Source organism: Marinomonas gallaica (assembly GCF_049821165.1).
GTDB lineage: Bacteria > Pseudomonadota > Gammaproteobacteria > Pseudomonadales > Marinomonadaceae > Marinomonas > Marinomonas gallaica.
The window spans coordinates 1,627,501-1,742,843 of the sequence record NZ_CP187511.1 but is presented as its reverse complement, the minus strand read 5'-3'; the positions used below and the strand labels follow the sequence as shown (position 1 = coordinate 1,742,843).

The 115,343-nt window shown below is 44.2% G+C and carries 95 protein-coding genes, 2 tRNA genes, 2 rRNA genes and 2 riboswitches (2 of these 101 only partly in view); of the genes, 33 read left to right on the top strand and 66 right to left on the bottom strand.

The window, feature by feature from the left end; all coding sequences use genetic code 11:
* Positions 1–1,089, top strand: the 3' portion of a protein-coding gene (locus tag ACPUEK_RS08140) for an aromatic ring-hydroxylating oxygenase subunit alpha (protein ID WP_067214942.1). The gene continues 183 nt to the left of window position 1, outside the view; 1,089 of the gene's 1,272 nt are visible here — the last part of the coding sequence; its start codon lies beyond the left edge, outside the window; its stop codon occupies positions 1,087–1,089.
* Positions 1,090–1,169: 80 nt separating this feature from the next.
* Here the strand turns inward: ACPUEK_RS08140 and ACPUEK_RS08135 are convergent, their stop codons facing one another.
* The 11 genes from ACPUEK_RS08135 to ACPUEK_RS08085 all read right to left on the bottom strand — a co-directional run bounded on the left by ACPUEK_RS08135 (position 1,170) and on the right by ACPUEK_RS08085 (position 15,804).
* Positions 1,170–3,026, bottom strand: a complete 1,857-nt coding sequence (locus tag ACPUEK_RS08135; protein WP_425642881.1) for a DUF4105 domain-containing protein — start codon at positions 3,024–3,026, stop codon at positions 1,170–1,172.
* Positions 3,027–3,092: 66 nt separating this feature from the next.
* The gene (locus tag ACPUEK_RS08130; protein WP_067214946.1) at positions 3,093–3,572 is read right to left on the bottom strand and encodes a DUF3015 domain-containing protein; all 480 of its coding nucleotides are present in this window, start codon (positions 3,570–3,572) and stop codon (positions 3,093–3,095) included.
* 228 nt (positions 3,573–3,800) lie between these two features.
* The gene (locus tag ACPUEK_RS08125) at positions 3,801–5,378 is read right to left on the bottom strand and encodes a BCCT family transporter (protein WP_425642880.1); all 1,578 of its coding nucleotides are present in this window, start codon (positions 5,376–5,378) and stop codon (positions 3,801–3,803) included.
* A 459-nt stretch (positions 5,379–5,837) separates the two neighbouring features.
* Positions 5,838–6,080, bottom strand: a complete 243-nt coding sequence (locus ACPUEK_RS08120; protein WP_067214951.1) for a hypothetical protein — start codon at positions 6,078–6,080, stop codon at positions 5,838–5,840.
* A gap of 107 nt (positions 6,081–6,187) precedes the next feature.
* Positions 6,188–6,958, bottom strand: coding sequence for an electron transfer flavoprotein subunit beta (locus tag ACPUEK_RS08115; protein WP_067034631.1), 771 nt, complete (start codon positions 6,956–6,958; stop codon positions 6,188–6,190).
* On the bottom strand, positions 6,948–8,207 hold the full coding sequence (locus ACPUEK_RS08110) for an electron transfer flavoprotein subunit alpha/FixB family protein (RefSeq protein ID WP_425642879.1): 1,260 nt from the start codon (positions 8,205–8,207) through the stop codon (positions 6,948–6,950). The genes ACPUEK_RS08115 and ACPUEK_RS08110 overlap by 11 nt, the downstream gene beginning before the upstream one ends.
* Complete coding sequence (locus tag ACPUEK_RS08105) at positions 8,207–10,120, bottom strand: (Fe-S)-binding protein (RefSeq protein WP_067034635.1); 1,914 nt, start codon at positions 10,118–10,120, stop codon at positions 8,207–8,209. Before ACPUEK_RS08105 ends, ACPUEK_RS08110 begins: the two co-directional genes overlap by 1 nt.
* A gap of 89 nt (positions 10,121–10,209) precedes the next feature.
* Positions 10,210–12,273, bottom strand: coding sequence for a dimethylglycine demethylation protein DgcA (gene dgcA, locus ACPUEK_RS08100; RefSeq protein ID WP_067214956.1), 2,064 nt, complete (start codon positions 12,271–12,273; stop codon positions 10,210–10,212).
* 52 nt (positions 12,274–12,325) lie between these two features.
* Entirely contained in the window at positions 12,326–12,871 is a 546-nt protein-coding gene (locus ACPUEK_RS08095; protein WP_067034640.1) for a DUF5943 domain-containing protein, read from the bottom strand.
* 146 nt (positions 12,872–13,017) lie between these two features.
* Positions 13,018–13,995 carry a dipeptidase gene (locus ACPUEK_RS08090; RefSeq protein ID WP_067034641.1) on the bottom strand — a complete coding sequence of 326 codons (978 nt, stop codon included), beginning with the start codon at positions 13,993–13,995 and terminating at the stop codon, positions 13,018–13,020.
* 207 nt (positions 13,996–14,202) lie between these two features.
* Positions 14,203–15,804 carry a methyl-accepting chemotaxis protein gene (locus tag ACPUEK_RS08085; RefSeq protein WP_425642878.1) on the bottom strand — a complete coding sequence of 534 codons (1,602 nt, stop codon included), beginning with the start codon at positions 15,802–15,804 and terminating at the stop codon, positions 14,203–14,205.
* Positions 15,805–15,995: 191 nt separating this feature from the next.
* On the opposite strand from ACPUEK_RS08085, the gene purB reads away from it, so the two are divergent.
* From purB to ACPUEK_RS08070, 3 genes are all read left to right on the top strand, one after another.
* Positions 15,996–17,369, top strand: coding sequence for an adenylosuccinate lyase (gene purB / locus ACPUEK_RS08080; protein WP_067034645.1), 1,374 nt, complete (start codon positions 15,996–15,998; stop codon positions 17,367–17,369).
* A gap of 75 nt (positions 17,370–17,444) precedes the next feature.
* A complete protein-coding gene (locus ACPUEK_RS08075; protein ID WP_425642877.1) occupies positions 17,445–18,641 on the top strand; it encodes a JmjC domain-containing protein in 1,197 nt (398 codons plus the stop codon).
* Positions 18,642–18,645: 4 nt separating this feature from the next.
* Positions 18,646–19,062, top strand: a complete 417-nt coding sequence (locus ACPUEK_RS08070; protein WP_425642876.1) for a GNAT family N-acetyltransferase — start codon at positions 18,646–18,648, stop codon at positions 19,060–19,062.
* 55 nt (positions 19,063–19,117) lie between these two features.
* Here ACPUEK_RS08070 and ACPUEK_RS08065 read toward each other — a convergent pair whose 3' ends face one another.
* Positions 19,118–19,738, bottom strand: coding sequence for an FKBP-type peptidyl-prolyl cis-trans isomerase (locus ACPUEK_RS08065; protein ID WP_425642875.1), 621 nt, complete (start codon positions 19,736–19,738; stop codon positions 19,118–19,120).
* A 380-nt stretch (positions 19,739–20,118) separates the two neighbouring features.
* Here ACPUEK_RS08065 and ACPUEK_RS08060 point away from each other — a divergent pair, with 380 nt between their 5' ends.
* Both ACPUEK_RS08060 and ACPUEK_RS08055 read left to right on the top strand, forming a co-directional pair.
* Positions 20,119–20,604: a universal stress protein gene (locus ACPUEK_RS08060; protein ID WP_067034655.1), complete on the top strand. Its 486-nt coding sequence runs from the start codon at positions 20,119–20,121 to the stop codon at positions 20,602–20,604.
* Between the two features lie 75 nt (positions 20,605–20,679).
* The gene (locus ACPUEK_RS08055) at positions 20,680–22,605 is read left to right on the top strand and encodes a DNA topoisomerase III (protein WP_425642874.1); all 1,926 of its coding nucleotides are present in this window, start codon (positions 20,680–20,682) and stop codon (positions 22,603–22,605) included.
* On the opposite strand, the gene ACPUEK_RS08050 is transcribed toward ACPUEK_RS08055, so the two are convergent.
* The 5 genes from ACPUEK_RS08050 to exaC form a co-directional block, all read right to left on the bottom strand.
* Entirely contained in the window at positions 22,602–23,222 is a 621-nt protein-coding gene (locus tag ACPUEK_RS08050; protein ID WP_067034665.1) for a LysE family translocator, read from the bottom strand. The genes ACPUEK_RS08055 and ACPUEK_RS08050 overlap by 4 nt on opposite strands.
* Positions 23,223–23,323: 101 nt before the next feature.
* Positions 23,324–24,112 (bottom strand): hypothetical protein, encoded by a 789-nt coding sequence (locus ACPUEK_RS08045; protein WP_425642873.1) that lies wholly within the window; start codon positions 24,110–24,112, stop codon positions 23,324–23,326.
* Between the two features lie 67 nt (positions 24,113–24,179).
* Positions 24,180–24,878, bottom strand: coding sequence for a hypothetical protein (locus tag ACPUEK_RS08040; RefSeq protein ID WP_067034675.1), 699 nt, complete (start codon positions 24,876–24,878; stop codon positions 24,180–24,182).
* A 101-nt stretch (positions 24,879–24,979) separates the two neighbouring features.
* Entirely contained in the window at positions 24,980–26,548 is a 1,569-nt protein-coding gene (locus tag ACPUEK_RS08035; RefSeq protein WP_067214976.1) for an inorganic phosphate transporter, read from the bottom strand.
* Between the two features lie 365 nt (positions 26,549–26,913).
* Complete coding sequence (gene exaC / locus ACPUEK_RS08030) at positions 26,914–28,431, bottom strand: acetaldehyde dehydrogenase ExaC (protein WP_067214978.1); 1,518 nt, start codon at positions 28,429–28,431, stop codon at positions 26,914–26,916.
* A 202-nt stretch (positions 28,432–28,633) separates the two neighbouring features.
* Here exaC and ACPUEK_RS08025 point away from each other — a divergent pair, with 202 nt between their 5' ends.
* Both ACPUEK_RS08025 and ACPUEK_RS08020 read left to right on the top strand, forming a co-directional pair.
* Positions 28,634–29,542, top strand: a complete 909-nt coding sequence (locus ACPUEK_RS08025; protein WP_067214981.1) for an AraC family transcriptional regulator — start codon at positions 28,634–28,636, stop codon at positions 29,540–29,542.
* A gap of 113 nt (positions 29,543–29,655) precedes the next feature.
* The gene (locus ACPUEK_RS08020; protein WP_425642872.1) at positions 29,656–30,894 is read left to right on the top strand and encodes an MFS transporter; all 1,239 of its coding nucleotides are present in this window, start codon (positions 29,656–29,658) and stop codon (positions 30,892–30,894) included.
* Between the two features lie 116 nt (positions 30,895–31,010).
* On the opposite strand, the gene ACPUEK_RS08015 is transcribed toward ACPUEK_RS08020, so the two are convergent.
* Both ACPUEK_RS08015 and ACPUEK_RS08010 read right to left on the bottom strand, forming a co-directional pair.
* Positions 31,011–31,095 (bottom strand) — tRNA-Leu (locus ACPUEK_RS08015).
* Positions 31,096–31,258: 163 nt separating this feature from the next.
* Positions 31,259–31,343, bottom strand: a tRNA-Leu gene (locus ACPUEK_RS08010).
* 191 nt (positions 31,344–31,534) lie between these two features.
* Between ACPUEK_RS08010 and ACPUEK_RS08005 the strand changes: the two genes are divergently transcribed.
* A complete protein-coding gene (locus ACPUEK_RS08005) occupies positions 31,535–32,419 on the top strand; it encodes a carboxylate/amino acid/amine transporter (RefSeq protein ID WP_067214986.1) in 885 nt (294 codons plus the stop codon).
* Between the two features lie 82 nt (positions 32,420–32,501).
* Here the strand turns inward: ACPUEK_RS08005 and folE are convergent, their stop codons facing one another.
* The gene (gene folE, locus ACPUEK_RS08000; RefSeq protein ID WP_067034698.1) at positions 32,502–33,185 is read right to left on the bottom strand and encodes a GTP cyclohydrolase I FolE; all 684 of its coding nucleotides are present in this window, start codon (positions 33,183–33,185) and stop codon (positions 32,502–32,504) included.
* Positions 33,186–33,232: 47 nt separating this feature from the next.
* Positions 33,233–33,580, bottom strand: a complete 348-nt coding sequence (locus tag ACPUEK_RS07995) for an SDR family oxidoreductase (protein WP_425642871.1) — start codon at positions 33,578–33,580, stop codon at positions 33,233–33,235.
* A gap of 198 nt (positions 33,581–33,778) precedes the next feature.
* Here ACPUEK_RS07995 and ACPUEK_RS07990 point away from each other — a divergent pair, with 198 nt between their 5' ends.
* Entirely contained in the window at positions 33,779–34,675 is an 897-nt protein-coding gene (locus ACPUEK_RS07990) for a dienelactone hydrolase family protein (protein WP_156489004.1), read from the top strand.
* Between the two features lie 69 nt (positions 34,676–34,744).
* Here the strand turns inward: ACPUEK_RS07990 and ACPUEK_RS07985 are convergent, their stop codons facing one another.
* From ACPUEK_RS07985 to ACPUEK_RS07955, 7 genes are all read right to left on the bottom strand, one after another.
* A complete protein-coding gene (locus ACPUEK_RS07985) occupies positions 34,745–35,824 on the bottom strand; it encodes an MJ1255/VC2487 family glycosyltransferase (RefSeq protein WP_067214993.1) in 1,080 nt (359 codons plus the stop codon).
* On the bottom strand, positions 35,821–36,336 hold the full coding sequence (locus tag ACPUEK_RS07980; RefSeq protein WP_425642870.1) for a phosphatase PAP2 family protein: 516 nt from the start codon (positions 36,334–36,336) through the stop codon (positions 35,821–35,823). Before ACPUEK_RS07980 ends, ACPUEK_RS07985 begins: the two co-directional genes overlap by 4 nt.
* A gap of 145 nt (positions 36,337–36,481) precedes the next feature.
* A complete protein-coding gene (locus tag ACPUEK_RS07975; protein ID WP_425642869.1) occupies positions 36,482–37,441 on the bottom strand; it encodes a phospholipase A in 960 nt (319 codons plus the stop codon).
* 43 nt (positions 37,442–37,484) lie between these two features.
* A complete protein-coding gene (locus ACPUEK_RS07970; RefSeq protein ID WP_067215002.1) occupies positions 37,485–37,832 on the bottom strand; it encodes a 5-carboxymethyl-2-hydroxymuconate Delta-isomerase in 348 nt (115 codons plus the stop codon).
* 34 nt (positions 37,833–37,866) lie between these two features.
* A complete protein-coding gene (locus tag ACPUEK_RS07965; protein ID WP_425642868.1) occupies positions 37,867–38,817 on the bottom strand; it encodes a 2-hydroxyacid dehydrogenase in 951 nt (316 codons plus the stop codon).
* A gap of 44 nt (positions 38,818–38,861) precedes the next feature.
* Complete coding sequence (locus tag ACPUEK_RS07960) at positions 38,862–41,261, bottom strand: putative bifunctional diguanylate cyclase/phosphodiesterase (RefSeq protein WP_425642867.1); 2,400 nt, start codon at positions 41,259–41,261, stop codon at positions 38,862–38,864.
* A 241-nt stretch (positions 41,262–41,502) separates the two neighbouring features.
* A complete protein-coding gene (locus ACPUEK_RS07955) occupies positions 41,503–42,723 on the bottom strand; it encodes an MFS transporter (protein ID WP_425642866.1) in 1,221 nt (406 codons plus the stop codon).
* A gap of 96 nt (positions 42,724–42,819) precedes the next feature.
* Here ACPUEK_RS07955 and ACPUEK_RS07950 point away from each other — a divergent pair, with 96 nt between their 5' ends.
* Complete coding sequence (locus ACPUEK_RS07950; RefSeq protein WP_425643024.1) at positions 42,820–43,707, top strand: LysR family transcriptional regulator; 888 nt, start codon at positions 42,820–42,822, stop codon at positions 43,705–43,707.
* A gap of 29 nt (positions 43,708–43,736) precedes the next feature.
* On the opposite strand, the gene ACPUEK_RS07945 is transcribed toward ACPUEK_RS07950, so the two are convergent.
* Together ACPUEK_RS07945 and ACPUEK_RS07940 are read right to left on the bottom strand one after the other, a co-directional pair.
* The gene (locus ACPUEK_RS07945; RefSeq protein ID WP_425642865.1) at positions 43,737–44,414 is read right to left on the bottom strand and encodes an energy-coupling factor ABC transporter permease; all 678 of its coding nucleotides are present in this window, start codon (positions 44,412–44,414) and stop codon (positions 43,737–43,739) included.
* Positions 44,415–44,454: 40 nt separating this feature from the next.
* Positions 44,455–44,646: riboswitch (cobalamin riboswitch) on the bottom strand.
* 34 nt (positions 44,647–44,680) lie between these two features.
* Positions 44,681–45,772 carry an FUSC family protein gene (locus ACPUEK_RS07940; protein ID WP_425642864.1) on the bottom strand — a complete coding sequence of 364 codons (1,092 nt, stop codon included), beginning with the start codon at positions 45,770–45,772 and terminating at the stop codon, positions 44,681–44,683.
* Between the two features lie 144 nt (positions 45,773–45,916).
* On the opposite strand from ACPUEK_RS07940, the gene ACPUEK_RS07935 reads away from it, so the two are divergent.
* On the top strand, positions 45,917–47,821 hold the full coding sequence (locus tag ACPUEK_RS07935; RefSeq protein ID WP_425642863.1) for a methyl-accepting chemotaxis protein: 1,905 nt from the start codon (positions 45,917–45,919) through the stop codon (positions 47,819–47,821).
* 56 nt (positions 47,822–47,877) lie between these two features.
* Here the strand turns inward: ACPUEK_RS07935 and ACPUEK_RS07930 are convergent, their stop codons facing one another.
* Positions 47,878–48,459 carry an NnrU family protein gene (locus tag ACPUEK_RS07930; protein ID WP_067034751.1) on the bottom strand — a complete coding sequence of 194 codons (582 nt, stop codon included), beginning with the start codon at positions 48,457–48,459 and terminating at the stop codon, positions 47,878–47,880.
* A gap of 311 nt (positions 48,460–48,770) precedes the next feature.
* On the opposite strand from ACPUEK_RS07930, the gene ACPUEK_RS07925 reads away from it, so the two are divergent.
* The 4 genes from ACPUEK_RS07925 (at position 48,771) to ACPUEK_RS07910 (ending at position 54,174) form a co-directional block, all read left to right on the top strand.
* Positions 48,771–50,333, top strand: coding sequence for a glucan biosynthesis protein G (locus tag ACPUEK_RS07925; protein WP_067034754.1), 1,563 nt, complete (start codon positions 48,771–48,773; stop codon positions 50,331–50,333).
* Positions 50,333–52,468 carry a glucans biosynthesis glucosyltransferase MdoH gene (mdoH, locus tag ACPUEK_RS07920; RefSeq protein WP_425642862.1) on the top strand — a complete coding sequence of 712 codons (2,136 nt, stop codon included), beginning with the start codon at positions 50,333–50,335 and terminating at the stop codon, positions 52,466–52,468. The genes ACPUEK_RS07925 and mdoH overlap by 1 nt, the downstream gene beginning before the upstream one ends.
* A gap of 282 nt (positions 52,469–52,750) precedes the next feature.
* Positions 52,751–53,359, top strand: coding sequence for an OmpW family outer membrane protein (locus tag ACPUEK_RS07915; RefSeq protein ID WP_067215015.1), 609 nt, complete (start codon positions 52,751–52,753; stop codon positions 53,357–53,359).
* Positions 53,360–53,595: 236 nt separating this feature from the next.
* The gene (locus ACPUEK_RS07910) at positions 53,596–54,174 is read left to right on the top strand and encodes a porin family protein (protein WP_067034763.1); all 579 of its coding nucleotides are present in this window, start codon (positions 53,596–53,598) and stop codon (positions 54,172–54,174) included.
* Positions 54,175–54,235: 61 nt separating this feature from the next.
* Here ACPUEK_RS07910 and ACPUEK_RS07905 read toward each other — a convergent pair whose 3' ends face one another.
* The 3 genes from ACPUEK_RS07905 to ACPUEK_RS07895 form a co-directional block, all read right to left on the bottom strand.
* Positions 54,236–55,459, bottom strand: a complete 1,224-nt coding sequence (locus tag ACPUEK_RS07905) for an MFS transporter (RefSeq protein WP_425642861.1) — start codon at positions 55,457–55,459, stop codon at positions 54,236–54,238.
* Between the two features lie 84 nt (positions 55,460–55,543).
* Positions 55,544–56,380 (bottom strand): ABC transporter ATP-binding protein, encoded by an 837-nt coding sequence (locus ACPUEK_RS07900; RefSeq protein ID WP_425642860.1) that lies wholly within the window; start codon positions 56,378–56,380, stop codon positions 55,544–55,546.
* Between the two features lie 2 nt (positions 56,381–56,382).
* On the bottom strand, positions 56,383–57,438 hold the full coding sequence (locus ACPUEK_RS07895; RefSeq protein ID WP_067034769.1) for a FecCD family ABC transporter permease: 1,056 nt from the start codon (positions 57,436–57,438) through the stop codon (positions 56,383–56,385).
* A gap of 196 nt (positions 57,439–57,634) precedes the next feature.
* Here ACPUEK_RS07895 and ACPUEK_RS07890 point away from each other — a divergent pair, with 196 nt between their 5' ends.
* The gene (locus tag ACPUEK_RS07890; protein ID WP_425642859.1) at positions 57,635–58,720 is read left to right on the top strand and encodes an ABC transporter substrate-binding protein; all 1,086 of its coding nucleotides are present in this window, start codon (positions 57,635–57,637) and stop codon (positions 58,718–58,720) included.
* Positions 58,721–58,762: 42 nt separating this feature from the next.
* On the opposite strand, the gene ACPUEK_RS07885 is transcribed toward ACPUEK_RS07890, so the two are convergent.
* A complete protein-coding gene (locus tag ACPUEK_RS07885; protein WP_425642858.1) occupies positions 58,763–59,203 on the bottom strand; it encodes a plastocyanin/azurin family copper-binding protein in 441 nt (146 codons plus the stop codon).
* A 192-nt stretch (positions 59,204–59,395) separates the two neighbouring features.
* Here ACPUEK_RS07885 and ACPUEK_RS07880 point away from each other — a divergent pair, with 192 nt between their 5' ends.
* Complete coding sequence (locus tag ACPUEK_RS07880; RefSeq protein ID WP_425642857.1) at positions 59,396–61,570, top strand: esterase-like activity of phytase family protein; 2,175 nt, start codon at positions 59,396–59,398, stop codon at positions 61,568–61,570.
* A 46-nt stretch (positions 61,571–61,616) separates the two neighbouring features.
* Here ACPUEK_RS07880 and ACPUEK_RS07875 read toward each other — a convergent pair whose 3' ends face one another.
* The gene (locus ACPUEK_RS07875) at positions 61,617–61,850 is read right to left on the bottom strand and encodes a DUF2789 family protein (protein WP_067215025.1); all 234 of its coding nucleotides are present in this window, start codon (positions 61,848–61,850) and stop codon (positions 61,617–61,619) included.
* A gap of 183 nt (positions 61,851–62,033) precedes the next feature.
* Positions 62,034–63,896 (bottom strand): methyl-accepting chemotaxis protein, encoded by a 1,863-nt coding sequence (locus tag ACPUEK_RS07870; protein WP_425642856.1) that lies wholly within the window; start codon positions 63,894–63,896, stop codon positions 62,034–62,036.
* 388 nt (positions 63,897–64,284) lie between these two features.
* Between ACPUEK_RS07870 and ACPUEK_RS07865 the strand changes: the two genes are divergently transcribed.
* Entirely contained in the window at positions 64,285–65,280 is a 996-nt protein-coding gene (locus ACPUEK_RS07865; RefSeq protein ID WP_067215031.1) for a lipid A deacylase LpxR family protein, read from the top strand.
* A gap of 12 nt (positions 65,281–65,292) precedes the next feature.
* Here ACPUEK_RS07865 and ACPUEK_RS07860 read toward each other — a convergent pair whose 3' ends face one another.
* From ACPUEK_RS07860 to ACPUEK_RS07780, 17 genes are all read right to left on the bottom strand, one after another.
* Positions 65,293–66,663: an HD-GYP domain-containing protein gene (locus ACPUEK_RS07860; RefSeq protein WP_425642855.1), complete on the bottom strand. Its 1,371-nt coding sequence runs from the start codon at positions 66,661–66,663 to the stop codon at positions 65,293–65,295.
* Positions 66,664–66,777: 114 nt separating this feature from the next.
* Positions 66,778–68,367, bottom strand: a complete 1,590-nt coding sequence (locus tag ACPUEK_RS07855; RefSeq protein ID WP_067037170.1) for an ABC-F family ATPase — start codon at positions 68,365–68,367, stop codon at positions 66,778–66,780.
* A 224-nt stretch (positions 68,368–68,591) separates the two neighbouring features.
* Positions 68,592–69,233, bottom strand: a complete 642-nt coding sequence (locus tag ACPUEK_RS07850) for a tetratricopeptide repeat protein (RefSeq protein ID WP_067215036.1) — start codon at positions 69,231–69,233, stop codon at positions 68,592–68,594.
* Entirely contained in the window at positions 69,230–70,036 is an 807-nt protein-coding gene (locus ACPUEK_RS07845; RefSeq protein WP_425642854.1) for an SDR family oxidoreductase, read from the bottom strand. Before ACPUEK_RS07845 ends, ACPUEK_RS07850 begins: the two co-directional genes overlap by 4 nt.
* Before the next feature lie 11 nt (positions 70,037–70,047).
* The gene (locus tag ACPUEK_RS07840) at positions 70,048–70,716 is read right to left on the bottom strand and encodes a TenA family transcriptional regulator (protein ID WP_425642853.1); all 669 of its coding nucleotides are present in this window, start codon (positions 70,714–70,716) and stop codon (positions 70,048–70,050) included.
* A 10-nt stretch (positions 70,717–70,726) separates the two neighbouring features.
* Complete coding sequence (locus ACPUEK_RS07835) at positions 70,727–72,187, bottom strand: AMP-binding protein (protein WP_425642852.1); 1,461 nt, start codon at positions 72,185–72,187, stop codon at positions 70,727–70,729.
* Positions 72,184–72,867, bottom strand: a complete 684-nt coding sequence (locus ACPUEK_RS07830) for a thermostable hemolysin (protein ID WP_067037184.1) — start codon at positions 72,865–72,867, stop codon at positions 72,184–72,186. Before ACPUEK_RS07830 ends, ACPUEK_RS07835 begins: the two co-directional genes overlap by 4 nt.
* Before the next feature lie 103 nt (positions 72,868–72,970).
* Positions 72,971–75,016 (bottom strand): putative bifunctional diguanylate cyclase/phosphodiesterase, encoded by a 2,046-nt coding sequence (locus ACPUEK_RS07825; protein WP_425642851.1) that lies wholly within the window; start codon positions 75,014–75,016, stop codon positions 72,971–72,973.
* Between the two features lie 12 nt (positions 75,017–75,028).
* Positions 75,029–75,787: a substrate-binding periplasmic protein gene (locus ACPUEK_RS07820; RefSeq protein WP_425642850.1), complete on the bottom strand. Its 759-nt coding sequence runs from the start codon at positions 75,785–75,787 to the stop codon at positions 75,029–75,031.
* Positions 75,788–76,045: 258 nt separating this feature from the next.
* Positions 76,046–78,001, bottom strand: a complete 1,956-nt coding sequence (locus ACPUEK_RS07815; protein ID WP_067215048.1) for a methyl-accepting chemotaxis protein — start codon at positions 77,999–78,001, stop codon at positions 76,046–76,048.
* Positions 78,002–78,640: 639 nt separating this feature from the next.
* Positions 78,641–79,222, bottom strand: coding sequence for a hypothetical protein (locus ACPUEK_RS07810; RefSeq protein ID WP_425642849.1), 582 nt, complete (start codon positions 79,220–79,222; stop codon positions 78,641–78,643).
* 167 nt (positions 79,223–79,389) lie between these two features.
* Positions 79,390–80,625, bottom strand: a complete 1,236-nt coding sequence (locus tag ACPUEK_RS07805; protein ID WP_425642848.1) for a sirohydrochlorin chelatase — start codon at positions 80,623–80,625, stop codon at positions 79,390–79,392.
* Positions 80,626–80,703: 78 nt separating this feature from the next.
* Entirely contained in the window at positions 80,704–84,549 is a 3,846-nt protein-coding gene (gene cobN, locus ACPUEK_RS07800) for a cobaltochelatase subunit CobN (protein ID WP_425642847.1), read from the bottom strand.
* Between the two features lie 10 nt (positions 84,550–84,559).
* Positions 84,560–85,636 (bottom strand): cobalamin biosynthesis protein CobW, encoded by a 1,077-nt coding sequence (gene cobW / locus ACPUEK_RS07795; RefSeq protein ID WP_067215060.1) that lies wholly within the window; start codon positions 85,634–85,636, stop codon positions 84,560–84,562.
* A gap of 9 nt (positions 85,637–85,645) precedes the next feature.
* Positions 85,646–86,425 (bottom strand): precorrin-4 C(11)-methyltransferase, encoded by a 780-nt coding sequence (cobM, locus tag ACPUEK_RS07790; RefSeq protein WP_067215063.1) that lies wholly within the window; start codon positions 86,423–86,425, stop codon positions 85,646–85,648.
* Positions 86,426–86,446: 21 nt separating this feature from the next.
* On the bottom strand, positions 86,447–87,223 hold the full coding sequence (gene cobJ / locus ACPUEK_RS07785) for a precorrin-3B C(17)-methyltransferase (protein ID WP_067215065.1): 777 nt from the start codon (positions 87,221–87,223) through the stop codon (positions 86,447–86,449).
* Between the two features lie 87 nt (positions 87,224–87,310).
* Entirely contained in the window at positions 87,311–87,628 is a 318-nt protein-coding gene (locus tag ACPUEK_RS07780) for a hypothetical protein (RefSeq protein WP_425642846.1), read from the bottom strand.
* A 291-nt stretch (positions 87,629–87,919) separates the two neighbouring features.
* Positions 87,920–88,070: riboswitch (FMN riboswitch) on the top strand.
* A 98-nt stretch (positions 88,071–88,168) separates the two neighbouring features.
* Here ACPUEK_RS07780 and ACPUEK_RS07775 point away from each other — a divergent pair.
* Entirely contained in the window at positions 88,169–88,654 is a 486-nt protein-coding gene (locus tag ACPUEK_RS07775; protein ID WP_067037212.1) for a 6,7-dimethyl-8-ribityllumazine synthase, read from the top strand.
* Between the two features lie 63 nt (positions 88,655–88,717).
* On the opposite strand, the gene ACPUEK_RS07770 is transcribed toward ACPUEK_RS07775, so the two are convergent.
* Together ACPUEK_RS07770 and ACPUEK_RS07765 are read right to left on the bottom strand one after the other, a co-directional pair.
* Positions 88,718–89,326 carry a hypothetical protein gene (locus tag ACPUEK_RS07770; RefSeq protein WP_067037214.1) on the bottom strand — a complete coding sequence of 203 codons (609 nt, stop codon included), beginning with the start codon at positions 89,324–89,326 and terminating at the stop codon, positions 88,718–88,720.
* A 153-nt stretch (positions 89,327–89,479) separates the two neighbouring features.
* Positions 89,480–91,648, bottom strand: a complete 2,169-nt coding sequence (locus ACPUEK_RS07765) for a malate synthase G (RefSeq protein ID WP_425642845.1) — start codon at positions 91,646–91,648, stop codon at positions 89,480–89,482.
* 371 nt (positions 91,649–92,019) lie between these two features.
* On the opposite strand from ACPUEK_RS07765, the gene ACPUEK_RS07760 reads away from it, so the two are divergent.
* Complete coding sequence (locus tag ACPUEK_RS07760) at positions 92,020–93,615, top strand: isocitrate lyase (protein WP_425643023.1); 1,596 nt, start codon at positions 92,020–92,022, stop codon at positions 93,613–93,615.
* A 229-nt stretch (positions 93,616–93,844) separates the two neighbouring features.
* A complete protein-coding gene (locus ACPUEK_RS07755) occupies positions 93,845–94,390 on the top strand; it encodes a glutathione peroxidase (RefSeq protein WP_067037217.1) in 546 nt (181 codons plus the stop codon).
* A 60-nt stretch (positions 94,391–94,450) separates the two neighbouring features.
* Here the strand turns inward: ACPUEK_RS07755 and ACPUEK_RS07750 are convergent, their stop codons facing one another.
* Positions 94,451–94,882 carry an MmcQ/YjbR family DNA-binding protein gene (locus ACPUEK_RS07750; protein WP_425642844.1) on the bottom strand — a complete coding sequence of 144 codons (432 nt, stop codon included), beginning with the start codon at positions 94,880–94,882 and terminating at the stop codon, positions 94,451–94,453.
* A gap of 295 nt (positions 94,883–95,177) precedes the next feature.
* Here ACPUEK_RS07750 and ACPUEK_RS07745 point away from each other — a divergent pair, with 295 nt between their 5' ends.
* Positions 95,178–96,785 carry a methyl-accepting chemotaxis protein gene (locus ACPUEK_RS07745; RefSeq protein WP_425642843.1) on the top strand — a complete coding sequence of 536 codons (1,608 nt, stop codon included), beginning with the start codon at positions 95,178–95,180 and terminating at the stop codon, positions 96,783–96,785.
* Here the strand turns inward: ACPUEK_RS07745 and ACPUEK_RS07740 are convergent.
* Entirely contained in the window at positions 96,782–97,426 is a 645-nt protein-coding gene (locus ACPUEK_RS07740) for a phosphatase PAP2 family protein (RefSeq protein WP_425642842.1), read from the bottom strand. The two genes, ACPUEK_RS07745 and ACPUEK_RS07740, sit on opposite strands and share 4 nt — an antisense overlap.
* Before the next feature lie 147 nt (positions 97,427–97,573).
* Here ACPUEK_RS07740 and ACPUEK_RS07735 point away from each other — a divergent pair, with 147 nt between their 5' ends.
* Positions 97,574–98,740, top strand: a complete 1,167-nt coding sequence (locus ACPUEK_RS07735) for an MFS transporter (RefSeq protein ID WP_425642841.1) — start codon at positions 97,574–97,576, stop codon at positions 98,738–98,740.
* A gap of 315 nt (positions 98,741–99,055) precedes the next feature.
* Here the strand turns inward: ACPUEK_RS07735 and ACPUEK_RS07730 are convergent, their stop codons facing one another.
* From ACPUEK_RS07730 to ACPUEK_RS07715, 4 genes are all read right to left on the bottom strand, one after another.
* On the bottom strand, positions 99,056–99,943 hold the full coding sequence (locus tag ACPUEK_RS07730) for a LysR substrate-binding domain-containing protein (RefSeq protein WP_425642840.1): 888 nt from the start codon (positions 99,941–99,943) through the stop codon (positions 99,056–99,058).
* 37 nt (positions 99,944–99,980) lie between these two features.
* Positions 99,981–100,736: an amino acid ABC transporter ATP-binding protein gene (locus tag ACPUEK_RS07725; RefSeq protein WP_425643022.1), complete on the bottom strand. Its 756-nt coding sequence runs from the start codon at positions 100,734–100,736 to the stop codon at positions 99,981–99,983.
* A complete protein-coding gene (locus ACPUEK_RS07720; RefSeq protein ID WP_067037227.1) occupies positions 100,732–101,679 on the bottom strand; it encodes an amino acid ABC transporter permease in 948 nt (315 codons plus the stop codon). The genes ACPUEK_RS07725 and ACPUEK_RS07720 overlap by 5 nt, the downstream gene beginning before the upstream one ends.
* Positions 101,680–101,750: 71 nt before the next feature.
* Positions 101,751–102,557 (bottom strand): transporter substrate-binding domain-containing protein, encoded by an 807-nt coding sequence (locus tag ACPUEK_RS07715; RefSeq protein WP_082866057.1) that lies wholly within the window; start codon positions 102,555–102,557, stop codon positions 101,751–101,753.
* Positions 102,558–102,829: 272 nt separating this feature from the next.
* Here ACPUEK_RS07715 and ACPUEK_RS07710 point away from each other — a divergent pair, with 272 nt between their 5' ends.
* From ACPUEK_RS07710 to ACPUEK_RS07680, 7 genes are all read left to right on the top strand, one after another.
* Positions 102,830–103,729 carry a homocysteine S-methyltransferase family protein gene (locus ACPUEK_RS07710; protein ID WP_425642839.1) on the top strand — a complete coding sequence of 300 codons (900 nt, stop codon included), beginning with the start codon at positions 102,830–102,832 and terminating at the stop codon, positions 103,727–103,729.
* 187 nt (positions 103,730–103,916) lie between these two features.
* Positions 103,917–104,354: a MarR family transcriptional regulator gene (locus ACPUEK_RS07705; protein ID WP_170756344.1), complete on the top strand. Its 438-nt coding sequence runs from the start codon at positions 103,917–103,919 to the stop codon at positions 104,352–104,354.
* Between the two features lie 2 nt (positions 104,355–104,356).
* A complete protein-coding gene (locus ACPUEK_RS07700; protein ID WP_425642838.1) occupies positions 104,357–105,421 on the top strand; it encodes an HlyD family secretion protein in 1,065 nt (354 codons plus the stop codon).
* A complete protein-coding gene (locus tag ACPUEK_RS07695; RefSeq protein WP_067215096.1) occupies positions 105,411–106,436 on the top strand; it encodes a DUF2955 domain-containing protein in 1,026 nt (341 codons plus the stop codon). Before ACPUEK_RS07700 ends, ACPUEK_RS07695 begins: the two co-directional genes overlap by 11 nt.
* 221 nt (positions 106,437–106,657) lie before the next feature.
* Entirely contained in the window at positions 106,658–107,656 is a 999-nt protein-coding gene (locus tag ACPUEK_RS07690) for an ABC transporter substrate-binding protein (RefSeq protein ID WP_067215099.1), read from the top strand.
* Between the two features lie 66 nt (positions 107,657–107,722).
* Entirely contained in the window at positions 107,723–108,622 is a 900-nt protein-coding gene (locus ACPUEK_RS07685) for an ABC transporter permease (protein ID WP_425642837.1), read from the top strand.
* Entirely contained in the window at positions 108,615–109,781 is a 1,167-nt protein-coding gene (locus tag ACPUEK_RS07680) for a quaternary amine ABC transporter ATP-binding protein (protein ID WP_067215194.1), read from the top strand. Before ACPUEK_RS07685 ends, ACPUEK_RS07680 begins: the two co-directional genes overlap by 8 nt.
* A gap of 27 nt (positions 109,782–109,808) precedes the next feature.
* Here ACPUEK_RS07680 and ACPUEK_RS07675 read toward each other — a convergent pair whose 3' ends face one another.
* Complete coding sequence (locus ACPUEK_RS07675; RefSeq protein WP_067215107.1) at positions 109,809–110,471, bottom strand: glutathione S-transferase; 663 nt, start codon at positions 110,469–110,471, stop codon at positions 109,809–109,811.
* A gap of 202 nt (positions 110,472–110,673) precedes the next feature.
* Here ACPUEK_RS07675 and ACPUEK_RS07670 point away from each other — a divergent pair, with 202 nt between their 5' ends.
* Positions 110,674–111,411: a substrate-binding periplasmic protein gene (locus ACPUEK_RS07670; protein ID WP_067096427.1), complete on the top strand. Its 738-nt coding sequence runs from the start codon at positions 110,674–110,676 to the stop codon at positions 111,409–111,411.
* A 93-nt stretch (positions 111,412–111,504) separates the two neighbouring features.
* Positions 111,505–112,335, top strand: coding sequence for a polyphosphate kinase 2 family protein (locus tag ACPUEK_RS07665; protein ID WP_425642836.1), 831 nt, complete (start codon positions 111,505–111,507; stop codon positions 112,333–112,335).
* 36 nt (positions 112,336–112,371) lie between these two features.
* Here the strand turns inward: ACPUEK_RS07665 and ACPUEK_RS07660 are convergent, their stop codons facing one another.
* The 3 genes from ACPUEK_RS07660 to ACPUEK_RS07650 all read right to left on the bottom strand — a co-directional run.
* Entirely contained in the window at positions 112,372–112,920 is a 549-nt protein-coding gene (locus ACPUEK_RS07660) for a DUF2058 domain-containing protein (protein ID WP_425642835.1), read from the bottom strand.
* 898 nt (positions 112,921–113,818) lie between these two features.
* Positions 113,819–113,933: ribosomal RNA gene (gene rrf, locus ACPUEK_RS07655) — 5S ribosomal RNA — on the bottom strand.
* Positions 113,934–114,172: 239 nt separating this feature from the next.
* A 23S ribosomal RNA gene (locus ACPUEK_RS07650) occupies positions 114,173–115,343 on the bottom strand; it runs 1,716 nt beyond the window's last position.

Sequence of the window (115,343 nt, the reverse complement as noted above, 5' to 3'; positions counted from 1 at the left end):
ATGACCAGCGAAATTCCAAACCGTGGCGATTACTTCACAGTGGAAATTGCGCAAAACCCAATCCTTGTCATTCGTGATGCAGATGGTTCTGTCAATGCTTTCCACAATACATGTCGTCACCGTGGCTCTCGCGTATGTCTTGAGCACCGCGGCAAAGTAGCAAACTTAGTATGTCCTTACCACCAGTGGACGTACGACCTTAAAGGTAACCTGCTATTTGCTGGTACAGAGATGCAAGAAGGCTTCGATAAGTCTCAGCATGGTCTGAAGAAAACACATTGTAAAACAGCGGGAGGATTCGTCTTTGTCTCTCTTGGTAAAGAAGAACCAGAAGGCGACTTCGATGAGTTCCTAGCAACGCTTGAAGAGTACATGGCACCTTACGACGTGGAAAACACGAAGTTAGCGGCTGAGTCCAACATGTACGAGAAAGCTAACTGGAAACTTGTACTTGAGAACAACCGTGAGTGTTACCACTGTGCAGGTAGCCACCCTGAACTATTGAACACAATTTTAGAGTGGGATGACACGAATGACCCTCGTGCACCTCAAGACTTCCTAGACCATTACGCAGAACAGTCTGCTAAATGGGATGCAGAAGGTATTCCACACGAACACAAGAGCTACGGCCCAGGTAAGCGTAACCGCATCGTTCGTATGCCTTTGAAGAAAGGCACAAAAGTAATGACGATTGATGGTGAAGCCGGCTGTAAGAAGATGCTAGGCAACATCAAGAACCCTGAGCTTGGTTCTATGCGTATCCTTCACCTTCCGAACTCTTGGAACCACATGCAGTCTGATCACTTCATCGTGTTCCGTGTTCTACCAATCTCTGCTCAAGAGTCTATGGTGACCACTAAATGGTTCGTACACAAAGACGCAGTAGAAGGCGAAGACTACAATCCAGATCGTCTACGTCAAGTTTGGGATGCTACTAACGACCAAGACCGTGTACTGGGTGAGCAAAACCAATTGGGGATTAACTCTGTAGGTTACCAGCCTGGTCCATACTCTGAAACTTACGAGTTCGGTGTTATGAACTTCCTAGAATGGTACACAGATACTATTCAAAAGAACCTTAAGAAATAATAAGGTTTTACCCTAAATTAAAAAGCCAGCTTTAAGCTGGCTTTTTTTGTGGCTCACTTCTATAAGACTAAAATGATAGATTAGAAATAATGGAAAACAGATAATTGCGTAACGCCCCACTCATCATCACGAGTTTTGCTATATTGCCCACCCGCTCGCCATTGCCAACCTTTAGCAATCGTATGAGAATAATCCACTTTAACCTCTTGTCGTTCAGCATTATGTCGGTTTACATCAAACAAGTACTGGTAACTGGAAGACAAATTGGAAACGTCTCCATTCCAAATCCATTTTATCTGCGGCCCTGTTTCAAGTTGGTATCCATCGTGATAGTCATTATCAGCCGACGCACTACCATTCCAAAAAAAAGCTAACAATGAGTTCTGGCCAATTTGTTGCGTCACCCCAGCCCCACCCTTCAGACGAAACACCAAATTATCCTCAAGCGTAATATCACGTATAAGGCTGGCGTTCACATGCCAAGATTTTGGCAACATCAGAGCGTTTCTAGGAGCCATAGAATGAATATTTACGAAATTAAAATGGTTTACCTGAAGCTGTTCGGAATCACTCCAACGCAACGAACCACCAAACATCGAAAGCTCAGCACCTGTTAGATACCCACCCTTTGGATCCAACACATCATGGTATGAAGGCCGGTAATCCAATATCCCATAACTCCGACCATCTCTAGATTCTGCAGCCACACCAACTCTAGCTGTTTCATGCCCCTGATCATCACGAATGAGAGGCGGCTCTACGACCTCAAATACTTTGGGTACTGCAAGCTTGCTACGCAAAGAGAGAAGCTTGATTGAGCGGCTACTAAGATGGCTAAGTGTTGATTTTTTCCGTGCCGACAGATAACGACTGTATTCGTATGCCACATCTAATGTTTGCGCTTGCTGCACAACACTCAATTGATTTAATTGCGATAAATCTAAAGTCTCAGGTTCCACCAAATTTTTCGCTAATTCGATTTGCTTAGGAGACACTTGCGCTAACATATTCTGAATTTTGTTTAGGGTGGATGGACGGTAATTCGCCTCATCAAGCACACCTTGACGCTTCATTTCACGTACCGTATCTGCAGGGATAGCCCAGATAGAAAACTGTGAAGCAAGATTCAAACGCGGACTGGCAGCATCAAGCATCGTCAACAATTGATAGGAGCAATTTTGTGAAAAGAAATAATAAGGCATTGACGTCCCTTTCATTTCCCAAATGTGCCGCACAAATTGATCAACCTCTGAAGGCGTAAGAGAAAGCTCATATTCCCAAATGTCACGATTTTCTAAGAAATTATACTCTTTAACCTTCTGGTAATAAGGCATCACGGATAGGACACCAGGATAGCCCCCAGTAAGGCCCTTATAACTGAAGACCAACTGATTATCTTCAGGATCAGTATTGGCTGCGTAATTAACCGCGTAATCTAACAATGGGGTTTCGTTGCCACGCTTTTTTACACGAAACAGTGTATGCCCATACATGGAGGAGGGACTGTTAAGGTACGCGGCAGGGAATACAAGAAAGATCTTTTCTGCATCTAACTGAAGGCGCCATTCTTCAAAGTCAGAGCATGAACGTTCAACCCAATCACGACCTGGAAGCTTAGCCTGCAACCAAGCTAAGCGCCCAGGAAAACGACATTGAGCAGATTCATTGGGGTTTTGCACAGAAAGCTTTGACGTAAAAGCTTTATATGTTGCCAACAGCTCAGCTTTAGCCGAAATCTGACCTTCCGAAGAGAGAAAAAAGTTTGGATCTTCTATTTGACTACCGACTTGCTTTACAACACCAATTTTGTCGTAATGGAGCATACTAAGCCACTGAGGATCTTGTGCTAAAGAAGACAACACGCTGTCTTCAGCAGCATGTGCTTGGGGAAACGTCGCCCCAATAGCGAGACAGGAAAAAAACGCTAGTGATCGCATAAAAATCCGTTTAAACAAAAAGAGCGGGCTAGCCCGCTCTTTCATAAATTAACTAATCAACAACTCTTAGCCTAGGTATTTAGCTAGCTCTGGAGATTTCTCCATCACTGTCACGATATCTTGGTAAGCTGTTTCAGGAGTCACCTCTGCTGACGCAAAGATAGTATCAAAGTTCGACTGCATTACTTGGTTGAACGACGCTTTGTCATTACCTTGAACACCAATCAAATCTGCTAATGCATTCAATGTTTCGCCGTCACCTTTTGCAGAATCTACTGCCAAAGGTTCTAGGTTGTCATTAATAAACATCGCTACACCACCAGCCAAAGGAGCATCAGGAACATCACAACCTAGCGTCCCTGAAGTCATACCAAAAGTTTGGTTACCGGAAGTTCCGTTTGTAGTTGCAGCAAGAACGTGCTCATGCCACTCGTCCGCATTTTGGAATACGACTTCTGTACCTAGTCCACAACCCGCTGGACCGTATGCAGCAAAAGAAGAAACAGACGCCGTTGCTAGCATTGCAGACAAAATAACTTTTTTCATAATATTTTCCTTGAATTCCATTCAAATAAGATTTTTATATTAGCATCTTAGCTACTCTAAAAGAGGTCACCATAATCGCGCTGCAGAGTATTATGCATTCACTTCAATTACTCCAGCATTTGAAGTTATTTTTATGGATTTATACAAAAATCTTACAAAAAAAACCGCACTAACATCTGCTAGTGCGGCTCTTATTTAAGGCTAACCTAATTAATCAATATAATTGGATTAGTTCAACTCTGAACGTAGACCTTTGTAGATGCTCACACACATCAACAGAAGGATTACGGTAAACGGTAGACCTGTTGTTACAGCACCAGCCTGTAGAGAGCTTAGAGCCTCTGAGCCACCACCGAACAATAATACACCAGCGATCAGACCGACCATAGTCGCCCAGAAAATACGCTGCGGCACAGGCGTCTCAACTTTACCACCAGCGGCAATAGAGTCGATTACCAATGAACCTGAGTCCGAAGAGGTAATAAAGAACACCAATACAAGAATAATGGCAACAATCGAAGTCAATGTTTGCAGAGGCAAGTTCTCAAGCATCTGGAACATAGCGCTAGATACGTCGCCTAGACCACCAGCAAGTTGACCTACACCACCTTGTACTTGGTCAAGCGCTTGACCACCGAATGCAGACATCCAGATGATCGAAACAACTGTTGGTACAAGTAATACCGCGATCATAAACTCACGAACCGTACGACCTTTCGACACACGCGCAATGAACATACCTACGAATGGAGACCAACTAATCCACCAAGCCCAGTAGAACACAGTCCAACCTTCGTAGAATTTATTGTCATCACGACCAATCCAGTTACTTAGAGGGAAGATGTATTCCGCGTAAGAAACAGTTGTGCTGAAAATATGGCCAAAGAAACCAGTAATTGAGCCAAAGATAGCAACAAACAGTACCAATATGCCCGCAAGGATCATATTGATGTTACTTAGTACTTTAACGCCACCATCAAGACCACGCATTACAGAAACAACGGCAATACTTGTTACAACGATGATGATTCCGATCTGAGTAGAGATATTGTTCTCAATACCAAACAGGAAGCTTAAACCACCAGCAGCCTGAGACGCACCTAGACCTAAAGAAGTCGCTAAACCGAAGATCGTCGCAATAACAGCAATGATATCAATACAGTGACCAATAGGACCCCAGCAGCGCTCACCCAATAGAGGGTAAAAAGCTGAACGAATGGTAAGCGGAAGACCTTTATTAAACGAGAAGAACGCTAACGCTAGCGCAACAACACCGTAAATTGCCCATGGGTGTAAACCCCAGTGGAACATTACTGCGCCCATCGCAGCAGAAGCCGCTTCTGGTGTGTTTGCTTCTACATTTAGAGGAGTACCCCACCAGTCTGTGTAGTATGCAACTGGCTCAGCCACACTCCAGAACATCAAGCCGATACCCATACCAGCCGCGAATAACATGGAGAACCAAGACATAGTGGAGAATTCTGGACGCGCCTCACTACCACCAAGACGAATTTTACCAACCGGCAAAACAATCAACGCAAGACAGAACAACACGAAGATGTTACCGCCAATCATAAACAACCAATCAAACGTCTCGATTGACCAACCACGCGCACCCACCATCCAGTCTTTAGCTTGACCAGGGAAAATCAAAGCAAAAGCAATAAAGGCAATGATCGCCACAGCACTTGTAGTAAATACTGGGTTGTTGACATCCATACCGAGGATTTGGACGTTATCCTGCCCCGCTTTGTAGTCGGACGTATAATCCGACGACTTAGGACGTTTTTTAGTTTTTTGGTCCATTCTGTTACTCCACCTAGTTTAAGTCAGCAACCGCTCACCTAGACTCGCCAGAAATCCAGCCTAGGTGAACAGTCATTGTTTTGGTCTAACACTATAAATCTTTTGATAGGTCAGTGCCTATCTTTTTCGGACGCACATTTTTTGCACCGTCTTATGATAGTACGACGACTATTTGCGCATTTGGTGCCTAAAGGCGACAGGCTTTGAACGCATTATGACCAGACACGACAAGCATTGATTTTAGGCATAGAAATAAAACAGAAGACCAAGACAGATTCTTTACATCTGCATGATATTAGCTCAGGCGAGCCATAATGGAGCACACTAAATTATCAAAAACGCTCTAAATTAACGCGCTAAAACAAGAGGTTATATTTGCACAATATAAAGACTAAAGCATACTAGACACTAGCTAATATGCTTTAGGGAAACATAAGAAAAAGCTTATTGAAAGCAATACTAGCTCGGAATTTTCAAAAAGTTTTTTATAACAACGTGAACATCTGGAAGGATTGTTGCACCAGTCGCCTCAAGCTCACTGCAAGCACTTTGTATCACTGATATATTTTGCGGCGCATCATTAGCCCAAACCTTCAAAGCACTATCCACTTCTTCAAGGGTTTGGCAATCTTTTACTGGGGCACCCACTCCAAGCATTTTCTCTTTGAAGTCAACTTCATCAATCAAATCGACAATCATCATAAGAAACAGCCTTAATCATAGAAACTTGAAATAACAGGATAGGGAATGTAACTCAAAAAAGGGGGGATTAACAGCTGTTAACCCCCCCTCTTTATAATAAAGCCACTCTATCGAATAACTTTTTCTTCTATAAGAAGATCGAATATAGCTTGCGCTTGCTCTTGCGCAGACTCATTCTTCATCACCTTACCAGAACCGCCTTGTGGTTTTGCGGTAGCCGCTTTAAAACGATCGGCAGCGGTTTTCGCTTTCACAATCTTCAGACGCTTTGGACGCGCTTTAGCAGGCGCTTCGCTCCAATCCACACGAACAGAATCTTCAACTGTAGAACCCTTTTGGCTATCCATCTTAGCGCGTAGACCTGGGCCAAACGCACTTTGTCGTGCTGCTTCAGCAGCATTATCAATGGACGCAATAAAAGGAAGCTTGACGGTTACTTGACGACGTTGACCACGAGGAAGCGCAAGTAACACTTGAGCCTCACCCTCTTTAATGTCAACGATGTCAGCAACGCGTGCAACAATCGGCCAACCTAGCTGCTCTGAAAGAATGTAAGGCGTCATACCTGATGACTCTCCACTCTCTGCACGAACACCCGTTAAAACGATGTCGGCTTTTTCGCTTTTTAAGTAATCAGCAATAGATACTAATGCGTCGGCACTTTCGTCTTGTTCAAGAACTGTGACTTTTGGAAGCCCCATGCCGGCATATTGACGAAGCACAGGCTCCTGCGAAGAACCGGCATGAACGACGTCTAAATCAGTGCCAGCTAACTTAAGGCCTAACTCAACCGCCCTACTATCTTGGTCCGCACGACGAGAGCGACCAGACTGAGGGTGACGACCTACCGAGATTAAAGAAATCACTTTATGCGGCATGACTGTCCTCCTCTGCTTGATCACTTACACTTGTGTTTTTGTGCTCAGCAGCCAGTTTCATCAACTCACTAAGAATCTCTTCACTGTCACCAATAACACTTAGCGCGGCGCGTTTAACCATATCACAACCAGCATCAGTATTGATCGCAACTACTTTATCTACTTGACCAATACCTTGCATGTGCTGAATCGCGCCAGAGATACCAACAGCGATGTAAACCCGTGCCGTTACCCACGTACCAGTAGCACCAACCTGACGTGAACGAGGCATGAAGCCATCGTCTACCGCCACACGACTAGCACCTTCTGTCGCACCCAACACTTTCGCGGCGTCGTGGAATTGATCCCAGTTATGGATACCATTACCAGCCGATAATATAAACTCAGCTTCAGCCATTGGGATCGCATTTGGATCGACGTCCATAAGACCTTGGTCTTGAATCGTTGGCGCAGACACAGAAACGCCGTCCAACGTAATCGGTGTTGCTTCATGACGCGACTCGTCAATTGCATCCGCACACTCTTCAAGAAGCATAAGTATTTTTGGTGTCTTGCGCGTTATATCTAAGCTAGCAGAAGCGCCACGGCTTACTGTCTGCTCAGCATTTACTTGCCAAGCTTGTGTCGCAGGGCGCTCACCTAGACGAGCCGCTAAACGAGAAGCAAGATCACAACCACCATGAATACTGTCAGGGAACAACCAGTGCTTAACTGGGTATTGAGCCTCTACTTGAGCCAATGCTTGTACACGAGCCTCAGGCGAATAACCTTCAAACGCTTCACCATCGATATGCAATAGGCGGTCAACGCCCGCTGTATCGAAATGCTCTTCTTTTACCTCACCGAAACACACAGCAACGACGGCGCCATTACCGCCTTGCTCTGCAATCAATTTATGCGCAAGACCTAAAATATCTTTATCGTGACCAGTCAAACGACCACCCACTAGATCCGCGACAACCATGATGTAGTATTCAGGGCTATCCACTTTGTGCAGAGGCAATTGAACCTCTTGAGCAGCCGATGAACGCTTCCCTTTCGGTGCAGATGAGTTACCTTTTAAACGGTCAATACGCTTAATGCCATTCGGTCCGATAAACCCAACTTTATGTGGGAATTTACGGAGCAAACCTGAAGGGCCACGAACTTCGCCGCCCTCTTCTTGGTTTGCGTATTGATCATGTAGTGGGTGCAGGCGGTTACGAATAATCCACTCTGCACGCGGGTCACGACGAATGATGTCACTCATTAGTGAACCTCCTCAGCTAATTGATCCACTAGGATTTCAGAGATGTCTTTGACCACTGGACGAGGCTCAACAACACCTTCAAGCATGGCAGTACATTGCTGACAACCTACGGCTACTAACTCAGCACCCGTTGTGCTCGCATCTTCCATACGCATATCAGCAATACGACGTTCACCTGGAATATCCGTGATTGGAGCACCACCGCCACCGCCACAACAGCGTGAACGGAAACCAGAGCGTTCCATCTCAGCGATTTCGATACCCAAAGAACGCAAGAGCTCACGTGGCGCTTCGTACTCACCGTTATAACGCCCTAAATAACAAGGATCATGATAAGTTACTTTGCCACCCTTGAACGCATCAAGCTTCAAGGCTCCAGACTGAACCAGTTGATTTAAGAATGTAGTATGGTGCAAAACTTCAACACCTTCCAATGCACCCTCTTTATCAAAGTCAGCGTATTCATTACGTAGACAATGGTAAGCGTGTGGATCGGTTGTCACAATTTTCTTAAACTTGTACTGACCAAGCGTTGCTAGGTTACGCTGCGCAAGGCTTTGGAAAGTTGCATCATCACCTAAACGACGTGCCACATCACCACTGTCTCGCTCTTCATCACCTAGAATTGCAACATCAACATTTGCATGCTTCATTAGTTTAACGAACGCACGAAGGATACGCTGACTCCGCATATCAAATGCACCGTCAGAGACCCAGAACAATACGTCGGTTTCTTTTTTCTCTTTCATTACCGCTAGATTTTGGTCGGCCGCCCAGTTAGTACGACTACCTGGAGCATAACCCCCTGGGTTATCTGTAGCGATAATATTCTCAAGTACTTCTGAACCTTTGTTTGGTGTCTCACCTTTTTCCATAGTAAGGAAACGGCGCATATCAACGATCGCATCAACATGCTCAATCATCATCGGACACTCTTCAACACAGGCACGACAAGTCGTACATGACCATAGTGTTTCTTGGCTCACAAGACCCGCAGTGATAATCTCATTCGGACCACCTTTTGCGTTGCCTACTTCTTTACCTGGGTAAGGACTACCTGCGTAGTTCGCATCCGTACCACCAGCAAGACCAACAACCATGTCTTGAATAAGCTTTTTCGGGTTCAATGGTTGACCCGCAGCAAAGGCAGGACACATCGCCTGACATTTACCACACTGTACACACGCATCAAAACCAAGTAGCTGATTCCATTTGAAATCACTCGGTTTAGCAACACCAAGTACATCACCATCAAGGTTTACCGGCTTAAGACCTGTAGAACGGCCACCGCCAAAACGCTCTGAGCGCCGATGGAATGCTAAATGAAGTGCACCTGCGAAGGCGTGTTTCATTGGTCCACCCCAGCCCATACCGAACAACAGTTCGCCAAGGCCGATGACAATACCAACACTCAATACAGCGATCATTAAGACACTGCCTGAAGCGTCTGGCAAAATGCCCGCCGCTGGTAGGGTCAAAACGATGAAAGTAAGCGAGTAAATAATCAAACTTTTCGGCAAGCGCATCCAAGGCCCTTTTGACAGGCGCTCAGGTGGATTAAGACGACGTTTGAAAACAAAGAACGCACCTGTCAGCATAATCAGCAACGCACCAATCAACGCCCAAGCAACAATTTGTTGTTGAACATTGAATACATGCACGATCAGCACAAGCACCATAGAAAGAACGAAACCACCACCCGTTGCAACGTGTGTACGTGACATATATTTGTCGCGCTCAACTACGTGGTGCAAATCTTTAAGGTAGCGTCCGGGCATCGCTAGCAGACCAGCGATGAGATTGACTTTTTCAGGTTGGCCTGCACGCCATAGACTGACACGGCGTAACGCGCCGATAACACCTAAAGCAAGCAGTACAACAATAAGAACAGAAGGTAACCAGTCGATAACCATCTTTCAACCCTCATATAGCAATAAAGAGGCGGCCGCATTGCCGCCTCTTGGGTTCGGTTTTGTTGGTTTAGTTTTGAATGGCTAAACGATTATAGATCTTTACATAGACGTAGAGCATCGTACATTGCAGCGTGAGTGTTACGTTGAGATACGCAATCCCCTAGACGCCACAAGATCATGCCATCACCACTTTCAGAAAGTACTGGCTGTGGTTTGATGTCGAACATTGCTTCAACATCAAGCTGACCTTTGTTACGAGACTCTTCTTTCAGTTCGTAGTAAAGCTCTTCGTTTGGACGAGTGCCGTTTTCAATCACCACTTGGTCTACAACACGCTCTTCATGCTGACCTGTGTACTCGTTTTCAAGCACCGCTACTAGGTTGTCACCTTCACGGTAAACTTTCTCTAGTAGGAAGTCAGACGTCATTACGACTTCTTTCTCGTATAGAGAGCGGTAGTAAGTTGGGAACGTTGTACCACCGATACCAACACCAGGTTTAATATCGTCAGTAACGATTTCAACCAATGAACCTTTAGAAGATAGGTAGTCAGCTGCTGACAAGCCTGAGAATTCACAGATTGTATCGTAGATAAGAACATTCTTACCTGGTTCAACTTTACCGTTTAGGATATCCCAGCTCGATACACATAAACCCTCTTCCGCACCCCATGCTGGGTTTTGCTCCATGTATGGGCGGCCACCTGTCGCCATGACACACACGTCCGGCTTCAGATCACGAATCATCTGAGCATCGGCAGTGACACCAGTGCGAACATCAACACCTAGGCGATCAAGCTCCATCACCAACCAACGTGTGATACCAGCAATTTGGTCACGCTGAGGCGCTTTAGATGCGATCGTAATCTGACCACCTAACTCATCAGCACGCTCTAAAAGCGTAACTTTGTGCCCACGTTCTGCTGCAACACGCGCTGCTTCCATACCACCAGGGCCACCACCAACAACCACTACGTTGCGGATAGGTCCTTCAGTCTTCTCAATAATATGAGGCAAGCCCATGTATTCACGAGAGGTCGCCGCGTTTTGGATACATAGAACATCAAGACCTTGATACTGACGGTCGATACAGTAGTTTGCACCCACACACTGACGAATCTGATCAACTTGGTCGTTTTTGATTTTCGCGATCAAGTGCGGGTCAGCAATGTGTGCACGTGTCATACCAACAAAGTCAACATAACCCGCTTCAACGATACGTTTTGCCTGGTTTGGATCTTTGATGTTCTGTGCGTGAATAACCGGAACACTGACTACTTCTTTGATGCCTGCTGCCAAGTGTAGGAATGGCTCTGGCGGGTAGCTCATGTTTGGAATTACGTTCGCTAGCGTGTTGTGTGTATCACAACCAGAACCAACAACGCCAAAGTAGTCAATTAGACCTGTGTCGTCGTAGTACTTAGCAATTTGTTTCATGTCGTCGTGGTTTAGACCATCAGGATGGAACTCGTCACCTGTGATACGCATACCTACAACAAAGTCTGGACCTACTTCAGCACGAACCGCTTTAGCAACTTCAAGACCAAATTTCATACGACCTTCGAAAGAACCACCCCATTCGTCAGTACGTTTGTTTACACGAGGAGACCAGAATTGGTCAACCATGTGTTGGTGTACCGCAGACAGCTCCACACCGTCAAGGCCACCTTCTTTCGCACGACGTGCCGCTTGTGCGAAGTCGCCAATAACACGCCAAATTTCTTCTACTTCAATTGTTTTACATGTCGCACGGTGAACCGGCTCACGAATACCAGAAGGAGACATAAGGTTAGGCCAGTTTTCACCGTCCCAACGAGAACGACGACCCATGTGAGAAATCTGGATCATGATCTTACCGCCGTGCTTGTGCACTGCATCAGCAAGATTCTGGAAATGAGGAATAATACGATCTGTCGATAAATTGACAGAGCTCCACCAGCTTTGTGGGCTGTCAATGGATACAACACTTGATCCACCACAGATACACAAACCACAACCGCCTTTCGCTTTTTCTTCGTAGTACTTAACATAGCGATCGGTAGTCATACCACCGTCGGTTGCATAAACCTCTGCGTGAGCCGTACTGACAATACGGTTACGAATGGTTAATTTATTGATATTCAGTGGCTGAAACAGCGCATCAAACTGGGACATAGTGGAACCCCGCCTTTTTTAAACGATAGACTGACAATTAATATAATAATAATTAAAGCGGTGTTACTTCGAAGTAACCCACATCACAACCTTCTTCGGCTGCACATTGCGTTTGCTCTGCTTTAGTGCGAACAGATAGACCTTGCGCTTCCGCGATTTGGTCAAGCGCCCCCGCAAACCAACCAGTAAACATGTAATCGATTTTACGATTGACTTTTTTACCGTGAATTTTTTCGTAGTGGTAAACAAAAGCTGAATTTTCTAAACGTACTTTTGCTGTACCTTTTTCGATATCTAACTCTTCCGTAATGAAGAAGCCCCAACCGCGTTGAGAAAGGCGTTTTAGGTAGTGATGCCAAACATCAGCACCAGACAGACCGTGACACTCAGCTTCTTGCTCACACCAGAAATAAGCTGATTTGTAGCCAGCTTTGTAAAGAATCTCAGCGTAACGTTCTGCGCCGATTTCATCTTCGATACCCATGTGGTTGTTTACAAAGAAGTGACGTGGAACGTAAAGCATTGGCAACGCATCTGTTGTCCATACACCTGTTTCATCATTTACTTCGATTGGCATTTCTGGAGCATGTACACCCATTTTTACACCTCAATTCTTATTGTAAGCTGGAACCGCATCGCGACTCCTAAAACTCTATTAAAACAAAGTTGAAGCCGATGAACTTTGCAGTTATCGACTTCCTTTGATCGCTATAAGCCGTTTTTCGGCATAAACATAAAAAAAAACTACTCGCCCCATACTTCAGCAAGCAGGTTCACCCAGTTTTCGCCCATAATCTTCAGCACTTGGCTTTCCGTAAAACCATGACGAAGAAGCGCTTCAGTCAAATTAGGGAATTCACCAACAGTACGAATGCCTTTCGGGTTAATGATCTCTCCGAAGCGAGTAAGACGACGTGCGTAACCCTTATCATGAGTTAGGTATTCAAAGAAATCTTCGCCGTGACCTTGAGTGAAGTCTGTACCAATACCGATCGCGTCTTCGCCAACGATGTTGTAAACGTATTGAATCGCTTCAACATAATCATCAATCGTGGCATTAACGCCTGCTCGTAGGAATGGTGTAAACATAGTGACACCAACAAAACCACCATTATCAGCGATGAATTTCAACTCTTCATCGGAGCGGTTACGTGGGTGTTCTTTTAGACCTGATGGTAGGCAGTGAGAGTATGCAACAGGCTTTTTAGACTCAAGAATTACTTCTTTTGCTGTATTTGGCCCCACGTGAGATAAGTCACACAACACGCCAACGCGGTTCATTTCTGCCACGATTTCACGACCAAACCCCGACAAACCACCGTCACGCTCGTAACAGCCTGTGCCCACTAAGTTTTGGGTGTTGTAACACATCTGTGTGATACCCACGCCTAGGTCTTTTAAAATTTGAACGTAACCAATTTGATCTTCGTAAGGGTGCGCATTTTGGAAGCCCATAATAACGCCAGTTTTGCCTTCTGCTTTGGCACGATGAATGTCTTTTGTGGTACGAACTTTCGTAAGTAGATCGTTGTTTTCATCGATCATCTTATTCATGTCAGCGATGTTTTGCACAGCACCTTCAAAGTTTTCCCAGAACGACATTGTAAAGTTTGCCGCAGTCAGTTTACCTTTGGCCATGTCTTCAAATAACTCGCGATTCCAATTCGCACAAATCAAGCCATCGATCACAATAGCCTTATCATGTAATTCTGCTGCATTCATCGTTCTTTTCCTTCTATATCGAATATAGGATCAAGTGGAAGCAATACCTTCCGATTGGGTCAGTTTATGACTTACCCTAAAACTATTAGTGGCTGTAAGCGACTTTAGCGATACCAAAACCGACCTACACTACGGCACAAGCCAAGCAGGAATGATATAAACAAAGGGCGCACTGTTGCGCCCTTAGAAATGATAGTAGAAATATGCTTAAACGCGATATGAAGAAACCAAACCACTCAATTCTGAGGCTTGTTTCTGAACCTTTTTGCTTGCCTGATTCGTCTGAGCTGCATTAACACTGGTTGTCGCCGCCTCATCACGAATCATACGAATACGAACATCAATTGTTTCAGCAGAAGCCGCTTGCTGCTCCATCGCTGCCGCTATTTCAGTTGCTTTGGCAGACATATTACTAATAGAGCTAGAGATTTTAGTAAGTGCCTCAGATGCTTCATTTGATTTCTCTACCGTTTCTTCAGCTTGCTGCTTACTGCTCCCCATAACAACCACCGCATCATGTGCACCCGCTTGCAGTTTTGTAATCATTTGCTGAATTTGTTCGGTAGACTCTTGAGTACGCTGAGCCAGAGTCCTTACTTCATCGGCTACAACCGCAAAACCACGCCCCTGCTCACCAGCTCGAGCCGCCTCGATAGCAGCATTCAAGGCTAAGAGATTAGTCTGATCAGCAATACCACGAATAACATCCAGAATACTTCCAACGTCAGCCGTTTGACTCTCCAACGCCTGCAATGCCAAAGCCGCCTCTTGAACACCTTCGGACAATTTCGTTATCGCAACAGCATTACTATTAACAATCCCTGAGACCTCATGCGCATAAGAATCAGACTCTTTGGCTGCATTCGCCGTTTCATCAGCACCTTCTGCAACGTATCTAATCGTTCCCTGCATCTCTTCTATAGCGCCAGCAATGCCCAGCGTTTCATTTTGCAGCGTTTCCATACCCGCACTGGTGCGCTCAGAAGCCTCAAGCATTTGCACACCAACACTTGATAACTCATGAGATTGATTCTGAACGGTCCCCACAAGCTGATTTAAGCTCTGAATAAACGAATTGAAGCTTTTCGCAACATCCGCCAGTTCGTCATCCCCTTTTTCATCCAACCTTACCGTCAGATCACGCGCCCCTTGAGCAATATCATGCAGCGATGCTTCTAGCTTTTTAATATCGGGTAACGTTTTTTGACGCAAGACAAATAATGCAGCAACAATCAGAATCGCGGACAACAAACTGCTGATCAGAGCCACCCGTTCGGTTTGCTCTATATTGCTAATGGATAATTCCGAACTAACTTTTAAACGTGTCGCAATCTCATTTGCCAGCACATTAAGAGAATCTGAAAGTTCAACCGAAGCGTCATCAAGGCCGCCAGACCCTTTCATAAGAATATTACCTGCTTCAGTGCCATTATTTATATACGCCATCGCCATCTGGAAACCCGAGTTATAAAGCGCATCAAGCTGTTTTTTAAGATCAGCGACCTTAGCGGTGTACTCAGGTAAATATACCGTCAATCTGTCTAGACTCTGCTTTGCCCCTTTTAAGCTTTGTTGCGCCTCTGGCAGTGCGTCATCACCTCGGGTCGCCCCCATATCCGTTAAAAACTGCTGCACCTGAACCGTGTAATAACGAGCATCTTTCATAGCGCTCATCGCATTAGCTAGCCCAAACTCTTCGCGAATGGATTCTTGATTACTGCTTAAACCATACTCTGTGACCGCATACAGTGCCGTCAAAATAAAAATCACACCGCCGATCACTAACCCATACAGACGATTAATTGTCATAACTACCCCAATAAACTAGCTTCAATAAACATAATTCCATACTAAGAAAAATCTTTTTTAATATAAAAAACTTTAATGTAGTTATTTGTCTAAATCATATTATTCCAATTACAAACCGTTAACGTAGCACCAAGAAGCCCTTTCCCTTATAATGGCCTTTCCCTGAAAACCATGTTCGAGGCGTTAACTCAATGCAATTAACCAGCTTAAATGCGATTTCTCCGATCGACGGGCGTTATGGCTCAAAAACCAATGCTCTGCGTCGCTCTGTAAGCGAATACGGCTTACTTCGTATGCGTGTAATCGTAGAAGTTCGTTGGCTACAAGCACTTGCTGCTCATTCTGAAATTGTGGAAGTGCCAGCGCTTAGCGCTGAAGCAAACACTATCCTTGATGACTTGGCGGCTAACTTCTCAGAAGCCGATGCACAATCTATCAAAGATATCGAGAAAACGACTAACCACGATGTAAAAGCGGTTGAGTATTTCATTAAAGATAAGATTGCTGGTAACGCCGAGCTGGCTGCTGTTTCTGAATTCGTTCACTTTGCGTGTACTTCTGAAGACATCAACAACTTGTCACATGCATTGATGCTTAATGAAGCATTGGCTGAAGCCATCCTGCCTGAGATGAAAGCCGTGCTTTCTTCTATTGAAACGCTCGCGATCGAACATGCCGATCAATCTATCCTATCACGTACACACGGCCAAACGGCTTCGCCAAGTACTGTTGGTAAAGAAATGGCAAACGTTGCTGCTCGTCTACGTCGCCAAATCAAGCAAGTAGAAGCAGTTGAGTTTCTTGGTAAAATCAACGGTGCCGTTGGTAACTACAATGCTCACCTTTCTGCGTACCCTCAAGTAGACTGGCAGGCACACGCGGAAAAGTTTGTAACATCCCTTGGTTTAACGTGGAACCCGTACACAACTCAGATCGAGCCACATGATTACATTGCTGAGCTGTACGATGCTATCTGTCGTTTTAACACCATCCTGATCGACTTCGACCGTGACGTTTGGGGTTATATTTCTCTTGGCTACTTTAAACAGAAAACCATCGCCGGAGAAATTGGCTCGTCTACCATGCCACATAAAGTTAACCCTATCGACTTCGAAAACTCGGAAGGCAACTTGGGTATCGCAAATGCTATCATGGGCCATCTGAGCGCTAAACTGCCTATCTCTCGCTGGCAGCGTGACCTAACGGATTCGACTGTTTTACGAAATCTAGGTGTTGGTTTAGCACACAGCCTAATTGCTTACCAAGCCTCTTTGAAAGGCATCAGCAAGCTTGAAATCAATGCAAAGCGCCTTAATGAGGACCTAAACTCTTCATGGGAAGTGTTAGCTGAACCTATTCAAACCGTTATGCGTCGCTACGGCATAGAATCTCCTTACGAGAAACTAAAAGAGTTAACGCGAGGTCAAACGATCAACCAAGAAATTATGCAAGAGTTTGTTGATAAGCTTGAACTTCCAGAACAAGCAAAAGAAGAGCTAAAAGCTCTAACGCCTTCAAACTACATTGGTAATGCTGTTGCTCAAGCGAAAGCTATCCGCGACTAACCTCGGCCAATAACTGTTTTTCTTATATACAAAGAGCCGCTCTTATGACGGCTCTTTTTTTTGATGAGAACCCATATGAATATCGATACGCCATTAAGCATACTCGCAGGCATCAGCGCCAAAACATTCTACCAAGACTATTGGCAAAAGAAGCCTCTATTAATTCGTGGTGGAGCAAAAGACATAGAACTACCGATCAGCGCCGATGAGCTTGCAGGTCTTGCTATGGAAGAAGAGGTGGAATCGCGTATTGTTATTGAACACGGTGAAACACCTTGGCAGCTTCTACAAGGCCCATTCGAGGAAGAGGATTTTGGCTCTTTACCAGAAAAAGAATGGACACTTTTAGTACAAGCCGTTGATCATTGGGTCCCTGAAGTTCAAGCACTAAGAGAACGGTTTAACTTCTTACCAAGCTGGCGTGTCGACGATATAATGGTCAGCTATGCAACAGAAGGTGGCAGTGTTGGTCCACATTACGATCAATATGACGTATTTTTAGTTCAAATGGCCGGTAAACGCCGTTGGCAAGTTCTGTCGCCAGAGCAATACCAAGACAGCGCTCTACAAGATACTCAACTTCATATATTAGATAATTTCACCACTGACCCGACTCAAGACTACGAACTTGAAGCGGGAGACATTTTATATCTCCCGCCTAACTTTGCTCACAACGGCCGTGCCTTAGACAATGAATGCATGACGTTCTCTGTTGGCTTTCGTGCACCTTCGACGCAAGCTGCCTTACAAGGCATTACTGACAAGCTTTGTGAAGAAATAAATGAAAAGGATCGTTTCTCTGCGCCGGAACCACTAGAGCGTGATCACCATGCTGAGATTCAAGCCAGTGATGTTGAGCATTTAAAACAAAAACTAATTAAGCTGATTGATTCACCGGCGCTTTTAGCTAGCTGGTTAGCAGAGTCTATGAGTGAGTCAAAATACCCAGAATACAATGTCCAATTAAATGACGAAGAACTCTCTGAAACCTACCAACAGGCTTTAAACGGAGACACCTTTATTCGACCAGGCGATGCAAGAATCTGCTACTTTTTATCAGAAGATAAACAGTCATGCGCTTTATTCTGCAGCGGACACTCTATCGAAGTTGACGCCGAACTTGTGCCGTTTATTCAAGCTATTTGCGATCAAGAAGAGTTTGATTTTAGTGGCCTAAATATTGAGCAGCACACTCAATTACCGGACACGCTTAAGTTTTTACTTCAACATCAAGCAATCATTGCATTGCCACGCGAAGACGAGGACGCATAACGGTATGAAAGTTCTGACATCGGACTGGAACAGCAGCAAAGCTCAACTAATGTTTGTACGTCGTCAAGTCTTTATTATAGAGCTCGGGGTTGACGAGCGAGACGAATGGGACGAACAAGATGAAAGCGCTGTACACTTTGTTGCATTTGGAACAACGGCTGTACCGATTGGTGTATGTCGTCTAACAGAGGACGGCCAAATTGGCCGACTTGCCGTACTACCCAACTATCGTCAGCAAGGTAATGGCACTTTACTGCTTAGAAAGGCATTACAAGTTGCACGTGAAATGAACCTTAAAGACATCTATTTACATGCCATGGTGGATGTTCAAACATTTTACCATGCACATGGATTTGAAACGGATGGGCGAATATTCATGGAAGCAGGCAAACCACACATCAAAATGGTTCGAACACTTTAATTTTGCCTAACTAAGCATAAAAAATAGGAGCTAAAAGCTCCTATTTTTTTCATTGTTAGATGATGGCGATTAGCTCAACATCGAATACCAATGTCGCGTGAGGCGGGATAACCGCACCCGCGCCTTGCGCGCCATAGCCAAGTTCAGCAGGAATTGCGAAACGGTATTTCGAACCTTCTTTCATCAGCTGTAGACCTTCCGTCCAACCAGCGATAACGCCAGCTAATGGGAACTCAATTGGCTCACCACGTTGAATCGAGCTATCAAATACCTGACCATCAACTAAGCGACCTTCGTAATGCACGCGAACAGTCGAAGACGCTACAGGTTGGTTACCAGTTCCCTCTTCAATGACTTCGTACTGAAGACCAGAAGCGGTTACCTGAACACCTTCACGCGTTTTATTTTGTTCAAGGAAAGCTTCGCCCGCTGCCACAGTTTCCGCCGCAGCTGCTTTTGATTTTTCTTCCATTGTCGCTTGAAGCTCAGCAAATGCGGCTTCTAGTTGCTCAGCTGGAACAGCCATTGGCTGGTCATTTAAAGCATCTTTAATCGCAGCAAATAGGTGATCTAGGGAAAGCTCGCCTAGATCACTACCACGAAGTTGATCACCGATCTGACGACCGATACCGTAAGCAATTTTCGCTTCATTTGTGTCAAAAGACAGTTCAGACATGATGTTATCTCTTTGGTGTCGTTAAAAATTCGCGCAAAGGATAACATAACCAATTAACGTTGCCGACTATCGACAACAAACAAGCTATAGACACCATTAATGATATCAATTATCATTTTCACAAATTCCACTGTAGGACAAAATCATGAGAAACTTGGTTGCTATTATACTAGTTCCAACAAAATCTCAACAAAGATGGAGCACGTTCCTATTTGTTGGTGCGATTTTAACCATTACAGCCTTTGGTTTTATTTTTGACGGATATCAAGACAGCGCTAACCAAAGCAATCTACTTTAAGACAACGCAAATTTGATTTGCGTCACGTCACCTTAATATGGAAGGATTAGACTTAGTAATCATCCTGATGAGGAGAAAAGTGATGTTACAGAAAATCCGTACGATTCTATTTGCTTGTGATTTAGAGCCAAAAACTAACCAAGCTATGGAGATGGCTTTGAATATGGCAATTGCTAATCAAGCAGAAATCGTTCTAATGCATGCCATAGAGCCCGTTAGTGCTCAAGCTGCCAATATGATCAACAATTACATCTCAGATGTAACCATCAAAGAAATGCGCGAAGAAGCTGATCGTTCTACCTTGGAACGAATGCAAACCTACTTAGGTCAGTTTATGGAAGCGTACGCAGAAGAAATGAAAGAACTGCCAGCTTTCCCTAGACTTGAATTAGCACACGGTGCGCCAGCAGAAGTCATTGAAGCGACCGCCGAAAAAGTAGGTGCTGACTTAATCATTATGAATAGCCGTACACATAGCCGCATTGGCCAAATGGTTATCGGGTCAACCGCAAATAAAGTAGTTCATCACAGCCGTGTACCTGTTATGGTTGTACCAATCATCAATTAAGAAGCACTCTTAATATAGACTTGGGCACGCAAAGTACTGTATAAATAACCATAAATATACAAAATTTGTGTGTCCATGATCCTTTATATTGCCGAAAAACCCAGTCTTGCAAGAGCGATTGCGAGCGCCCTACCTACTCCACAAAAAAAGCATGATGGATATATTCTGCTTCCCAATGGGGACTGTGTCACTTGGTGCATTGGACACTTGCTAGAACTCGCCGAACCACATGACTATGGCCCACAATATAAGCAATGGAATCTAGATCACCTACCAATAGTGCCTGCCGAGTGGCAATGGAAAGCAAAGAGCAATACCAAGAAACAGCTATCCATAGTTAAAAAGCTAATAAAAGAAGCCAAGCAAATCGTACATGCTGGCGACCCCGATCGTGAAGGACAATTACTGGTAGATGAAGTATTGCATTTCGCTAAAGTACCGAAGCGAAAGCTTGAACAAACTCAACGCTTGTTGATCAACGATTTAACCGTCGCTGCCGTAAAAAAAGCCTTAAATACACTACGATCCAACCAAGAGTTTGCCGCACTTTCTCGTTCAGCTTTAGCGCGTTCTCGAGCAGATTGGCTATACGGCATTAATCTAACTCGAGCCTATACAGTGAAAGGCCGTCAAGCAGGCTACAACGGGGTACTATCTGTTGGCCGTGTGCAAACGCCTATTTTGGGGCTCGTTGTACAACGCGACAAAGAACGTGAGAATTTTGTCTCGAAAGCTTTTTACCAAGTCATCGCTCATTTAGAAACGAACACACTCCCCTTTCAGGCCAAATGGCAGCCTAGTGAAGCCTGTGCCCCCTATCAAGACGAAGAAGGGCGTGTCTTGAGTCGCCCTTTGGCTGAAAATGTAGCCAAAAGAATCACTAACAAACCAGGGCACGTAAAACAATACGATAAGAAGCCAAAGCAGCAATCAGCACCGCTTCCCTATAATTTATCGGCCTTGCAGATCGACGCAGCGAAAGCCTTTTCAATGACCGCACAAAAAGTCCTTGATGTTTGCCAAGCACTTTATGAGCGCCATCAAATGATTACCTACCCGCGTTCAGATTGCCGCTATTTACCAACCGAACAGTTCAAACAAGCGAAAACAATTATTGATCAGTTAAAGACGTTAGCCCTTCCCTTCTCTGCAGCGGCACAAGAAGCGAACCCTGCTACACGTAGTAAAGCCTGGAATGACAAACAAGTGGGTGCCCATCACGCCATTATCCCAACCTCCCAAACGGGTTCATTTAGCAAACTGAATAATGATGAGCAGAAAGTCTTTGAACTGATCGCACGCCAATATTTTATCCAGTTTATGCCAGTCCACAAATACTTGGCGACCAAGATTCTAATTGAGATTGAAGGTGGGAACTTTGTTGCGCAAGGTATCACGGTTACAGAATTAGGCTGGAAACACCTAATGCCCAAGTCCAAAAAGGAAGACACTGAACTACCTATATTGGTCGTAGGGCAACAAATACACTGCCAAAAAGGCGAAGTTCTCGACAAGGAAACCACACCGCCAGAGGCTTTCACCGATGCAACACTGCTTGCAGCAATGACTGGGATCAGCCGCTTTGTCAGCGATAAAGAAATCAAAGCCATCTTGAAAGAAACGGATGGACTCGGAACAGAAGCCACGCGCGCGGGTATTTTAGAACTACTTTTTAAACGGAGCTTTTTGACCCGTCAGGGGAAGCAAATACATGCGACGCCAACCGGACGAGCTCTAATTGAGGCATTACCGAACAGTACAACCGTACCTGACATGACAGCAAAATGGGAATCCATGCTAAATGACATTAGTCTGAATAAGCAGAGCTACCAAACCTTCATGCACGAACTGGATCAAGCGCTACGTAATCTAATACACAGCGCCCGAGAAGGCTCTATGAGCCAATTTGCCTCATTACCCAAAACAAGCAGCACACCTAAAAAGAAACGCACCTACACTCGTAAGAGTAAACGCTCTAGTAAAGCGAAACCCACAACCTAGCCAAGTGCCAGCCAGATCCCGACACCGACCATCAACGTACCTGCGATACGGTTCATTATTCGAACATTACCACTCTGCATTAACAGAGTACGCATTGTGCGACCACCCGATGCGTAAATCAGCAGGCATGCAAATTCTAAAGTCAGGATAATTGCGACAAGACTAACAAGTTGTTGCGCTAACGGCTGCTCGGGAACGAGAAAAGGCGGTAATAAAGCAACAAAAAATGCCCACCCTTTAGGATTAGCAATAGCCGTTATAAACCCCTGAGACATTAATTCAAACGCGCTTGCTGGACGCCCACTATCACCATCAGCCTTGATCGCCATTTTCCCTCGTGACAACCACATTAAAACACCAATGTAGGCTAAATAAGCTCCACCAACATATTTAAAAATGATAAAGATAGTCGGGTAATTTAGTAAAAGCGCTGCGACACCTATAGACGACAAGGTGGCCACTAAGCCAACTCCAGCTAGCTCGCCTACCATCATCCATAAAGAACGCTTAACACCAATGGTCATTCCCAACGTCATAGCAAGTGTCATACACATACCAGGCGTGATAGAAACAAAGAAAAAAGTTGGAACAAATACCGACAAAAGAGCGAAGTTCATTGCAGCTTACCGAATTAGATTAATAACCGCATTTAAATTGCCAGAAGCCATACGAATTGACAACATCAAGCCAGTGAAAATAATTACAAAGCTGTTTGCTTTTAGAAGTGCTTCTTACGTTTAAATTCACCGTCTTCCATGAATTTTTGCCATTCATCATCAAGACCTTCTTCCGCCTCACTGTCCTCCAGCGTTGAAGCTTCCATTTCGGCTTCACGCTGCTGCAGAGCTAAATCATCTTGAATTTCTTGGATAGTTTCTTGGTACTTATTGATCAATTCAATCGCTTCAGTCTTCTCTTCAATGGGCCTTAACTGATTGATCGCCTCATTATACTCACTGATCGCGTCTTCCATTTTATGAGTAAGGAAAAACTGCCTAGCCAAGTAAGAGTGATGATCTGCATTGATTTTGTAGCGAAACCAATGAAGTAATTCATCGTATCGCGCAAAGCTATCCTCATCAATTTGCTTAGCCGTTTTTGCCGTCTGCAAATAGCCATGGAATGATTCGAACAGACGCTTCATTTCCATTATTTGAATTTCGTCAACAACCGGTTTCGCTCGACGCTTCTCTTTACTGCTTTGGAACTGCTGCATCTCCTCATGAAGAAAACGTCGACGTCGTGATAAAGGCTCATCAGGCTGAACAGCCAATAGCTCGTCGCAAATAGCAATCATACGAGCGTACAACCATAAACGCATGTCTTTTGGTTGATACTGAGCGGGTAACTCATCTAAATAGCGGCGCACTTGACGCAACTGATTGTTAAGCAGCGCGACTTTACGCAACCGCTCAATCCGAGCCTGTTCTTTTAATTGTAGATAAATAGCAAACGCAATAAAGCCACCGATTACCATCAACAGTAGCGTTACGATAATTGCAGTCATATTTTCGTTTTCCGAAGCGCTAATACGTTATTGTTATATCAACCAATCTTCCCCAATAAAAAAGGGCTTAACTGGCTGTAGAATTGTTTCCAAATAGTTCTGTTTCAATCCGCTGGATAGTGTTTTGCAGTTTTTTGAGCACCGGGTCTGCCTGCTCAAATGTCGCTACTTTTTCCATCTCAGCAAGTGCTAAACGAAGTTTTTCAAGCGCACTGGCTTTTTTATCAAGTTCCAAACTTGCTTGGGCTTCTTTCACAAGCAAATCATGATGCGCTAAGCAATACGAGAAACGAATCTGTGCCACTTGGTCCTTTGCCGTTGCTTTATCAACTAAATCACTATTAACCAGCCCTCTTAATAACAGCGGTACAGATTGCAACCCTTGTTGCACGTGAGACAACTGAACATGTGTCTGCACTTTGTCATTAATGGACGCCTGCTGACCTAGCTTGAGTTCTTCTAAAAGCTGCAGATACCCAGGCAATGCACTTTCTAAGTCTACTACCAGTTTATGTCGGCCAAGTAAGTGAATACTTGAAATTAAGTATTCCAACAAGACAACTTTCGTTGTCAGAGGTAAATAGCGATCAGGTAATACATTCAATAAGTCTGCAACACGGTAGCTACGCTTACTGAGCTGTTCTAGTTCGCGTTGCTGCTTCTCTTGGCGCTCTTTATAGAGTCTCAACAGCGATATAATCAGTATCGCCAATAGCAATACCACTGTCACGATAATTATAATTGTTACGATAAAGCTGCCCGACACGAGATCACCATGAAGATTAGAAAAGTCTAAACTCTAAGCATATAAAAAAACCGACCATTATGCATGATCGGTTTTTAAAGTATTCAAAACTAAGATGAGGTTTACGCGACTGAGAAACCTAGCAACGCATAGAAAATAATCGCTGATAGTATCCCTGAAGCAGGAACAGTAATAACCCATGCCGCAGCAATACGTATCAGTGCAGAGCGCTTCACTAACTCTTTCTTAGTTGCTTTCTTAAGACTCTTACGCTCATCACGTGAGATTGGCGCAGCGCTACGAAGAGACTTGACTTCACGTAAAATCGCACGTTTTTCCGCCACATCCGCTAACTTAAATCGCTCAACGAATGCCTGCGTTTCATCTTCACCAAGGCCTGAGCTAGTCGAGTGTTTCTCTATTTGAGCCAATTTTTTCTCGTAAGAAAGCTTCAAATATTCGCGCAAGAAGCCAACACCAAAGATACCACCTACCGCAATGTGCGTAGAGCTCACTGGTAAGCCAAGCTGAGAAGCGATAATTACCGTAATTGCAGCGGCCATTGCCACACAGAAAGCTCGAGTCTTATCCAGCTCTGTGATCTCTGAACCCACAGTACGAATAAGCTTAGGGCCAAACAATGCTAAACCAATGGCAATACCCAAACCACCTGTCAACATAACCCACAGCGGAATAGACGCTTTAGCAGAAACACCACCATGCATTAGAGCATCATTGATTGCAGCCAACGGTCCAATTGCGTTTGCAACGTCGTTGGCGCCGTGAGCAAAACTCAATAGTGCAGCAGAAACAATCAATGGAATAGTAAATAAGCTATTGACCGCGTCTTTATCATTCTTAAGTGCATTTGCTGCACGGTCGACTGCAGGGCGAACAATAAAGTAGACGGTTAACGCCAGACCTAAGCCTATCAATAAAGCCGTAACAATATCCAGATTCCAGATCTTCTTGAGACCTTTCATTGCTAGGTACGTTGAAAAAGCCCATACCATTAGAGCAACCAAAAATGGCACAACTTTTTTAGCCGCTTCTATCCTGTCACTCTTGTACATGACGGATCGTTTAATATAGATCAAAAAAGACGCAGCGATAATGCCACCCAATGCAGGTGAGATCACCCAACTAGCAACAATCGCGCCCACTTTATCCCAGTTGGCGATATCCCAACCACCGGCGGCAATACCCGCTCCCATAACACCACCCACAATCGAGTGAGTCGTTGAGACTGGCGCACCTAGATACGTTGCCAAGTTCAACCAAATTGCGCCAGCCAATAAAGCAGCCATCATAACCCAGATAAATGTTTCTACATCTGCAATCGCATTAGGGTTAATAATGCCTTTTTTAATGGTCCCAACAACACTACCGCCAGCAACAATTGCCCCCGCCGCTTCAAATACTGCTGCAATTAGAATCGCTCCAACCATAGACAAAGCTTTAGAGCCTACTGCAGGGCCAACGTTGTTCGCTACGTCATTGGCACCGATATTTAACGCCATATAAGCGCCAAAAGCGGATGCAATAGCTAAGATAGAAATGTTTGAGATGCCCTCTCCATGCGTATACGCATAGTAGCCAGACAAAACAACGAACGCTAGAGCGATCAAAATCCGAACGATATCACCGCCACGGGTAGTCTTTGAGCTTGTGCCGTAATCTGTAAGATCCATAAAAAGATACTTCTTAAAAAATTAAACGACGCTGGTTGGCGAATCTTCACCTAGCCGCTCTTTTCCTAGAGGGCCCAAACCAGCCTTTCAAATTAATCCGTCAAAATTCATTAAACTGAAACGCGCGTCATTCTACACTTAGAACATTTTTATAAAAACCCAATAGAGCCTGAATCATGATTTAAGTAAGAGGTTTTTTGGCGCACATTTCATTTCGGTTGCATTTATATGACTTTAATGTGACAGCAATGTTACAACCAATACCATTCTGAATATTTTATTAAATTTAGGCAAAAAAAAGCCCCAAAAGGGGCTAAAAAGTTAGAATTGGGGGGCCAATTCTCAGGGTAAAAAGTAACTGGGACTTAGAAGAAGCCCATTGGGTTAATATCGTAGCTTACTAACATATTCTTAGTTTGCTGATAGTGATCAAGCATCATTTTGTGGTTTTCTCGACCGACACCGGATTTTTTGTAACCACCAAATGCTGCATGTGCTGGGTATTGGTGGTAGCAGTTCATCCACACTCGGCCGGACTGAATACCGCGCCCCATGCGATAAGCGCGATTGGTGTCACGGGTCCATACGCCAGCACCCAGACCAAACTCAGTATCGTTGGCTATCGCTAACGCTTCAGCTTCATCTTTAAAGGTAGTCACGGATACAACAGGACCGAAAATTTCTTCTTGGAAGACACGCATGTCATTGGTGCCTTTGAGCAGTGTTGGCTTAATGTAAAATCCATCATTGAAACCCTCAACCACTTCTTGATCACCACCAACAAGTACCTCAGCCCCCTCATCGCGGCCAATTTTTAGGTAACTTAGGATCTTCTCAAACTGCTCTTGTGACGCTTGAGCCCCCACCATGGTGTCAGTATCCAGTGGGTTCCCACGTTTAATCTTTTCAATGCGGTCTATGACAAGCTTAATAAAATCATCGTACATATCTTCTTGGATCAACAAACGCGACGGACAGGTACATACTTCACCTTGGTTAAAGAACGCCAATACGGCACCTTCAACACATTTGCTAACAAACTCGTCTTCAGCGTCCATGATGTCGCTAAAGTAGACATTAGGTGATTTTCCGCCTAACTCGACAGTGGATGGTATAATGTTTTCAGCGGCACATTTTAGGATGTGTGAGCCAACGGGGGTAGAACCAGTGAAGGCAATTTTGGCGATTCGTTTACTGGTTGCCAACGCTTGTCCGGCCTCTGCGCCGTAGCCGTTGACTATGTTGAGCACGCCAGCGGGTAACAAGTCACTAATCAATTCAGCTAATACTAAAATAGAAGCAGGTGTTTGTTCGGCAGGTTTTAGCACCACACAGTTACCCGCAGCGAGCGCTGGTGCTAATTTCCATGCTGCCATGAGCAAAGGGAAGTTCCACGGGATAATCTGACCCACAACACCTAGTGGTTCGTGAAAGTGGTAGGCGACGGTGTTCTCGTCGATTTCACCGATGGAGCCTTCTTGAGCACGAATAGCCCCCGCGAAATAGCGGAAGTGATCCGCTGCAAGTGGTACATCTGCAGCTAAGGTTTCTCGGACTGACTTCCCATTATCCCAAGTGTCCGCGACTGCCAAAACTTCTAAATTTGCTTCAATGCGATCAGCGATTTTTAACAGCACTAATGAACGCGCTTGAACCGATGTTTTACCCCAAGCCTCTTTTGCAGCATGCGCTGCATCAAGTGCAAGGTTAATATCTTCTTCGGTAGATCGAGGAATACGACAGAATGGTTTACCATCGACAGGGCTGACGTTGTCAAAGTATTCACCTTTAACTGGGGCTACCCATTCGCCACCGATAAAGTTTTCATACTGCTCATTAAAGCTAACAACGCTGCCTTCAGAACCTGGTTTTGCATAGATCATACTGTTTACTCCGGTTATTGTTGTTTTCAGTAATTCAATTACTATGCATTCAATGTAGACCTATGTTTTGGAAGTTTCTTGTCTGACAGTCTAAAAAACTTGTCTAGCAGTCCATAAACGTTGACCGTACTCTATAATTTAGGTTAATCATTAAACAACCCTTACTCAGCACTACCATCAAACAACAATTAAAGAGGTGTGTATGACTCATCAAATTGCGAGCCTTGGGACGCTGCGACAGCCCACAAAGCTTGTAGAAAACCGCGTTTGTTTTGCTGGCCCACACGCCGAACTCAGCATCTATGATACTTATGAACAAGCAGAGCGAGTTAGCTTGAAATCGGATTCACTACTCTATTGCGGCATGGTCACTGGCGCCAAAGTAATGCATACCAAAAGTGAAGAAAACATTCCCTTTCTACCGCATGAATCCTTTATTCTCGCACCTAAAGAAGAAGTCTTTATCGATTTTCCGGAAGCGTCACTAGATCGACCCACAACCTGCTTAACCGTTGAAATATCTCAAGAGCGCATTGCACAAATATGCGATCGCATGAATGATGTGACTAACATGAATGGTTTGTCGCTAATCAATCCAAATAAACCACTGCACGCACTACACACACAAGGCACGCAACAGGTACTGGATCGCCTAGTAAGCGACTTTGTACAAAATGACCCTGACCGCGATTTGTTGGTCGATTTTGGGGTCAGCGAACTGGTCACTCGTATTTTGCGTCATCATGGCCGTGAAGCCTTACTACAATTCACTAAGCTAATGCCCGATGCCAACGGCTTAACAAATGCGTTAAGCTTTATTGAATCAAACTTAGCTATGCCGTTGGACATTGATCAGTTAAGTAAGCTCTCCTGTATGAGCCGAAGCCGCTTTTATCAAGAATTCAAACGTCACCTTGGGTGCACGCCTAACGAATATCAGCATCAACGGCGCATGAGCGTTGCCTTGGAGTTTTTAAAACAAAAACGTTCTGTAACAGAGGTCAGTATGGAGCTAGGCTATCAAAGTTTGAGCCACTTCAGTCGTCGCTTCCATCAACATTTCGGTGTATCGCCACGCCAAATCCAGAGTCAACTCAACCTGCAACACTAGCCCCTCTTTTATAGTGATTATAAGGGAGTATCCAAAAGCTCCCTTCGTTTTCCCTGACGTTAGTTGATACTATTAACTTCATTCTACTGTTTATGGTGATATAAGGGATCTCCATGCCATCCTTACCTGATTCGCTGCTCAGCCAGCCTAATTTTATACATTTTTGGACTGGGCAAATCGCCTCTTCTTTCGCATTTCAGATGCTTGCTGTCGGCATTGGCTGGCAAGTCTACGATTTAACCGGTAGTGCGATGGCACTTGGTTTAGTAGGGCTATTTCAATTTTTACCACAGCTTATGCTGACGCTTGTGGTTGGACATATAGCAGATCGATATAACCGTCGTCTTATCTGTGTTTGTACTCGTTTAGCCATGGCTGCAACCGTTGGCATATTGGCCTACGGAAACATATCAGACACAGTATCAGCAAACATGATCTATACCTGCGCGGTTATGCTAGGCACTGCGCGTGCTTTTGAAATGCCTGCAGGACAAGCTATTTTACCTAACCTTGTCCCCCCAGAACTACTTTCTAAAGCCGTAAGCGCTATCGCTTCAGCCCGCGAAATATCCGTGATTGCAGGGCCTGCTTTAGGTGGTGTCATCTATTTACTGGGCGCACCTACACTCTATTTTACTAGCATGGCTTGTTTTTTAGTGTCTTGCTGTATTTTGTTTTTCTTACATTACAACTATGTATCCAAAGGAAAACAGCCCGTGAACCTGCATCATTTATTTGGTGGATTACGCTATATTAAAAATAACAAACTGATTCTTGGATCCGTATCTCTGGACATGTTTGCGGTGTTATTGGGCGGCGCAACAGCCCTACTCCCTATTGTCGCAAAAGACATTTTGCAAACGGGTCCTTGGGGGCTTGGCTTACTACGTTGTGCGCCAGCAGTGGGCGCACTATTAATGTCTGTCTATTTGGCTCGACATCCTTTAACCCACAGTGTTGGAAAAATCATGTACGCCGCCATCGCCCTATTTGGCTTAGCCACCATTGTATTTGGGTTATCGGAACATTTACTTCTATCTATGTCAGCACTGTTTGTATTGGGCGCCTCAGATATGATCAGCGTAGTCATTCGCTCAACCTTAGTTCAATTGGAAACACCGGATGATATGCGAGGACGAGTCAGTGCCGCCAATTCAATCTTCATTGGCAGCTCAAATCAGCTTGGGGAATTTGAATCGGGTGCAACGGCGGCGTTATTTGGCACTGTACCAGCCATTGTGCTTGGAGGCTTTGGCACGATCGCTGTAGTCGGTATATGGGTGTACTTATTTCCCAGCCTATTCCACCGCAACGCTCTAGAGAATGATAATGAACCCACAAAACCAGCATAGAGATCATATATCGGCGTATTGACTAAGATGAGCGCAACATTCACACAAAATGTATAGGTGGGCATAAATTTCAGGCAAAAAAAAAGCCGATCTAAATAGATCGGCTTTTTTAAATTTGGTGCGGAAGGAGAGACTCGAACTCTCACGCCGTGAAGCACTGGAACCTAAATCCAGCGTGTCTACCAATTCCACCACTCCCGCAAGGAATGAGGCGTATTATAGGGATACGCATTTTAAGGTCAAGTATTTTTTAGCGCTTTTATAAAAAAAGCGACTCGACTTAATATAAATAAATGCTTTATGTATCAACCATTTATTTTAGGCAATAAAAAAGCCGATCTATTTAGATCGGCTTTTTTAAATTTGGTGCGGAAGGAGAGACTCGAACTCTCACGCCGTGAAGCACTGGAACCTAAATCCAGCGTGTCTACCAATTCCACCACTCCCGCAAGGAATGTGGCGTATTATAGAGAAACGCTTATACAGGTCAAGCTTTTTATTTCATTCTTTAACCACTAAGCGTCAAACCTCTAAATAGACTATATAAAATACATTAGTAAACCACACTTTACTGATAAGTTTACTGACAATTTCACGTGTCGTCTTTATAATGCCCGCGTCAATTTCGGAGAGTTATCTTATGTGGATCTTATTGGCCATGACTGGCCTATGGGCATTTTCATTCAGCCTGATCGGTGTTTATCTTGCGGGGCAAGTAGATGCTTGGTTTTCTGTTTTAATGCGCATAACACTTGCCATGCTCGTATTCTTGCCTTTCATTAAGCTTCGCCAAACCCCTAAGCCACTGGCTTTGAAACTTATGGCGATAGGTGCTTGCCAGCTAGGCGTAATGTATGGCCTGTATTACCAATCATTCTTGCATCTTTCGGTGCCAGAGGTGCTTCTATTTACGGTGATGACACCTATTTATATCGCTTTGATCAACGATATTCTCGAGCGCCGCTTTCACCCCACTTACATTATCAGCGCCATCATTGCTGTCGCCGGAGCCATCAGTATCCGCTATCAAGGCATTGATGAAGGCTTTATCCAAGGTTTCTTACTCGTTCAGGGCGCTAACCTATGTTTTGGTTTAGGACAGGTTGCGTACAAACGTCTTATGGCGAATACCAAAACAGAGCTTCCACAATTAACGCTGTTTGGATGGTTTTTTATTGGCGCATTTATTGTTGTTGTACCGTGCTTCTTATTACTCGGTAATACCGATAAGCTACCAACTACAAACCTTCAATGGGGGATTTTAGTGTATCTCGGTGTGATCGCATCAGGAGTAGGCTATTTCGCTTGGAACAAAGGCGCCACGTTGGTCAACGTAGGCGCCCTAGCAGTTGCAAACAATCTGCTGATACCTGCGGGAATCTTGGTAAACGTTTTATTTTGGAATCGTGATGCCGATATCGTTCGTTTAGCCATTGGCGGCGGCATCATTTTGTTCGCACTTTATCTCAACGAGTGGTTTATCAAAAAAAACGAACGAGCAAAGCTAACCACCGCTAAGGCGTAAGCTAGGGTTTAGATCAGCTCAGTACATTAAAAAAGGGAATCGAATGATTCCCTTTTTTAATGTACTGAGCGCATCGAATGATTTAATTCGCTAGAAATTCACTACGCGTTTTATCGCTACGTTTGAACAGACCACCTAGGGCCGTAGTTTGAGTCGATGAGCTGGCATCCATCACGCCACGCGCTTTGACACAATAATGCGTCGCGTTAATGCTTACCGCCACATTGTCTGTTTCAAGCAATGCTTGCAAAGTCACCAGAATCTGTTGAGTAAGTCGCTCTTGTACCTGTGGACGCTGACCAAAGAAACGCACGATTCGGTTGATCTTTGATAAACCAATGATTTTGTTCTTCGGTAAATACGCCACTTTTGCTAAGCCATCGATGGTGACAAAATGATGCTCGCAAGTACTGGTAAACGAGATATCACTGACCTTAACCATCTCGTCCACTTTCATTTTATTTTCAATGACAGTGATTTTTGGAAATTGGCCGTAATCAAGCCCAGAGAAAATCTCTTTCACATACATTTTTGCGATTCGGTGCGGAGTCTCTGACAGACTGTCATCCGTTAGATCCAAGCCTAATGTGTAGACAACATCTTCAAACGCAGATTTGATACGCTGATACTTTTCTTCTGTTGTAAACCCGTTGTCTATCATTGGCGTTTCAAGGCCATGCTTGATGAGCGCATCACGAACACGACTCGCTTCTTCGGAAAGCGCAATAGTGCTAACTTTATTGGTTTCTGCCATTGCAGTTGTCATATCAATACCTTGTCTCGCTAATTCGTTGATTCATGATGCCTAGAGCGTCATAGCTTGCTTAGTAAAGCCAAATGACGACCTCCGCCAAAAGCCAATGTACGCTTGGTCATGTAACGACTACTTAGGAGGTATTGTACCGCTGCAACCCCTTCCTGTTCACCTGGTTCTAGGCATAATAACGATTTTTTTAATGCTTTCTGCTGATATTCCTTATTGTCGCCTTCCTGAAACATCAAAAGTGATGGTGCAATTGCATTAACTTTTACATTGGTTGCCAACTGGCGAGAGAAGGATAAACTTAAATTAGCTAGGCGCGCTTTGCTAGCAGCGCACGCAATATGCTTATCACTGCCTTTTCCCGCCACATAGTCGGTTAAATATATATATTTGCTCATTCTGCCATTTTGGCAGCGTTAATGAGTAAATTCCTGCTCTAACACACTTATTACGATTGCGTAATACTTTTAAGCTTCAATCATACATCAAGCCATTTTTTTCATTTGATAACGCAATCAAATTTAGGTTGATTCGCAAAAGTAGTCTAACTTTTATAGATCCTTAACCCATGCCTACTCTTAACGATGGAGCGCACTATGAGTTCACAAGAAAAGCTACCTAGCATCCCCCAAGCGGCATTTGATTGGTATGACGAGTACGCTCACGGTGATATCGACCGCCGTACTTTTATTCGCCGTTTATCAACGCTAGGCGCAGCAGGAATTACAGCATCGGCAGTATCAGCTGCTTTACTACCGAATTACGCTTTAGCAGAACAAGTCTCATTTAATGACCCACAGATTTCAGCTCGTTATGTTGAAATTGATGCACCCAATGGACATGGCAAAGCGCGCGGCTATCTAGTAACCCCCGTTGGTGTAAGCAACGATAACCCAGCCCCAGGCGTCATTGTGGTCCATGAAAATCGGGGCTTAAATCCCTACATAGAGGACGTCGCTAGACGTCTTGCTAAAGACGGATTCGTCGCCTTCGCACCTGATGCGTTGTTTCCATTGGGAGGCTATCCAGGCAATGATGATGAAGGCCGAGCAATGCAAAAGACCTTGGACCGAGACAAGATTCTAGGAGATTTCAGTGATGCGGCCACGTACCTTAAATCATCTTCCATCACGACCAATAAACTTGGCATTGTTGGTTTTTGCTTTGGGGGTTATGTTTCCAACCAATTAGCCGCTTCTTGGCCTAATATGATTGATGCTGCTGTCCCATTTTACGGCACACCGCCAACGACTGACTTACAAAATTTAAAAGGTCCTCTCTTGCTACACTTCGCCGAACTCGATCAACGGGTCAATGCAACATGGCCCGATTACGAAAGTGCTTTAAAAACCATGGGAGTGGATTATCAGGCGCATATGTACGAACGGGTTAATCATGGTTTTCATAATGATTCCACTGCTCGGTACGATGAAGACAGCGCCGAACTGGCATGGCAGCGCACTGTCGATTTTTTCAAGCTTCAACTAACCTAACAACCCTCATCTAAAAATAACAAAGGCCTTTTTGGAAGGCCTTTGTTTATGACGCATCGCTTACGTTTATTATATTGCTGCAGGCATGATGTCATTTTTGCAAAAATACACGCCATTACTTGGCAGAACATGCTGCCACATCGCCGTACTCAGTTCTTCGATCGGCGTTTTTGCGCCAGCAGCGACCCACTCAGCAATACCACGAGCAACATTCGGGTAGGCAACTCTGACGACTTTGGCATTATCAAGCCAATCACGAATCACATCTGACGATAAAGCACTCGTCGAACTCGCAAACCTTAAACGCTCCAATGCTACGACATTAGACAGTTGCTCCACCTGACCTTGTAAGGGTTTCACCATAATTCGTCGCCCCAAATGCAGCGCTTCAGAGTTTAATTCAAATCCTGCGTTGCAAAGTACAGATTCACATTCTCTTAAGTTTTTCTGGAATCCCTCTCGGCTAAAGGGAAAGACTTCGATATTTCCGTAAACACCTGGATCAATGTCTTTGCAATGCATTCTGAAACGGTGTGACGTGACACTTTCCAAGCACTCCATAACCTCTTCACTGTTTTCAAACGGTAGATATACCAATACGTTATTGTCTGCAGCAGAGTTCATCGAATATTGACTAGAATGCTGAATAATAGGCGGCAAAATAGGCTTATCAAAATGATGCCAATGTACCCCGATACCTTGCGCTACTGGTGCAAAATTGGACATTACCCAGGCACCAAGCACATCCCCTTTAAACTTAGGAATATCATGTTGAAAGGCATATTGATGACCAACACCAATACAGTGTTTGCCTTGTCGCTTGGCCGCCCACGCGGTAATCGGCTCAAAATCCGTTAGGACAAGATCATAAGAGGACAAGTCTAATGCACGAATATCGCGAAATAATTGAACTATCTGAGCTTTTCGATACGTTGCCAACAAGTTCACCTTGCCATCTTTAGCAACAAACGATAATCCACTAAACGCACGAAACTCACCAAAACATTGCATATCAAAATAGTCACTTCTATCTCTTCCTGAAAAGACATAATCCACTTTGATACCGAGTCGCTCGAACTCAACACTCATTGCTCGGGCACGGGTAATGTGACCATTTCCGGTGCCCTGTACCCCATATAGAATTTTCATGCTAAAGCCTCAAATGTCACCATGGCACATGTTGTTCCCAACAAAGCCCCCATTGCCGTATCCGTTGGAAAGTGCACGCCTAAAAAGATTCGAGACATAGCCACCATGGCAGACCAGCTGTAAAAGCTCATATAAAATTCAGGAACCCATTCACTCAAGCAGTACGCCATAAAAAAGGCACCTGAAGTATGTCCGGATGGAAAGGAAAATTGATCAGAAGGACGGATAAAGCTCGTAAAGTCATCCAGAATGTCGGCGGGACGGTTTCGTTTAAAACTCTTTTTCAGAAGCAGATACAGTATGCGCTCAATTGTGAAACCTACAGCAACGATCAAAGCACATTGAGAATACCCCATAGACCACATTGAGATGGCTAATAAGACGTACAAAGGCCCATCAGCAGACATTGAAACAACACGACTTGCTCGTGTCATAATTTGGCGATGCTTACGTGCCATCAGCCAATAAAACGTCGATACGTCCATGTTGTGAATGCTGTTCAGTATGTTCATAACCCCCCGCCTCTACACGTCTTCTATACTTACAACATAGAAAGTTTGGGTGTCATTTTCGTGGCAGGAGGATGATGCTTTTATGACAAAAAACGCTCCCGAAGGAGCGTGTAATACAAATATGATGTTCTACTTATTAAAACAACTATAACCAGTTCGACAACATAATTCCTAAACCGAATGAGCGCGTGTAGTTATCATAGTCTAATAATGACTGCCCATACCCTTCGAAATATTGCGCGTAACCGCGCGCCTTGCCCCACATTGGAAAACTCACGCCCAGCTGCACTGCTCCACGATTGTCGGAAAAATTAAGATTGTTGCGCAGTACCAAATCGTATGTCACATCATTGTCCACATGCACAATGGTCAACTCGCCATTTCCCATGTAGTCATCAATATCTGGGTTGTCATCGTCCTCATCGGATTCAGGAATGCGATACCAAGGTTTGAACGACACAACCGTGTTATTACGTTCAAATATAAAATCCGCGTACACTCGATTCCATGATCTAGACAGAGGATCAGCACGACCATTAGATTGATGATTGATGCCGTAATTAATGTGTTTTAGCTCAGTCCCCCAAAAAGAAAAATTGGGCTCCGTGGTAATGAAGGCCTCCGGTTCGTAATTTGTATCTCGAAATGGGGCAGATATTTCACTATTGTAGGCTTGCCAATAAGACTGCTGCGTGTAAGCAAACCACAGTTTAGAGTCTCGACCCAGTACCCCTTTTGCAACCGGAAATTTAAAACTCAATTGGAACTTAAACTCTACATCCTGTAATTCATTGGACTCAATACTGTTATATGTGCCGCGATCCCCTGTCTTTTGTCTGTAATAAACAGGCAGAAAATAATTAGGACGGTGAGGCGTTAAAACAAAAGGTTCATTGGAGGTTCTTTCTTCTCGCTGAACACGCTGCTCAATCATGCCATTGGCTTTTCTAGCGCGCTCAGCAATTGGCTCAGGCACATCAGGTTCCATCGATGATTTCGTTTTTTGCGTTGTACTAGAATCGTCTATTGACGGTTGATCTACTGCCCAAGCACTAGAGAAAACCCCTAAGCTGATTAAGAGCATACTTACCTTTCGCCAATTCATGACCTGATCCTGCCTATTGAAATGTTTATTTAATAAAGGGTAATTAACTAGAAAAGACTTTGCGGATGTAACTGTCTTGCACCATTTCACATATCTCTACTGACAGGCTAACCTGTTTCACGGCAAAGCGGCACAAAGCATCAAGGACAGACTGTGAAAGTTGAGATTTCTGTTGCGATGTTCGCCCAGGCAACAGTCGGATTGTTACATGCACAAAGGCATCCTGAACTCCACCCGTTATAAAATGCTTACAGGCAAAAGCGCGCAGTTTAATATCATTCGCTTCAAATAAGTTCGACTCAAGACAAGCTTGCTGAACCGCCTCCATCCAATCTAGTGGTGGCACTTCTTGCTCAAGATTTTGGCTGTACTCAATAATACAATGCGGCATAGTGACTTCCTTTTATTGTTTTATAACGAAAGTATTAGTACCCAAGCTGGGTATTCACCGTGTCAGGTAAAACCCGCAAATGGCGGTAGTTACGAACATTTTGAGCCACTATTTCACTTGCACTTTGCACTGTCGTAGGGGCCGATATATGAGGCAGAACGGTGACTTTAGGATGAGTCCAAAATGTATGCGAAACGGGCAAAGGTTCGTAGGCAAATACATCTAATACAGCATGCTGAATATGCCCACGATTGAGGTCATAAAGCAAAGCTTCATCATCAATGATTCGTCCTCGCGCAAAATTAATCAGTTTTGCCCCTGGCTTTAATTTGCTTAAGTTCTCGAAGCTTAAAAGATTTTCTGTGGCCGGGGTGTGAGGCAATAAACAGATTAAGATATCGCTTCGCCCTAATACCCTATCAAGACCTTCACTCGTTGAAAACGTTTCAATCTGGTCAATCGTTTTCTGACTTCGGCTCCAAGCAATCACATTAAAACCGAGCTTCGCTAACAACAATGCAGCCTCTTTACCTAACTCACCTAGGCCAAGCACGCCAACCGTTCGTTCACTAGCAGAAATATAAGGCAATGGCTGCCAAACTGCTTTTGCTTGCTGCGCAGCGTATTCTGGCATATCTCGATGTAGGTATAATGTCCATGCTAATACAGCTTCAGCCATCGTCTGACTAAGTTTAGGGTCAACTAACCGAACAATACTAAAATTATGAGTCACTGGGCTTTGGAGTATTTTTTCAACTCCCGCCCACACACTGTGAACCCAGACCAGATTCGGCAGTGTTTGCAACTCTTCTGGGTCTGGATTCGCAACTATGGCAATGTCGACTAATTGACGTGCTTGATCGTTAAGCATTCGTAAAGGAAGAATCGTCTCATCAGGCATTAACTTAGATAAAGCTTGTAACCAAACATTCTCATCGGATTCGTTCATCGTACTTACGAAAGGAATAGTAGGGGTTGTTATCATGCTTCAGCCTCCATTATTTCGTACTACTCTGCTGTATTCTGAACTCAGAGTGCAGCAGATGAATTTTCACAAAATGACTCGAAATCGACCGCACACATAGGTCGACCAAAGTAGTACCCCTGATAGGTGTAACAACCCATTAATTTCAGTTGTTTAAAATGCTCATTTGTTTCTACGCCTTCCGCTAATACTTTCAAGGATAAGGCATTAGCCATGGCAATCACAGCTAAAACAATTGCGTAATCATCCTTATCAGCAATTAAGTCGCGAACAAAAGACTGGTCTATTTTAAGGCGATCGATAGGTAAATCTTTCAGATATTTGAGCGAAGAATAGCCCGTACCAAAATCGTCGATTGACAAACTAATTCCCAGAGAGCGAATTTTCTCCATTTTAGACAAAGCACTGTCCAAATCCGTCATCAAGGTATTTTCAGTGATCTCAATATCCATCAACTTAGCAGGTAAACCACTTTTTGTGAGGGCAAACATAATATCATCGATCAGACTTTCATGCGCAAATTGCAGCGGGCTCACATTTATCGATATGCGCCAATCTTCTTGCCAAACACCTTGCTGAAGCCACGTCGCTACTTGTGATGTAGCCTGCTTTAAAACAATCCGGCCAATATCATGAATTAAGCCAATGTCTTCAGCGATACCGATAAAATCCATTGGGGAGACGCGGCCCATATCTTTATCATCCCAACGCAATAATGCTTCGGCACCAATGATCTCGCCTTTTTCATTATTTTGAGGCTGGTAATAAACCTCAAACTCTTCATTTTTAACCGCGCGATACAGTGACTTCTCCATTTTCAAACGCGCATCAGACAGCGATTGCATGTCCTCTTGGAAAAAAGCAAAGGTGTTTCGCCCGAGCTCTTTCGCTTTGTAAAGTGCGGTATCCGCCTGACGAACGATGATAGCAGTGGACTCTTCACTTCCATCAAAAAATGAAACGCCCATACTTGCTGTTATATGCAAATCATGACCACTTACATGTTTGAGATCAGAACAAGACGCTAACACCCTTTGCATAAAGCTAATAATAGGAACATTGCTCTCATTCATGGAGCCACGAACGTGGCTCCACAAAAAGACAAATTCATCCCCCCCCATACGGGCAAACGTGGTATTGGGCGGAACTAGCGGCAATAAAGACTCAACAACTTCCACTAAAAGCTGGTCACCAACATTGTGGCCTAGTGCATCATTGATGGTCTTAAAGCGGTCTAAGTCTAAAATGATCAAAGCCCCAAAATGACCTTTTGCCATATGGTCCATGGACTTCTGTAAATGATCAATCATCAATGTTCGGTTAGGCAAACGTGTTAACGAATCGTAATACGATAAACGATTGATTCGCTGTTGCGCTTCTTTTCGCTCAGATAAATCTCGCATTAGCAGTACAACCTCTGTTTCACCTTGTACTCTGTATTTGCTAATACGAATTTCAATTGGAATAAAATGTTGGTTAGTCGATAAGGTAGTCTCCGCCGTCATCACCTCATCGACAGGTAAATTATGCAACGACTCTTCTAGAGACACCCAAAAGCTTCCACCCTGCAAACTGGCTAAAGAGATACCTGTTAACTGCTCTGAAGGAAGACCCATCAGTTTTTCGGTGGCTTCGTTTACAACACAAATCGTTAACGCTTCATCCAAGACAATGATGCCATCTGCTGCGTGACTGATCATTGCTTTAGAGTGCTGATGGCTTCGCTCTAATGCATCAAGAGCACTGGTTAAACGACGCCACAATTCACTAAATGTCGACTTTAAACGACCCAGTTCATCGTGCCGATGCAGGGCGTCAAATGAAGGTGGCATCACCACATTTTGGTTTTCATCGACACGACTGATCGACCACGTAAGCTGTTTGAGTGGACGTGTAACAATAAAATAAAAAAGCAGAGAAAGAATAGACGCCAGTAAGATATCTTTTATGAGGTTTTGTATGAAAAGGTGGCTGTTAAAACCAATAATTTGCTCTATTAGATAACGTCGATCGAGCTCAACTTGAATGATCCCCAGCTGTATTTCTATACCACTGTAATTCAGATTACGGGTTACCGTTAACTCATCTCGTATTAAAAAGTTCGCTATCTCACCACTCCAAGAGGGCTCCATATACGGCGCACTGGCTTCAGAAAATACGTTATTGTTTTCATCAAAAACAACGGCTTTAGCTATAGCAGGATTATACAGCAGGCTTTCGACTTGCTGTTGGGCAAAGGCTTTATCTAAACGAAACAACGCTTGAGCCAACGGTCGCTCAACAATGGACAAAAGATCGTTAAACTCTTTTTGAATTCGGTAAGGCTCTTGCTGGATAGTTTGGTAAGATTTGAAAAAGCTAAGAACTAGGCTCAATACTACGGCCAGTATAAATGTGGCCAGCGATTGTTTTATATACAGTGATCGATTCAATTTTGATGCCATTACTGCCCAGCCGCTGTCGATAAACACAGTACCTATTTGGTACACCTAACTCTAACGATAGAGAAAGACTATACAGCGTTAAGGGTTGTATTAAAACAACCCTTAACATGACATAAAACAGAATTATCACACAATTGTATAAGCTTATTATTCTCTTCGACTAGTACCATTAAGTTTTTCAAAATCAGCTAGATACACATTAAGGATTGCTAATTAAGATCTTGTGAAAACGTTGCTTCTTCTAAACTGCATTAGAAGTCAAGCTACCGGTAGACAGCTTCGATTGCTTTAGATGATATTGGGACAAAATCAAAGCCACCACAAACACTCCGGACAAAATCAGCCAAGAACCAAGCACAACTCCTATCCAACCTCCAGCCTGCCAAAATGGATCTAAGTAGAACCCACCTACACTTGCCCCTAAATAGTAAAATACTAGGTACAAAGACGATGCGCTGGCTTTTGCCTGATGAGCATTTTTGCTTACAAAGCCACTGGCCGTGGAATGACATAAAAAGAAGCCAAAACAATTAATCAGCAAACCAATAATGATGCTAGTTAACGACCCGTATAAAGTGATCGCAGATCCTAGCATCAGTATAAGTGTACCAAGTGCCATAATTTTTGGTTGCGAACAATACGCCGCTAACTTTCCCGAGAACGCTGACCCTATCGTCCCGGTCAAATAGGTTAAAAAAAGCAGGCTGACATACGTGGCAGACAAAGAGTAAGGCTCAGCTTCTAAAACAAACGTAATATAGCTGTACTGATTAATGAATATGAAAAAATTAAAGCCGCCAATCAAATAGCACATTAACAAAATAGGATTGCTTATATGCAGCTTTACATTCGTGAATAATGTAGCAGGGCGAAAACGCTTAGCATGAAAGTTCTCGGAATTTGGCAGTAATACCCAGAACAGAAAGAAACATACCATACTGACAATAGACATTACGAAAAACGCCGCAGAAGGCCCCTGCCATTCACCCACAAACCCGCCAATTAAGCGCCCCCCAATACCGCCGATCGTATTGCCACTAATATACAAACCAACGGCTACAGCCATCGCTTGCGGACGATATTCATCACCCAGATACGCAACGGCAATAGCAGGCAAACCAGCGAGAAAAAATCCCTGTAAAGCTCTAAGTAATAGCAGCTCACTGTATTGAGTAACAAAACCAAGAGAAAAAGTCGTCAGTGTCACCCCAAGCAACGCCATGATCATAATATTTTTACGGCCTAACGCGTCAGATAAGGGCCCGTAAACCAGCAAAGATAAGCCTAAGGTCAAAGTGGTAATGGTAAAGCTGCTTGCGGCTTGGAGCTCGGAAATCGAAAACTCATGCGCAATCATTGGCAACAAGGGCTGAGTGACATAGACGTTCGCAAAAACCATAAACGAACCAATCACCAGTGCTAATGTACCGCGCCAAAATGCCCAACTACCTGTATCAATCACCTTATCCACTCCGATAATAGAAGAATAAAACGACTATACGTATTATATTTGCATCAATAAAATATATTTAAATTATGGATTGGATAACATAAATTGATAGAAATAAAACCTATACGCTATTTTTTAGCCGTAGCGGAAGAGCTCAGTTTTACACGTGCAGCGGAACGACTGCACATTGCTCAACCCGCCATCAGTATGGCAATCAAAAAGCTTGAGAAAGAAGTCGGCGTCGACCTTTTTCATCGACAAGATAGAAAAATCAGTCTTACCGATGAAGGTCGCGTACTGCTAAATTATGCAAAAAAACTCATTCAGCAAGCAGACGAAACGGCACTCGCTATGCAAGAGCTTAGCGGTCTTGAAAAAGGGGAAGTACGCGTCGGTATCCCAAGCATGCTTGGCTCGTACTACTTCCCTCCAATATTAATGGCATTTCGACATCAGCACCCGAACCTGACTCTGCAAGTCATTGAGGGTGGCACATGGAAACTTCAACAAATGCTGGAAGTCGGAGAAATTGATTTAAGCGTTATCGTCGCAGAGAAGCCCAGCGAACAACTTGAAACACGTGCCTTGCTTAAGGAACAAATGATGGTCACGGTTAATCAAGAGCACCCTTTCGCACAATATGAAAGCGTCACGTCTGAGCAATTTTTTAAAGAAGAATTGGTGATGTTTAAAGAAGGTTATTTTCATCGCAGAGTCATTGACCGACTGGCACAAGAACAAGGGGTCACACCGAACTTTGGCTTTGAAACCAACCTTATTCCATTGATCAAATCCATCGTCAAACAAGGTTTTGGTATTACCACCCTACTTGGGATGGTCATTGAAGAAAATGACCAGCTTGTTACCCGCCCTTTTTCGGAAGCAGTATGGCTGGACATTAACATCGCTTGGCGCAAAGATGGTTACTTGTCCAAAGCAAACGCAGCCTTTCTGTCCTTCTTAATTCAAGAAACAGAACATAAAAAGCCAGCGTAAAACGCTGGCTTTAATACTACTATTTTATGTTATTTAGTTTGGTATAAGCGCTCTTCTACTAAGCGTGACCCCTGCAAAGAACGACACGTCTTTGCACCGGCCAAGATTGCGAGATCCAAAATAGGCTCTAATAGCACAACGCTTAAGTACGCCATACCAAATGTCGCGACTGAATTAAGGTTTTCAGCGCCAAACCCCTGACCATAGAATGCCCAAAAGGCAACCCAAGCAACGATCCCGCCTTGATACGTTAAAGACAGGCGCAATGCTTGGCTATAACGGATATCGACGTACGCTGTTTTCTCAGAAATAGTTCGACGTGCGATGGCCGTCATCGCAAATAAAGGCAATAACAACGTGGTTACGTTCATGGCGTATTGAGGCAGATCAAACGGTGCGAAAAACACTCCTTGTAACAATAACCCCACACTTAGCCCGATCGCTGCTGCAGCCGAGCCAAAGATCAAAAACAGTGTTGATCCCAATATAAAGTGCACTTCCGATACACCTACTGGCTGTTTTGGAAACACTTCAAAAAAGATAAATACCAGCAAAACTGACATCAATGCCCGACTTAAAAGGCTGACTAAGCCATCTTTTTTGATCGTGTCTAATGAAGATTTTGCGGCAATAGCAAAAGCCAATGCCGCAGTTGCGTAACTCAATCCTAGCTTAGCGCCTGTGACAACGCCTGGTTCGATATGCACAATGTGCCTCCTAATGGTTTTCATACCACCCGTATGAGAAAAGAACAGAAGTCAAATGGCCGGTCTCCGGACTCGGTAACGTTTACAGCCACCTTCCCAAAAATCAGTGGTGACTGCCGTGCAATCCTTGCTGTTACCTACCGTTGCGGGGGCAGTATAGGATCATCAGCACTGGCTGATTCCCTATTTCCCGTTTCACTTTTTACAAAGCACCGTTCAACAGGCGCACTTTAACAACTTTAGAGGCAATAAAGAACTGAGTATATTTACTGATCCGAGTGGTTTGATTCATGAGTACGCGAAAATAATAGCTCTGATAATCGGCTACGTTCGTCCATTTTTTGTTCTAACGAGCGAAATAGGCCCGTACGATGAAAAATTGCCCCAGCGACAAAGCCGATGACACTACCCAGCACAATATCAATCATGCGATGCTCAAGTAACACCGACGCATCCATCCCACTTGAGGTAATCTCTGCCATAATGACGGTCAAAGGCGTGATAAAAATCACCGCCAGTCCGTAATTTTTGACGATTAAAACTTCGACTATGGTTTGCAGCGCACATATCCAAAGAGCCAGTACGATGGGTGATGGATGAAACGCGAAAATAAAACTGGCAAGCAGCATCCCGATAGACGTCCCTACTATACGGTGGATATTACGATGCCAAACCATTCGGAACGTCGCACCCTGTAATATCGCCGCACACGAGATCGGCACCCAATAAGGATTGTCAAGATCCAAACTCAATGCGAAAGCATAAGCACCGCTGATGCAGATACTTAAAAATAACGCTTCTAATAATATAGCGTTTACTCTCGGGTCGACTTCTACTGGGATCGAGGTCGTTTTGTGTGCACCCGTACAAAGGCTGTAAATAAATGCCATTAATACAGCCCATAACCCACCTAATGCAATCAAGCCAACTCGCATGGGAATTGCTGCAAACTCAAACGGCATTGCCATCGCGACACACGACGACAAAATAAAGAAGAAACTGCCTGGTGGAGGAAGCCGATAGTAGCGCGTGATCACAATAACGGCTAATGCAATTAGAAATAACCCAACCGGAGCTAATCCAGGTACCGCAGCGGCAAGCGTCGCAACCGTTAAACACGCCATAAAACCAAACGTACACAGAATCATCGTCAACATTCGAGACGTTGTACGATTTGGGCTCATGTATAAAAATACCATCGCGCCTAAGCTCGCAATCATGGCATCATTAAATGTCCCAGTTAACGCACCAATAACAGCGGGCGCGCCAATCGTGACACCAGCCGTCACAGGTAAATGCCATGGTCGACTTGCCTTATTCAAAGCCACTAGACCTTTTAGGGTTGTTCGAATACTCACTTAATTGAGCCTTTTAAAATTGAATCATTAATAGGTAGATCACTTTATAATAAAATAAATATTTCATTGATTAAAAAGTGTTTGTATCGTGTAAAAACCTTATAGCATCTAACTGTCATTTGCACATTTAAAAAGGAACGCCCAATGAACCTCTCGTTGCAGACTAAAATCACCCTACAAAGTATCCTTGCAACAATGATCGTAACCATTGCGGTAGCTTGGTTAGCATTTAGCAAGTTTGATACTGCCAATCAAAATAGCATTCAATCCGAGTCCGCCTCACAAGCCTCCGCTATTAATATATACCTAACCAACTGGTATAACGACCGCGAAAGCACCATGCAAGCCATTAAGCAGCACCTACAGACAAAACTTTCGCAAGGAGAAAACGAGACCGATATTTTACCCATTTTGCAACAAGCGCAATCAAGCCTTGGGTTTGGTATGACTTTTTTGGGTCTGGAAAACGGCCATATGTATCGTCATGATCCAAGCTTGAACAGTGCGGATTACGACCCTAGAGCTCGGTCTTGGTATAAAGAAGCCAAGTCTTCTAATGCCGCCTATGTCACAGCACCTTATGTTTCTGCGTCGACAGGAAAGCTGTCGATGACCTTTGTGCAGCCGATCATCGTCAACGGAAAATTCATTGGCGCCATTGGCGGGTTGGTGTTCTTAGATGATTTGCTCGACCGCATTCTCGAACTGGATGTTCTTGGTGACGGTGAGCTGATACTAATAGGCCAATCCGGTGAAATATTAGCAAATCAAAATAAAGACCTGATTCAGAAAAACATTACCGAAACAGACTATTCGATTACGCCTGCAGACCTAAAACAAGCGGCCACTTCTTTTACCTACAAAGAAATTGATCTAAACGGATCTACTAAGTTTGCCTATCTAAAAGAGCTGGGAAAAACGAACTGGACGTTAGCACTGATCATGGATAAAGACACTCTGATGGCGCCAATACACGATTTTGCAAAAACTGCATTACTCTTCGCCATCATTTTGCTAATCATCATTTCCATTGTCATCTTTAAAGTATCTCAGCTACTTTTAAAAGGCTTGCGTACTGTAACAGCTCGCTTACAAGACATCGCAGAAGGAGACGCGGATCTAACGGCGCGAATTACTGTCAATAGCCGTGACGAAGTCGCCGACCTCGTAACTGGGTTTAACCAATTTGTTGAGCGATTGCAAGGCACTATTAATAATATAAAATCCATTGAAAACCGTCTATCAAAGCAATCCCAATCTATCAATTCTACCTCTAGTCACAGTCATGACCGCTTAATTGCTCAACAAAGCAGCATTACGATGGTCGCAACCGCGGTCCATGAAATGGCGCAAGCAACACAAGAAATTGCTACCAATGCTCTGGAAACTGCCCGCAATGCTGATAACGCGGTTTCATCCAGTGAAGCCGGACAAGCCCAAATAGATGCCAGTCAGCGTAGTATTCAGCAACTAGCCAACGAAGTCAGTTCCGTTTCAACGGTCATCCAGCGTGTTAGCCAAGATGCAGAAAACATAAACTCTATTCTGAATACGATCTCGGGAATCGCAGAGCAAACTAACTTGCTGGCCTTAAACGCGGCCATTGAAGCCGCTCGTGCAGGTGAACAAGGGCGAGGATTTGCAGTTGTAGCGGATGAAGTTCGTGTTCTGAGTCAGCGCACTTACAGTTCCATAGAAGAAATCCAAAAAATGATCGAAAACCTGCAAGTCAGCAGTGGTAACGCCGTCACACAAATTCAGCGTAGCCATGATCAATCAGAGCGCAGCGTCGAAGATATTCGTACCGCTCGAGAAAGTTTCGATGATATCAAGCAACTTATAACCAGTATTAGCGACCGTGCGACTCAAATAGCCAGCGCCACGGAAGAACAAACCAGTGTTTCAAAAGATATCAGTGAAAATACAGCGGAAGTGGATGAAGGCGCTCGTGAAATGGTGACTTTTGCTCAGGAGAATTCAGAAACAGCCAAACAACTGGCACAGTTGACCAATGATCTAAAAGAAAACGTACATTACTTTAAAAGCTAAAAGCACTATAAATAAAAACGCCCAGCATAAAGCTGGGCGTTTTTATTTGGATTGATCTACACCGCAAAAGGTGCAACACCAATTAATAATCCGTGTAGATAAAATGCAACAGCAACGTACGCTAATACGCCCACCACCACGGCAATAAAGTCATACTTGAAATCTGGCGCCAAAAACGTCTCACCTTGCTGCTTAATACGACGTCGTGAAATCACGAAGTTCGCTACCGCCCAAGCTAAAAAGCTACCGAAAAGTACGACATCCGCGGTCGTTCCATTGCTGATTAAATGAGCAAATGCCCAGAGTTTTATACCGACCACCATTGGTACACCAACACGGGCCTTAATCTTCGAATACGGCATAGCGGCAGCGGCGATATAAATAAACGCGAACAGGATGATTAGCGCAGCAACATGACGCGTCCAAACAGGAGGAACCCATAACCATTCGGCACTGTAACGAGCATATCCATACCCCATGATCGTTGTCAGCAACCCGATAATAGCGACGACAGCATGCAGCATTTTCCAGTTATTTTCACCTAACTGCTGCATCATAAATTCCCGCCAATCTGGGGCGAATAAACGTATCGAATGAATCCCAATAAACAATACCAATCCAACCAGCAATAATGCCATAGAGCACTCCTATAAAGTCATCTCTCAGTGTTAAGCATGACGTATGCAAATATGGGCCAAAAACGCCTTTTTATGGTGCAAAAGCGCCTTATTCGTATACGATATTTCCTTTCTTAATCAGTCAATTATACAGTCTTTACAGTGTATAAATGCAGCCCCTATACATTCCGTTTTCTTTGCGCTTTCTCGACAGCAAAATCACACTGTTGTGCTTATTAATCATTATCATAATAATTAGATAACTAGGCTAGCTAAGTAACTGTTTAAGCTGAACCTACCCACTTTTTTTGAGACTCGAATTGTTCACTTTTATGAAAAAACTCACCACGTTCACATTACCACTGATTGCATCCGTGTGCTTTAGCTCAGGGCTCATGGCAGAGAACAATACAGCTTCGCTATCGGCATCCGACTCAGTGGAAGATGCTAACACCTCTGAAATGAATCAAGGCTACAGTTTCAATCGCAAAACAGTCATTGACTTGGCACAGCAGCTCGCACAACAGCCGATGCAAGATCCAGCTCGAGCGCCTGATGCTCTAAATAACCTTGATTACGATACTTATCGCCAAATTAATTTTCAGCAAAACCAAGCCGTGTGGGGCAAATCCCCTACCCAATTTTCTATTCAGCTGTTTGCTCCTGGCTTTCTATATAAAGACTTAGTGGAAATCGACGCGGTTGAGAGTGGTAAAGCGTATCCGATACAAGCAACTAAGGATTCATTTGTAACGCCTACAGATGAAATCGATCAACTTATTTCAGACGTCGGTAAATTTGCAGGTCTACGTTTGCATTATCCGATTAACCGTCCCGATTACAAAGACGAATTTATTGTTTTTCAAGGGGCAAGCTATTTCCGCGCAGTGTCCAAAGGGCAGAATTATGGTATCTCAGCGAGAGGACTGGCACTGGATGTGGCTCAGCCAACAGGTGAAGAGTTTCCGGTGTTTCGTCATTTCTGGATAGAACGTCCTTCCTCTTCGCAACAAGCCATTGTTGTGCATGCACTGCTAGACAGTAAAAGTGTCACGGGCGCTTACCGCTTTGGCATTTTCCCAGGAGCGCCAACACGAATCGATGTGGAAGCCACGCTCTTTCCAAGAAAGGATCTTCAACATGTGGGACTCGCACCACTAACATCAATGTATATGTTTAACGGTGCGATGGATCATCCTGAAACAGAGGATTATCGACGCGCTGTACATGATTCTGAAGGCTTACAAATTCAAACGGGGCGTGGTGAAACATTGTGGCGCCCTCTTATGAACCCTGAGAACCTTCAAATCAGCGCATTCATGGATCAAACCCCTCAAGGATTTGGTTTAATTCAGCGTAATCGAGACTTTGAGGACTATTTAGATTTAGAGGCGCATTACCAAACGCGCCCATCTATCTGGGTAAAACCCCTGAACGACTGGGGAAAAGGTCATGTTGAGCTTGTTGAGATCCCATCAAATTCAGAAGCAAACGATAATATTGTCGCCTATTGGCAGCCTGAGAAAACCTTGAAAAAAGGTGAGCCTTTTAACTATTCATACCGCTTAACGCTGACAAATGACACACCTGTACTGTCTGGTAAACCGCATGTGGTGCGCAGCGCTCAAGGCCAAAAACTCGCCGCTGAGCACCCTCAAGTTGTTATAGATTTTAACAACATTGAAGTCCAAGACATTAACTCTGTCGAAATAGAAGCAAGTATCAGCCAAGGCAATATTATCGAAGCACATGTCGCACCTAACCCTTACGAACAAGGCCTCAGAGCGTTCGTGACATTTGACCCTGACAATGCCAACTCAGCTGAATTACGAGTGCAATTAAAACATGATGACACGCCTCTTGCAGCGACTTGGCTATATCGTTGGTTAAAATAATGATGGATCATAAAATGAAAGAATCAGGACTCTACGCATTACCCAGTGAGGCAAATCTAGACATGCCTCGTCATGAAGTTGATGAACCTAAAAAAGCCGCTAAAAAGCAGAATCAGCGTTTTTTGGTTACAACATTGCTGTCGCGCCTATTTATCATCGCAGTCACCTTTGGGCTATCAGCCTACGGTGCTAAAGAGATGTATGAGGTATTAAGCACTAATCAAATCACTTGGTTACAGTGGTTATTCCTAACGCTTTTCTGCATCAATTTCACTTGGATTTCATTTGCGTTTAGTCAGGCGACATTAGGCCTTATTTTCAAGCTTTCGCCGTTCCGCCAGAAGCGAAGAGAAGAAGATACCGAGAGGGTAACGGCTATTCTATTACCCGTTTATAACGAGGATCCTGTTCGTATTCGTGCGAGTATCGAAGCCATGCATGATGACCTCGTCGAAAAAGCGCCAGGGAAGTTCGCATTTTTTATTCTAAGTGACACAAACCAAGCTGAAAACAGCATAAAAGAGAAACAAACCTTCTACCCTATTTTGAATCAAGACGAGCATGCTTGCCCTATTTACTACCGTCGACGCCTTAATAATGCAGAACGTAAAGCCGGCAACGTCTCCGAGTGGGTCACTCGCTTTGGCAGCGATTATGAATGCATGATCGTGCTGGATGCCGACAGCTTAATGAGCGCCGAATGCCTTACTTCAATGTCACGCCGTATGGCAGCTGAACCTTCTTTAGGTTTGATCCAGACACTACCAACTATTATACGTGCAGATACGCTCTATAGCCGTATTCAGCAGTTTGCCAACCAATGCTTTGGCCCTATCTACGCAGCGGGCTTAACCACATGGCATGGCAATGCGTCTAACTTTTGGGGTCATAACGCTATCATTCGTACCAAGGCGTTTGCAGAGGCTTGCGGACTGCCTATCTTGCCAGGTAAAGCACCATTTGGCGGCCACGTAATGAGCCACGATTTTATCGAGGCGGCATTGCTTCGTCGCGCGGGCTGGGGAGTTCGCTTTGATACCGACTTACAAGCGTCCTATGAAGAAGCACCGCCATCACTTATCGATGTTATGGTGCGAGACCGACGTTGGTGTCAAGGGAACTTGCAGCATAAAGCATTTGTTAATGCGAAAGGGCTCCATTTTGCTTCTCGCATGCATCTAATGACGGGGATTTTTTCTTACTTTAGCGCCGTTTTTTGGTTTGCGCTGATCTCAGTCGGTTTTGCTCTAGCTGTACAAGCCCACTTTGTTCGCCCTGAGTACTTCAGTAACTTATCGCTTTTCCCAAACTGGCCAGTATTTGACTTTGAAAAAGCTCGATCACTGTTTGTGCTTTCCATGGCGCTAGTATTAGCTCCTAAACTTTTTGGCTGGCTTAATGCCATGCTTCATTGGCGCCAGTGCCGAAAATTTGGCGGCCCAATCATGTTGACATTGGACACATTACTAGAGGTCCTTGTCTCTGCATTGTATGCCCCTATTCTGATGTTCTCTCAATTCCTCGTCGTAATGGATGTCCTTAAAGGAAGAGACAGCGGCTGGAAGCCTCAATCGCGTGATGACGGTGCTAATAAATGGTCTGAAACGACCCGCGCTCATATTTATCACACTATTTTTGGTCTACTTCTAGCTGCAAGCGCCTATTTTTTAAGCGCACAATTATTTTATTGGTCTCTACCTATCACATTCGGACTTATTTGCTCTATTCCCTTGTCTTGGTTAAGTGGTGGCGCTAAACGCGGTAACTTGCTATCGAAACTTGGCTTACTAAAAGGTCCAGAAGAACGACGACCAACAGCCATCGTTAAACGACTTGAGCAAAAAATACATCAATTAGATCAGAATAATCCGCTAGACTTGGATCAAGACGTGCCACTTAAAAGCTACATCGACAATGTCAGCTTTTACACGTGGCACTTAGCTCAGTTACCGGAGCAGGAAGGCCAACAATTCGACCGTCATAAAGTTTGCGCCGCTTGGCAAATAGAGAACAGCGACAGTATTGAAGAGCTTATGAGTCATTTAAATGAACAAGAGCATCTGGCCATTATCAAATACCGATCCCTATTCGTGAAGTTGCAGAAGTTTTTACCAAAAAATAAGGCCTGCGCCTAATCCCCAAAACCGCTACGCTGTAGCGGTTTTTTTTTATACTGAAGCACACAGATATAACCACTATGATGTGTATTTCTAGGTTAATATAAAAAAGAATGAATCACGCATAACTTCAGTAAGTGGCGCTTACCTCTCCCCATTCAGCCTATTTTCATGACATAGATTAATAAATATCTCTTATTGAACACACGTATCTCTCATAAATTGATCTAGGTTAATTTCTTTATTCTGCTAAGGCGTATGGTTAGCACATCTTACTTGCGTCCATCAGGAGACTTTGATATGAAATCTGTAACTAAATTCGCTCTACTTTCTGCTGCAATCGTTAGCGCACCATTCGCTATGGCTCACGAAGCGGGTGATATGTTTGTTCGTGGCGGTCTAATCAATGTTATGCCAGACGAAAGCAGCACTGGTCTTGACCTTAGTGTGGGCAACGATCTTCAAGTTGGCCTAACAGCAACCTACATGTACTCTGATAATGTCGGTATTGAATTGTTGGCAGCTACGCCATTTACTCACGATGTTACGCTAGCCGGTGCAGGTAAAATCGGTGAAGTGTCTCACCTTCCGCCTTCATTGATGGCGCAGTACTACTTCGGCAATGCTGAAAGCACTGTACGTCCTTACGTAGGTGCAGGCTTGAACTACACCGTTTTCTTCGATGAAGAAACAACGGGCGCCATTGCCGGTACTGATCTTGACCTTGATAACTCGTTTGGCCTAGCGCTTCAAGCTGGTGTGGATTACAACATCTCTAAAAACTTGTTTGTAAACGCATCTCTTTGGTACATGGATATCAGCACTGATGTGAAACTCGATGGTGTTAAATCTGCTGAACTTGATATCGACCCACTAGGCTTCATGGCAAGCGTTGGCTACACTTTCTAAGCATTGATTCGCTGCTTATGCTTTTATAAAGCCCTAATGGCATACCATTAGGGCTTTTTTACGCCTTAAAAATATGTCAAGAAACACCCAAATCACTACTACTTTGGCAACTTCATGCATATAACCTGAAGCAACAGCACATAAAAAAAGAAGACGTCGCACTTTGTATTTACTCCATTTCTAATTCGGTCAACACTGAAATAGTTCAAACCAAATTGGTCACAAGGAGTAATACAATGAAAAAAGTAATGCCTATTTTAGCAAGCACCCTTGCCCTTACATCTTTTGCATCGGTTGCTCAGGCTCAAGACTGGAGCACGAATGAAAGTGGCTTATACGTTGGTGGTAATTACGGCTACCTTAAAGTAGATGGTGATGATGACTTCGATGACAACAACGACGTTTGGCAAGGTTTAATTGGTTACCGCTTTAATCAGTATATGGCATTAGAGGGTGGTTACACGGACTTCGGTTCTTATGGCAGTGACATTGCTAATGCTGAAACGGATGGCTACAGTGCAGCGGTAAAAGGTATCCTACCTCTAACTGAGTCTATTGAGTTCTTCGCCAAAGCAGGTCAAGTGTGGTACGACACTGACTACTCCGTTGCAGGCTTCAAAGGCAGTTCAGATGATGAAGCCCTGTTTGCAGGAGCAGGTTTTAACTTCAAGCTGTCTGATCAATTACTATTAAATGCCCAATACACTTGGTATGACGCTGATCTGAGTGTAGATGAAGCTGCGGATGATATTGAAAATACCGACTTCGACACAAACTTTAATCAAGCAAGTGTCGGTGTAGAGTACCGCTTCTAAATGTTTAGTTTAAAGTATCAAAAGCCCGCACAAGAAATGCGGGCTTTTTTGTGTCCATAAGCTAACGAAATGCTAAGTCAAAACGTTTTACTTGACGATAAAGACTGGTCCCCGCTATTAATGCGATAAGAGCAAAACCAACCCAAACGAACTCCCTTGGAACCGTTTCTGCTGATAGCAGAGCTCCAACACCGACGTTTCCGGTAAACGCAGCGATACCACCTACACAGGAATACAACCCATAGTAGCTGCCTAGCTCTGATTTATGACAAAACTTAGGGACATAAGAGCCAAGTAGAGGCAACACCAGCATTGAACCAAGACTGAATATTATGGCGTAAGCGATAAAATTTGCCCAAGGAAAATGTGTCACGTGCGCGAGAAAAAACAGTGAAGCGTTCCCCATCAAAAAGATCCCCAGGCCCATGGCTTTAGCGCTCCCCATACCATTGGCCACCCAACGACTGATCGGCATTTGCAGTAAAATTCCCATAATTGAAGACGTCATGAAGACCCACGTAATCACATCGGTGCCTAATCCACGATGCTCCACTTCACTGGGCAGTGATAAATACAATTGGTGAAAGAACAAATGGAATGCACAAGCACAAGCAATAAACTTCATGAACTGTCGATTCAGCAGCATTGAATGCCACTGCTGCCAAAATGAAGCGCCCGGTCCATTTCGCTTTTCTTGCTCCACTAAATCGGGTAAAAAACGCCACTGAATGACAAACAAAAGTGAGAATAATAATGCCGCACCTAAGCCTACCCATTGAAAGCTTAAGCTAATCAGAGAAATCCCAAGTAATGGCCCTAAAAACATTCCTGCTTCGCTGGTCCAGTTCTGCATGGCAAAGATTCGATCCCGACGAACCTGATCGGGCGCTTCATAGGCCAAATAAGCATTACTTGAAGGCGTAAACAAAGCACCAGCAAACCCCGTCAGAAAGGCCCCAAGCAGCAATAACGGTAAATTGGCAGCAAAGCCTAATAATACAAACCCAGCCACTCGAACTAGGCATCCCATTAAGATTAAACGTCGGTAGCCTAAATAATCACCTAATGTACCACCTACTAGAAATAAGCCTTGTTGGCTCAATACTCGAAGACCTATTACTAATCCTACATGCCAAGGACTTAGCCCTAAATTTCGCTGCAGATGATCAGCTAGATACGGCAGCAACATGTAAAAACCAAGATTGAAGGTAAATCCATTAATCACTAATACACGACCCGCCGCAGAGAGCTGTCGCCAGTCGGCTAAGAAATGATTTGTATTCATATAATTAAAAATCGTCTGTATAGAAAAGGGCCTAGCACAATAAAAGACTAGACCTTTGTTTGAATAAACGGCGTTTATAGAAAACTATAGAGCTCGTTCTTTAGTAGACTGCTCTGAGGTGACAAGCGTGTCTTTCATCGACATAAATGCTCTCGCACCACGTCGTTGGGTTCTTACAAAAGGAACACCTAGGCTATCGAGCTGAATATCCGCTTTGACCCCATAGACGTCTTCGATTAAATCAGCCGTTAAAATGTCTTTGGGAGCACCTTGCGCGACCACTTTCCCACCTTTAAGTACCAACAGGTTATCCGCGTATTGCGCCGCTAAGTTTAGATCGTGCAAAATCATCAGCGAAATCCAGCCTTTCTGCTTAGTCTGCTGGTCAAGATGATCTAAAAGCACCTGCTGAAAGTGGAGATCTAACGCACTCACTGGCTCATCTAGCATCAATATTTCAGGTTTTCGCATAAGTGCTTGCGCAAACAAGATCATCTGGCACTGTCCACCACTCAAAGTCCTGACATCTCGATTAGCCAAATGTAACAAACCTATTTGATCCAACGCCTGAAGTGCTTCTTCTAAAAGGCTGTCTCCGAGTTTTAACGATAATGCATTTAATTGGCCCAGCAGTACCACTTCCAACACACTGAGGCCTACATCAAGGTTAATGTCCTGAGGCATATAACCAAAGCGCTGACGCCATGGGTTAAGCGTCGCTTTGGTTAATGCTGCACCTTGGTATAGCACTTCGCCAGACTGCGGTTTAATATCACCGAACAAGGTCTTTAACAAAGAACTTTTACCCGTGCCATTTGGCCCAATAATTACATGTGTTTTACCCTGATCAAGCGTAAAATTCATGTTATCAGCCAACACAAGATCATCAAATGCTAGTGATAAATTGCGAACTTCCAACATGTTTAGCGCCTCTTACCAATAATTAGCCAAAAGAAAAACGGCACCCCAATAATGGCTGTGACGATTCCTATTGGGAATAACGCTCCCGGTACAATCACCTTCGATAAAACGGAGGCACTGGATAATAGGAATGCCCCGACCAAAAACGATAGTGGCAAGAAATAGCGTTGATCTTCGCCTACCAACATTCGAGCAATGTTCGGAGCAACAATGCCGATAAAACCAATGATACCAACAAAACTGGTTGCGGTGGCGGTCATAACCGCAACAATAATCAATGTTTTCAAGCGTAATTGAGTGACATTGACACCTAAGCTCTTCGCACGCTCTTCGCCTAGTCTTAATGCCGTCAGTTTCCATGAGTCTTTCATTAATACTGCGGTACAACTCAAAGTTACGACAGCGGTAATGGCTACGTTGCTCCATGTCGCTTTAGTTAAGCTGCCAAATAGCCAGAATAGGATTTGCTGGCTCAACTCAGGGGATGAAACAAACTGCACTAAAGACAAAAGCGACTGAAAAAGAAATAACAAGGCAATGCCAGACAAGATTAATTGACCCGATGTTATATGTCGCATCATCGCTAACCCAAAGAGTAAGCTTGCTGATAACATACAGCAGACAAACGCTCCGACAGGCACAGCGATTTCAGCACTCATGCCCAACGAGCCCGCATACAACATTAAGGCAGCACCAAACCCTGCGGCTGCGGCCATCCCCAAGGTGTAGGGACTCGCCATAGGGTTGTTTAATAAGGTCTGCATTTCCGCTCCCCCTACACCCAGCGATCCGCCAACAATTACCGCCATTAAGGCAATCGGTAAACGTAAATTGGTCACGATCACTTCGGTCGTTCGAGCCACATCTACAGGTAGTCCTAGCATGTTCAATAGGGCGTTAGAGACATCCTGAATGCCTAACAAAGAGGGTCCGGTGGCAATATCAAAAACAAACGAGCACAGTAACAGCAACAATAAACTCGTTAGAACAAACCAACGACGCTTTTCAAAACGACGCTGTGTATTGACGGCTTCGGTGATTAGGGCAGAATTCAGCATACATCTATTTTCTAGGCCACCCTTAGCCGCTAATAGGCAGGGTAGGAGTTAATGAATTAAAATTAGCCACTAAAGTATAAACGATAATGGTTTGCGAAATCATTTAAAATCAAAGTAAAATGTGATGCATAGGGATTTTAGATATCGATTTTCATTCACGGAATATTTTACAGCGAATTTTACAAAGGAAATTCCCATGATGCCAAAATTAGTGGCGCTTACTTCAATCGCTCTAGCATCCAGCCTCAGCTTCGCACAAGACGTCACTATTTCTGATGTGTTGGATCGTCAAGTTACCTTCGATGCTCCTGCAAAACGTGTTGTAGTGGGTTTCTATCCTGAAGACTACATGGCGATTGGTACTGAGGCTGCCTATGACAATGTTGTTGGTATGTCTAAATACATTTGGCAGGCACGTCCATCGAATTGGGATATGTACGTTGAACATCGACCGTCTTTAGCAGAGATTCCAGGGATTGGACGTGTTGACACTAAAACCTTTTCCGTTGAAAAAATTATTAGCTTAAACCCAGACCTTATTATGCTGGCTGATTGGCAATTCAAAGGTCTAGGCAGCGATGTCGAACGCCTAGAAAATGCTGGTATCCCTGTCGTAGTGGTGGATTATAATGCTCAAACTCTTGATCTTCATATGAAAAGCACTGAAATCATTGGTGTCATTACGGGTCAAGAAGAACGGGCTCAAGCGATTGCTAATGAATACAAACATAACTTAAGTATGATTCAGGAACGTCTTGAAGAAGCGAACCTACCTAAGCCGACGGTATATACTGAATACGGCGCTGCTGGCGTCGATGAAGTCGGCTATACCTTTGGTAAGAATATGTGGGGCGCTATTTCGACCATGGCAGGTGGTGAAAATATTTCAGCACCCTACGTCGAATGGTGGGGCAAGCTTAACCCTGAACAAATCCTTGCAGCTGACCCTGATGTCATTGTCATGACTGGCTATGAGACAGGTAATGGTGATACCTCAATGATCATGGGGCAAGGCGTCGACGAAGCGATAGCAAAACAACGCTTGGAAGGCTTTAAACAACGTACCGGGTGGTCTACGCTGACCGCTGTTAAAAACAACCGCATGTATGGGGCATACCACGGCGCGTGCCGTACCATCCTTGATGGGGCCATGATTCAGTTTTATGCAAAAGCCATGTATCCAGACTTATTCAGTGATCTAGACCCTGATGCAGCCTACCAAGACTTTTATAAAAAGTACTTACCTGTGACACCTAAAGGTACTTTCGTAACAGAGCTATAGCTATCAAGTAACAAGCAGGGCAACGACCCTGCTTGTTCTCATTTACTGAATTTGACTCTTTATAAGATCTAAGCGTTCCGGATTGACCACCACTTTATCCTTAATGGCATCATAGGCCTGGTCAAACTGTGCCTGATTACCGACCTCTCCTACTTGAATAACCCCCACCATGCCCATCATCAAATGCGGCGGACAAAAATACAACGACAGTCCTTCATGAGTCAGTTCTACAGTGTAGGTTTGATTAAACTTAGAGGTCCAACCCGCTTGCCCTGCTGGCGTTAATTGAGACTTAGTGTGATGTCCTGGCTGAGTTGGCACAAAAGTAACCGTATCACCCACGTCCGCTTGAATGTAATCAGGCTCAAACACCATCGGCCCTTTTTCGCCATAACTTAACATCTTGACCTGCCAATCTTTCGCTACTACAGTGCTACTGAGCAGTACACCGACTCCTAGTGCTAACGTTTTAAATACCATCATTCACAATACTCACTTTTACAATAAGAATACGACCAGAGACGCTTATTTTGGTTCGCAGACTTATTCCTAATTTACATATATCCCATTAAAAACATTCGTTACTTAACAAAAGCGTCATATAAAGTACGCGTAACTGAAAACTACTCATCGTACCTTAGAAGGAATTTATTCTAACAACTAACGGAGTTACCTATGTTACGTGCTTGTTTTCGACGTACTTTGATTGCAACGTGTTTAACGACTGCAGGCCTATCTGCTTCTGCCGATTCATTTAACCGAATAGCAAGCTTCCCCGTCGCTCAGAACCTTGGCAAAGAGTCGATCAACACCATTACTTCAGCAGAAATTATCACCGCTTCTGAAGATGGTAACACTTTGATTTATTCTGACAGTCCACGTGGTGGTATCGGTTTAGTAGACATTAAAGACATTCATAGCCCAGAAGCAAAAGGTTTTGTTGACCTAAAAGGCGAACCGACATCTGTTGCCGGAGTAGGTAAATGGGTCGTAGCGGGTGTCAACACATCAGCAAGCTACACAGAGCCAAGTGGTTACCTTGCGATCGTTGATCAAGCGACACAAAAAGTTGTTCAGCGTTGTAATCTAGACGGTCAACCAGACTCTGTTGCGGTGTCTAAAGACGGGCGTTACATTGCCGTTGCTATCGAAAATGAACGTGACGAAGATCTAAATGATGGTGCGATGCCTCAAATGCCAGCAGGCTTTGTCAGCATCATCGAGTTCGACAGCGAAACTGGACAATGTAAAGCCACACACAAAATCTCGGTAGAAGGTTTAGCTGAGATCGCTCCAACGGACCCGGAGCCAGAGTTTGTCGCATTCAATGATAAAAATGAAGTCGTTGTTACCCTACAAGAAAACAACCACCTTATTATCATCGACGCAGAAAACGCTAAGGTTATCAATCACTTCTCAGCAGGCAGCGTTGATTTAACTCAGATTGATGTTAAGCGCGATGGCGCACTGACCTTTACTGAATCGCTAAACAATGTAAACCGTGAACCGGATGCGGTTAAATGGTTAGATGATGAACGCTTTGTTATTGCCAACGAAGGCGACTACCAAGGTGGTGCACGCGGCTTTACCATCTTCAACAAAACAGGCGACGTATTATTTGAAAGCGGTGCTAGCTTTGAACACGAAGTTGTCCGTGTAGGCCATTACCCTGAAAAACGTTCAGGTAAAAAAGGTTCTGAACCAGAAGGTTTGGAAGTTGCGACATTTAACGGTGAAACATACATTTTTGTAATGTCTGAGCGCGGCTCAGTAATAGGGGTCTACCGCGATACTGGTAAAGCACCTGAACTGGTACAAATGTTGCCATCAGGCATCGCCCCAGAATCCGCTATTGCGATTCCAAGCCGTAATATCATTGCGACAGCAAACGAAGCAGATCTTGTTGAAGACAAGGGGCCACGCTCTCATGTCATGCTGTATGAATTACAGGATAAGGCGCCTAACTACCCTCAAATCCACTCAACACTGGATGATGACGGTGCACCTATTGGTTGGGGGGCATTGTCTGGTTTAGCAGCTGATCTAAATAAATCAGGCATTTTGTATGCTGTAAGCGATAGCTTCTATTCTTCCCAACCTGCTATATTCACGATTGATGCAAACCAATCTCCTGCGAAAATCACTCATAAGATGACGCTTACTAAAAACGGTAAAGCCGCTGAAAAGCTCGATCTTGAAGGTATCGCAGTAGACCCTGAAGGGGGTTATTGGTTAGCGTCTGAGGGCAATACAAAGAAAGACGTTCCTCACGCTATTTACCATGTCACAACAAAAGGCAGCATCGACCAAACAATTACTTTCCCTGAAGCTTTACTAGAACAGCAAGAGCGTTTTGGTGCAGAAGGTATTACGCTGGTTGATAACACTCTTTGGATTGCGATTCAGAGACCATGGAAAGACGACTCGAAAGAGCAAACTAAGCTGCTCGCTTATGACCTTAATAACCAAACATGGGAAGCTGCGCACTACCCTCTTGAGAAAGCGGAAAGTGGCTGGATGGGATTGTCTGAAATCACAGCCCATAATGGTAACTTGTACATTCTAGAACGTGACAATCAACTTGCTGAAGCGGCTAAGGTAAAACGCTTATACAAAGTCGAATTAAGCGCTGTCAAAACTGGCAAACTGGGTGCAACATTACCTGAAGTACATAAAGAACTCGTATACGATTTCCTACCAGAGCTTCAGTCTGGCAAAGGCATCGTAGTTGATAAAATCGAAGGCTTTACCATTGATGCCAACAACATCGGCTATGCCATTACTGATAACGATGGCGTTGATGACAGCACTGGTGAAACGTTCTTCTTTAAAATAGGTAAATTTAAGTAACACTTTACCCTACTAGATAACGGCGCTTTTGGTGCCGTTATCTTATTTACGCCCTCAATAACAGCTCTAATTGCTCGAAAGCATGTGACCATTGAGCTTCTTCTTCATATAACTGTCGTAGTCTATCCGCTTGTTGATCAGTCCATTGTGGAGCCTCCCACAACGCTTGGTTACTTGGCACTGGGGCAATACTAACCACCAACTTCTCAACCCCCCCTTTAGAGTCGTCTAGCTCTAACTGCTGGAATAGTGCATTCAGTGAATAAGTTTGAAATTCCATAGTCTCCTCCAAGTCGCTGTAACTTACGTTTCACTAAAAATAAAAGCCTAGATGAAAAAAAAACATCACGCTAAATTATGAGTTTAATAAACCGAGCTTTTACAATTAATAGACGAAAAAAGCCCCAAAAATTGAAAATCCCAACGTTGGGTGCTTACTTTTCAAACAGTTTTTATCAATGGACTAAATTTTAAACCGAGAAATAACATCTTCAAGATGATGAGCCTGCCCAGAAATCTCAACACTGGACTTAGAGTTCAACCTTACCGCTTCACTGGTATCCATTGAAATTTCACGAATAACCGTTACATTTTGATTGATTTCATTTGCTGCAATCGACTGTTGTCCAATCGCAGAGGCCACAGAGTGAGCCATATCGGCAATCTCATTTATCTCATCGGTAATACGCACCAACACATCACCAATCACAGACGCTTCTTCGCTACTGCGTAGACCATCTGCACCACATTCTTTCATGATAGTGACAATCCCTTGAGTACGATTTTGTAATGATGAAATAATATCTGAAATTTCAACGGTTGCGTCGTGTGTCCGGCTAGCAAGAGCGCGCACTTCATCCGCCACCACTGCAAAACCACGACCTTGCTCCCCAGCTCGAGCAGCTTCAATCGCGGCGTTCAACGCCAATAGATTAGTTTGCTCGGCAATACCTTGGATCACATTAAGCACCGTACCAATACTCTGACTCTCTTGAGCAAGGGCTTCTGCTGTCTCCATAGAGCTATCTAAACGAGATGATAAATCATGCACTAAAGACACTGCGTTACTCACTCGAGCTTGGCCATCACTCACCCCTTTTTGAGTAGAGTTTGTCTTTTCTGCGACGAGCTCCATGTTTCTAGAAATATCTTCGATGGTTCCCACCATTTCAGAAACAGACGCTGCTACCATATCGGTTTCATCGCGTTGGCGCTCCGCGTCTGTCGCTGTTCGCTCAGCGGTCTCCGATAACATTTTCGTTTGTTGGTTCATACTGATAACTGTGTCATTGACCGAGCCTACGACCGTCTGAAAACCTGCCAACATTTGGTTCATACTACGTGCGACATCGCCAATCTCATCCTTTGCATCGTACGAAACGCGAAGATTCAGATCACGTGTTTCATCAACTTTAAGCATGGCATTTCGAATCAATGCAAGAGGGTAATTAATCGAACAACTAATACGCCACGCTATAACAATAACTGCAAGCGTAACGAGGACGATGATTGCAGACAAAGCCACTTGGATATTACTAAACAGCAGGTCGGTTTGATTCGTCATGCTCTGCCCCATCAACTGGAGTTTACTTTCCGTCTGATGAATCGTATTACGCATCTTTCCAAGTATTCCTTGATCACTGCCTAGACCGATACGTTGCTGTTGCTCGACATAATTGGTGAAGCTTTTTTGATAGGTACCGGAGAGTTTCATCAACGTATTTTTAGTTTGCTCGTCTATTTGAGCATTCTGGATTTGGTTATTTAAGATACTAATTTTCGATGCAAAACGCTCAGCATATTTCATATCAAGACGTAGCATGAAATCCTTCTCATGGCGACGCAGCTGAAGCATAGTCACAAGCATTTCAGCCTTATCTAACTCGTTGAGCGAGGTTTCAATTTTATGGACCGCATTTCTGAGGTTCCCATTAAGGCCGTCTTCTGGAGTCAACCCCATTGTCTGCTTCGCCGTAACAAGCTCTTTGAAATTATCGCCATACTGACGGAATAAGTTGTCTAACTCAGTAAAGTCAGTCGAGTTAATATCTAAGTCGACAAACATACGATCCAACTCTTGTTGCTGACTCATTGTACGCTGTAATGTTTCGTTGAAACGCTCAACGTACTTAACGTCATCTCTCGCTAAAAAGTCTTTTTCATGGCGACGTAATAGCAGCATATTTGATTCTTGTTTTTGCGCCAGCTCTTTACCAACAATCAAATCTTTTAAACTGTTCTCGGCGACCAGAAATGATGTAGCTAATAGCACCATGGCCAAAACGACCACCGCTGTATTGAGGATAAGTTTTTGCTTTATTTTCATGCTGTACCTGACGTTATAAAATGGAGTCCATCAATCAATATAAGTCCATTTTTTTCAGTCTATCACAGACTAAAGAGCAAAAATAAAAGGTGCTTGTTAAGAAATGTGTGACTTTGTTTTGTTGATACACTACATGTAACCATAAACATCAGAACGATTCTTTCAGTCTAAACCCTAACAGCGACCGAATACGACGTAGAAAAAAGAGGTAAAAGGAATCAATAGACGGCTGTAGACCAATATTGATGACGATTTTTGTAAACCCAGTATCAAATTAAGACTTATTGCAAAAATTATTCAGCAGAGTCCTTACTGTATAAACTCTACCAGTAGCTTCAATCGCTATAATGTAAATATTCAATCAGAATTTACTCTATAAGTGATTATTATGAAGCGACTTAACTTACTCAGCGCTGCTTTCCTTACTTTAGCAAGTAGCAGTATGTATGCCAGTGATAACCTTGTTAGTCTTACAGTCGATAACGATTTATTTCTTCAACAAGATGAAGGCTATACCAACGGCCTGTATTTAGCACTCTACGAACGCGGAGGTATTCCGGACTTGGAAGAGTCAGGAAGTTCACCAAAGCACAACTTCTTAGTCGCTCCCTTGATGTGGTCTATGCCTTCGTCGAATAACCTAGGAGCTGTTAACGCACTTAACATTGGTCAGACATTATTCACTCCCAGAGATTTATCATTAGAACAACCTGATCCAAATGATATTCCCTACTCCGCGATGATAGCCATCACCAGCTCGTACATCACGTTAGCAGAGAATCATGCTGACATGATCAGCACTAGCATTGGAGTGGTTGGCCCTGCGGCACTAGGCGAACCATCACAAAAGCTCATGCATAAAATTTTAGGCTCTGAACAACCGCAAGGATGGGACGCGCAGCTCAAAAATGAACCGGTATTTCAATTTGGTCGCGGCCGAGTCTGGCGCACGTGGGCTGCTGAATTAGACAATTATGATGTATTGGCCACGGCTAAAGCACACCTGGGAACGATTCAAAGTTCTGTCAATAGTAGCCTTATCATGCGCTATGGACGCGACTTAAAAGATTCGTTTGGCAGTGTTTTACTAATGGACTCGCGTACCACAAATCCGATTGCGGTGAATGGCGAATGGTACGTTTATGCGGGACTCGAAGCGGAGTATGTGTTCAATCAAGTTTTCACTGATGGCAACACATTTCGAGACAGTGCTTCAGTCGACTATGATAGAGAGTTTTTAGGCCTGAACTTTGGCATGACCTATTCTTGGGGGCAAAGTGCAATCACGTTTGCGGTAAACCATTCTGATATTTTTCAAACTCAATCAGACCGATACCGAAATGAAACGCGCTACGGTACGCTAACACTTGCTTGGCAAATCTGAAGAATAGCCTTTTTACTCTTCAACAAACCAATCTTTAGGGATACTTTCAAGAGAGGCTTTCAATGCTGCAAAACACGTTCGGTCAATCGCAGTATCTAGGTTTTCTTCCATAATTGACAACACTTTTGATACTGGCATAGCGCTACGATAAGGCCGTTCTGCAGATATCGCATCAAAAATATCCGCAGTTGTAATGATGCGTGTAATTAACGGGATATCTTGAGCGGCTATGCCTCGCGGATATCCCGTACCATCTAGCTTTTCATGATGAGAGGCTGCCATTTTAGCTAGCGATTTCAGTGGCGTGATTTGCTCTAAAATTATCTCGGTGTTAGCCGCATGTTGCTGGACCGCAAGCCATTCATCGGCATCCAACTTATCCGGTTTATCAAGGATCTGATTACTGACTCCAAGCTTACCTATATCATGTAATAAAGCCGCACGTTTAACCCATGTACATTCTAATTGACTGAGTTCCAGCTGCTCTGCAATCAAGGCCGAGTAAACCCCGACACGTTGACTATGACCGGATGTATACGGACTTTTTGCGTCAACGATTTTGCCGAAGGCGCTGACAATACAGTCAAAATATTCTTCGTCGAGTAACACATGTGTTTGCGCTGGCCCCAGAGCCATAACTTGCTGACGAATGCAGTCTGCATGCAGGCCTTCAACAAAACTTTGGTCTTTAATCAGTGCCTCCATTTCTGTCACTAAATAAGGATCAAACCATGAACCACTGCGCTGCTTTACTTCGTTCATGGCTGCCAACAAATCATGCTCTACTTGAAACACATCCACTACTTGAGCCATTAAAGCAATTCGAGAATAAAGCGGAATCTGGTCCGCTTTCAATTGCTCCGGACGCCCCTGTCCGTCCCAATGCTCGTCAAGACTTGCAATACCTAATGCAACAGGCTCAGAAAAGCGCAGCTCACGCGCCACATCTGCACCTCGCGAGCAACGAGTTTTAATTAACTCTTGAGCATAGTCTGCACCATTTTTCAAAATATCGATCGTAGTGGAAATACGAGATAACCAACTTTCCCCTTTACCTGCATTACGAACAACAAAGTTAATAACACTCGATAAGCTCGTTCCGACCGTTTTGAAATCTTTTTTAAACGCTCGGTCATCGGTTAAGTAAAGCTCGCAGATGCGTGCGGCGTTACTGCTACAGCCTGCGTCTTTTAGAAGTAAGGTGAAAAATAAATCGTGGAGGTCCTGCTCGGCTAACTCTAAGCGTTTACCTAGATGCATACCGATCCAACAGCAACGAATACAGTGCTCTGGCGGCTGACCTTCAGTCATATCTAAGGCCGTGGTGAGCGACAAAACAAGCTCAGATAATGGGATTTGCGCGCTTAGTTTGGATAACTCCATAAGGATGTCCCCTTGCTCAAGCAATAAACTGTCAACTCAACGTAATAGCTATCTATATAAAACTAAAAAAGGGCTATGTATGAATAGCCCTTTGATTTTTAATTATGACACAACTTACAGTTCGCGCGACGAAAGAAATTCATCGTAGTTACCTTGGAAGTGTTCAACCTTACCATTCTTAATGTGCAGAATTTCAGTTGCTAACGACGATACAAATTCACGGTCGTGGCTGACAAAGATCAACGTGCCAGGATACATTTCCAGTGCCATGTTCAATGACTCAATAGATTCCATATCCAAATGGTTAGTTGGCTCGTCCATGACTAATACATTGGTTTCTTGCATGATCAATTTGCCAAAGATAAGGCGGTTTTTCTCACCACCTGAACACACTTTGGCTTTCTTTTTAAAGTCATCTGCAGAAAACAACATACGACCTAGGGTAGCACGCACCGCTTGATCATCGTCGCCAGGTTTACGCCACTGAACCATCCAATCAAACAACGTTAGATCATTATCAAATAGATCGGTACTGTCTTGCGGGCAATAGCCTAATGAGGCATTCTCGGACCACTTTACCACGCCTTCTTTCGCTTCCAGCTCAGACATCAAACAACGCAGCAAGGTCGTTTTACCAACACCGTTTTCACCCAATACGGCAAGACGAGCACCTGCTTCAAGTAGCAGGTTCGCGCCACTAAACAATTTTTCACCTTCAAATCCATGACCTAAATTCTCTAGAATCAAAGCTTGACGGTGTAGCTTTTTCGTTTGGGTAAAACGAATAAATGGGTTTTGACGGCTAGACGGTTTAATGTCAGCTAGCTCAATTTTTTCAAGCTGCTTCGCACGTGAGGTAGCTTGTTTCGCTTTCGACGCATTGGCAGAGAATCGTGCTACGAATTGCTTCAAATCCGCAATTTGCGCTGACTTCTTAGCATTCGCGGCCATCATGGTTTCGCGTGCTTGAGTTGACGCCAACATGAAGTCATCGTAATTACCTGGGTAAACACGCAGTTCACCGTAATCTATGTCTGCCATGTGAGTACAAACAGAGTTTAAGAAGTGACGGTCGTGTGAAATGATGATCATGGTTGAGTCATAGCGATTCAGCAGCTCTTCCAACCAACGAATCGAATCAATGTCCAAGTTGTTGGTCGGTTCATCTAACAACAGAATGTCAGGGTTTGAAAATAGCGCTTGAGCTAGCAATACGCGCAATTTAAGGCCTGGAGGAACTTCACTCATCGGGCCATAATGATACGATTCTGCAATACCCGCGCCTAATAAGATTTCGCCCGCTTTACTGTCGGCACTGTAGCCGTCCATTTCAGCAAATTCACCTTCTAAGTCGGCTACTTTCAAGCCGTCTTCTTCACTCATTTCTGGCAAGCTGTAAATGCGATCGCGCTCTTTTTTAACTTCCCACAGCTCTTTATAACCCATGATTACCGCATCGATTACGCTGTATTCTTCAAAGGCAAACTGATCTTGGTTTAGCTTACCTACGCGCTGGTTCGGGGTGACGGATACGTTACCCGCTGTCGGCGTCAAGCTACCATCAAGAATCTTCATCAGTGTCGACTTACCACAGCCATTTGCACCAATTAGACCATAGCGATTGCCATCGCCGAATTTAACAGAAATGTTTTCGAATAGAGGTTTGCTACCAAACTGCATGGTAACGTTAGAAGCTACTATCATGGGGAATCCAGAAATTGAGGAGGCACTGTTTTGAGCGCTCGATGAAACGATGGGCGTACTATAAAGGCTGTATGTGAAATGTCCATGGCATTGATGAAAAAGTCATCATTTTTGATGTGTTTATTGTGCTAAAAATGCCTCTGAATTCCTGAGGAGTGTGGTCACTCTCATAAATAGCATCCTCTCTCTTTGAAGGGGAGCAAAGAAAGAGGGCTATGACCAAACTATTTTAGTGCCTTATTGACTTTGACCAACAACGCTTCGATCTCTTTATGACGTCCTTCATCGGCCAAAGGACGGTCTGGTCGTGGCGCAGCACTTTGCGCCATCTCTAAATATTTTTTTGCTTCTTCATATTTTCCATCATCGTATAAAAATTCAGCAAAGAAGTAATTACTGTCTATTCCGTTAGGGTTTTGTTTCAGAGATTGTTGCAGTAACTTTTTGGCTTTTTTATCGCTACCAAAGCCAATCGGCCAACCTGGTACTTTATGATACAACACACCTAAGCTGGTAAATGCTGACCCCTGAAGCACTGTTGCGTCTTGCTCAATCGCATCTTCAAAACTCTTTTTCGCTTCTTTTGCTAACGATAGCGCACCTAATCCGCCCTTCGCACCAGCGGTGCTAGACTGAATGATGCCCAACCAGACACGGTATTCTGCTTTTTCAGGATGCGCATTCAACTTCTGTTGCGCTTGCTCAATCAACTGCGCAAACGCAGCCTCTTTCTCATCGTCTGGGACTAAATAGTTAATCTCCGCCCATGTTCTCTGCAGTGTCTGAAGCCCTTTATCTGTCTCTTCAGCCCAACTATTTGACGCCATAGCGAGGGTGATAAGAGCAATACTTAGAATAGATTTCATAGAATTTTCTCCTTCAAGGTGGGTGCGATAAAGCGCTTAATGATGGGGAGCTTTTTAATAAGTGCTTTATCAACTAATGATGGGAATGCGCCATTTATTTTTACGAATAGGCGCTCAGGGAAGCCTATAAAAGCACGTGTCTTATGCTGCTCTAGCAGTAACATAAATTGTTTAGCAACCATTTCAGGCGTATCTACTTGATTGCCGAGCGCTTTGTTCATAGCAAATGACGCATCACTGTTAATCTGTGTATCCGTGGCTCTTGGCGCTAGATAAGAAACCTTTATACTGGTATCAGCAAGCTCACGTAACAGGGATTCGGTAAAGCCTCGCAAACCGAACTTACTGGCACAGTAAGCCGTTTGCCCAGCAAAGCCGATACTGCCAAAAGTTGAACCAATATTAATAATATGAGTGGTTCGACGCTGCTTCAGTTGAGGTAGCAACGCTTGTGTTAATAGCATCGGAACCATCAGATTCGTCTGAAGAACAGACTCTAAGACTTCGGTACTGGTATCTTCTAATGTAGATAAATGGCTTATACCAGCATTGTTCACCAGCATACTCACGCCACCCTGTTCAGTCAGTTTGCTTACTAATGATTCGCGCTCCTGATCGTTCGACAAATCGGCGCAGCATACTTGGTGCTCTCCAGGTAGTTGCTCCTTTAAGGCATGCAGACGTGCGCTATTTCGTCCCACCAATACTAAGCTTACACCTTTTTGCGCTAATGCCTTGGCAATCGCCTGACCAATACCACCGGAGGCTCCGGTCAGTAAACAACGCTGATTACTCCACTCCATAACGACCTCTCTTATGCCGCTTGAACCATAGCTTTAGAGTCTAAGCTACGGAAGATATTGGCATACAACGTAAAAAACATTTTGGCGCAATGAATGATGAGATCTTGTTCTTTAGGATCATTGATTTTATTCATCAAATTTTCAAAAAATACGATATGCTCTTGATCTAATGCACCATGGGAACGTAAGTAGCTGAAGGCCTCACTTTTAAGAGCTAATTTGTCTTGAATGTGTTGAGCGGCATTATCCGCTAAGGCAGTACTGGTTCCTTCTAAGACAAACACCATGCCAAAAAAACCCAGTGGATTGACACGGTTTACCATGTCATAGGCATAGGACACCATTAACTCAGTGGCTGCAGCAGGCTGGCTTGCACGAACGGCTTCTTTGTTCGAACCACATGCCGCGATATCATTGAGAATCCACTCTTGGTGTCCCATTTCCTCTTCGATGTACTCCCCTACCGCTTCCCGCAACCATTCTTTTTCTTCTGGAAGACGGGCCCCAACAGCCATCAATAAAGGAACGGTATGCTTAACGTGGTGATAAGCTTGGGACAAAAACGCAACGTATTCATCGAGACATACTTCGCCATGGAAACAACGCTGAATAATCGGAGATGTCACCAAATAATGACGTTCCACTTGTGTCTCGTTTTGTAGTCGTTGGTACAAAGACATGATCTATCTCCTAGTAATCTGAATTATGGTTGGACTGGTACAAATCATTAATGCGATCTTTGTAGTGATCCAGAATGGCGTCTCGAATAGGTTTACCTGTGGCAGTAACAAGCCCTTCAGACGCTTCAAAAGGCTCCATTGCAAGCACCCAACCTTTGATTTGAGCGTAATCTGGCAAACCTGCATTCACCTGCTCTATCGTAGTTTTAACAAGGTCATCTGGAATTTCCGATGACATAAGAACGAGAATAGCGCCGCAATAAGCTCGTGCTTCACCAAAAACCACAACGCTTCTAAAAATCTGACTAGCAAGTAACTCTGACTCAACCCATTCAGGGGAAAAGTTACGCCCAAAAGAATTGATAATGATATTTTTTCTGCGACCTTGAATAGTTAATACATTGGCTTTCAAATCAACCAAATCGCCCGTTGCAAACTGGGTTGGATAAAAGCTCTCAGGGTGATTCATATAACCCAAAAAGAGGTTGCCCCTGACGATTAATTCACACTCAACGACATTAGCCTCATTGTGCTCAAGCAATGTACCAGCACTTGTAAGATGGTCGTTATTTGGGGTATTCAAAGCCACGACCGAAGCACATTCGGATAGGCCGTATCCTTGATAGACAGGCAGTCCGAGCTGTCGCGCTCTACTCAGCATTTGTGCAGATACTTTACCCCCTCCCACAGCGATAAACACTAATGACTCAGGTGGCTGCCAGCCTTGATGGCAAGCCTGCACCATAAACGATAATAATTCAGGCACCAGTATCAAGCTGGTTGGCTGTACTTGATTGATTAGCGCCAACATCGCTTTCGGTTGAACCATTCGGCTCCCCTCAAAGCCACGTTGCTGCTGACTAGCAAGATACACGCTACCCCCTACTAATAAGGGGGCATAAATACCTGCTATGTTTTCAAGTAGCGTCGCCAAAGGAAGCAAACACAGGTGTTTAACGTCTTGCAAAGCAAGTGCAGCAACTAATGAGCGCGCTACAACCAGCTGAGAATCGGTACTTAAACAAACCCCTTTTGGCGCTCCTGTTGTACCAGAAGTAAAGGTGATTTTATGGGTACCCTCAGGCAATTCCGGCTGTTTGTGTGGCTGGAAACTTTGAGCCTTTAACGTTTTGAAAGGCGTATCAAAACTTGCTACTGCAAATGCATCAGCCCGCTCAGCTTCAACAATCAGTAATTCAATAGCGCTGGACTCCAACAAATACTCAGTTTGCTGTACGCTAAAAAACACTGGAACAGGAACACAACATACACCTGCTTGCTGACACGCTAAATCAAACAATACCCATTCAATTTGATTATCCAATAACAAAGCAACACGACTCACGTTTTGCTTGAGCAGCCAATCACTGCGTGCCTGAACAGCGGCTTCAAGTTGAGCGTAAGTAAGTCGTTGCTCGGCGTCGATTAAAGCAATGTTCTGACTCCATGCTGGATGACTAAACCACATCATAAGCTCCGTAACGATGTCAGTAGTTGAGTGGAGTGGTTTTGTACTATGGACAATAACCCGTGAAATTCTTTGCGTTGATAAGCCACTTTGATCGAAGCCTCAATGTCTAACACCATGACTTCGGGATCGTTATCGTAATATCGGCCCCATTCAGAGATAGCTGTGCCTACGCATTCGGCTTTCGCGGACGACAAATGCGTCATCGCAAAGCCCATCGTACCCAAAAGTTGGCGTACTTTATGAGTGCCTGAAAAAGCTAAATACCGCACATCTGTAAGAAACAGCCCCATGACAACCGTCATAATCAGAGGCAAGGTAAAGCGTGGACTTTGCGAATACAAATTGCCCATTTCAGCGATCTGAAAGCGCTCCGCCAAAATGCCATGATTGGCTAATACTTGCGTAATAGGCTTAGAAAGATACTGTTCAATAAACAATGGTTCGCTAGCGCGACGCACACCGACAGCGGCTCTCAGCTGCTTAGTTTTGATACCTAACAGTAAGGGAAGGAAGGTTTTCAAATCCGCTTCGTAACACTGACTAAAGCCTGATTTGATAAAGCACTCCAGCTCTGACCGAATGACCCCTTCATGTTTTGCCATGACAAATTCAAAGGACTGTTTTGGTCCTTGAAGCCGGTTCATTTTTACTGGGTGATCTTGAACTAGAAGCTCTTGCATCGTCTGTTCCTCATACTGAATAAGTACAGACTAAAACGCGAACCTTATGGGAAGCTTATGTGGTGAGTAATATTAGTAGAAAACAGGAATCGCTCCTCAGATATTAAACGTAATCAGAAGGTGTATTGATCACCCCGTTGTCTTGCATCAGCAAGTTAAAAAAGTCTCGATGATGCATTGGCTTTGAAAAATAGTATCCTTGGTACAAAGAGCACTCTCTCTGGGCCAAAAATTGATGCTGTATTTGAGTTTCAACACCTTCTGCGATTACTTCTAGGTTAAGCTTTTTAGCCATTAATAGAATCACATCAATAATCGGCGCATCGTCATCAAGGTTTGCTATGCCACTAACAAATGATCGATCAATCTTCAGCACGTTGATCGGTAATTGATTTAAATAACGCAATGAAGAGTAGCCCGTTCCAAAGTCGTCAATGGAAAACGAAATACCCTTTTCTTGCAGCACTTGCATTGTCTCAATGGCTTGCTTGAAATTATTAATCAAAAGGTTTTCAGTAATTTCGAACTCTATATTAATACCAGGGACTGGGTATCTTTCTAATATTGGTAGCATGCGTTGAATAAAATCTGCCTGCATAAAGTGAGAAGGGCTAATATTAATAGATAAATGGCGGAATGTGCTTGGCAGGTTCGTTGCTTGCCAGCGAGACAATAAACTCAGAGACTCCTCTAGAACCCATTCTTCAATAGCACTTATTTGCCCAGACTCTTCGGCTACAGAGATAAAATCCATTGGCGATATCATGCCTTTTTCTGGGTGTCTCCAACGCAGCAACACCTCAGCCCCCGTAATGACATACTCATTAGATACTTGCGGCTGTATCCAAATTTCCAGTTGATTACGCTCTACAGCTTTATACAGCCCTTCTTCTAACTGCCAACGTTTTTGAGCTTCTTGCTGCATGGTGACATCAAAAAATCGATACCCATTGCGACCTTCCGCTTTTATGCGATACATAGCCGTATCCGCTCTGCGCAATACCTGACTACTTGTGTCGTCCAACTGCGGGAATGTTGTCAGACCAATACTGGCCGAACAGTGAATTAAATTTCGACCTATTTGTACTGGTACCGCAATAATACTGGCCACCTCAGCGGCAACAGACATCGCTTTTTCTGCAGCTTCATCCTCTTCGGTACTCAATCCTGGCAACATCACAACAAACTCATCACCGCCAAATCGAGCAACGGTCACAGATTTCTGCATAACACCTTTTAGTCGTTGTGCTAAGGTCATCAAAAGCTGATCACCAACTTGGTGACCCAAAGAGTCATTAATGGTTTTAAAGCGATCTATATCTAAGTACATCACCGCACCAACATGTTGCTGCTTAACGCCTAACTCTACAGCCTTATCAAGTTGTTCAACAAAACGACGACGGTTGGCAAGATCCGTTAATGGGTCAAAATAAGCAAGCGTTGCTACCTGTCGACTTGCCAAGTCTTTCTTATGCCAAATCTGTTCAACATTTTGCACCAGCTCGCCCAATTCATCTTGTTTTTCATAGGGCGGAGCTAAGCCGCGATGATCTTGATCCAACTCTGCCACCCAGCGAGAAACCTGCTGAATAGGCTTAGATAACACGTAATAGAATACAAGAAATAAGAGCAAGCTCAATGCAAAGGTAGCAACCAGACCACTAACCGCAAGGGTCACCGCGCGATTGGTCAAGCCATTAGCAACATATTGCTTATCTAATTTAAGGACTAACAAGCCGTCTGCTTCTTCACTCGATTTAATAGTGATCGTTCTTTTAAACGTATCTGGAAGACCGAGTAAATTAAAACTGTACTCATCAAGCTGAAGACTTTTTGGATGCTTTTTTTCGACGCTAGCAGAGGCAATTTTCTCTCCGAAATCATCGTATATCTGAACATCGTAAAACAAAGGATCATTAATAAGTGTATCAGCAATTGTTTGTGTCTGAATGGAATCTAAATTATAAATGGCTCGCTCTAAATTGGGTACATACAATTCAATTGAGCGCCCCACGTTGGCACGCAAGTTATCACGTACATGATTAAGATCCATGTAGAATTGAACTAGCGCTGAGCAACCGCCAATCAGAAAAGACGAAATAAGAATGATTTTAGCTTGTTGATACGCTATTCGCTGTCCAATTTTCAATGAAGAGTTTCCTTACCTGTCACTGGCCTGTAAATACTCAGACACAATACTATCGTATAAACCATTGGCTTTAATTGTCCTTAAACCGTTGTCCATCTCGAACTTCAAACGTTCAGAATTAGGGTATTGTTGACTGATACATAAATATAGTGGAAGTGATTTTTCATCCAAAAGAGGGCTTATTTTGATCTCGGACTGCATTTTTAGCTTTTTAACATTATAAAGCGCAGGATACTCAGCCATATAAAGCACATCAACATTTCGATATCGCACAGCTTTTAAAGCACTGTCTAAATCTGGAGCTACCTGATGCTCTACGCCACCGTTGATCAACTCTTTTTGCATTCCCCAACCTTTGACAGCCACTACTGAGTATCGGCTTAAATCTGTGATCTTTCTAATAGTGCCCGTATCTAAGCTTTTTTTACTTACCACAACTCGACTAGCATAAGAAATTGGGGCACTAAAAAGCATGTAGTCGTCACGGGCCTTTTCTTTAGAACAAGATACCGTACCTGCAATCCGGCCTTCTTGCATAGATTTAATAATCCGTTTCCAAGGTAGCCTCTCAAATGTCACATCTACCCCTTGGCTATCAAACGCAGCTTTTACTACCTCGATATCAATACCATGAATCGTTGAGTCGTTATTTGGTGCCATAATATAAGGAGGGTAATCCACAATATAAAACGTATATACGTCATTTGCTTTGACTAAGCCCGAAAACGAAAGCATCAGGGGAATCATCAGAGACGTTAAAAACTTGCTCATATTCAGGCTCTAATTATCTGTTATGCTCAAAAGATATATCTCATTAAAGACTAGCACATTTGAGCTTCACTGCAGCAACTAAATTGACCTAAGCAGCATGCTCCCTATGTCGAGCAGCTGTTTAGGCATTAGTAGCATGTCGTTTCCATGTCTAACCAACACTCTTAATATAGCAATACTAAATCAACTGTCGCGGACATAAAAAAAACCCTAAACCAAGGTTTAGGGTTTTAATCATGTCGTCTTTATAAGAGAAAGTTATTCACTCGATTTAAAACGACTCACCATCGATTGCAATTCATTTGCTAACTCATTAAGTGACGCCGCGGTATGAGACACTTGAGACGCTAAACTACTGGAGTCATTTGCACCATCATGAATAACCAATACATTGTTATTAATTTCTTCTGCCACTAAATGTTGCTCTTCCGCAGAAGCACTGATTTGAATCATCATATCTTTAATGGTCAACACTGAAGCCAATATTTGCTCGAAGACTTGGTATGTTTGACCCGCTAACTCGACTGAGCTGTTAGCGACCACAACACTGTTCTCCATTTTGCCTGCGACAATATTAGTTTGTTGTTGCAAGCGCGTCAGTAGTTTATCAATTTCATCTGTTGATTCCGCAGTACGACCCGCTAACGTTCTAACCTCATCAGCAACTACGGCAAAACCTCGACCCTGTTCACCCGCTCGCGCGGCCTCAATAGCGGCATTCAATGCTAGCAAGTTTGTTTGCTCTGCTATGGCTTTAATCGTGTCTAGGATGCCAACAATATTCTTCGATTCTTGAGATAACGTCCCCATGGATTCATTTGAACTGTTAATTTCAGATTCAAGCTTATGAAGTGAGTCCATTGTCTGTTGAATCAAACGATTACCTTCTTGAACTTGAGATTCACTGTCTTCAGCTGAGGCTGCAGCGGAACTACAGTTTGAAGCCACTTCGTTAGCCGTAGCAACCATTTCATTAAAGGCGGCAGAAAGATGATCAACTGAATTCGCTTGTTTAGAGACGATGCCACTTAAATCAGCGGAAAGTGTTTCTGAATGATGTGCCACTTTACCAATTTCATTACAAGAGTTTTTGGTACGCCCAACGATACTATCAATGGATGCCACGAACTGATTAAACGCATGAGCCATTTGTCCAGACTCGTCTTTTGAATGCTCTTCAAGACGCTGCGTTAAGTCCCCTTCACCTTGACTAATATCCGTTAAACGCTCTGCCATAACCTTCACAGGTTTGATAATCACGCTTGAAAGGAAAGAACCAATAACGATGAAGATAATCACCATAATGACTGAAATAATAACAATGTTCGTAATTAAGTTATTCGCCTGCGCGTACACTACACTGCTTGGGATTAATCCAATGAACTTCCAGCCCAGCGCTTCAGACGTATAGACTCGAGCGAACCACTCATCACCTTCAATCGTCAATGTCTGGATCGTATCGCTACTGCTTAAAGAAGCGTAGGGGCGTGATGCGTCAGAGATATCTTTAAAGTTGTTCTCAGGATCCGCTGGGTCAGCTAATATAGTATTGGTATCTTCCACCATCACCACATAGCCCTCGCCACCAAACTTAACTGTGGCTAATAACTCTGTCAGCTTCTGTAATGTCACATCCACACCCACTACACCATAGGCACCGTCTTTACCTTCAAAGCGCTGCAAGTAATCCACTAGCGGCGCACCGGTAAAAGTATCTCGGTAGGCAGGAATGCGTTTGGGAGTAGTAGAGTTAATGGATTGTGTGTACCAGCCCTTTTTAGTAGGGTCATAATTTTCACCGCTGTTACCGTGCGGCCATTGCAAATAGCCTTTATCGGCTGTGCCAACCCATATGTAAGCAAGGTCAGGATGCGTTTCTCCGAAATCTTCGAACAATGAAAAGGCTGCTTGCTCTTGCGGCGAATTTGACTCAGGCGTCATTTTTTTAACTGGCTGGTTAGCATAGCTCTCAATGCTATTAGGCATAATATTTTGAACTGCGTCGGCTCGCGCAAAAAACGCGGCGTTCTCAGCCAAATTATTCAAGTACATTGAAAACAATGCGTCTACATAGCTGATTTCAGATTTACTTTGGTTATCAAATTTATCTACGGCATCAGTACGCACGCTGCTAATGATAACTAAAGACACCAGTAATACCGGTAAAATAACCCCAGCAGCGACTAATGCAATGATTTTTGCACGAACTGTCATACGTACCTCTCAAACTCTCAGTTTGGGCTAATCCCAATTTTTAGAATAGAATGCCGTATCGAACTATGTCCTAAACATAGCGCTGGACGACTTAGGCGTTTGTCCAGAACATCCTTATTCATAACTGAGCGGTACATGCACACATACACGCCAAGTAAAGTCCAAAGTATTGCCCTAATACCATAAATTAGAAAAATCTAATTTAAAATACTTAAAAAACACTTATCCAAAACAATCGTTTCAAATAACGCGACTAGCGAAAAGTTAAAAATGCCTTACCAATAATTATTCGACCTAATCATCTAAATATAGCAGCGCTCAGGTCATGTCGAAGTGTTAATTCAGTATTAACCGGAGCAGTGGCAAGTTTTTCTACTAGTAAAGGATAAGAAAATGATGCTGCTGTCAGCATTCTAAGCTGCATCGGTCATATGTATTAAAATTGTTTTATTCAAACAAAACAATCTATTACGCATTTATTTTGATACCTCTAGCATAATGCTTCTAAGCAAAACTTTGAAGTTTATTATTGTGAAGTGTTGTAGCGAAAAAGCTCAACTCTGATGACCATGCGTAAACACTCGCACAATCTTTCATTTAGCTGACCCCTAACAGAAAAGTAAAGAGGATTATTCTTCCTTACGTTCTAAACGTATACGTTAGAATATCTGCAATTTTTCGATCTACCTCGACGCCAACTGCAGCAAAATCCTCACGCTCAACTTGGTATAGAAATGGTTTGATCTCACGAAGTTTAACGATCGCTTTTGGGTCTTCTGTTAGTAACACGGCTACGTATGAGAAAGCATCGTAATAGGCAAAACCGTTATCTTTTAAGGCGTTAAGATAAGAGTCCAGTGTTTCTTCACCAAACACCTGCTTAATGGCTGTTATGGCACCATACACAGCCGTTCCTTCACTTAACACCGAAGCTTTATCCTCTTTTCCAAGTGGGTACAATCCACGTACCAGCTCTTGTACGACATCGGCAAGCAACATAACATCGTTACTAAATCCTCTCGCAGGCATACGAATTTTATAGCGATAAGGTAACTCATCAGACTCAAGAAGTATTTCAGGCTTGGCAATATCTGAATCCACTTCAAAGCCTACAAACTGCGCTTCTTCATTGGATACTCCAAATAAAAACTCTACCGCAGGCAACCATGCTGAACGGATTTTATCCAGTTTTTGAACCTGCGTAAGTTGAGACTCTGACACCTGCTGTACCCCGTTAAATCAATTACATGACACTAAGTCGCTGCTTAGTATTTCTAGACAAGAACTTTATCATACCGATACCATTTGCGACTAGAACGAGCATTAAATACTGCGACACATTCACTGTGCTAAAAGAGCCCCATGAATGCAATGAGGCTCATTGTGAGTTAACGCTTATGGGCTAACGCTGTTTTAGTGCAATCCCCATCGATACGGTGTTTTTCTTGCTCCAAAATTTCTTCGGTAAACTGCCCCATAAAGCAACAGCAAATGCCCTCACCGATCATGGTACGCGGCCCCATTGGGTGGCCAATATGTTTATAAACACCATGGTGGTGATGCCCTTCTCCATGACTGTGCCCATGAGAATGATCATGACTGTGAGAATGACTGTGAGAATGACTATGTGCATGGAAATGTCCATGATCACTATGGGAATGATCCAGCGTATGAATACTGTCGAAGCTAACCGCATGCTTCGTGTCGGACTCAGATAAACCGTGAGTATCGTCTTGAGGGTCTACAAACTCTGCATGATGATGATGCACATCGACTTCGCCTGCTGCTAGACGACGCTTAAAAGAGCTCATTAACGTTTCATCAGATGAGCTGAACAATGAACCGTCCATGATTTCATTTACGCGGTTTACAAACGCATCGATAACGCGTTCGTGATCACTTAAATAATGTGCTTGAATAAACTCGATAGATGGGTGCTCTTGCGCCACTTTGTCCACATAACCTTGGATACGTTTAATCAAGCGTCCGGTAAATAGGAAGTATGGGGCAATAACAATACGTTTGAATCCTAGCTTTACCAGTTTATCAAGACCGACACCCACAGACGGGTATGTCACGCCGGAATACACTGTATCAGCCCAGCCAAAGCCCATGTTCTCATTCACGATACGCGTCAATTTAGCAGCTTCAGCATTTGCTGAAGTGTCTGATGTACCACGCCCCACTACCACGAGCATAGTGTCATACAGTTCACTAGGTGGATTCTGAGGATCCAAGCCTAATGATTCGTAAATTCGTGCTTGAAAGGCTTCAATCATGTCTTCTTGTAAGCCCAACTCCCGACCGTAATGCATAGATAAGCCATCCTGCTTTTCTTGAAATGTGGTCATTACGGATGGGATATCGTTTTTTGCATGGGTCGCAGCAAACAACATACCTGGAATCGCATAGATGTCTTCAACCCCCTGTCTAAGTAGACTGTTTAAGCCCATATGAATGTTCGGTGCTGAAAACTCTAAAAAGCCATATTCAACCGGGAGATCCGGAAAGCGTTTTTTCAAACCTTCCGCCACCAAACCAAATTCGCGCTCCGCATCCTTATCGCGACTTCCATGGCCACAGATCATAATGCCTTTTTGTTTTACTGGATTTGAATTACTCATGCTTTTTCTCAAGTTTATTTAACGCTTTAGCGCTTATGTTAATGGGTCAATACCAATTGGCAGATCACAAAAAGACGCTTAACCTTGCTGCTCTTGACGCTGATCGATCTCTAAAAGAAAAGACTGGATCTTGCCAGCGTATTCCTGCGACTCGGTCCACATGCCACGTTGAATGGCTTCCAACAGTCGCTCAGCCATTTCGGCTTGTGCGTATGGGTTGTTGTCCGCCATAAATTGCTGGTTGGCTGGATCAAACAGTAAGGCATCTGTCACTTGTTGGTATTGATAGTTAGCAACCAAATCCGTGGTTGCATCGTAAGCAAATAAATAATCCACGGTTGCGGTCATTTCAAATGCTCCTTTATAGCCATGCTCTTGCATCGCTGAAATCCATTTCGGATTCAACACACGCCCTCGAATAACGCGATTAAGCTCTTCTTTTAAGGTGCGTATTTTCGGTGTGGAAGGATTTGAGTGATCACTGTGGTAGACGCTTGGAGCCTTACCACTTAAGTGGGTAACGGCATTGGTCATGCCCCCTTGAAATTGATAGTAATCATCCGAATCCAATAGATCATGTTCGCGATTGTCTTGATTTTGCACTACCGCCTCCAGCTTAGATAAGCGCGTAGAAAATGCCTCTTTGGCATCCACACCATCGCGCAAGTCGCCGTCGTAAGCGTAGCCTCCCCAATTCAGATAGGCTTCCGCCAAATCGGCTTTAGAATCCCAACAGCGCTCATCAATCAATCCTTGAAGACCGGCACCATATGCGCCCGGCTTGCTACCAAACACTCGATAGGACGATTGTCGAGCAGCTTCCGCTTTTGATACACCCTGATCTATTAACTCACTTTCACGGGCACGAACATTCGCTTGAATCGTATTCCCATTACCGGGTTCTTCATACTCAATAATGGCTTGTACCGCAGCATCGTATAAGCGCATGACATTAGCAAAGGCGTCCCGAAAAAAACCCGAAACGCGTAAGGTAACATCGACTCTGGGACGACCTATTTGCATACAAGACAACACTTCAAAATCGCTCACACGATTCGAGCCTGGTGCCCAAATGGGACGTACGCCCATCAGCGCAAAGGCTTGCGCGATATCATCACCACCAGTGCGCATCGTAGCGGTTCCCCAAACAGACAACCCAAGGTTCGTCGGATAATCACCATGCTCCTGCAAATGACGCAATATCAGCGCCTGCGCTGATTTTTCACCAATTGCCCAGGCCGCAGGAGAAGGTATCGCACGATTATCAACAGAGAAAAAGTTACGCCCTGTCGGCAACGTATCTAAACGTCCTCGCGTAGGGGCACCACTTGGGCCAGGAGGGACAAATTGCCCCGCTAAACCGTTAATCAACGCGGCAATTTCATCCTGTTCACTCTGTCGCAAGGCTTGCATTAAAGTGTTATTAGCATGGTTGAGTAAGGCCGCGGTATTAGGCCACTGATCTGATGATAGTGGCTTGTGATCCATCAACACTTGCGTGACACATTGTTGTGCCAATAACTCTAAACGCTCTTTAGCGTCCGCATGAGTACGCCATGGTGCCGAGCTTATCGCCTGCAATACATGAGGCTTATGACTCTGCCAAGGTAGAGTTGCTGATTCCATTGGGTTGAACTCAGCCTCACTCAAAGCTAGGTCAATAGCCAGTGAATGCAAAATCCCTTGGCTAGTTATCTCTCTACCACGCGGTAGTCGCAATAATGCAACAATGGTATCCGCCAATTTATCGCGTTCCGGAAGCTCACCTAGACGATGCAAGCCGTGGCGAATTTGTGACTCTTTGATCTCACATAAATAGGCGTCTAGCTCTTCTAGTACAGACGCCTCATCATCCGCTTTAACGCCGGTCAGCTCTTCTAACAAGTGACTTGAACGGACTTTTTCTAAAATAGACGATTTTAGCCACGTCTCTCGACGCTCATCCATGCCAAGCGCTTGGTAGTATTCATCAACCAACGTTTCCAACTCTGCCATGTCGCCATAGCTTTCTGCTCGGGTCATCGGTGGCATAAGATGATCAATAATAACCGCTTGAGTGCGTCGCTTTGCTTGCGCTCCTTCACCGGGATCATTGACGATGAATGGATAAAAATGCGGCATAGGCCCCATTGCGATGTCGGGCCAGCATTGGTCTGATAACGCGGTACCTTTGCCCGGTAGCCATTCTAGGTTGCCATGCTTACCGACATGAACAATCGCATCCACTTGGTACACATGACGAAGCCAGAAGTAATAGGCTAAATAGCTGTGTGGCGGAATCAAATCAGGATCGTGATAATTCGCCGCAAGATCGAGATTAAAACCACGGGCCGGTTGAATTCCGATAAAGGTTTCGCCTAACCGAATGCCAGCCAACATCATGCACCACTCACCTTCTACAGCGCGACATTTATGGTCTTCTTCTGGCGCCCCCCAACGCTCCCAAACCGCTTGTTGAGACGTAAGCGGTAGCTGATAGAAATAATGCAAGTAGTCATTTAGCGCCAAACTCTGCCAACATCCACGTTGATGCAATGTGTTCGGATTGTTTGTAATTGCTCCCAGCAGCGCCTCGATGAGCGCATTGCCATCTTCGGGTATGCCTTCTATTGGATAGCCCGCCCACTCTAAAGCTCGCAATAGATTGATCGTTGAGGCAGGTGTGTCTAAACCTACTCCATTACCAATTCGACCATCTTTGGTCGGGTAATTGGCGAGTATAAAAGCGATCCGTTTTTGTGAGTTTGGTATGTGTTTAAGGCGGCTGTATTGCTTTGCTAATTGCGCCACAAATGTAGCCCGTTCCGTATGCAACTGATAACGAATTAAATCGATTTGAGCTAACTCATTGAAGTGAGATAAGGCTTTAAAGCTCACAGCGCGCGTGATGATTCGCCCATCCATTTCAGGTAATACAATTTGCATTGCTACATCTCGGCTGCGTAAGCCTTGGGATTGTTCTAACCAATCTTCTTCCGTGCTACCGGATAAGATGAGCTGTAATACAGGAATAGGCTGTTCAAAGACCGAGGCAAACTCAGTGGGTTCAGACGCCAAATCAGGGCTACCAGCGCGATTAGCTGAAAATCCGGTGCAATTTAAAATAATAGTCGCCTCAGATCGGTCGATCATAGACTCTACCAATTCAATGCTCACGCCATCCTTCAGAGAGCTCAACGCTACCTGTAGCGGAATCACGCCCTGCTCATATAGGATTGAGGACAAACCACTAAACACTTGCGTGTTACCGCTTTGAAAGTGCGAGCGATAATACAACACCAATGCCACCGGCCATTGCTGTGCTAACGCCTCTTGATAATGGGTTTGCCAATCCAAATAACGCACAGCTTGGCCTTGATCGACAATAAACGCATTGGGAATCGTCGACGGTTCGCACCATTTAGCTTCACCGTCAAACCAGAGTGACTGCAAGTACTGAAGCATTTGTACCGCATTGCTTTGCCCGCCTTCACGAAGGTAACGCCAAACACGTGTGACAGTTTCTTGCGTGGTGGATGAGGCACGCATGATCTCTGGGTCTGCGCTGTCATCTCCCGGCACCACAATAAGATGTCGATTATGTTTAGCATTTACCCATACCTGTAAGCGCTCAAAGCCGTAAGGCCAATAATGCTGTCCGCCTAGCAGTGATAGAATCACCACTTGAGCACGGTTTTTTTGCGTTGGTTTATCCAGTACTGTGGATTCATAGAGGTCGAATGCCGCCGGTTTGACCAGCTGCATCCAATTGGCTAACCGTACACTTGGGGCTCCCTCATGGTGCCATGTATCGAGCGCTGTCCCCAGAGCGGTTAACAGTGAGTCGGCAGCCGCCAATACAACAATATCAGCCGGGGTTTGCCCCAAATCGATGATGCCTTCATCGTCAACAAAGCCACCTGGTTTGGCTGCCAGTAAATGCACTCTTGCTCGCTTAAGCGGTCAACGCCGCGTTGAGTTTATCTTCAATCAGATCTTTACTGATGCCTTTACCAATAAACACAAGCTGTGTTTGGCGTAGCTCATCCGATTGCCATAAGCGATCAAAGTAACGTTCTAAACGTGTACCTACCACTTGAAAAACTTGACGCATTGGCTTCCCATTTACAGCGGCAAACCCTTTGACACGATAAATATTGTACTTCTCTACTAAGTCTTCAAGCGTATCTTGTAACGAGTCGGCATCTACTTCTCCCAACTTCACTACGAACGATTCAAAGTGATCGTGAGCATGCGCATGGTCATGCCCATGGGCATGATGGTGATCATGATGATTGTGAACGTGATCAATGCGAGACTCGGTTTCAGCTTCAAGGCCTAATAGTACGTCTAACGCTGCCTCGCCATTTTCGATGTAAGCAATCTTCACGCTAGAGTCGACTTCATTTTCAATGATTTGCGCGACGCGTCGACGCTGGACATCATCAAGCAAGTCATTTTTACTGACCACCACAAGATCCGCCGAGCTCAACTGATCATCCAGTAACTCTTGTAGTGATGGATCATGGTCTAACGACTCATCCGCTAGACGCTGAGCTTGAACTTTGTCTTCATCGTGAGCAAAACGACCTGCCGCAACAGCAGGGCCATCGACCACCGTAATAACAGCATCTACGGTGCAGTGCTCTTTTATACCAGGCCAATTAAATGCCTGTACCAGAGGTTTTGGTAATGCTAGACCACTGGTTTCAATCAGAATGTGGTCAATGTCATCACGTCGTTCTACTAATTGCCTCATAACCGGAAGAAACTCTTCCTCTACCGTGCAGCAGATACAACCATTGGCCAGTTCATAAAAGCCATCTTCTGTGCGCTGGGCGGTGCTGTCATCGTCACAATCTAACGGACAAGATCGCAATAAATCGGTATCGATGTCCAACTCGCCAAACTCATTTACAATAACAGCAATACGTTTGCCTTGAGCTTGCTTAAGGACATTTGATAAAAGCGTTGTCTTACCACTGCCAAGAAAACCTGTCACAACAGTGGTGGGTATTTTATTAAGTTGCATAATTGATCCTTACGCTTGGCCATCACCTTTACGATGAATTTTGCGATAAATATGAGCTTGAGACTTGTCGTATAAATAAGAGTCATCAAAATCCTCAGCATCCAACACTTGTCCTACTAAGATCAAGCTGGTACGTGTGAACTTTTTCGCTCTGACTTTTTCGACAATGTCGCTTAATGTTCCTGAGACATAATCCTGATCAGGCCAACTGGTTCGATAACACACTGTCACAGGGCAGTTGCCGCCATAATGAGGTAACAACTCATCAACGATTTTATGGATTCGAGTCACACCTAAGTGGATCGCTAACGTGGCACCACTTTGTGCCAACGTTGGCAAACGTTCACGTTCTGGAAACGGTGTTTTGCCTTCATAGCGCGTCATAATCACAGTTTGTGATACACCTGATAGCGTCAGCTCTTTTTTCAACATAGCCGCTGATGCCGCAACCGCACTTACGCCAGGAATCACTTCGTAGTCAATGTCTAAGGCATCAAGACGACGCATTTGTTCCCCTATTGCACCATACAATGCAGGATCACCACATTGTAAACGCGCCACATCTTTTCCCTCTTCAGCGGCCAGTCGAATAATCTCTGTCGTCTCATCTAAATTTAGCGCGGCCGTATCATAAATTGCCTCAGCACGACCTCGCACGTTATCAATCACTTGAGCGGGAATAAGCGACCCCGCGTATAAAATGATCGGACAACGCTCCATCGTTTTTACCGCTTTAATGGTCATCAGCTCAGGGTCGCCAGGTCCGGCACCAATAAAATACACTGTCATTGAAACTATCCTTACTTCAATTTATAGCTTCTTGGAATAACCCCTTGGGGTATATATCCAATGCTTTTCACCGTTTACAATGTGGCGTGATTCACTATTACCGATGCTGACCATGGTAAACATGTCCACGTCTTTGGCTTCTAATTCGGCCAAGGTAGTAAAGGTAATATGCTCTTCTGGGCGTGTCAGTTGACGGCCAATCATAACGGGCGTGCTGGCAGGACGATATTGCAGCAAGACATCACGGGCGTGATTCAACTGCCAATCTCGTTTTTTCGATACGGGGTTATAGAATGAGATCACAAAATCCCCTGCGCCCGCAGCATGAATGCGCTTATCAATGGTTTCCCAAGGCGTTAAAAGATCGCTCAAGGATACGGTACAAAAGTCATGCCCAAGCATAGCACCCACACGACTAGCTCCAGCCTGCATGGCGGAAATCCCCGGTACCACTTCAATGTCTACGTCTAACCACTCTGGGTGATTCTCTTTACCTTGAAGCTGTTGGTCTAATAATTCGAACACCAAAGTCGCCATGGCGTAAATACCAATGTCGCCACTGGATATCAGTGCTGTTGGCTTACCTTGAGCAGCAAGCTCTAACGCTAAACGGGCACGGCCGATCTCTTCGCCGAGAGGCAACTCATGAAACGTTTTACCTTCGCTCAGCGTCCCCAATAGTTCTAAATAATAGCCGTAGGCGACCCAATCACTACAAGCGTTTAATGCTTTTGTTGCATTCGGTGCAACCAGCCCTAAATCTCCAGGACCCATCCCCATGACGAATAATTTGCTCATAACATTTCACTCAATAACGTTGCAGAGAATTGTACACTTTTTGCTTTCTAACAATATGAAAAGCACAGCATTTACAATGAAGGAAACTCAGGCGTCAGGATGATCTGATAATCGTGAGCAATGCAGCTGACGGTCATTACGATAAATCAATGTCGCATTTTCACCTTGATCACGAAAACTTAAAATATCTCCAACATAGAGACTACCAGGAGAAGGACGGGTCAAATGCAGCACATAGCTAAAATGGTTGATTAACAGATGAGCTTCAGCGGGCTCAAACGCAACGATGACAAGCAAGTTTTCACAACGGTAAGTAATTGTCTTGTGAGCAATATATGGATGCAGGTTATAGGCGCTTGCAAGGGGGATGAATAGCATACTGACGAAACATAAGAGCTGCTTCATTTTGAATGTGAGTCCGTTCAACTGTGGTCTGTATCAGGAGGGCATTCTAAGGGAGTACTGACAAGATGTCTTATAAAATCCATTAAAAATACTTATAAAAAATTGATCTTTTTAATTGAATCGCTTGATTGGTTTTGTCACTTATTTTAGTGATTTCAAGTCTACAAACTGACAATCACCAAAAACCTCCTTTTTTGATAACTAAATGTTCGTTTTTGAACCCGTTTTTACGAATTTTGCCTTTGACACATCACCGTAATAACCACTAAAGTAAGCACGTCGCTTAGGCGACTTCGTTCTCGGGGCGGGGTGAAACTCCCCACCGGCGGTAAATGAGCTCAGCTCAAAGCCCGCGAGCGCTTTCTTAGTAAGCTTAGAAAGGTCAGCAGATCTGGTGTGACTCCAGAGCCGACGGTTACAGTCCGGATGATAGAGGACGGCGTAGACAAGAAAGATCTTGACAGCCTTTGATCTTATTCAAAGCGGTTTGGCTTGCCTCCCGTTCGCCCTGATTCAGCATTTTTTGTGGAAGACATACTAATGAATCAGAGCTCAACGAATTCTCAAACGTTTAATACTTCAACTAAACGTGTCGCATTTTTACACGCATCTTGGCACAGTGACATTGTTTTGCAGTGCTGGGAAGGCTTTAAAGAAGTCATGCTGTCTCATGGTTACCAAGAAGATAACCTTGAGCTTATTGCAGTACCTGGCGCATACGAAATTCCACTGCAAGCGAAGCTTTTAGCAAAAACGGGCAATTACCATGCTATTGCTGCCAGTGGCCTTGTTGTGGATGGTGGCATCTATCGTCATGATTTCGTTGCGCAAGCCGTTTGTACAGGCCTTATGCAAGTTCAGTTAGAAACAGAAATCCCTGTTTTAACAGCGGTCTTAACACCACATAACTTCCATGAGCATGACGAGCACTCAAGCTACTTTAAGCGTCACTTCGTTAAGAAAGGACAAGAACTTGCCGGTGCAGCTAACCGTGCAATGCTATTAACTGAGCTAGCTAAGTCCTAACTAAGCCCTCATTATTTTGACAAGGCAGCTTCAGCTGCCTTTTTTCTCTCTGCTAGAATCTTATTACCAGACAACATTGATACCAGCAACGAATCCACTGCCTAGACGATGCTCTTCAAAATCATCTAATATCAGACTCTCATGGTAGTACTTAGCATACAGGCCAATGTTTTTCGCCAGCCGTGTATCCACACCAATTTGTAACGCTAGTTCCGTAAGTGCATCATTATCCCAGTCAAATGATAAAAAGGTCGGGCGAACATCACCTCCGACAAACCAAGTGGTATTAACAAACAAAGGCATATGTAACAAGCCTCGGGCACTGAATCCTGTTCGCTTATAGTCTCCAGAGACAGTTTTACTCAACCCCATTGTGATATCCGCACCACGCGCTTCTTCGCCCACTCCTTCAACACTAAATCCACGAAAGCCAAGGGTCTTGATATCTGTTTCGAAGCGATGCTTCAGTTCGACTTGCTCGTAGTATAATCCGCCAAAACCAGAGCGATTGTTTTCAGGCTTAATACCTATGCCTAGCCCAAACTGTGAATAATCAGCCCCCGCAGACGCTTCAAACAACAGCGTACTAACATTGTTCTCTACCGTTTCTGTCGCTGCAACTGCAGCATTAGCGCACAACGAAAGTCCTACTACACTGATTATCTTTTTCATTTTGTCACTCTTCTAATATCCATACGTTAGTCATTGGGCTCATCCTGCTCCCGATCCATCCCCATAGGATAAGAAGAATGGCGAATCGAAACAAATAAAAAAGCCCTTTTTGCCTGATGTGAGACAAAAAGAGCTTTTACTTCGAGCGGTGGCTTATTTGTGCTTAAACTCTAAACGGCGGGCGTGTAATAAAGGTTCAGTATAGCCATTAGGCTGTTCAGTACCCTTAAACACCAAATCACAAGCGGCTTTGAAAGCCACACCATCAAAATTAGGCGACATTGATAAATAAGCCGTATCATGCTCGTTCTGTTTATCAACAACCGCAGCCATTCGTTTCATTGAGGCCATTACTTGCTCAGGGTTACAGATGCCATGCTCTAACCAATTAGCGATGTGCTGTGAAGAAATACGTAAAGTGGCGCGATCTTCCATAAGACCGACATTGTTAATGTCTGGCACCTTAGAGCACCCTACTCCTTGGTCAATCCAGCGTACTACATAACCTAAAATGCCTTGGGCGTTATTGTCTAATTCAAACTGAATTTGCTCGTCCGTTAAACTCGTTGGATCCTCCAGTAATGGTATAGACAATATATCATCTAGGCTTGCTCGCTCACGCGAGGCTAATTCAGCCTGACGTTCACGTACATTCACTGTATGGTAATGCGTCGCATGCAAAATCGCCCCATTCGGTGATGGTACCCAAGCGGTGCTTGCACCGGCCATAGGATGACCGATTTTTTGCTCTAGCATATCCGCCATTTCATCTGGCATTGCCCACATACCTTTGCCAATTTGTGCTTTACCCGGCAACCCACATTCAATGCCTACATCAACGTTCCAGTCTTCGTAGGCTTTTATCCATGCTTCTTGTTTCATGGCTGTTTTGGGGACAAAAGGACCTGCCAACATCGAGGTATGAATTTCATCGCCCGTTCTATCTAGGAAACCAGTATTGATGAAGACCACTCGCTCTTGCGCTTGGCGGATACACTCCTTAAGGTTAACGGTCGTTCGACGCTCTTCATCCATAATACCGATTTTTATGGTGTTTCGATTTAGCCCCAACGCTTGTTCGATACGACTAAACAACTCTACTGTAAACGCCACTTCTTCTGGGCCATGCATCTTAGGTTTTACGATATTCACACTGCCCGCTCGGCTATTACGTCGTTTGGTATTTCCTTGTAAATCATGCATCGCAGCCAGTACTGTAATCATGCCATCCATAATCCCCTCATGAACTTCATTACCATTGGCATCTAAAATGGCAGGATTGGTCATCAAATGACCTACATTACGAATAAACAACAAACTGCGGCCATGTAAAGCAAAGCTTTTACCTGACTTATCTAGGTATTTTCGATCAGGATTCATTGCGCGGGTAATACGCTTGCCACCTTTATCAAACGACTCTTCCAGCGTCCCTTGCATCAGGCCGAGCCAATTGCGGTAAACCTCTACTTTGTCTTCAGCATCCACAGCAGCAATAGAGTCTTCACAATCCATTATCGTGGACACAGCCGCTTCTACCAAAATATCTTGAATCCCTGCTTGATCATATTGACCAATAAAACCGCTCGCATCGATCTGGATCTCAAGATGCAGCTCATTATTTTTCAATAGCACAGCCATCGGTGCATCAGGCTTACCTTGATAACCAACGCATTTCGATGTGTCTTTTAGTTGAACCACTTCCCCATTCTTTAAGGTAACAGCCAGCTCACCGTCTACCATTTGATAATGCAACGCTTGAGCATGAGACCCAGTTACCAATGGTGCAGCTTGATCTAATAGCTGGCGACCGAATGCAATAACACGTGTGCCTCGAACAGGATTGTAGCCTCCAGAACGCTCCGCTCCCTCTTCCTCAGGAATCGCATCGGTACCATATAAAGCATCGTACAAACTGCCCCAACGCGCATTCACGGCATTGAGGGCAAAACGAGCATTCTTCACCGGCACTACAAGCTGTGGCCCAGCTTGCAAGGCAATTTCTTCATCAACGTTCTTAGTTGATACTTTGAAGTCGTCACCCTCAGGTAATAAGTAGCCAATTTCGATCAAGAAGTGCTTATAAAACTCAGCGTCATGGGGCTGATCTGAACGGGCGCGATGATAATCATCTATCTGTTGCTGAATTTCATCGCGCTTTGCCAACAACGCGGCATTTTTAGGAGCCATGTCATTAACGATTTCCTCAAAGCGCTGCCAAAACACCTCTGGCTCAATGCCGGTACCCGGTGCAATATGTTCGTTAACCAAACTTAAAAGGCTCTGTGCGATCTGAAGACCACCTTGCTGAGTTCGTTCTGTCATAGCTCTTTCCTTTCATTGACTGACGAGTACTTAAAAGCATCCCGTGTATTTATTATTGGTAGGTCATCGAAATGAATAACTTTGAACAATAAAAATAGATTCAAAAACATTCACAACATGAATGACCTTTAGAATTAAATCGAATATTTATTTTTAAAAAGTCAGTATTTTTTAACATTCATTCTGAATAGACGATATATCATTCACTATGAACCGATGTAGCTCAAAAATCACATTCATAAAAGATATGGCTACAATAACAAATATAGATTAGACGAATCATACAACTCGGCACAGACTGAAAGGGTGATCAAGAAATGCACAACCGCAAACAAGCGGCGCAGCAACCGAAACACCAAGAGGAAAATGCCATGTCTAATTACAACAATGATATCGACGCAACTGCTACCCTAATCGCTCAACATGGAACACCCTGGGCAGCTATTAATCCTGAGTACGCCGCTCGAATGCGTGCTCAGAACCGCTTTAAAACAGGCTTAGACATTGCACGATACACGGCAAAAATCATGCGTTCAGATATGGAACGCTACGACCAAGACCCTTCACAATACACACAATCTCTAGGTTGCTGGCATGGTTTTATCGGTCAGCAAAAAATGATTTCCATTAAGAAACATTTCAATTCTACTGATCGCCGCTACTTATACCTATCTGGTTGGATGATTGCAGCGCTACGCTCTGAATTTGGCCCATTACCCGATCAATCCATGCATGAGAAAACCTCAGTACCCGATTTAATTGAAGAGCTGTACACTTTTTTACGCCAAGCAGATGCTCGAGAAATGGGTGGACTGTTCCGTCAGTTAGATGACGCCAAAGGTGCAGGAGATGAAGTCAAAGCCGCATCGCTACAAAAGCAACTGGATGAATACCAAACTCATATTGTTCCAATTATTGCAGACATTGATGCGGGCTTCGGTAACGCAGAAGCGACTTACCTACTTGCGAAAAAGATGATCGAAGCCGGCGCATGTTGTATCCAAATTGAAAACCAAGTGTCCGATGAAAAACAGTGTGGTCACCAAGATGGCAAAGTAACCGTGCCTCACGAGGATTTCTTAGCCAAGATCCGCGCCGTACGCTACGCCTTCCTTGAACTAGGCGTTGATGACGGTGTGATTGTGGCACGAACTGACTCACTCGGCGCTGGCTTAACGAAACAAATTGCAGTATCCCAAACCCCCGGAGATCTTGGTGCGCAATACAATGCTTTTCTTGATGTCGAAGAAATTGAGCTTAGTAATACGACTGAAAGCGATGTACTGATGATGCGTGATGGTAAACTGGTACGTCCTAAGCGTCTAGCCAGCAACTTATTCCAATTCCGCAAAGGATCAGGCGAAGACCGAGTGGTACTGGACTGTATTACCTCATTACAAAATGGTGCGGACTTACTCTGGATCGAGACTGAAAAGCCTCATGTCGGTCAGATCAAAGGCATGGTAGATCGAATCCGCGAAGCCGTACCAAATGCCAAACTGGTTTACAATAACTCACCATCGTTCAACTGGACACTTAGCTTCCGTCAACAAGTATTTGATGCATGGGAAACAGAAGGTCTTAATATGTCAGCGTACGACCGTACTCAGCTAATGAGCGTGGAGTACGACAACAGCGAACTGGCAAAAGAAGCGGACAATCGTATTCGTAATTTCCAAGCGGATGCGGCACGTGAAGCCGGTATCTTCCATCATTTGATCACTTTGCCGACTTACCACACAGCCGCACTGTCTACCGATAACTTAGCCAAAGAGTACTTTGGATCCGAAGGCATGCTGGGCTATGTGAAGAATGTTCAGCGAGAAGAAATTCGTCAGTCCATTGCCTGTGTGAAACATCAAAACATGGCAGGCTCGGACATGGGCGATGATCACAAGGAATATTTCTCGGGAGAAGCTGCGCTCAAGGCTTCCGGTAAAGATAATACCATGAACCAATTTGGCTAAACCATTTACCTCAGAACGATCAATACGCCACCAGTTTGATCTTTTCCCCCGCATTGGGCCGCATACGCGGCCCATTTTTTTATGGCAAATTTGACCATACCGCAATCCGCATTACACTGAACATTCGTATTGTCACATGCTGGTCATTGGTTTTACGTCAGAATGGCCAAAGGAACTTATTGAGAGAATAAACAACCAAGTTTATTCACGATAACAAAGGGGTAAGAAGATGACGGATATTTACGATATCGCAGTGAAGGACATCGACGGAAACGAGATGACCCTAGAACCTTTCTGCGACAAGGTTCTACTGATCGTTAACGTTGCATCAAAATGTGGCTTAACGCCACAGTATGAAGGCCTTCAAGCCCTGTATGAGCAAACCAAAGACCTTGGCTTTGAAATACTTGGCTTTCCGGCAAACGACTTTGCTGGCCAAGAGCCTGGCACAGACGAAGACATCAAATCGTTTTGTAGCACACAATACAATGTCACGTTTCCTATGTTTAGCAAAGTACAAGTAACAGGAGAAGACAAGCATCCTCTGTATGACTATCTGACACAAGAAGCACCTGTTACGATCAATCGTAGTGAAATGGAAGAAAAACTAAAAGGTTACGACATGGAGCCGACTCAGGCACCTGAAGTTGTATGGAATTTTGAAAAATTCATCATCAGTCGCTCTGGCCAAGTTTTGGGACGTTTTGCCCCCAATACGCCACTAGATGATACCAACCTCGTTAGCACCATTCGTGTAGCTTTAGCGAACGGTTAACACGTATTAGGGTTATGATGCGAAAAAACATAACCCTAATACTTTTCAATCATGGCTGCTTTACGATCCACTCATCAGCCCATAAAGATCACTGGAAGAGTATCGTAATTCAAGGCTCTCACGATCTTTTTTAGTCAGACCGTTAACAACCAGCGCATAAGAATGATCAACCATACGCATTACCTCACCGATTGGTAACGAACCGTCTAGAAACACTGTATTCCAATGCTTTTTGTTCATGTGATAACCCGGCTTTACCGACTCAAATATACTACGTAACTCGATCGCATGATCAGGATCACATTTTAAATTCACTGTCGGAATTCCCTGCTGTTCAGTGATCAAGGCAAACATCTTCCCGTAGACTTTAAAAACAGGAACATCAGGTTTAAACGGATACTCCTCCCTAGCTTCAGGTTTCGCTTTTAAATACGCTTTCACATCATAAAATAGGCCAGTCATCACCGCTTCCCTACAATTGTCTAGATTCATCAATAAAGCGCCACCTCCATAACAATCAGATACGGAATAGCCGCGTCTTTTAAAACTAAATGAACTTCCCAGACATCACAATAATAAGTCCTCCATATAACCAATGGCTGTTACAAAGCTTTGTCTTGCTCATTGCCTTGCTAAGCCACGATAACCAGGTTTTTAAATTGAGAAGAAACTAGATAAGAACTGCCAAATGTTAGAGCCAGATCAATACATTCAATTGATTAAAGACAATACCGAGCCCAAGCGTGTTAAATTTTTACACAATTTTTAAGAATAACGAGGCGCATCTATGCATCAGTACATCTCCGTTCGCTGGAAAATACTCCTGCCGATGGCTGGCATTTTAATTTTCATCATCGCTGCGCTAAACCTCTACTCGTCTCACCAACAAAAAGAGCGCCTTTTAGACCTCAGTGAACACCAACTTCTAGATATCGCCAATGGCTATATGGACAGTATGAACGCTTTGATGTTTACCGGCGCGATGGGCAGTCGAGAGATTTTGCGAGATAAGATTGCTCAACGAGAAGGTATTGCCAATGTACGCATGCTGCGTGCTGATGCCGTGAGTAACATTTATGGCCCAGGGTTTGAACACGAAAAGCCACAAGATGAGCTAGATACAAGAGCTTTAAATGGAGAAACCATCATTGATGTGGAGACTGTTAACGGTGAACGACACATCACATTGCTACTGCCTTTTGCAGCCACTAAAGATCGTCATGGGACGAACTGTTTAACCTGCCACCCTGTTACGGAAGGTACCATTTTAGGTGCCGCTCGCATCACTTACTCTATGGCTGAACGAGATAAAGACATTGAAAACGCCATCATAAAAAACTCCACCATCAACTTTATTGCTATTTTTATCGGCATGGTGATCATTTACTTCATTTTGTTAAAAGTACTGATCCAACCCTTAAACCGCCTGAAAGACACGATGTCTGTTATTGGCGAAAATGCGGACCTTAGACCGAGAATAGAATTAGGCGCTAACGATGAATTTCGTATGGTAGGCCAAGCAACCAACAATATGCTCGATCGCTTCCAACCGACTATCCATAGCCTTACCAAAACCATGGATAACCTCAGCGCCTCAGCAGACCAATTAGCTCAAGTTACACGAGAAACCAGTGAAGGCGTTGATAAGCAAAAGAATGAAAGCAAACTGTTAGCGCAGTCTATTCAAGAATTATCCAATGTCGCTGAAGAAGTAGCACAAAATGCCGCAAACGCAGAAGGCTCTGCCAGTGATACTAAGTCTCTCGCAGATGAAGGTAAAAATATGGTACTGCATGTGGCGAAAACAAACACCGAACTGGCACAAAAAGTCGATGCCGCTACAGACGTGGTAAAAAACTTAGCCGAAGGTGCTCAAGGTATCGGCCGCGTATCACAAGAAATCAGTGACATAGCAGAACAGACTAACCTACTTGCCTTAAATGCTGCAATCGAAGCGGCCCGTGCAGGTGAGCAAGGTCGAGGATTTGCCGTGGTGGCCGACGAAGTTCGCAGCCTAGCCAGCCGCACGCAACTTTCAACAGAAGAAATTCGCTCTATCATTAACAACCTTTCAACCATTTCTAACGAAGCAGTTCAGGCAATGGAAGCCAGTAAAGCTCAAGCAAGCGATAGTGTTGAGGATGCAAATAAAGCGGCTCACTCTTTAGAAGACATCGCTTCAAGCGTTGATAAAATTCGTGAAATGAACACCATGATTGCTGCCGCCGCGTCAGAACAAAGCGCTGTCGTAAATGAAATTAACAATAACATTCACGCTATCAGCGCGATTTCAGAACAAACTGGCTCTGGCTCACATAAAACGTTAAAACAGAGTGAAGAAATTGCCAAAATTTCGCAATCGCTCGATGAAACGATTAACCAGTTCAAGTCTTAACAACTGCTTAACCCAGTACTGTTCAATCGATAGTGCGAACAGTACTGGTGAACAAGTAGCACCCATAAAATCCCCAGTAACCAACCCGCCAAGACATCGGATGGCCAATGTACACCCAGCATCACTCGACTGATTCCAACCATTAAGCTACTCAATACCGCCGCTGCAACCAGCGTACGTCGTGCCGAGCGTTCTGACCACATTTTTGAAATAACCAATGCCCCGCCCAAAAAACACACCATAGACATGGTCGCGTGCCCTGAAGGAAAACTGGGGGTATACACTTCGATGAGATGAGGGACCAGATCTGGTCGCGGACGCTCAAATAGGTACTTAGCCCCCATACTAAAGAACACACCACCTAATGCCATAACAAGTAACTCTATGGCTTGCAGATAATGTCGTCGTAGAGTGAGCACCAAGCTCATCACTGCCATACCGAATAACAAGATCCAATTGCTGCCCAACGCAGTAATGTCTCGGGTGATAACACTAACCCATTCAGGCCCTAGCAAATGACCTTGCTCGTCTCGAAACAATAAAAGCCCAGTTTGATCAAAGCTCCCTGCGTGACCAATACTTAACCAAATACACAACATAATACCTAAGAGCAAAATGGGATAACCTAATCGATACAACAAGTAGCCTCCAAGACACACTGGAAAGTTAATAATAATGAGTAAATATACATGGCTTAATTGTATTGGGGCGAGTTTGCGCGTAGGTTTCACCTTATTTTGACGTTCTGTCACGCTTTATTTTAGTTACTGATCAATAAGGGATTTGCGATGCAAGCATATCAATGGGGCGTTTTTGCTCTAGCACTCGGAGCTTTCGGTCTTGGTACCACTGAATTTTTCCCCATGGGCTTACTTCCGACTATTGCCGAAGGTGTCGAGGTCTCGATTCCAACGGCTGGCCTCCTGATCAGTGCTTACGCGGTTGGCGTTATGTTTGGAGCACCACTTGTGACGCTGTACTTAACACGTTTCAGTCATAAATTTTCGCTGATTCTGTTAATGGCAATTTTTTTTATTGGGAACGTTTTTTCAGCCTTGGCCACCGATTACAGCGTACTAATGATCTCGCGGATCACCACTAGTCTTTCCCATGGTGCGTTTTTTGGTATCGGAGCATTGGTCGCTATGAAGCTTGCGCCGCCTGGAAAACAAGGCACCGCGGTTGCTTCTATGTTTTTAGGGCTAACCATTGCCAACATTATTGGTGTCCCTGTGGCAACATGGCTTGGACAAAGTCTTCATTGGCGAATGGCCTTTGCCGCGACGTCAGCACTGGGTTTAGTCGCTATGATTGGATTATGGCGCACCTTGCCACAAATGGAGAAACCAAACCGCCCGAACGTAAAACAAGAACTGCAGGCCATTTTACAGCCAGCGGCACTGCGTACCTTCCTAACCACCGTATTATGTGCGGGCTCTATGTTTACGTTGTACACCTACGTCACACCAATCTTACAAACATTAGCCAGCATTTCAGACAGAAATATTGCCTATTTATTAATGATGGCAGGCATTGGTTTTACCCTAGGTAACTTCATTAGCGGTAAATTGGCAGATCGATCACCCGATTTATCATTGGTCGTAGCGCTAACGGGACAAGTCATCATTTTGGCTTTATTTAGCTTATTAGTAAGCGACTTATTTTCTGCTATCGCCATGATTTTTGTCTGGGGCGTAGTAAACTTTATGATTGGGCCACCGTTGCAAATGAAGGTAATGACCATTGCTGACAAGGCTCCAGGGTTGGCTTCTTCAATCAACATTGGTGCGTTTAACTTAGGTAACGCACTGGGCGCAGCTATAGGTGGCGCTGTCATTACGCTTGGATTTGGCTATGCCTGGATACCTGCTGCGGCCGCTACGCTCTCTTTAAGTGCTCTGATGTTACTAGGTATAAACCGTAAATTATCCGCGCAAGCGCCATCCGCTAATTAAAAGCTAAAAACAAGGACGTAATAATGGACGCTCTGGTAACCATGATGCTCGATGCGGGGAAATCCGGATTGAATATGGCACTGTATATACTCTTGCCGATCATGGTTATTATGCTAGCGTTTATGAAATTGCTCGATGCGAAAGGCTTGCTGACGTGGGTTTGCCACCAACCCATTCGATGTTGCGGGCGTGGCAATTTTTGCTGCCATAGGTAAACGCGTCGGCAGTGTCGTGCGCTGTGCTTGCTATGGCTGTTTAGTGAGCATAGTGGTTCGCGGCATCATCCATATTGCTGTATTTTATTAAGCAAATGGGTTACTTAGCACGTAATGTTCGCTCCAGCCAGTCTAAAAAAATATACGCTTCCACTGAAAGCGTCTTTCCAGAACGTTGTACTAAATAGAATGATTCACTGGCTTCTACCTGTTCTGTCAGCGGTGCGACTAAACGCCCATCGGACAGCATGTCTTCGACCATAGAAGAGCGGGCCAGCGCAATTCCCATTCCCAGTTCTGCCATGCGCAATGATGCTAAGAGCGTATCAAGCTGCATGCCCCGTGAAGGGTCCACCTGTGTCTCATTCATCATCGATAACCAATATCCCCAGCCTTCCTCATAGCCCAATACATGCAACAAAGTATGCGCCGACAAATCAGAGGTTGAATGAATCGGTGAACGTTCTAATAAGTCGGGACAGCAGACTGGGAACAAGCGATCCCAACTAAGGCGCTGAGAGACGTAACCGGGCCATTGACCGCTGCCCCACCGAATTTCAAAATCGTCATCAACTTCCGAGTCTTTCACCCAAAGAGAGCTGATGTAACGAATGTCGATGTTAGAATGCAATGCATGAAAATAGGTCAGTCTCGGTGCTAACCAATGTACAAAGAAAGATAAACTTCCACGAATTTTGACCGGAGTTCTTTGGTCTTGGCTAAACAGCTCATTCGTCGCTGCCGCCAGCCGAGAAATAGAGTCTTGCACCACTGGAAGGTACGACATGCCTTCGTCAGTAAGTGCTAACCCACGAGGAAGGCGAGTAAATAACGCCACCCCCAAATGACCTTCTAATAAACGAATCTGTTGACTGACGGCACCTTGAGTCAAATGAAGCTCTTGCGCAGCCTTAGTAAAATTTAGGCTGCGCGCAGCGACTTCAAAGGTTCGTAACCAGTTTAATGGGGGCAGTGACTTTGAGTTCATGCGGTCTTCAACCATCGCTCGAGAAAAATACGAGGCGTTAGAGTACCTGACCTAAAAAGCGTTGCAAGCGCGGATGCTCAGAATGAAAGAAACGCTCTGGGGTTTCTTCTAATACCAGCTCCCCCTCTTCCATAAACACCACTCGATCGGCCACTTCACGGGCAAACCCCATTTCATGAGTCACCACGACCATGGTCATACCTTCACGAGCCAGCTCTTTCATGACGTCCAATACTTCCCCTACCATTTCTGGGTCAAGGGCACTGGTGGGTTCATCAAACAGTAGCGCTTTGGGCTTCATAGCCAAGGAACGAGCAATGGCGACACGTTGCTGCTGACCTCCCGATAAGCGGGACGGGTAATTATTCATACGATCGGCTAAACCCACGCGATACAACAAATCCCGAGCACCTTGCTTGGCCTCTTCTTTACTCTGATTCAGCACCTTCATAGGCGCCAACATGACATTGCCAAGCGCCGTTTTATGGGGAAACAAGTTAAACGATTGAAACACCATCCCCACCTCTGTTCGAACAGCATTGATATCTGTACGTTTATCAGTCAAATCCACTTGATCTAATAAGATGTTACCTGACGAAATACTTTCTAGCTGATTCAATGTACGCAAGAAAGTAGATTTTCCCGAGCCACTTGGCCCAATGATAACAACCACTTCACCGCGCTGAATGTCCAATGACACACCTTTCAACGCATGACAGCCATTTGGGAAGATCTTGTTTACTTTATTGGCTTTGATCAGTATCTGTGAGTCTGGCTGTGTTAAATGATCAATCACTGGCTGATAACCTCTTTTCTAAGCGCTGAATAACCAGTGACAAGCCTCCCGTCACAACCAAATACAAGGCGGCTACAGTAAACCACACTTCAAAGGGTGCAAAGCTACCGCTAACGACTTCCCGACCGGCTTTGGTTAAATCGGTTATCGAAATAACTGAAACCAAAGATGAGTCTTTAATCAAATTAATAAACTGTCCCGCTAGAGGCGGCAAAGTACGTTTAATCGCCTGTGGCATAATGACATACGCCATCGCCTGTACGTAGTTCATACCCAGAGATCGAGCGGCTTCCATCTGCCCAACTGGAACCGACTGTATTCCAGCACGCACAATTTCAGCAACATAGGCACCAGTAAAAATGGACAATGCAGCGACACCGGCGGTGAAGCGGTCTAAATCGAATACCGTGCCAATAAAAAAATAGACAATAAATATTTGCACCAATAATGGTGTACCGCGAATGACTTCTACATACGTCACCGCAAGGTTACGCCATACTTGCCCATGAGCCACTCTCATCAAGCCAAACATAACACCCAATAAGACAGCAAAAATCAGCGAGATAAAGGATATTTTAATGGTGACCCACAAGCCTTCAGCAATCGGGCCAAAGCGCCAACCGTCAATGCGAGCAACGGTATCGCCTTGAAAGATTAAGTCGCCATTTCGAGACACCAGCGTGTCGTACCTTTCGATTATCTGTGGATCATCACCATAATCAGGTGTAATGGATAAACGACCTGAAGCATCCACTACGGCTGTACCATCTGTCACCGCCACAATATCGTGGGATTCCGTATTAATAATATAGGGCCACAAGCGTTCCCAGTGCCATGTGTAATCGATTTTCTGACCTGCGAAGTACACACCAGAAATCAATATCGCCATGATCACAAGATAAATACCGTGCCCCAGCCAACGTGAAGATTGAGTTTGCATGAGCTCTCTTAAATACAAAAAGAGCCTATAGAATATAGACTCTTTGAAACACTACAAATGAAGTAGCAAGGTTACTGGATACTATCGACCCACGCGTCTGACTTAAACCACTTGTCATAAATCCGGTCATAAGAACCGTCTTTCTTGATTTGAACAAGATAGTTATTTAAGAAGTTAATAAAGTTCGGATCATTTTGGCGAATCGCCCAACCTAATGGCTCATAGGTAAACGATTGGTCCAAATGCACCACATTGTCTTGATGCTGTGAGGCATACAAAGCGTTGTAAGGAAGATCATAGACAAACGCATCGGCTTTGCCATTAGCCACTTGAAGCACGGCGTCTGCTGAAGTTTCAAACAAATCTAGTTTTGCCTTCGGGAAGAATTTCTGAGCGGCTTGAGCGCCCGTCGTACCAATTTGAGAAACCAGCGTGTATTTCGGATCGTTCAGATCACGATAAGACGTCACTTTACCTTCCAATTCGGGCTTAATTAGCACCGTTTGACCAATTTCAATGTAGGTATCGGCAAACATGACTTTCAAGTTACGCTGAGGCGTGATCGCCATACCGCCAATGATGATGTCACATTTACCCGTTTGCAAAGCAGGAATAATACCATCCCATGCAGTATTAACAGGAGTGAACTTAACGTCCATAGAACGTGCCATATGCTTTGCAATATCAATATCAAAACCGATAAAACGACCGTCTTTGGTCTTCATTTCAAAAGGAATGTAGCCCGCTTCAAAACACACTTTAAGCTCACCGCTTGACAGTATGTTATCAATGGCAGGTTCGGCTGCATAACTGCTGCTAGAGAATAGGGCTCCAACTAGAGCTAAGCCTGACACGGCTTTTTTCAAACCAAATTTCATATCATTCCTCGTTTTGTTTAACCGTTTCAATGAAGGCGAAACAGACATAAGTAGGGAGTATTTGGCGGATAATATAACGGAAATCGAAGGGCTAGAGTAATCATGGAATCCACCCCTTAGACCCTGCTTTTTTAATGGGTAACGATAATTTTTTAATGACTAAACCATTATAAACGCAAAAAAGCTAAATAGACCCAAATATTATGATCAAGCTCTTTTCCATCTCTTATTCCGTGGTTAGAATGCCCGCATTCAAAGTAATGGGAACGGTTATGCAATCAATCACAATTTTAGATGGCGGCATGGGCCGCGAATTAGAGCGTCGTGGTGCTCCTTTTAAACAACCAGAATGGTCTGCTTTGGCTATGATGGAAGCGCCAGAGATCGTTAAAGACGTTCATAAAGCGTTTATCGAAGCTGGCTCGCGTGTCATCACCACTAACAGCTATGCGTTAGTGCCATTTCATATTGGTGAAGACGTATTTCAGCAACGAGTAACAGAACTGGTGATTGAATCTGCTCGAGTCGCCCGTGAAGCTGCGAATGAGTCCGATGCTGACGTCAAAGTGGCAGGCTCTTTAGCACCTTTATTTGGATCTTACCGCGCCGATTTATATGAAGCCGATCGCGCCGAGCAAATTGCTCGCCCTATTATTGAAGCTTTGGCACCACATGTTGATCTTTGGTTAAACGAAACACAAAGCTTGCTTGCTGAAACACTGCAAGTAAAAGCCTTAGTGGATGAGATCGATGGTCAAAATAAACCATACTGGGTCTCCTTTACGCTTGAAGACGCGGAAGTCACAGATCAACCACGTTTGCGTTCAGGTGAAACGGTAAAAGAAGCCGTTGCTGCCGTGACCAAAGCGGGTGTTAATGGCATTCTGTTTAACTGCTGCCAGCCTGAAATCATTGCTGATGCGATTCAAGTAGCAACGTCAGTTCTATCGGACAGCAACCAGCCCGTCCAACTGGGTGCTTACGCTAATGCTTTTCCTCCTCAGCCAAAAGATGCTACCGCAAACGATGGATTAGATGAGCTTCGTGATGACTTAACACCTGACTCATATCTTGAGTGGGCACAGCGTTGGAAAGAACTAGGCGCAACGCTAATCGGTGGCTGTTGTGGTATTGGGCCTGATCACGTAAAAGTCTTAGCAAATCACTTATAATAACAAAGCAGCGTTACCAATCCGTAACGCTGCTCCCCTTTTTTTATGTGCCCCTGCCCTGCGGTATTTTTTATTCATTTACTTTTATCTGTGCATACTTGGTAAATATTGAGTAAGTCAACCAAATTCATTGATGGCATGACTCGGTATTTCGTAAGATACCTAGCAAGCTAACTAAATGAGTTTAATGATGGACAATAATATTGGCTGGAACCTCGCACGAGCCGCTAATAGCTGGCGACATGCGGTAGATAATCAGATGTCCGGCATTGGTTTTACCCAATCCAAATGGATTGCCATGATGCATCTAGATCGTTTTGGCGAAGGTTGTACTCAAAGCGATCTTGCAAGCCAGATGGGCATAGAACAACCCTCTCTTATACGAACCCTTAATCAATTAGAGGCCGCTGGTTTCATCATACGACGTGAGTCTGACGTTGATGCTCGCTGTAAGACGTTATGGTTTACAAACGATGGTAAGCAGCAATTAGCCAAAATGCAGCACATCGCACAATTAGGGCGTTCAGATCTTCTCGATGGTCTATCTAAAGAGCAGCGCGAACTTTTAGATCACGCGTTGCTAACCATTATTTCTAATGCACATAACATGAGTTTTGAAACATAACTATGACGCCTGATATACATTTTAATCGTTGGATGAAACGAGCAATTGCTCTGTTTTTGATTATTTTTGCCTATCTTGTCATTGCTGATGTAACCATTCCAATGACAAGTTACGCGACATTACAACGCCCAGTGTTAAGCATAGCGCCGCAAGTGACAGGAAAAGTGGTTGAAGTCGCAGTGCACAACAACCAACACGTTCAAAAAGGTGACTTACTCTTTAAGATTGATGATTCAGACTATGTTTTAGCCGTTCGCGAAGCAGAGCTATTATTACAGCAAGCCCATCAAAGTAATCAAACGCTTAAAGCAAACATTGCCGAAGAGGATGCCAAACTTGCCTCTGCAAACGTAACGTTTAAGGAGAATAATCGTGAATACCAACGTTTACGAAAGCTGCAAAAGCAACACGTCATCAGTGACCAGCAAGTGGAACAAGCTCAAACACAAGTTCAAGCAAGCCAAGCAAACTTAAAAGCGATAGAAGCTCGAAAAAATGCCATTTTGATTGCGCTTGGTGATGATGAACTCAACAATATCGACGTCAACAATGCTCAAAACTCTTTAGACAATGCCCGTTTAAACTTATCCCGAACAGCTATATATGCCCCCCAAGACGGCGTCATTTCGAACATGCAGTTGGTCTCAGGTATGGTCACTCAAAGCAATCAGCCTCTGCTTTCTTTAGTCGTAACGGGCTATGACCAAGTAACGGCCGACTTTCGTGAAAAAAGCATTACCAACGTTCAACCGGGTACTGCGGCACTGATTGTTTACGATGCCTTTCCTGGTCAGCTATTTGAAGCTGAATTAGTCAGCCGCGATTATGGTATTGCTCAGGGTCAGAGCATGGCAAACGGTGTTCTCGCAACGCCTAATGATAGTGATCGTTGGGTACGCGATGCTCAACGAATTAGAGTTTATATTCAACAAAAAGGAGAGGTACCAAACTCCCTCGTGAGCGGATCTAAAGCCACCGTAATGGTGGAATCTTCAGACTCCGCTGTATTCCGCTTTATTGGCCATCTTCAAATGCGCATTGTAAGTTTACTGCACTATGTTTATTGAGATGCAAGCGAGCGAAAAAAAGCGGTTGTTACGTATAGCATTCGGCACCACCATTGGCTTTTGTATTTGTAAGCTCATGAATTGGCCTTACGGAGTATTCTTTACCGTATTTCCCATGCTGTTATTAGGCATGATCCCTACTTTTAACCGTACTTTAGCAATTGAATTCATTGCCGGAGCGTTTATTAGTGCCGCTGAAATGTGGGTACTTCAAACGTTTTTCAAACCGTTTCCAGTGGCTATGACTTTGGCTGTATTTTTTATCTTTGGCTATCATTTTCGTTTTATGCTGAAAACTAAGTATTTCCTACTATGGGCATCTGGTTTGATAACCCTTTCAACGCTTTTGAATTTTGCCAGCTACGATGCAGGTCAAGCCACTGATATGGTCGTAGCGACTGTATTAGCAGCCATCATTTCAGTAGCAAGTGCTTACTTACTTTACTGGTTAATCCCAGAAAGTGCGGAGAGTGCAAACAGTTCATCAGCAGCAACAAGTCCGACCGCAGCGCAAATCAACCATCGAACACTGTTAGGAGCATCGTTAGCAACGATTTCTTTTTTAGTCTTTCAAATTTTCGATTTGAAAGACTCCTTATCTGCTCAAGTCGCTACTATGCTGATACTCTTTCCGATGACCTATCAAGGGTCCATTGCTAACGCTAAAAAACGCGCTAAAGGTGTGACCTACGGCTGCAGCCTCGCTTTGATAATGCAGATCTTAATGTATACCTTGATCGGCAACTTTTTCTTAGTCGCGATCTCATTATTTATAACAGTAATGATTACCGCATACTTTCACTTAGTCGAGCGCTCAGGTTCAGGGATAGGCTTTGGGGCATTAACGACCATTGGAATTCTATATGGTCAATACTTAACGCCGCATAGTGATATTTTTTATAGTGCAGCATATCGCTTCAGCTCGGTAATCATAGCTATGGGGCTTGTAATAATGACTGCCTATCTTATTGATTTATCATTAAATAAATTTAAATCCACTTGTAATTATAGCTAATATTTTGCTTCTCAAAAAAGCCTCTCCTACAAAATGAGGCTTTTAAAACAACTCCTACCCCCCCTTAGTTTTTCACAATCCGCTACAAATATTTTTGGAAAGCTTTTCTTTTTTTAACTAAATTAAATAGTAATTTGATTAAAAATAATTAGATGTGTAATTTAAATATACACAATAATTAGAACCCTCAACAATTTATCTCTTCACTTAAGGACATAAGAATGATTAAAAAAGCTTTAATTTCTACTGCAGGCATTTTATTTGTCAGCACTTCTTTTGCAGCCGAATGCGGCAAGATCACGATTGCTGAAATGAATTGGAACTCCGCTAGCTTGATGGCTAACGTGGACCAATTCATTTTAGCAAACGGCTACGATTGTAATGCTGAACTTGTACCTGGGGATACCATGCCTACAGGTACGTCTATGATTGAAAAAGGTCAGCCAGACATAGCACCTGAACTTTGGACAAACTCGATGAAGGCTGCCCTTACCAAAGGGGTCGATGAAGGTCGCTTAAAGATCGCTGTGAAGTCATTGTCTGATGGCGGAGAAGAAGCCTTTTGGGTACCCAAATACATGGTTGACGAAATGCCTGAGCTAGCAACGATAGAAGGTATTCGACAGCACGCCGATCAATTTGAGCACCCAGAAGACCCATCTAAATCCGCTTTCTATGGTTGCCCTGCAGGTTGGAATTGCCAAATCACGGCTAGAAACTTATTTAATGCATTAAAGCTTGATGAAAGTAACTTTGAGCTCATAGATCCCGGCTCAGGTGCAGGTCTTTCAGGCTCTATCGCTCGGGCTTATGAGCGTCAGCAACCTTGGTTTGGCTATTATTGGGCACCAACAGCCATTTTGGGAAAGTACGAAATGGTTAAAGTCGATTTCGGTTCAGGCATCGATGAACAGCATTATATTGACTGTATTTCTATGGATGACTGCTTAGAGCCTAAAGCCACTATGTACCCACCTTCCCCTGTATATACGGTTACCACAACAGAGTTTGCTGAGCGCGCACCAAATGCATATGCCTATCTCTCTAATAGGTCTTTCACAAATGTCCAAATGAATAACTTGCTAGCTTGGATGGAAGATAACCAAGCTGATGGAAAATACGCAGCAGAGAACTTCATGTTCGAACACGAAGATATCTGGTCCAAATGGGTCAGCGAGGATGTGAAAGTAAAACTAAACAAAGCACTAGATAATTTATAGATAAGCGCAACGATTATGGGGGGCCATCGCTCCCCTCCTCTTTTCGATTATAGTGAGATATGATTTATGGCAGACGCATCCTGGTTAACTGAATTTCCAGATATGAGCCGTCGCGAGTTGCTTACGATCCGCAAGACACTAGACAGTGCCTATCGTGATTTTTCCCGTGAATATGGCGATACTATCGAGTCCCTTTTTGACCCACTTTTGAGCTTTTTGGTCTGGTTTGAAAACTTACTAATACAAACCCCTTGGTGGATAATTCTCTTCGTTATCACAGCCATTGTTCACTTTGCTACACGCTCTTGGAAGCTGAGTATCGGTGTCGTCATTTCCCTTATGCTTATCGGCTACTTCGGCATGTGGGAAGATACCATGCGAACCTTAAGCATCATTACTGTGTGTACACTCATGTCGATCGTTCTGGGCATCCCCATCGGTATTTTAATGTCACGTTCTGATCGAGCTCAGTCTATTGTTACCCCTCTATTAGATGTCATGCAGACAATGCCTGCTTTCGTCTATTTGATTCCAGTCGTCATGTTACTCGGTATCGGTAAAATTCCTGGCGTGATCGCCGTCGTAATCTATGCCATTCCTCCTGTTATTCGACTCACCAACCTTGGTATCCGGCTGGTTAGCAAGGAGATTCTAGAGGCCGCTACAGCTTACGGTGCAACGTCCACCCAACGCTTATTTGGAGTACAGCTCCCACTTGCAATGCCAACTATTATGGCTGGTATCAACCAAACTATCATGATGGCACTCGCTATGGTGGTTATTGCTTCGATGATCGGTGTGAAAGGCTTGGGGCAACCAGTACTGAAATCCATTACCAATCAGTACTTTACTCTTGGCTTATTAAACGGCTTAGCCATTGTGGCCTTAGCCATTATTTTCGACCGCGTTTCACAAAGCTATGCGAAACGAACTCAGAGGCATTTAGAGGGGCATGATCATGGCTAGCATAGACAACCCGTTGATTGAAATTGAAGGCTTGTACCAAATTTTCGGGACCACTCCTGAAAAAGTTCTACCTAAAGTGAAAGGCGGTGCCACTAAGGACGATATTTTAGCTGAAACAGGCCATACCGTTGGCCTACAAGATATAAATCTATCCATCGAAAAAGGAGAGATTTTTGTCATCATGGGGCTTTCAGGTTCAGGCAAGTCTACGATGATCCGACACTTCAATCGTTTAATTGATCCAACCGCCGGCAAGATAAAAATAAATGGCGATGACATCATGCAGTTTACGATGAAGGAGCTAACAGAGTTCCGTCGGCACAAAATGTCGATGGTCTTCCAGCATTTTGGACTTCTCCCTCATCGAACTGTCGTCGAAAATGTAGGCTATGGACTCTCTATCAAAGGACAGAAGAAAAGTGAATGGGTTGAGCATGCCAAAACATGGTTAGAAACAGTAGGCTTAGCAGGTTATGAAGAACAATACCCTTCTCAGCTATCTGGAGGCCAGCAACAGCGTGTTGGTCTGGCTCGCGCTCTATGTACAAATGCCGAAATTTTGCTGATGGATGAAGCCTTTTCCGCTCTTGATCCGCTGATTCGTTTCGAAATGCAAAGTCAGTTGATTGAGCTTCAAGAGAAGTTACAAAAAACGATTATTTTCATCACACACGACTTGGACGAAGCATTACGTCTAGGCGATCGAATAGCCGTTTTAAAAGACGGGAAGCTTGTGCAAGTAGGAAAGCCTGTCGATATTATCCTAAATCCCGCCGATGAATATGTCCGTGCTTTCGCTAAAGATGTGAACCGCGCGCGGGCTTTATTAGTTAAAAATGTAATGCAAAGAGCACAACCCCTCGTCGATAATGACGACCCCTATGCAGCAGATGAAGCGCTTAAAGAATATGGCGTAGCATTTAGACAACCAACAAAAGGCAGATTTGAAGCCTATGCAAAAGTATCTGAAAATATTTCAGCATCGTGGTCAGCCGTTCCAACGTTAAAACGAAGTGAGTTACTACAGGATATTTTACCTACCATGCTGCAAAGTAAAGTATCCCTCCCAGTGCTTAATAAGCAAGGTGAGCTATGCGGCTTCTTAAGTCATCAATCTCTAGCTGAAATGCTCGCACTTCAGCCAACGCCTTTGAACTGACCTTATTAAACCTTCCTGAGCTATACATTACAGTAGCTCAGGAAAATAAGTTATGCCCTCCTGATCATTATTCCACGCGGGTAGTTTTTTCATCACGACATCAAAACAGTCACTCTTTAAGAACCGATTAAGCCAATTTTTTAAATATAAGTATTCACTAGACTCAAACCAATCAGGATTCACCCCAGAGAACTGACGTACAAATGGAAAAACAGCAATATCTGCTATCGTCATTTGCTCTCCAAGTAGGTAGGTAGAGTGCTTCAACCTTGTATCTAAGCGCTTCAAGAAACATTCCCCTTTTGTACGATAATAGCTTTCAGGTTGTTCCGGATGTCTATCTGCGTATTTATATCGGTCTAACCAAGGTTTAAAACAATGATCATTAAACCTAATCCAGCTCATGATTTTTGCCCTAAGTGTTGGATCCGTAGGCCACAATTGGCTGACTAGGTCGTCATTTGAAGATGTTTTCAAAGCCCAAAAGATGATGTCTAAGCTTTCTGGAAACCTATCACCATCAACTAGTAACTGAGGAACCGTAGAGCGCCCACCTAATGCCAACAAATCAGCAGGCTTATGTTTAAGTACCACTTCACGAATTTCAACTCTCAACATTAAAGTTGCTAATGTATAGCGTGCTCGTATGGCGTAAGGGCAGCGACGAAAACTGTACAGAACTGCAGACAAAGAAGCTCTCCAAATCAATATGTTACAAAAAACTGCTAAAAGTATATGTTATCAGGCTGAGTAATTAGCCTATTCTGTAGTGACTATTTAGTAATACGACTACTACCTATCTATTTGCGACGCACTGACTATAGATTAAGCAACAATGTTCATAGAATGAGTAAATAGTATAGAATTTTATCAAAACAAGAGGATCACCTACATGAAAAAACTTACGAAGTTCTTTTCCGCATTAGCTATTGCTCTACCTCTTACGGTCCAAGCTCAAACAGTCGACCTTACTACTATGAACTGGCCGCCATTCTATGGCGATAGTCTAGAAAAAGGCGGTTTCATCTCCGCAATCGTTGACGAAGCACTGGCTGAATCTGGCTATGACAGCACAATTGAGTTTACCGCTTGGCAAACGGCATTAGATACCGTTAAAGCAGGTGATAAAGATGCAATTGTTGGCGGCTACTACTCTGAAGAACGCGCTCAAGAATACTACTTCTCAATTCCAATCTATACGGTATTAGCTGGCCTAATCAAAAAGCCAGACTTCCCACTTAGCAATTACGATTCTTTCGAATCGCTAGACCAATACAGCATCGCTAAATTAAAAGGCTCTGTCATTGGTGAATCTTTTGATAATTTCCCATTCTCTGATCTAAAAGAATACCCTGAAGTTTCTGATGCCATTAAAGCATTAGATTCTGGCGAAGTTCAGCTTTATGCTGACAGTCTAGCGGTAGCAAAAGAAGCGGCTGAAGCAGCTGGCATTGATGCATCTCAACTACAAATTCTTCTACCGCCACTGGAAGAAAATGACCTTTACCTTTTGATTTCAAAATCCATTCCAAATGCAGAAGAACTTCGTGATGCATTTAACAAAGGTTTGATGGAAATTCAAATGTCAGGTCGTTACGATGAAATCCTTACAGAGTTTAACCAGCAGTAAGTTAACTATCTTTCTGATATAACTACTTCAGCGTAAACTAACTAAAGCCTTCAAAGACTTTCTTTGAAGGCTTTATAATTTTTGGAGCAAGGAATGTTCTCACCCAGTTCTATTTCATTGGTGACTACACCACCAAAATTAAGTGACTGTGACATTGACCATAAAGCATACTCTTTAAAGAGCAAAGAACAGTACCGAAAAAAACTAAAGAAAGCTCAAGAGCTCATGCTGCAAGTACAGCAGGCCTATTACCACCAAGGCAAACGGGCCATCATCATCTTTCAAGGCTGGGATGCTGCCGGAAAAGGCGGGGCGATTAGACGCATTACTGAAAAACTTGACCCTCGTGGTTATCGAGTCCATCCAATCTCTTCCCCAACTGACGAAGAACAAGGCAAACATTACCTTTATCGTTTTCAAACTCGCTTACCTAAGCCTGGAGCTATCGCCATATTTGATAGGTCTTGGTACGAGCGAGTACTTGTTGAAAGAGTGGAAGGTTTCGCATCGCCCTTTGAGTGGCAGCGAGCCTATCAGGAAATTAATGAGTATGAACGTATGTTGATAGATGATGGTGTACGCATCATCAAGGTCTTCATGCACATATCTAAAGCTGAACAACTGAAACGTTTTGAAGAGCGATTGAACAACCCAACGAAGCAATGGAAACTCACAGAAGAAGATCTACGCAATCGCGCAAAATGGGATGAATATGAGAATGCTACAGACGAAATGTTCCAACGCACAGCAACCCTGTCAGCGCCGTGGCACATTATTCCAAGTAACAAAAAGTGGTACGCTCGTGTACAAGTGCTTAATACCATCATTGATGAGCTTTCTAGGGAAGTTGACCTAAGCCCACCTCCAGCTGACGAAGCTGTCGTAAAAGCCGCTAAAGAGCAATTAGGCCTAAAATTACTTTAATTGAAAAGGGCCAATAATTGGCCCTTTTCAGCGGCATTACCACATTAGGTCATCAGGAATCTGGAACTCTGCGTATGGATCATCTTCATCGTCTTCTTGAGGTTGAGCTGTATTTAGTACAAGAATCATCTCCGGTGCTTTCTCAACGATCTTCTCGGCGACACCTTTCGCTAATACTTCGTATTGACCTTCTAACTTAGCAATCGCTAAACGCCCTTCTGATAAGTCTTTATGCATCTTATCTGACACATAAAGCTTTTTAACTTTCTTATCATCTGTAAAGTTATAAGCGATCTCACCGTCATCTTTAGCAACACGGTTCTGAAGGATTAACTGTCGAATTTGACCAAGAATCGCTTTATGCTCAATTTCTTCCTGACGTTGGCGGTTCAGCTCTTTATCACGCGCAGCTTTCTCTTCTTTTTGACGTTTAAGCTCTGCCTGACGAGATAACTCTTCACTGTTATCAACCAGCCCTTTTTTCGCTTTTTGCTTAGTCTGCAACTTTTCCGCTTTTATTTTTTTTGCTTTCTTCTTATCTACGATACCAGCACCTAAGAGCTGCTCTTGTAACGACTTAGCCATAATTTCCTCTACACTGATTCAAGCCTTAATTGGCAGCATTATAGCGCCTTTTTAGTCGCTCGCTAACCATAGTGTTTGTAACGCACAACGATGAAATAGTTTTAGAAAATGAACTCATTTCTTTGAGCTGATAAATCTTATACCTATCAACTAGAGATCTGTCTTATTTAACTTGGGCACTGAACTCATTTAATGTGCGTTGTGAGACAGATGTAAACAGGCAGCATGGTTTGTAAAAGCCCTAACAGCAGACAGTCAGGACCTCCTTTGTATTATGTATCTTGTTATAGAAACGATCATGTATGTACTCACACGACCATAACAGCGCTTTGAGAGCCACTCCTGAGTTCGGGATGGGATCAGGTGGTGCTCTGTCTCTGTTTTTCTGAACACCTTCTCTGACTGATGCCATAAGGCGCACGCTTTTGATGTCACTCGCTGACGCGTCGAAGGATGAGACAGGCGCAAGCGGGGCACAAAAGGGATGCGCAATCTAACTGAGTTGATGCGTTGAGATGCGGAAAACCGCAGACACAAAAAAGCCCTGACAGCATCGCTATCAGGGCTTCCTTTGTAGGATGCTTGACGTTATCTATTCTTGCTGGACTCCCACACTACCATCGGCGATGGTGAGCGCCTGCGGCGTGTTGAGAGCCACTTATGAGTTCGGGATGGGATCAGGTGGTGCTATGCCTGTGTTTTTCTGAACGCCTTCTCTGACCAATGCCATAAGGCGCACGTTTTTGATGTCACGCGCTGACGCGTCGAAGCATGAGACAGGCGCAAGCGGGGCAAAAAAGGGATGCGCAATCTAACTGAGTTGATGCGTTGATGTGAGGAAAACCGCAGACACAAAAAAGCCCTGACAGCATTGCTATCAGGGCTTCCTTTGTATGATGCTTGACGACGACCTACTCTCACATGGGATCTCCCACACTACCATCGGCGATGGCGCCTTTCACTTCTGAGTTCGGGATGGGATCAGGTGGTTCAACGCCTCTATGATCGTCAAGCAAACGGGTTTGCGATCGTTTTGGGGGGCTTATGTTTGCCTTAGCCAAAACACGCAAGTTCGTGAACTTGAGTCTTTAACAATAAAACTTTTGAAATAGTGATAACCAAGTATCAAACCAGTGTTGGTATCGTAGTCTGTAGTACAGCGAGTATGTTTTCTTCACACTCGACCTCCATGGAAGGAGGAAGTACTGTTCGTTGTCTGGAACAACGACAGTAAAAACCATTTTGGTGTTATATGGTCAAGCCTCACGAGCAATTAGTATTGGTTAGCTCAATGCCTCACAGCACTTACACACCCAACCTATCAACGTCCTAGTCTCGAACGGCTCTTTAGGGCACTTTAAGTGCCAGTGAGATCTTATCTTGAAGGAGGCTTCCCGCTTAGATGCTTTCAGCGGTTATCCCGTCCGAACATAGCTACCCGGCAATGCCACTGGCGTGACAACCGGAACACCAGAGGTTCGTTCACTCCGGTCCTCTCGTACTAGGAGCAACTCTTCTCAAATCTCAAACGTCCACGGCAGATAGGGACCGAACTGTCTCACGACGTTCTAAACCCAGCTCGCGTACCACTTTAAATGGCGAACAGCCATACCCTTGGGACCGGCTTCAGCCCCAGGATGTGATGAGCCGACATCGAGGTGCCAAACACCGCCGTCGATGTGAACTCTTGGGCGGTATCAGCCTGTTATCCCCGGAGTACCTTTTATCCGTTGAGCGATGGCCCTTCCATACAGAACCACCGGATCACTAAGACCTACTTTCGTACCTGCTCGACGTGTCTGTCTCGCAGTTAAGCGCGCTTTTGCCTTTACACTCTATGCATGATTTCCGACCATGCTGAGCGCACCTTCGTGCTCCTCCGTTACTCTTTGGGAGGAGACCGCCCCAGTCAAACTACCCACCACACAGTGTCCTCGATCCGGATAACGGATCTGAGTTAGAACCTCAAACATACCAGGGTGGTATTTCAAGATTGGCTCCATGAGAACTGGCGTCCTCACTTCAAAGCCTCCCACCTATCCTACACAAGTAGGTTCAAAGTTCACTGTGAAGCTATAGTAAAGGTTCACGGGGTCTTTCCGTCTAGCCGCGGATACACAGCATCTTCACTGCGATTTCAATTTCACTGAGTCTCGGGTGGAGACAGTGTGGCCATCGTTACGCCATTCGTGCAGGTCGGAACTTACCCGACAAGGAATTTCGCTACCTTAGGACCGTTATAGTTACGGCCGCCGTTTACTTGGGCTTCGATCAAGAGCTTCGCTTGCGCTAACCCCATCAATTAACCTTCAAGCACCGGGCAGGCGTCACACCCTATACGTCCACTTTCGTGTTTGCAGAGTGCTGTGTTTTTAATAAACAGTCGCAGCCACCTGGTATCTTCGACCGACTGATGCTTACGG

Excerpts from the sequence above, each read along its gene's own strand:
- ACPUEK_RS08135 (WP_425642881.1), bottom strand. The coding sequence starts at position 3,026 with ATGCGATCACTAGCGTTTTTTTCCTGTCTCGCTATTGGGGCGACGTTT.
- ACPUEK_RS08130 (WP_067214946.1), bottom strand. The coding sequence starts at position 3,572 with ATGAAAAAAGTTATTTTGTCTGCAATGCTAGCAACGGCGTCTGTTTCT.
- ACPUEK_RS08125 (WP_425642880.1), bottom strand. The coding sequence starts at position 5,378 with ATGGACCAAAAAACTAAAAAACGTCCTAAGTCGTCGGATTATACGTCC.
- ACPUEK_RS08120 (WP_067214951.1), bottom strand. The coding sequence starts at position 6,080 with ATGATGATTGTCGATTTGATTGATGAAGTTGACTTCAAAGAGAAAATG.
- ACPUEK_RS08115 (WP_067034631.1), bottom strand. The coding sequence starts at position 6,958 with ATGCCGCATAAAGTGATTTCTTTAATCTCGGTAGGTCGTCACCCTCAG.
- ACPUEK_RS08110 (WP_425642879.1), bottom strand. The coding sequence starts at position 8,207 with ATGAGTGACATCATTCGTCGTGACCCGCGTGCAGAGTGGATTATTCGT.
- ACPUEK_RS08105 (WP_067034635.1), bottom strand. The coding sequence starts at position 10,120 with ATGGTTATCGACTGGTTACCTTCTGTTCTTATTGTTGTACTGCTTGCT.
- dgcA (WP_067214956.1), bottom strand. The coding sequence starts at position 12,273 with ATGTCCCAGTTTGATGCGCTGTTTCAGCCACTGAATATCAATAAATTA.
- ACPUEK_RS08095 (WP_067034640.1), bottom strand. The coding sequence starts at position 12,871 with ATGGGTGTACATGCTCCAGAAATGCCAATCGAAGTAAATGATGAAACA.
- ACPUEK_RS08090 (WP_067034641.1), bottom strand. The coding sequence starts at position 13,995 with ATGAATGCAGCAGAATTACATGATAAGGCTATTGTGATCGATGGCTTG.
- ACPUEK_RS08085 (WP_425642878.1), bottom strand. The coding sequence starts at position 15,804 with ATGACAATTAATCGTCTGTATGGGTTAGTGATCGGCGGTGTGATTTTT.
- purB (WP_067034645.1), top strand. The coding sequence starts at position 15,996 with ATGCAATTAACCAGCTTAAATGCGATTTCTCCGATCGACGGGCGTTAT.
- ACPUEK_RS08075 (WP_425642877.1), top strand. The coding sequence starts at position 17,445 with ATGAATATCGATACGCCATTAAGCATACTCGCAGGCATCAGCGCCAAA.
- ACPUEK_RS08070 (WP_425642876.1), top strand. The coding sequence starts at position 18,646 with ATGAAAGTTCTGACATCGGACTGGAACAGCAGCAAAGCTCAACTAATG.
- ACPUEK_RS08065 (WP_425642875.1), bottom strand. The coding sequence starts at position 19,738 with ATGTCTGAACTGTCTTTTGACACAAATGAAGCGAAAATTGCTTACGGT.
- ACPUEK_RS08060 (WP_067034655.1), top strand. The coding sequence starts at position 20,119 with ATGTTACAGAAAATCCGTACGATTCTATTTGCTTGTGATTTAGAGCCA.
- ACPUEK_RS08055 (WP_425642874.1), top strand. The coding sequence starts at position 20,680 with ATGATCCTTTATATTGCCGAAAAACCCAGTCTTGCAAGAGCGATTGCG.
- ACPUEK_RS08050 (WP_067034665.1), bottom strand. The coding sequence starts at position 23,222 with ATGAACTTCGCTCTTTTGTCGGTATTTGTTCCAACTTTTTTCTTTGTT.
- ACPUEK_RS08045 (WP_425642873.1), bottom strand. The coding sequence starts at position 24,112 with ATGACTGCAATTATCGTAACGCTACTGTTGATGGTAATCGGTGGCTTT.
- ACPUEK_RS08035 (WP_067214976.1), bottom strand. The coding sequence starts at position 26,548 with ATGGATCTTACAGATTACGGCACAAGCTCAAAGACTACCCGTGGCGGT.
- exaC (WP_067214978.1), bottom strand. The coding sequence starts at position 28,431 with ATGATCTATGCAAAACCAGGTTCTGAAGGCAGCGTTGTTAGCTTTAAT.
- ACPUEK_RS08025 (WP_067214981.1), top strand. The coding sequence starts at position 28,634 with ATGACTCATCAAATTGCGAGCCTTGGGACGCTGCGACAGCCCACAAAG.
- ACPUEK_RS08020 (WP_425642872.1), top strand. The coding sequence starts at position 29,656 with ATGCCATCCTTACCTGATTCGCTGCTCAGCCAGCCTAATTTTATACAT.
- ACPUEK_RS08005 (WP_067214986.1), top strand. The coding sequence starts at position 31,535 with ATGTGGATCTTATTGGCCATGACTGGCCTATGGGCATTTTCATTCAGC.
- folE (WP_067034698.1), bottom strand. The coding sequence starts at position 33,185 with ATGACAACTGCAATGGCAGAAACCAATAAAGTTAGCACTATTGCGCTT.
- ACPUEK_RS07995 (WP_425642871.1), bottom strand. The coding sequence starts at position 33,580 with ATGAGCAAATATATATATTTAACCGACTATGTGGCGGGAAAAGGCAGT.
- ACPUEK_RS07990 (WP_156489004.1), top strand. The coding sequence starts at position 33,779 with ATGAGTTCACAAGAAAAGCTACCTAGCATCCCCCAAGCGGCATTTGAT.
- ACPUEK_RS07985 (WP_067214993.1), bottom strand. The coding sequence starts at position 35,824 with ATGAAAATTCTATATGGGGTACAGGGCACCGGAAATGGTCACATTACC.
- ACPUEK_RS07980 (WP_425642870.1), bottom strand. The coding sequence starts at position 36,336 with ATGAACATACTGAACAGCATTCACAACATGGACGTATCGACGTTTTAT.
- ACPUEK_RS07975 (WP_425642869.1), bottom strand. The coding sequence starts at position 37,441 with ATGAATTGGCGAAAGGTAAGTATGCTCTTAATCAGCTTAGGGGTTTTC.
- ACPUEK_RS07970 (WP_067215002.1), bottom strand. The coding sequence starts at position 37,832 with ATGCCGCATTGTATTATTGAGTACAGCCAAAATCTTGAGCAAGAAGTG.
- ACPUEK_RS07965 (WP_425642868.1), bottom strand. The coding sequence starts at position 38,817 with ATGATAACAACCCCTACTATTCCTTTCGTAAGTACGATGAACGAATCC.
- ACPUEK_RS07960 (WP_425642867.1), bottom strand. The coding sequence starts at position 41,261 with ATGGCATCAAAATTGAATCGATCACTGTATATAAAACAATCGCTGGCC.
- ACPUEK_RS07935 (WP_425642863.1), top strand. The coding sequence starts at position 45,917 with ATGAACCTCTCGTTGCAGACTAAAATCACCCTACAAAGTATCCTTGCA.
- ACPUEK_RS07930 (WP_067034751.1), bottom strand. The coding sequence starts at position 48,459 with ATGGCATTATTGCTGGTTGGATTGGTATTGTTTATTGGGATTCATTCG.
- ACPUEK_RS07925 (WP_067034754.1), top strand. The coding sequence starts at position 48,771 with ATGAAAAAACTCACCACGTTCACATTACCACTGATTGCATCCGTGTGC.
- mdoH (WP_425642862.1), top strand. The coding sequence starts at position 50,333 with ATGATGGATCATAAAATGAAAGAATCAGGACTCTACGCATTACCCAGT.
- ACPUEK_RS07915 (WP_067215015.1), top strand. The coding sequence starts at position 52,751 with ATGAAATCTGTAACTAAATTCGCTCTACTTTCTGCTGCAATCGTTAGC.
- ACPUEK_RS07910 (WP_067034763.1), top strand. The coding sequence starts at position 53,596 with ATGAAAAAAGTAATGCCTATTTTAGCAAGCACCCTTGCCCTTACATCT.
- ACPUEK_RS07905 (WP_425642861.1), bottom strand. The coding sequence starts at position 55,459 with ATGAATACAAATCATTTCTTAGCCGACTGGCGACAGCTCTCTGCGGCG.
- ACPUEK_RS07900 (WP_425642860.1), bottom strand. The coding sequence starts at position 56,380 with ATGTTGGAAGTTCGCAATTTATCACTAGCATTTGATGATCTTGTGTTG.
- ACPUEK_RS07895 (WP_067034769.1), bottom strand. The coding sequence starts at position 57,438 with ATGCTGAATTCTGCCCTAATCACCGAAGCCGTCAATACACAGCGTCGT.
- ACPUEK_RS07890 (WP_425642859.1), top strand. The coding sequence starts at position 57,635 with ATGATGCCAAAATTAGTGGCGCTTACTTCAATCGCTCTAGCATCCAGC.
- ACPUEK_RS07885 (WP_425642858.1), bottom strand. The coding sequence starts at position 59,203 with ATGATGGTATTTAAAACGTTAGCACTAGGAGTCGGTGTACTGCTCAGT.
- ACPUEK_RS07880 (WP_425642857.1), top strand. The coding sequence starts at position 59,396 with ATGTTACGTGCTTGTTTTCGACGTACTTTGATTGCAACGTGTTTAACG.
- ACPUEK_RS07875 (WP_067215025.1), bottom strand. The coding sequence starts at position 61,850 with ATGGAATTTCAAACTTATTCACTGAATGCACTATTCCAGCAGTTAGAG.
- ACPUEK_RS07870 (WP_425642856.1), bottom strand. The coding sequence starts at position 63,896 with ATGAAAATAAAGCAAAAACTTATCCTCAATACAGCGGTGGTCGTTTTG.
- ACPUEK_RS07865 (WP_067215031.1), top strand. The coding sequence starts at position 64,285 with ATGAAGCGACTTAACTTACTCAGCGCTGCTTTCCTTACTTTAGCAAGT.
- ACPUEK_RS07860 (WP_425642855.1), bottom strand. The coding sequence starts at position 66,663 with ATGGAGTTATCCAAACTAAGCGCGCAAATCCCATTATCTGAGCTTGTT.
- ACPUEK_RS07855 (WP_067037170.1), bottom strand. The coding sequence starts at position 68,367 with ATGATAGTAGCTTCTAACGTTACCATGCAGTTTGGTAGCAAACCTCTA.
- ACPUEK_RS07850 (WP_067215036.1), bottom strand. The coding sequence starts at position 69,233 with ATGAAATCTATTCTAAGTATTGCTCTTATCACCCTCGCTATGGCGTCA.
- ACPUEK_RS07845 (WP_425642854.1), bottom strand. The coding sequence starts at position 70,036 with ATGGAGTGGAGTAATCAGCGTTGTTTACTGACCGGAGCCTCCGGTGGT.
- ACPUEK_RS07840 (WP_425642853.1), bottom strand. The coding sequence starts at position 70,716 with ATGTCTTTGTACCAACGACTACAAAACGAGACACAAGTGGAACGTCAT.
- ACPUEK_RS07835 (WP_425642852.1), bottom strand. The coding sequence starts at position 72,187 with ATGATGTGGTTTAGTCATCCAGCATGGAGTCAGAACATTGCTTTAATC.
- ACPUEK_RS07830 (WP_067037184.1), bottom strand. The coding sequence starts at position 72,867 with ATGCAAGAGCTTCTAGTTCAAGATCACCCAGTAAAAATGAACCGGCTT.
- ACPUEK_RS07820 (WP_425642850.1), bottom strand. The coding sequence starts at position 75,787 with ATGAGCAAGTTTTTAACGTCTCTGATGATTCCCCTGATGCTTTCGTTT.
- ACPUEK_RS07815 (WP_067215048.1), bottom strand. The coding sequence starts at position 78,001 with ATGACAGTTCGTGCAAAAATCATTGCATTAGTCGCTGCTGGGGTTATT.
- ACPUEK_RS07805 (WP_425642848.1), bottom strand. The coding sequence starts at position 80,625 with ATGAGTAATTCAAATCCAGTAAAACAAAAAGGCATTATGATCTGTGGC.
- cobW (WP_067215060.1), bottom strand. The coding sequence starts at position 85,636 with ATGCAACTTAATAAAATACCCACCACTGTTGTGACAGGTTTTCTTGGC.
- cobM (WP_067215063.1), bottom strand. The coding sequence starts at position 86,425 with ATGACAGTGTATTTTATTGGTGCCGGACCTGGCGACCCTGAGCTGATG.
- cobJ (WP_067215065.1), bottom strand. The coding sequence starts at position 87,223 with ATGAGCAAATTATTCGTCATGGGGATGGGTCCTGGAGATTTAGGGCTG.
- ACPUEK_RS07780 (WP_425642846.1), bottom strand. The coding sequence starts at position 87,628 with ATGAAGCAGCTCTTATGTTTCGTCAGTATGCTATTCATCCCCCTTGCA.
- ACPUEK_RS07775 (WP_067037212.1), top strand. The coding sequence starts at position 88,169 with ATGAATCAGAGCTCAACGAATTCTCAAACGTTTAATACTTCAACTAAA.
- ACPUEK_RS07770 (WP_067037214.1), bottom strand. The coding sequence starts at position 89,326 with ATGAAAAAGATAATCAGTGTAGTAGGACTTTCGTTGTGCGCTAATGCT.
- ACPUEK_RS07765 (WP_425642845.1), bottom strand. The coding sequence starts at position 91,648 with ATGACAGAACGAACTCAGCAAGGTGGTCTTCAGATCGCACAGAGCCTT.
- ACPUEK_RS07760 (WP_425643023.1), top strand. The coding sequence starts at position 92,020 with ATGTCTAATTACAACAATGATATCGACGCAACTGCTACCCTAATCGCT.
- ACPUEK_RS07755 (WP_067037217.1), top strand. The coding sequence starts at position 93,845 with ATGACGGATATTTACGATATCGCAGTGAAGGACATCGACGGAAACGAG.
- ACPUEK_RS07750 (WP_425642844.1), bottom strand. The coding sequence starts at position 94,882 with ATGAATCTAGACAATTGTAGGGAAGCGGTGATGACTGGCCTATTTTAT.
- ACPUEK_RS07745 (WP_425642843.1), top strand. The coding sequence starts at position 95,178 with ATGCATCAGTACATCTCCGTTCGCTGGAAAATACTCCTGCCGATGGCT.
- ACPUEK_RS07735 (WP_425642841.1), top strand. The coding sequence starts at position 97,574 with ATGCAAGCATATCAATGGGGCGTTTTTGCTCTAGCACTCGGAGCTTTC.
- ACPUEK_RS07730 (WP_425642840.1), bottom strand. The coding sequence starts at position 99,943 with ATGAACTCAAAGTCACTGCCCCCATTAAACTGGTTACGAACCTTTGAA.
- ACPUEK_RS07720 (WP_067037227.1), bottom strand. The coding sequence starts at position 101,679 with ATGCAAACTCAATCTTCACGTTGGCTGGGGCACGGTATTTATCTTGTG.
- ACPUEK_RS07715 (WP_082866057.1), bottom strand. The coding sequence starts at position 102,557 with ATGAAATTTGGTTTGAAAAAAGCCGTGTCAGGCTTAGCTCTAGTTGGA.
- ACPUEK_RS07710 (WP_425642839.1), top strand. The coding sequence starts at position 102,830 with ATGCAATCAATCACAATTTTAGATGGCGGCATGGGCCGCGAATTAGAG.
- ACPUEK_RS07705 (WP_170756344.1), top strand. The coding sequence starts at position 103,917 with ATGATGGACAATAATATTGGCTGGAACCTCGCACGAGCCGCTAATAGC.
- ACPUEK_RS07700 (WP_425642838.1), top strand. The coding sequence starts at position 104,357 with ATGACGCCTGATATACATTTTAATCGTTGGATGAAACGAGCAATTGCT.
- ACPUEK_RS07695 (WP_067215096.1), top strand. The coding sequence starts at position 105,411 with ATGTTTATTGAGATGCAAGCGAGCGAAAAAAAGCGGTTGTTACGTATA.
- ACPUEK_RS07690 (WP_067215099.1), top strand. The coding sequence starts at position 106,658 with ATGATTAAAAAAGCTTTAATTTCTACTGCAGGCATTTTATTTGTCAGC.
- ACPUEK_RS07685 (WP_425642837.1), top strand. The coding sequence starts at position 107,723 with ATGGCAGACGCATCCTGGTTAACTGAATTTCCAGATATGAGCCGTCGC.
- ACPUEK_RS07680 (WP_067215194.1), top strand. The coding sequence starts at position 108,615 with ATGGCTAGCATAGACAACCCGTTGATTGAAATTGAAGGCTTGTACCAA.
- ACPUEK_RS07670 (WP_067096427.1), top strand. The coding sequence starts at position 110,674 with ATGAAAAAACTTACGAAGTTCTTTTCCGCATTAGCTATTGCTCTACCT.
- ACPUEK_RS07665 (WP_425642836.1), top strand. The coding sequence starts at position 111,505 with ATGTTCTCACCCAGTTCTATTTCATTGGTGACTACACCACCAAAATTA.
- ACPUEK_RS07660 (WP_425642835.1), bottom strand. The coding sequence starts at position 112,920 with ATGGCTAAGTCGTTACAAGAGCAGCTCTTAGGTGCTGGTATCGTAGAT.